The following is an 84,904-nucleotide window of genomic DNA, read 5'->3' as shown; positions in this document are numbered from 1 at the left end:
CACGAGCTGACGCATCAGCTGGGTCTGCGGGACGAGTACCGGGACGCCGATGCCCCGCACCGCCCGCACGTTCCCGGCAGCCTGCTCGGCGACCTGGACGCGGCCCCGGAGGACTCCTCCCTGGTCGCGGCCGGTCTGCGCGACCGGCACCTCGCCCTGCTCGGTGCACTGGTCGGCGATCTCGATGCGCAGGGAGGCGGGCAGGACGGCGACCGGGGCTGGGAGAGCGTGCGGTCCGCCGCGACACCGGTCACCCGGGAGTCGCTCTGGGTGGACCCGGTGTCCCTGCCCGGGTCGGCCGACGACTCCGACGGTACGGCCGACACAGGAGTCCCCGCTCGAATGGTGCGGGGGCAGGGGCTGCTCCCGTTCGGGTCGGGCAATTTCACGTTCACCAACCTGAACTTTGACAATGAGGCGTACCTGAGCAAGGCGGTTCGTGTCATTCAGGCGTTGGACAGTCATGCGGTGATCAGGGACTACGTCCGTGGCCGTCCGGTGCGGATCACGTTGCATGTGCGGACGACGGAGACGCCGGCGGACGTGATCGATCTGGACGTGGCTCGGCAGGATGCCGCGATGCGTGCTCTGGAGGCCGCGGCCGACTCGGGTGATGCGGAGGCGGCCCAGGTGGCCCAGGCGGAGCTGGCGGATGCTCTGGCGGACCGGCCTGCGGCGGAGATGCGCGGGGTCGAGATCAACCTGGCGAGCTACTACTTCGAGAAGTACAAAGTCGGTTACGTGTTGGGGATGCTGGCGCATGAGATCGGTCTGCATCCGCTGGCCTCGGCGCAGGAGGGTCTGGTCAGGGACGAGGCCGACAATGCGGGGAGGCCGCAGCGGGTGCCGGGTCTGCCGGAGAGCCGTGTGATGAACACGGTGGGGGCGGGGCAGGCGGACCACGTGATGGCGGCTTCGCCGGAGCGTGTGCGGCACCGGATCTACCGTGACGTGGTGGTGGAGATGGCGCGGGTGCTGGAGCGGCAGGCCGCCAACCGCCAGGAGGGGGCGGTCGCGAGGGACGTCACGGACCTGTTCGACACGTATCTGATGGACGTGGCGACGATCGCGGTCACCAACGACCACCGGGCACGAGCCGTCCTGGAGCCCTTCAACACGGTCAAGGTCTACAACGCCTACAAGGAGCTGCTGCGCGAACAGCTGGCGGACACCCCCGCGCTTCAGGCACTCCTGCCCCCCGACAAGAGTGTGTTCGGCGTCGCGGGGAACTTCACGCGACTCGGCGCCAACATCGCGGCCGACAATGTCGGTGACAGCATCCAGCGTCCCGCCCCCGCCTACGAAGCCCGCCCCCGCCTCCCGCAGGCCGCCCCGGACCCCGCTTCCCACGGCGCGTCGGTTCCCGGTTCGAGGACGAACGGTCACCGTGACAGCCGTCCCCGGTTCGTGGTGCGGTCGAGTTTCGACGTCCGGCGGTTCTCCCACCGGGGTGAGACGGTCACCGATCTCACGGTGCGGGTCGCGACGCGTGGTGCGGAAGACCGGAGCGCGCGTGTCGTCGAGCGACTCGGCGCGGGTGTGGAGGAGTTCCTGAACGCCGCGGGCCACCGTCTGCCGAACGGTGACCGGTTGCACGTGACGGTGGAGCACGTCGACGCCGACGACTCCCCGCACCTGACGGTGGACCTGGTGGGCCGGGACCGGGCGATGGACCAGACCACGTGGTGGGCGGACGCGGCCCCGGTGCAGTTGGTGCACGAGCTGACCCACCAGCTCGGTCTGCGCGACGAGTACCGGGACGCCGACGCCCCGCACCGCCCGCACATCCTCGGCAGCCTGCTGGGCGACCTGGACGCGGATCCGGAGGAGGCCTCCCTCGCCGCCGCCGGTCTGCGCGACCGCCACCTCGCCCTGCTCGGCGCACTCATCGGGGACGTGACCCAGGCGCCCCTGACGAACGACGGCGAGGACGGCCGCAGCTTCGAGGAGGCCCGGAGCGCCGCCGTCCCCGACACGCGCGAGGCGGTGTGGGTGGACCCGGTCTCCCTGCCCGCCCCGGCCGAGGGACGGACCGCACCGGGCCTCGACCCCGGGCCCGGTGCGGACGCCGACGCGCACGCCGGGAGCGCGGCGGGCGGCGACGTGGCGCCCCGGATGCTCGTCCCCTTCAAGTCCGGGAACTTCGAGTTCACCAACCTCAAGCACACGAACGAGAGGTACCGCGACAGGGCGGTCCGCATCATCGAGCTGCTGCGCGGGCACGACACCGTCCGCGAGTACGTCGGTGGCCGGCCGGTCCGCATCACCCTGCACGTGCGGACCACGGAAACGCCCGCCGACGTGATCGACCGCGGTGCGGACGGCGTCGACATCAACCTGGCGAGCTACTACTTCGAGAAGTACGACATCGGCTACGTGATGGGCATGCTGGCCCACGAGATCGGCCTGCACCCGCTGGCCTCCCAGAACGCGGGCCTCCCGGACGAGGAGGCGATGTTCGAGAACTTCCCCCTGCCGGTGCCGGGGCTGGAGGGCGTGAACCCGCCGCGCACCATGAGCACGGAGGGCGCCGGCCAGGCCGACCACGTCATGGCCGCCTACCAGAGCAGCACCCGGCACCGCATCTACCGCGAGATCGTCCTGGAGATGGCCAGGACGATCTCGCGGGACGCCCGCAACGGGGAGGAGAACGCGAGGCCCAAGGACGTCACCGACCTCTTCGACTGCTACCTGATGGACCTCGCCTCCATCGCCGTCACCAACGACCACCGGCTGAGCGCGGCCATGGAGCCCGGTTACACGGCGAAGGTCTACAACGCCTACAAGAAGACGCTCCAGGACCTGCTGAGGGACGACCCCGAGCTCCTGGCCCTCCTGCCGCCGGACAAGGGCATGCTGGGCGTGATCAACGACTTCCGGCGCATCGGCACCTCCATCTCCGTGAACAATCGCGGCGACAGCATCCAGCGGGACGGTACGGCGACCTGACCCGCGGGGCCCGTCCGGCCGGCCCGCACGGTCACCGGGCGGTCGGCCGTGGCCACGGCGGATGCCCGCGCGGAGGGGAGCGGATGCCGGACGCCCACCTCACGGCCGCCCGGCGGGCACGGCCCGGGCACCCGGCCGTGCGTGTGCGAAGTATTGACCGTTCACCAACAGGGTCCTACGTTGACGCCGTCTTGAGAGCGCTCTCAGAGAGGTGGACCATGAAATTCCGTAAACGCCTCGCCTTACTGTCGGTAGCCGCCGTGGCGGCCTCGGGCCTGTCCGCGACCGTCGGTGCCGGCGTCGCGTCCGCCGCCACCATCGAGGTGGGCAGAGGCAGTTACAGCGATGTGCGACCGCCGGGGAGACAAGGGCCGTCCGACAACGGTGGTCAGGCGGTCAAGCCGAAGGTCACGCCCGCCATGGCGGACAAGCCCGTGCCGACCAACGACTGGTGGTCCTCGCTGGTCTTCCAGCGGTTCGCGAGCAACCCGTGGTCGGAGAACATGTACGGCCACCCCCTCACCTACAAGGCGGTCTCCGGCGGTCTGGAGGTCGGCTACCCGACCACCCACCAGATCGTGGGCGGCGGCCGCCAGTACGAGTTCCCGCACAAGGCCGACCTGACCCTGGGCCTCGCGGGCCTCAACTCCCCGGACGCCAAGGCGGACGGGTGGAGCGACTGGACCGTCACCCCCTACTGGAAGGACGGCGCGCGCACCCTGCGGGCCACCATCGGCCACGGCTCGCCGTACGTGTACGCCGAGGGCACCGGCGGCGCGGCGCAGATCACGGCGGCCGCCCCGCCCACCGTCTTCGCCGACCGGGGGAACGTCCTGGGCGTCACCATCGCCGGCCACGACTACGCCCTGTTCGCCCCGAGCGGCAGCGACTGGACCGTGTCCGGCAACGACATCCGCGCCGACCTCGGCGCCAAGGACTACTTCTCCCTCGCGGTCCTGCCGAGCAAGGGCGCGCTCGCCGACTACACCGAGTACGCCTTCAGCTTCGTCACCGGCTCCACGACCACCTGGGACTACCGGGAGGGCGAGGGCAAGGTCAAGGCGACCTACTCGCTGACCACCGAGGCGAAGGAGGGCGACGAGACCGGCACCCTCCAGGCGCTCTACCGCCACCAATGGATGCACACCACCGACCGGTTGACCGACTACACCTACGTCTCGCCGCGCGGCGTGATGAAGGTCCGCGAGGGCACCTCCTTCACGACGGTCCAGGACGTCAACGGCGTCCTGCCGGGGCTGCCCGGCGCCGCCGGCGTCGACAAGGCCAAGCTCAGGACGTACATCAACGACGTGCTGACCCAGGGCGACCCGCTGAGCGGCGCCGTCGACACCTACTGGACCGGCAAGGCCCTCGGCAAGCTGGCCCAACTCGTGCCGATCGCCGACCAGATCGGCGACGCCGCCGCCCGTGACAAGCTCCTCGCCCTGATCAAGGGGCGCATGGAGGAGTGGTTCACCGTCGGCGGCCCCTCCGAGTTCTCCTACGACAAGGACTGGCGCACCCTCATCGGCTACCCGGCCTCGTACGGCAGTGACCAGGAACTGAACGACCATCACTTCCACTACTCGTACTACGTGATGGCCGCCGCCACGGTGGCGCAGTACGACCCGCAGTGGGCCGCCGACTCCGAGTGGGGCGGCATGGTGAAGGAACTCATCAAGGACGCCGCCAACCCGGCCAGGGACGACACCGAGTACCCGTTCCTGCGCGGCTTCGACGTCTACGCCGGCCACAGCTGGGCCGCCGGCCACGAGGCCTTCGCCGCCGGCAACAACCAGGAGTCGTCCTCGGAGTCGGTCAACCTCAGCGCCGGCCTGATCATGTGGGGCTCGGCCACCGGTGACAAGGCGCTGCGCGACCAGGGCGTCTACATGATGATGACCGAGTCGGAGTCGATCGCGCAGTACTGGTTCGACGCCGACCAGCAGGTCTTCCCCGAGGACTTCACCCACGACGTCGTGGGCATGGTCTGGAGCAGCGGCGGCGCCTACGCCACCTGGTGGACCGCCAACCCCGAGGAGATCCACGGCATCAACTTCCTCCCCGTGACCGGCGGTTCCCTGCACCTGGCCCGCGAGAAGGACATGCTCCGCCGCAGCATCGCCGAGATGGAGAAGGAGAACGGCGGTCCGGCCGTCGAGTGGCGGGACATCTTCTGGGAGGCGCAGGCGCTGGCCGACCCGGCCAAGGCGATGGCGTTCTGGAACCAGTGGAACGGCGGCTACGTCCCCGAGGAGGGCGAGACCAAGGCCCACACCTACCACTGGGTCGCCACGATGAACTCCATCGGCGCACCCGACATGACCGTCACGGCCGACATGCCCTCGGCCGTGGCCTTCGACAAGAACGGCACCAAGACGTACGCCGCGCACAACTACGGCGCCGACGCGTGCTCGGTGAAGTTCTCCGACGGCGGCGTCCTCAACGTCCCCGCGAAATCCACCGCGTCCGGAGCGGGCGACGACGCACCGCTCGAGAAGCTCTGCGGAGCGGGCGGCGACACCCCGCCGCCGCCGGACGACGACAAGCCCACCGCCCCCGGCACCCCGGTCGCGAGCGACGTCACCGACAACGCGGTCACCCTGACCTGGGCCCCCGCCGAGGACGACAAGGGCGTCAAGGACTACGACGTCCTCCGCGGCACCACCAAGGTCGCCACCGTCACCGGAACCACGTACACGGACACCGGGCTCATCCCCGGAACCGCGTACACCTACAGCGTGAAGGCCCGCGACACCGCGGGCCAGGTCGGCCCGGCCAGTGGCACGGTGACCGTCACCACCACCGGTGACGCACCCCCTCCGTACGTCACGGGTGACACCTTCTACCCGCAGCCGGACGGCCGGCTCAGCACCACGGCGGCCACGGCGGCGTCCTCCGACACCATCCGGTCGGCGGGCGGCACCAACAACGACGGCACACCGAAGAACCCGGTCGTCTACGAGGTCGAGAACGTGAAGGGCACAGTCAAGCCGGGTGCCACCACGGCCTTCGACCTCAAGGTCGACGCCGGCACCTCCGTCGGCAACGCCCAGCAGGCCCGGGTGTCGTACGACCTGACCGGCGACGGCACGTTCGAGCGTGTCGAGACGTTCCGCTACTTCGCCACCGACCCGGTCCCCGGCTGGGAGGCGTACTCCTCGGCCCGTCAGGGCCTGCACTCCGCCACGGGCACCCTGGGCGACCTCGACGGCGGCACCGTCCGCGTCGAGGTCTGGAGCGCCCTGGGCAACACCCCGTCCACCCTCCAGGTGGGCGCGGGCTCCGTCCTCACCATCCCGTTCGCCTGACCGGAGCGGCGATCACGAGGAGCGGGTGAACAGCGCACGGCAGGCCCGGCACCGGGTGGCTCCTCGCCCCGGTGCCGGGCCTGCCGTCATCCGCCGGGGTGCCTGCTCCGGGCGTTCGCCTCGGCGACGAGGGCGCTCAGCAGTTCGTCCTGGGTGAGCGCACGCAGCCGGCCGGGGTCGGCGTCCCACTCACGGCCACCGCCGAGCGGGCGGACCCGGACGTACGGGCCCTCGTGACCCGTCACGCGTCCCACGCGGTCACGGACGGTGTCGCGGACGGCCTCGCCGACGGCCGGGAGCCCGTCGGCGGTGTCCGTCACCTGCCGATCCCCTTCATGATCACGTCCGCGAGCATCAGGGCGACGGGGGCCGAGCACACCCCGAGGTGGACGAGCGCGTACTGCGCCCCGGCCTTGCGGTCGTCCGCCCACGGCGTGCGGATGTCCATCGCGGGAAGCTGGATGCCGGCCTGGGAGAGGGCGGCGGCGAGCGCGTCGCGGGCTTCGAGGGCCTCGGCGGTCCTGGGGGTGGGGGAGTCGTGGGGAGCCGGGCGGGTCTGGTCCATGGGGGTCCTCGTGGGTGTCGGTGTCCGTACGGGGTGTGGTTCCGCTGATTCCATGACCTGACCGCATCGGCTGAATTACTCTGCGTGGTCCGGTCGTTACGAGGATGCGGCCGGGTGTGGGCGGTCGAGGTGTGGACGGGGTGGTGCTTCTCCGCCGCGCGGAGCCGGTTCCACAGGTTCCACATCGGTCACACGAACGTCCCGGAAGGAGCGGTATGTCGCAGCGACGCGTCATCACCGGCCGCAGCCAGGAACCCCGTCAGCGGTTCGCCGAGGAGCTGCGGACGCTGAGGGCGGGGAGCGGGACGAGCCTGCGGGCGCTCGGCGAACGCCTCGGCTGGGACTGGTCGTTGTTCGGCAAGATGGAGAAGGGCGAGACGCTGGGCAGCCCGGAGGTCGTCCAGGCCCTCGACACGCACTACGGCACGCCGGGACTGCTGCTCGCACTCTGGGAATTGGCGGCCGGGGACCACACGCAGTTCCGCGAGCGGTACCGGCGTTACATGGCACTGGAGGCGAAGGCGGTGAGCCTGTGGCACTTCGCGGTGAGCGTCCTGCCGGGCCTGCTGCAGACACCGGGGTACGCGCGGGAGGTGCTGGCGGCGGGCGGGCTCAAGGGCAAGGAGCTCGAACAGCAGGTCGAGGCGCGGATGGGGCGCCGGGAGGTGCTGGAGGGGGAGGACGCGCCCCGGTTCCGGACGATCCTCTCCGAGGCGGTCCTGCGGACGCCGATGCGGGACATGGGGGAGTGGCGGGAGCAGCTTGAGTACCTCGGGGAAGCGGCGGAACGTGACCATGTGACGGTTCACGTGCTGTTGCAGAGCGCCGGTCTGCACGGCCTCATGGGCGCCGACATGTGGTACCTCCTTCTTCCGGACGGCAGGACCGTCGCGTATACCGAGAACGGGTACCAGGGCGAACTCATCGAGGAACCAGGCCCTGTTGTGCGTTTGCAGAGCACGTACGATGCGGTGCGTGACCTGGCGCTCACCCCGGCCGAGTCGCGCAAGTTCATCCTGCGGATGTTGGAGGAAGCAACGTGCGATCCATCGACCTGACTGCCGCATCCTGGCGCAAGAGCAGTTACAGCAACCAGGACGGTGGAGCATGCGTCGAGGTCTCCCACGACTTCGCCGCCGCCGTCCCGATACGGGACAGCAAGGTCCCGCACGGCCCGGTGCTCGTGTTCCCGGCCGCCGGCTGGGCCACCTTCGTCTCGGCCGTCAGGGACGGGCGGTTGAGCGGCTGAAAACGCGAGCCGAGCCGCGTACCTCCAGCGCCCCCTTACGGCGGTCGAGAGTCCGGCGTCGTCGAGATCGTCGTGGGAATTCGGCTCATGGGATCCTCTGTGTGATGGCCTTACTCGAGTTCCGCCGCGCGCCTCTTGAGGTCCTCGGCGAAGGTGTCCCAGTCGGGTCCGAAGCACAGCAGGTCCGCGGCTGCCTCCCGGAGCAGTCGTGGGTCGTCGGGGCGTTGCAGGCAGGCCAGGTGGTAGGCGAGGTTCCGGGCCCAGGGCGGCAGGGCTGTCCAGTCCTCGGCGAGGACGTCCCGGAGCATGGCGAGGATCTCGTCGGCCGTCGCGAAGGTGAGCTTCTCGACGAACTCACGGGCCGCCTCGGCGACCTGCCGACCGTCGGCGCCGTCGATCGCCTGACTGAGGCTCCTGGCCGCGAGGGCCGGATCGGGCATGTCTCACTTCTCCTTGCGGATGGGAAATTCGTGTACCACCACCCAGTACTCGAATTCCTCGACCGAGGCCGCGCACAGGTGACGGCCGTCAACCGAAATTGCAACGAACTCCGGTGAGCCTGTCGCTGCGGAAACGCGGGAAGGGAGGTTCTTGCCGACCGGGTCCTTGACGCGAATCCAGCCGACCTCGCTCCCTCCCGGAATGGGCGGGAGCATGAGGAACTCGCCGTTCTCCGCGCGCAGTGAGGCTTGCGCCGCGTGGTGATGCCACGCCTCGTCCAGTTCATCGGCGGCGTGCGGGGTGGTGGCGGAAATCGCGGCGACCGGCTCGACCTCGAATCCGTTGACCGCGTGGATGGCGGCATTCACGGGTGGGCCGCCTTGCGCCGCCTCTCCCGTCACCTCGAGGCCGCAGCGCTTGAGCAGCCGTACGGCGGCTTCTCGGTCGGTCGTCATCAGTTCCCGTAGTCCTCGACGTAGGTGGCGATCAGTTCGAACAGGGCGTCGGCCCGGTGCCGGTCCTCGCGGCTCCGCTCACGATCACCCCTCCAGCAGATCATCGACATAGCCCTGCAACTGAGGAGGAAGATCGGCGAGGGGGATCTCACGCAGTGGGGAAAGCGTGTCGAGGCCGACGTGGCCGGTGGAGGCGAGCTCGACGAGGGCGTGCAACTCGGCTTCCAGGGCGGCGTTCCTCCCTTCGGAGACGGCAGCGGTCGCCAGCAGTGTCGCCAGGGCCGATGCCTGAGCCGGTGTGCAGGCGCCCAGATGGTCGGTCACTTCGTCGGCGGCGCGCTCTCGGACCTGCGCATCGCCTTCCAGAACCCTGCGTGCGATTTCAATGAATTTGCGGGAATCCAATTCGGGGCACCCGTTGTCATCGGTGCGGAAGCGAAAATCGGGCCGAGAGGACTTCCACTGCCCGGTCAGGCCGGCTCTCGGCGGCGAAATGCTACCCAGGCCGCGTTCACGGCGGTCCGGAGTCCGGCGTCGTCGAGGTCGCCGGGTTCGGCGAGGCCGGGGTCGACCGAGTAGTCCTCGAGGATCATGAACACCTGGCCGAAGAGGTCGCCGAGGGCCCCCTGGACCCGTTCCCCGTTCGCCTGGGAGGCGCGCCGTGCCTTCCACCAGCCGTGCGCGAAGTCCGGTGCGCCGCACGTCCCGTCGGTGAAAGCGTCCAACAGCGCCAGTTGCCGGGCTGCCGCACTGGACGGGTCGACGTCACAGGGGCGCGACCATGCCTTGTGGCCAGGTGGGTGAGCGGCGGCCACGGACAGCACCTCCCTCAGGTCCCGTGACTCTCGGGGTTCTGGTTCGGTGACCATGGAAACTCATTGCGCTTTCTACGAGAACAGGAGGCGATCGCTTACAGACAGGTGAGGCGTCACCCGGATCTCCATCGTCCCCGTGCACTCACCCATGTCGAAATCGATGGAAATGTGCTGGGTGGATCGCCCCGAGGTGAAGGAAAGGCGCGTCGCGCTCTCGCGGAAGACGTCCAGCACCTCGATTCCCCGATCATCCACCCAGCGAATCCTCACCGACCTCGCGGGCGCGTCGTAGGAGAGGACGAGAGACTGACCGGAATCATTTCGCAGGGCGAGAACCCGCGCGCCGCTCTCGTCGGAGCAGGGCCACTCGCCTGTGGTCTCGTGGATCTCTTCGTCGTCAGGGATGATGAACTCTCGGTACACGTCCGACTCTTGCCTTCCCCCGCACGATGGCCAGTGGCCCGGCCTGTCGCGAACTCTGACGATTTCACGGGCCCCAGGACTCTCAACTCCCGTAGTCCTGGACCATTGCGGCGATGAGTGATCGCAGGGCCGCGGCACGGTGGCGGTCCTCGTGCTGCTCCCGCAGGGACTCGTCGGCGGCCCGGAGCCGGGCCAGGGCGTTCGGCTCGCCGTCCAGCAGGTCGTCGACGATCGGCTGTGTGACCAGGTCCAGGCACTCGGTGAGCAGCCGACGGGTGGCCGGCGACGGCGGGGCGGGGTCCGGGTCGGCGTACGGCAGGGTCAGGTGGCGCGCGGGGTCGGTGAGGCTCCAGCCGACGACGGCGCCGTGCTGGACAAGGAGTGCCACGTCGGGGGCGATGCCGATGCAGGCGTCCACCGGTTCGTCCAGCACGTCGAGATCGCGCAGAGAGACCAGCACGGCATCTCCGGGAGAGCGGCACAGAACCGTGCACGTCTCGTGCCGGAAGTCCCGGACCTCGTCCGCACGGAGCCCGCCCGGCCGTACTGCCGGCAGGACGGGAAGGCGGGTGGAGGTTTCGGCGGCCGCGGACACGTACGGCAGTTGGAGCTCGGCCCCGACCAACTTCCGGCTGGCCGGGTCGAACCGCAGGACGTCAGGCGTGTCCCACAGCCAGTCCTGGCTGCCGAAGGTGTCCGCGAGGAACCGCACACGCTCCGCCGCGTCCGCGTAGTGCATGACGCGTACAGAGTCGCCTGCGAAGCGAGGGGTGATGTGCAGCGAATCGTCCGTCACCGTAGCGCGCCAGTCGCCGTCGAACGACAGTTTCGTGGTCATTCTTGCCTCATCTGATCTGCACTCCTGGGGCCAGGTTGCCGAACTTGCCCGGAATCCTGCCCTCCACGACGTCCTCGTGGGTAACCGGCTTGCCGGGGTCTGACGGGCTGCCGCCGAGCGCCTTCGCGCCGGAATCACCCTTGATGCCCGACTCCCCGTACGCCGTGATGGCCTGGCCCTGCTTGGAGCCGGGCCCGTAGACCACGGCAATGTCATTGTCCTTTCGGAAGATGAAGTTTCCTGACTGGCCCGATGACTGGTATACGGCATCGGGGTTCTTCAGGATTTCAAGAACCCGCTCGTCGGTAAAGCCGTGCCCTGTGTCCCCGTGGTAGTCGGCGTGTTTCTTGAGTTCGCCGTTCTGTGCCCGGGCGAGGACTTCGTCCACGATCTTGTCGATCCGCTTCTGTGCCTTCTCCTCCTTCGTGTACTTGGGCATGAGGCCCAGCGGGTCGCACCCGTCGAGCGGGTTCTCCACGTACGCGACGGGGTTCGGGGCGGGAGCCAGCCCCAACGGGTCCGGGGAGGTGTAGCGGCCGGTTTCGGGGGCGTAGTGGCGGAAGCAGTTGTAGTGGAGGCCGGTCTCGGGGTCGTAGTACTGGCCGGGGAAGCGCAGGGGGGTGTACGCGCTGCTGTCGCGGGACCAGGCCGTGGTACCCCAGAGGGTGCTGCGGGTGCGCCAGGCGATGTCGCCGCTCTCGTCGATGAGTTCGGTCGGCGTGCCCACCAGGTCGGTGGCGATGGCGAAGAACCGCCGGTCGATCTCCTCCTGGCGGGCGTCGGCCGTGAGAATGCGCTCGGTCTGGGCCAGGGGGACGACGTCCCGGTGGTCCCAGGTGAGGGCGACCGTGTGCGGGACGTCCGGCTGGCGGCTGGTCTGCTCGCACAGGGTCAGGCCGTCCCAGGTGAACCGGACCTCCTCGACCACGCTCTCGCCGTCGGCCGCCAGGCGCTGTTTCGCGGTGCGGCGGCCGAGCGGGTCGTAGCGGTACCTCCACCGCGTCCCGTCGGGAGTGGTGACGGAGGTGAGGCGGTTCTCCGTGTCCCAGGTGTAGCGCCAGGTGTCCGGCTTGCGGGAGAGGCGGGTCTTCTGCCGCAGGACGACCCGGCCGAGGGCGTCGTACTCGAAGCGGACGTCCCCGGCGCGGGTGAGGGTGGTGCCGGTGTAGGCGCGCGGTCCGGTGGCCTCGCGGCCGGGGTGACCGGACGGCCAGGACGCCGAGGTCTGGTTGCCGGCGTCGTCGTAGGCGTACCGCTCCGTCCATCCCCGGGCGTGGACGGCGGTGACGCGGCCCACCCGGTCGAGATCGAAGGTGCGGGAGCCCGACAGCCGGTCCGCGACGGAGGTCAGTCGGCCGTCGGCGCGGTAGGAGTAGGCGCGGCTGTTGACGTCGCGCCCACCGGCGGTGATGTGCTGCGAGGCGAGCCGTCCGGCCTCGTCCCAGGCGGAGGTCATGGTGATCGCGTCGCCGAAGATCCGGGTGAGCTCCCGGCCGGCGGCGTCGTGCGCGAAGTCGATCCGGTGACCGCCGCTGGTCAGGCGCTGCGGCAGCCCGTCGGTGTCGTAGGAGTAGGAGGTGACGTGACCGGTGGGTGTGGTGCGGCGCGTACGGCGACCCAGGACGTCGTAGGCGTACAGGACCGGGCGGCCGTCGACCAGTTCCGCCTTGGTCAGTCCTCGGCGGTCGTACTGGTAGCGCAGTTCGCCGTCCGGTCCCGTCGCCTCCACGAGGCGGCCCGCCCGGTCGTACGCGTAGTGCGTCACGCGGCCGTCGACGTCCTTGCGGACGACCTGACCGAGCTGGTCGCGCTCGAACGAGACGGTCCCGCCGAGTGCGTCGACACGGGCGGCGAGCCGGCCCGCGGCGTCCGTCCGGTAGGTCAGGGTGCGGCCGTCGAAGTCGGTCTCGGAGACGATGTCGCCGGCGGCGTCGTACGTGTAGGTCCAGGTCAGCCCCTGCGGGTCGGTGACGCGGGTGAGGCGCAGCTCGGCGTCGTGCTCGAACTCGTAGCGGGCGCCGTCGGGCCGCGTGCGGGCGACCGGCAGGTCGAAGTGGGTGTACTCGAAGCGGGAGACGCCACCGGACGCGTCGGTGTGGGTGAGGCAGTTGCCCTCGCCGTCGTAGGTCCATGACTCCGTGGCGCCGTCAGGACCGGTGCGCCGGGCGAGCTGCCCGTCCGCGTGCCACTCCAGGAGGGTGACGCCGCCCGTCGGATCGGTGACCCGGACCGGCCTGCCGAGGCCGTCCCGCTCCGTGCGGGTGACGGCGCCGCCGGGACCGGTCACCTCCACGGGCAGCCCGGCCGCGTCGCACACCGCACGTGTCGTGGCTCCGAGGGCGTCGGTGACGGAGGTGAGCCGGCCGGCGTCGTCGTAGGTGTAGCGGGTGGTGGAGCCGGCCTGGTCGGTGACCGAGGTGCGGTTGCCGCGTTCGTCGTACGCGTGGACCATGCGGGTGCCGTCCGGCGCGACGACCTCCACCGGCAGGCCGAACGGGCCGCGCACGGTGTGCAGTTCGCTTCCGTCGGGGCGGGTGGCGGAGACGACCCGGCCCGCCTTGTCGTAGGTGAAGGCGGTGGTGAGGCCCAGTGGGTCCGTGCGAGCCCGGAGGTTGCCGCGGGCGTCGTAGGTGAAACGGGTGGTGCGGCCCAGGGGGTCGGTGGTGGCGATCACCCGGGAGTGCCGGTCGACGAGGTGGCGGGTCGCGTGGCCGTCGGCCGTGGTGAGGGTGGTGGTGCGGTGGCCCGTCTCGGGGTCGGGTTCGGTGTAGGTGAGGGTGATCTGGACGTGGCCGGCCTCGCCGCCCTCCGCGACGACGCGGTCGTGGTCGTCGTAGAGGTAGTCGTAGCGGCTGCCGCCCGAGTCGATCCAGGCGATGACGCGGTGGCGGTCGTCGTGGAGGAAGGTGGTCGTCGCGCCCGACGGCTTGGTGACGGTGGTGAGGTCGCCGTCCTGGTAGCCGTACGACATCAGGGGCAGGTCCGTGCCGCCCTCGCCCGCGCCGGCCAGGGACAGGGCGGTGACCAGGCCGTCGGCGGTGGTCAGCTTCACCCGGTGGCCCGCCGAGTGGACCAGGGCCCGTGGCAGGCCGTCCCCGCCGCGGTCGACGGTGATCGTGTGGCCGTTGCGTTCGGTGACGGTGGAGAGCCAGGCGGTGCCGTCGCCCCCCGGTTCGGTGCCGGGCGGGGCGGTGAAGCGGCGGGTCAGACCGGTGTCGGGGTCGGTGACCGTGTAGTCGCCGTCGGTCTCGCGGGCCAGCAGGGTGCGGGCCCTGCCCGATTCGGGTGCGGTGGGCGCGCCGGGGACCGGGTGCGGGTACGGGATCAGGAGTCCGTCGGCGGTGACGTGCAGGACACCGACGGCGTCGATCTGGAGGCGCTCGTCGACGGTGGACGTCCAGGCGGGGCCCAGGAAGCGGCCGGCCGTGCAGCCGGACTCGGTGCGGCGGGTGAACACCAGCGGCAGGATGCCGGGGATCTCCAGGTCGGTCTGCGGCAGGAACATCCGGCCCGAGGCGAGGTCGACGGGGTCGGTGCCGTCGGTGGTGCGGTCGCCGTCGGGGCGGTTGTGGGTGCCGTCCGGGGCGTCGTCGACCAGCCTCCGCACCCGCGCGGCGTCGGCGGCGTCCTCGGCGATGCGGATGCCCTTCACCGCGGCGCCGCCGCCACCGGTGGCCGCGGTCAGCGCCAGGTCCGGGATGAGCCGGCCGAAGCCCTCGGCCGGGTCCTTCATGAAGTCGCCGATCATCTGCTTGCCGGTGCCGACGGGGTCGTTGGCGGCGACCACCAGACCCGCGGCCAGACTGTTCAGGGACGTGGCGTACTCGGCCGGGTGCGTGATGTTGTACGGGTCCGTCGGGTTCACGCTGCGCACGAAGTTGAGCAGCCCGGCCGTGCCCTTGATGATGCCGCCGCCGACGTGGTCGCCCATGATCTGCAGTTCCTGCAGCCCGTCGCCCAACTGCTCCGTGTACGACGGCTTCTTCGGGGCCATGTCGCGGGCGGCGCGCACCGCCGTGCGGGCGGTCTCCGCCGCCGAGTTCCGCTGCGTGCGGGCCTCGGCGAGGATGTCCTGGGCCTCCTTCATCAGCTTCTTGCCGGGGTCGTCGAACGTCGACGCGGGTTTGGGCGGCAGCGAGGCCGGGTCGCGCTTGCCCGCCGGCTGGGCGTTGTAGCGGTCGACGGCGCTGTTGTAGTCGTCGACCTTCTTGCGGTGGGCGCTGGCTGCGTCCTCGGAGGCCTTGACGCCCTCCTTCCACTTGTCGATCGCCGTCTGCGCCTGCCCCTGCGCCCAGGTGACGCTGTCGGCGAACGCGTCCAGCGCGGCGGCTGCCTTCTCGACCGCGTCGGCGGCGTTGTACCACTTGGGCGGCTGGGTGCTCACCGCGGTCCGCAGCGCCTCGGCCGTCTCGCCCTTGAGCCGGGACGGGTCCATGCCCTTGAGACCGTCGCCTGTGCCGTCAAATGCCTTCTGGAAGGCGCGGAGTTTCGTGGCGGTGGCGGTGATCTTGCCGGGGCTGCCGTAGATCAGCTTGGTCTTGTCCTCGGTCTGGCCGAGGTCCATCTCGTCGACCTCGGCGCCCAGCCGGTTGGCCACCGAACGGGACTGCTCGCGCACCCAGTCCGCGCCGGACTCCCAGCCGACGTCGTCCAGCCGGTCGGCGGTCCAGTTGCCCGCGTCCTCGACCCGGTTGCCCACCCACTCGACGCCGTCCTCGACCACGTCCTCGACCGAGTCGGGCGTGATGTCGCTGATGAAGTCGCCGATACCCATGGTCAGTTCCCCCCGGGCTCACCCTGTTGCTGTTCCTGCCGGGCGCGTTCCTCCGGCGACGGGCCGAAGGTGTCGTCCAGCGCCTGGTTCCACTGGTCGTCGGAGATGCCGAGCGCGTCGTTGAGCATCTCCGACTGCTGACCGCCCCGGCCCTCGGTGAGGACGGTGCGGCCGGTGTCCTTCCAGGTCTGCCCCATCTCGTCGCCGGCCTTGTCCCACGACTCGGCACTCCAGTCGGGGTCCAGGTAGTCCGGCGTGAAGATGTCGCCCCAGTTCTGCTGGGCGATCTCCTCCTCACCGGCGTGCGGGTTGCCGCCGAACAGGGAGTTGGCGCCCACCTTGAGCGTGCCCGCCACGTACTGGTCGTGCTCCCACAGGGTGCCCGCCGCCAGCCCGAGACGGTTCGCGAGCTCGCTCGCGTCGTGCACCAGCGCGCGCACCCCCCACTCCCAGCGCTCGCAGAAGTCCTCGAAGTCGACCGAGAGGCCGTGGTGCCCGGCCTCCATCCCGGTCATCGCCAGCTCCGAGAAACCCTTGCCCATGATCGAGCCGGTGGCGCCGCCGAGGTCACCGAGCTGGTCGATCGTCGCACCCACGCCCTGCGTGAACTTGGCGACGGACGCCTTGTCGAGATTCAGGTCCGTACCGTCACCGCTCACGACCGCGGCCCCCGTTCCGTCTCAGGCCCCGCCGCACGTCCCGCCGCACCGGCGTCGACGGCGACCGCGTCCGGGACGATGCCGACGACCGGCGGGAAGAACATCGACCCGTCCTCGGTGGCGATGTCGACGGCGAGACCGGCGGGCTCGTCCAGGGCGGGCACGATCTCGTCGACGATGCGCGCGCCCAGCAGCGCCGCGTACTCCATCGGCTGGTCACCGGGCCCGTGCCGCAGCGCGAACCGGGCCAGCGCCGTCTCGTCGGTGAACCCGCAGATCCACCGCACCCCGCCCGAACGCACCGACCACAGACCGCCGTCGGCCACCGGCACCAGAAGCACCGAGCGCCGCATCTCACCGACCAGGGCACGGGGGTCGTCCCCTCCCCTTCTCCGCTCGGCGATCCGCTCGGCAAGCGCCGCCCCGGTCTGCTGCACGGTTCCTCCCCGGTCGTCGGTGACTGATGGCACCGTAGAACAGGACGCGCGGTATGACCGAGTCGGTTCTTGTGAAGGTGTCGAAGCCGCGGAGGGGAACACGCCCTGGCTCAGGCGGACCCCCGCCGCGCCGAGCCGGGCGTACCAGGCGCGCATCCTGCCCGCGGCTCCCGCGTTCAGCAACTGGTCCACGGCGCCGGTGGAGTTCGTGGAGCCGGTGGAGCCGACGGGTGCGGATGCCCGGGACTGCCGCAGGGCGGCGAGGTCCCGCTCCTGTTCGGCGCTCGGCGCGGGGGACAGGTCGGCGCCGCGTCCGACCAGGTCGTACCGTCGGCCCGCCACGTTCGGGCGAAGGGTCCCGAAGCGGGTGAGGCGTCCGCTCACCTCCACGGGAGCGGTCTGGAAGACGATCCGCAACGCCCGGTCGTGCGCACGCGGTTCGGTGGGAGTCAGGACGAGCAGGACCGGCTCGCACAGCGCCCCCCGCCACAGACTGCGGCGCCAGTGGACGATCTCGGCGTGCTGCTGCTCACTCACGCGACGGCGGGCGGTGCCCGGGGGCCCCAGGTCATGCCGGGGGTGCCGGGTGACATGCGTGGCCCCGAGAGGCACAGAGCGGCCCCGGGGGCGCCCGGCGCGGCACGGGCCCGGCCTGTCCGGCCTGTCCGACGGGCCAGGCGTGGCCGGCCCGTCGGACCACCGGGTTCCCTCGCGCCGGCGGGGCGGGGGTGGTGCCGGACGGCGTGCCGGCGGGTCCGGGGCCGCGGGCGGACGCGGACGGCCGGGCCGCCCCCGAGGGGAGCGGCCCGGCCGGTGCGCGAGAAGGTCAGACCAGGTCGAAGCGGTCCAGGTCGGAGACCTTGACCCAGGCGTCGACGAAGTCCTTGACGAACTTCTCCTTCGCGTCGTCGCTCGCGTAGACCTCCGCCAGCGCGCGCAGTTCGGAGTTCGAGCCGAAGACGAGGTCGGCACGGGTGCCGGCCCACTTGACCTCGCCGGTGGCGGCGTCGCGGCCCTCGAAGGTGCTCTGGTCCTCGGAGGTCGCCTTCCACGTCGTGCCCAGGTCGAGCAGGTTGACGAAGAAGTCGTTGGTCAGGGAGCCGGGCGTGGCGGTGAGGACGCCGAGCTGCGACTGCTGGTGGTTCGCGCCCAGCACGCGCAGGCCGCCGACGAGGACGGTCATCTCGGGGGCGCTCAGGGTCAGCAGGTTGGCCTTGTCGAGCAGCAGGTACTCGGCCGGCAGGCGGTTGCCCTTGCCGACGTAGTTGCGGAACCCGTCGGCGGTCGGCTCCAGCGCGGCGAAGGACTCCGCGTCGGTGTGCTCCTCGGTCGCGTCCACCCGGCCCGGCGTGAACGGCACCTCGACCTCGAAGCCCCCCTCCTTGGCGGCCCGCTCGACCGCGGCGGCACCGCCCAGCACGATCAGGTCGGCCAGCGAGACCTGCTTGCCGTCGGTGCGGCCGGAGTTGAAGGACTGCTGGACACCCTCCAGGGTGCGCAGCACGAGCGCGAGTTGGTCGGGGTCGTTGACCTCCCAGCCGCGCTGCGGCTCCAGACGGATGCGCGCGCCGTTGGCGCCGCCGCGCTTGTCGCTGCCGCGGAACGTCGAGGCCGACGCCCAGGCGGTGGAGACCAGCTGCGAGACCGTCAGGCCGGAGGCGAGGATCTGCTCCTTCAGACCGGCGATGTCGGCGGCGTCGATCAGCTCGTACGTCCGCTCCGGCAGCGGGTCCTGCCACAGCAGGGTCTCCTCCGGGACCTCCGGGCCGAGGTACAGCGACTTCGGGCCCATGTCGCGGTGGGTCAGCTTGTACCAGGCGCGGGCGAAGGCGTCCGCGAACTGGTCGGGGTTCTCGTAGAAGCGGCGCGAGATCTGCTCGTAGACCGGGTCGAAGCGCAGCGCCAGGTCGGTGGTGAGCATGGTCGGCAGGTGCTTCTTCGACGCGTCGTGGGCGTCGGGGATGATGGCCTCGGCGTCCTTGGCCACCCACTGCTTGGCGCCGGCCGGGGACTCGGTCAGCTCGTACTCGAACTCGAACAGGTTCTTGAAGAAGCCGTTGCTCCACTGCGTCGGCGTGGCGGTCCAGGTGACCTCGAGGCCGGACGTGATGGTGTCGCCGCCCTTGCCGGTGCCGTAGGTGTTCTTCCAGCCGAGGCCCTGCTCCGCGAGGGAGGCGGCCTCGGGGTCGTCGCCGACGTGGTCGGCGGGGCCCGCGCCGTGGGTCTTGCCGAAGGTGTGGCCGCCGGCGATCAGCGCGACGGTCTCCTCGTCGTTCATGGCCATGCGGCGGAACGTCTCACGGATGTCGCGGGCCGAGGCCAGCGGGTCCGGGTTGCCGTTCGGGCCCTCGGGGTTGACGTAGATGAGGCCCATCTGGACGGCGCCGAGCGGGTTCTCCAGCTCGCGGTCACCGGTGTAGCGCCGGTCGTCGAGCCAGGTGGTCTCGGGACCCCAGTACACGTCCTCCTCGGGCTCCCAGACGTCCTCGCGGCCGCCGCCGAAGCCGAAGGTCTCGAAGCCCATCTGCTCCAGCGCCACGTTGCCGGTGAGGACCATCAGGTCGGCCCAGGAGAGGCTCTGGCCGTACTTCTTCTTGACCGGCCACAGCAGTCGGCGGGCCTTGTCCAGGTTGGCGTTGTCCGGCCAGCTGTTGAGCGGGGCGAAGCGCTGCTGGCCGGCGCCGGCGCCGCCGCGGCCGTCGCTGATGCGGTAGGTGCCGGCGCTGTGCCAGGCCATCCGGATCATCAGCGGGCCGTAGTTGCCGAAGTCCGCCGGCCACCAGTCCTGCGAGGTCGTCAGCACCTCGGCGATGTCCTGCTTCACGGCCGCGAGGTCGAGGTTCTTGAACGCCTCGGCGTAGTCGAACTCCTCACCGAGCGGGTTGGCCACGGCCGGGTTCTTGGCGAGGATCTTGACGTTGAGGCGTTCCGGCCACCACTGGCGGTTTCCGCCGCCCTGGGTCGGGTGCAGGGCGCGCCCGTGCGCGACCGGGCAGCCGCCGGCCTCCTCCGCCTTCGGTTCCGTGACGATCGCGTCGTGGTTCTCGGTCATTGGGGGGTTCCTTCCGAACTGCGTGGATCACGGGCTTGGCTACCGCGTGGATCGGGTGGATCGGGTGGATCGGTGCACCGGTGGATCAGGTGGTCGACGGGGTCCTGGAGCAGTCGGGGCACAGGCCCCAGTAGATGACCTCGGCCTCGTCGACGGAGAAGCCGTGGTGGTCGGAGGCGGTCAGGCAGGGGGCGTGGCCGACCGCGCAGTCGACGTCGGCGATGGCACCGCAGGAGCGGCACACGAGGTGGTGGTGGTTGTCCCCGACACGGCCCTCGAACCGGGCGGGGCTGCCCGGCGGCTCGAGACGGCGCAGGAGACCGGCCGCGGTGAGCGCGTGCAGCGCCTCGTACACGGCTTGCAGCGATATGTGGCCCACGCGGTCGCGGACGCCCGCGGCGATCGCCTCGACCCCGAGGTGGTCGCCTTCGCGCACGGTGTCGAGCAGCGCGACGCGGGCGGCCGTCACCCGCAGGCCGGCACCGCGCAGCTCCTCCGCCGTGGACGGAATCCCGGGTGCGGTCATGGACACCAACCTACCCCCATAAACACGAACGGTTCAAGAAATGGAATCGGTCCAATTCTGAGTCGCGTCGTTTCGTGATCATGGTGTGCGTGTCGTGGCGTGCGCAAGGAGTCACGGGTGAACGTGTCGTGCGCGAGGTGGCCGCGGCGGGCTCCTCGGCTGGTGCGGAAGCGAACGGGTGCCCGGAGCGGGCGGCGCGGCGATCGTCGTTCCGGTGGTTCCGGGGAGGGCGGACGGGGCCGGCCGGGTTCGCCGGGCCGGTGTCACCGGCGTGATGCTCGTCAAGTACGTGGCGGGGGAAGGCAGTCGGGGCCGGTGGGCGGGGTGTTCGCGGAGGCGAAGGCTGCGCTGCGAGGCGGCCGGGAAGCGGTCCGGTGGCTTCCGCGGCGGTCGCGGCCCGTGTCGCTGTTGGGCTGAACGGGTGACTTGGCGTAAGAATGGCTGGTGCAGGCAGTGAAAGCGAGTCAGTTCGGGGGGTGCCGGTGAACCGTTACGACGTCACCGATGAACAGTGGGAAGGGCTCGCTCAGGTCGTTCCGTTGCGCGGCCGGGACGCCTGGCCGTCGGCGGTGGGCCACCGCGCGCTGCCGGACGCGGAGACGGAGACCCGGCGGCGCTTCGTCGTCCTGCGGGTCAACGTCTTCGCGGACGCGCGCGAGGTCGCCGAGACCCTGATGGCCGGCATCCCGGTGCTGCTCGATCTGAGCAGCGCGGAGACCGACGTCGCCAAGCGGGTGCTGGACTTCTCCACCGGCGTGGTCTTCGGCCTCGCCAGCGGCATGCACCGGGTCGACCGCAACGTGTTCCTGCTGACCCCGCCGGGCACCGAGGTGAGCGGACTCATGGAGGACGCGGGAGTGTGAGCCGGGCGCGAGGCGCGGGAGCGTGACGGAGGCGCGGGGCGCCGGGGTGGGCGGCGGCCCGTCGCCCCCGCCCCCCGGTCGTCGTGCTCGCCGACGGCTTCGACCGGGACCTCGACCCGCGTCGGCGCCGCAACCTGCTGCGGCTCGCCGTCCGGATGGGCGGGCGCTGTCACATCCGCCGCGTCGGGGCGGTGAGCGACGCCTCCTGGGCGGCGGGGACCGCCGGGGTGACGGTGGTACACCTGGAGCCGTGACAGAACATCTCGACGTGGCGAAGCTGCAGCGCAGGCTGGCCGAGTTCGCGGCGGCCCGGAACTGGCAGCCATACCACACCCCCAAGAACCTCGTCTCCGCGCTCAGCGTGGAGGCCTCCGAACTGGTGGAGATCTTCCAGTGGTTGACGCCGGAGGAGTCGGCGCGCGTGATGGACGACCCGGACAGCGCGCACCGGGTGACGGACGAGGTCGCCGACGTCCTCGCGTATCTGCTGCAACTGTGCGAGGTGCTCGGCATCGATCCGCTGGCCGCGCTCGACGCGAAGATCGACCGCAACGAGCGGAGATTTCCGGCCCCGTGACCGGCCCTGCACGGGGACCGGCCCTGCACGGGGACCGGCCCCGCACGGGCGGCGGGACGGGCGTCCGAGGCCGCCAACTAACGGAATCACGCCCTCCGTTATTACTCTTCGTGAGCGTTCCGGAGCCCGACACCGATTTGTTGTCCACAGATTTCGGTCTTCCTCTGGCTTTTCGTCCCGCCGCCCTTCACTCTGGGTAGTGATGAGGTGACGTGGACGTGCGCGGAGCACGTCGGGACAGACGGGGGCGCCCCATGGACGCGGTGCGGCTCATCCTGACGAGTAGCCGGGCTCTCGCGGGTGGTGACGGCGGGAGACGGACCCTGACCGAGGCGTGGCAGGCGCAGGCCCTGGCCCAGGCGATCGGCAGTCGCCTCGCGGTCTCGGGCCCGCCCGAACTACGCGGCGAGGCACTGAGGTTGACCGAGCTGGCGGGCCGGGGCTGCGGGGTGCTGGACACCCCGGACCTCGACCCCGGCGACCTGCTCGCCGCCCGGCTCACCGAGCTGGACGACGCCCGCGAAACCCTCCTCCGCCTGGGCGACCTGCTCGGCGAGGTCGGCATCGCCCTCGTCGGCGTCGCCAGTTCGGCGGCCGACGAGGGGACGTACTGGCAGTGCATGGAGGCCATCGACGCGGCGGACGAGTCGAGGGACCGGGTCCAGGAGATGCTGCGCAAACTGGCGGCGCGGGAAGGGGTGCTGCGGGAGGGGTGACCCGCGGGAGGGCCGGGCGCCGCCGGCACACCCGGCGTTCCGGCCCCGTGCGGCACCCGCGGGCCGGGACGGACGGTGCAGGAGGGGATGCCGAGGTCGACGGGGTTTCTCGTGCAGGATGGAGGCATGGATCTCCGCATTTTCACCGAGCCCCAGCAGGGCGCCACCTACGGCACACTCCTCACGGTGGCGAAGGCCACCGAGGACCTCGGCTTCGACGCCTTCTTCCGCTCCGACCACTACCTGAAGATGGGTGACGTGGACGGCCTGCCCGGCCCCACCGACGCCTGGATCACCCTCGCCGGCCTCGCCCGGGAGACCAGGCGCATCCGGCTCGGCACGCTCATGACCGCCGCCACCTTCCGGCTGCCCGGCGTCCTCGCCATCCAGGTCGCCCAGGTGGACCAGATGTCCGGCGGCCGCGTCGAACTCGGCCTGGGCGCGGGCTGGTTCGCCGAGGAGCACGCCGCGTACGGCATCCCGTTCCCGAAGGAGAAGTTCGGCCGCCTGGAGGAGCAGCTCGAGATCGTCACGGGCCTGTGGGCGACGGACGCCGGCCGGACCTTCGACTTCCAGGGGGAGTACTACCAGCTCAAGGACTCGCCCGCGCTGCCCAAGCCCGCCCAGGCGAAGGTCCCCGTGCTCATCGGCGGTCACGGGGCGACCCGTACGCCCCGGCTGGCCGCCCGTTACGCCGACGAGTTCAACATGCCGTTCAGTTCGGTCGAGGACACCGAGCGGCAGTTCGGCCGGGTCCGGGCCGCCGCCGAGAAGGCGGGGCGCGCACCCGAGGCGATCACCTACTCCAACGCCCTCGTGGTGTGCGTCGGCAAGGACGACCGGGAGGTGGCCCGCCGTGCCGCCGCGATCGGCCGCGAGGTCGACGAGCTGAAGGAGAACGGCCTGGCGGGCACCCCGGCCGAGGTCGTCGAGAAGATCGGCCGCTACGCCGGGATCGGCTCCACGCGCCTCTACCTCCAGGTCCTCGACCTGCACGACCTGGACCACCTGGAGCTGATCTCCGCCCAGGTCCAGTCGCAGCTGCCGTAACGACCCCGCACGCCTCGCGTGCTCCCGGCGCCGGACGCACACGCCGCGCGCCGCGCACACGTCGCGTGCCGCACAGCCGCGCCCTGGACTGCCGGGTCCCGGACAACGTTGTCCGACGCCCGGACCGCGACGGCGCGCAGGCACCCGCACCCGCACCCCGGCCTTCCGGGCCTCGGACAACGATGTCCGGTGCCCGGAACGCGGCGGCGGACACTGTGACAGCCCTGTGACCGGAATTATGGCCTCCACCACAGTCGCCGGGGCGGCCCCCTGATGAGGTGGCCGGATGCGCAGACCCGCCCCCCTCCTCCTTCCGGTCCTCGCCACCGTCCTGCTGCTCTCGGCGTGCGGCACGGAACGCGCCGGCACCGGGAGCACCGGCCGCGGCGGGGGCACCCCCTCGCCCGGTGTCCAGGTCACCGACCCGGGCGTCGACGGGGTCCGGATCACCTCGGTGACCGTCCCGTCACCCTCCCCGTCCCCCCGGCGCAGCCTCTCGGTCACCCCCGACCGGCTGCCCGCCGACTCCGGCGTCTCCGCCGCCTACGAGGTCACCAACCAGGGCTCCGAGGCGATGACGTACACGATCCTCGTCGACTTCACCGACGACGCCGGTGAGGTCATGGGCAACCGGCGCGAGACCGTGCGCGTGGTCGGCCCGGAAGAACCGTCCGCGGCACCGTCTCCCTGGGCGTCGTGGCGCCGGGATCCTCGTCGGTGACACGGGCCGAGATCGCCGACGTCACCAAGGTGCCCGCGGCCGAGGCACCGGCCGAGGCGGGCGACTGCCCGTCCTCCGGGATCCGGGTCACCGCCGACCGGGGCGACGCGGCGATGGGCCTGCGCGTGGTGGGCCTGCACCTGGAGAACCGTGGACCGCGCGACTACGCCGTCCACGGCTACCCGCTGCTGGAACTGCTGGACGACGACCGTGAGCCGGTCGACGGCGTCGAGATTCTCGAGGGCAGCGGCGAGATCACCACCGGGGCCGGGCCCGACGAGGCGCCCGAGCCCGTCACCCTGAAGCCGGGCGAGACGGCGAGGGCGAGTCTGGTGTGGCGCAACACCACCGACTTCGGCACACCGGTGAACGTCCCCTACGTCCGGGTCCGGGCGAAGGCGGGCGCCGAACCGGTCATGGTGACGCCCGGACTCGACCTCGGCACCACCGGAAAGCTCGGCGTCCGGCCGTGGAAACGGACGGCGGGGTAGCGCGGGAAAATCCCGGGTGCCCGTGCCCCGATCTCTGTACGTTGGAGAGGCGCGCAGGCGCACCACCAGCGCTTTCGCTCCTTCCGAACCCTTTCGAGGCACCCACCGTGTTCCTGACGATCACCACCACCGGCACCCCCGAACGCCCCGCCACCGACCTGGGCTTCCTGCTGCACAAGCATCCCGACAAGGCGCAGACGTTCTCCACCTCCTACGGCACGGCGCACGTCCTCTACCCCGAGGCGGACGCCGAACGCTGCACGGCGGCGCTGCTGCTGGAGGTGGACGCCGTGGCGCTGGTCCGCCGGGGCAAGGGCAAGGGCCGCGGCGGCGCCCCCGACGCGGCGCTCGCCCAGTACGTCAACGACCGCCCGTACGCGGCCTCCTCGCTGCTCGCCGTCGCACTGAGCGGCGTCTTCTCCAGCGCCATGCGGGGCGTGTGCGCGGCGAAGCCCGAACTCCCCTCGCAGCCAAGGCCCTTGCGCGTCGAGGTGCCCGCGCTGCCGGCGCGCGGCGGCCCCGGCCTCGTGCAGCGCCTCTTCGAGCCGCTCGGCTGGACGGTGACCGCCGAACCGGTCGCGCTGGACCCGGAGTTCCCCGACTGGGGCGACTCGCGGTACGTGCGTCTCGTGCTGCGGTCCGAGGCGCTGACCCTCGCCGAGGCCCTGCGGCACCTGTACGTCCTGCTGCCCGTCCTCGACGACGCCAAGCACTACTGGGTGTCCCCCGACGAGGTCGACAAGCTGCTGCGCGCCGGGGAGGGCTGGCTGCCCGGCCACCCCGAGCAGAAGCTCATCACCAGCCGCTACCTGTCGCGCCGCTGGTCGCTGACCCGGCAGGCGATGGAGCGCCTGGAGCTGGTGCGGCTCGCCGAGACCGACGACACCGCGGTCGAGGAGATCGACAACGCGGTCGAGGCGGAGGCGGAGGCCGAGGAGAAGTCGACCCCGCTGGCCGTGCGGCGCCGGGACGCGATCATCGCCGCGCTCGGCGAGTCCGGCGCCGCCCGGGTCCTCGACCTGGGCTGCGGCCAGGGGCAGCTGGTGCAGGCGCTGCTGAAGGACCCGCGGTTCACGGAGATCGTCGGCGTCGACGTGTCGATGCGCGCGCTGACCATCGCCTCCCGGCGGCTGAAGCTGGACCGGATGGGCGAGCGGCAGGCCTCCCGCGTCCAGCTGCTGCAGGGCTCGCTCGCCTACACCGACAACCGGCTCAAGGGCTACGACGCGGCCGTGCTCAGCGAGGTCGTCGAGCACCTCGACCTGCCGCGGCTGCCCGCCCTGGAGTACGCGGTGTTCGGCTCTGCCCGCCCCCGCACGGTCCTCGTGACCACCCCGAACGTCGAGTACAACGTCCGCTGGGAGACCCTCCCGGCCGGCCACGTCCGGCATGGCGACCACCGCTTCGAGTGGACCCGCGAGGAGTTCCGCACCTGGGCCGGTGCGGTGGCCGAACGACACGGTTACCACGTGGAGTTCACGCCCGTCGGACCGGAGGACCCCGAGGTCGGACCGCCGACCCAGATGGCCGTGTTCGCCCTGCGGACCACGAACGAGAAGGAGGCGAAGGCCGCATGAGCGACACACGGGCAACCACCGTGCAGGGCCGCGTCCTGCCCGTCACCGACCTCTCCCTCGTCGTGCTCGTCGGCGCGTCCGGGTCGGGCAAGTCCACCTTCGCCCGGCGGCACTTCAAGCCCACCGAGGTCATCTCCTCCGACTTCTGCCGCGGCCTGGTCGCCGACGACGAGAACGACCAGAGCGCCTCGCGGGACGCCTTCGACGTCCTGCACTACATCGCCGGCAAGCGTCTCGCGGCGGGCCGGCGCACGGTCGTCGACGCGACCAGCGTGCAGCAGGACTCCCGGCGTCAGCTGATCGACCTGGCCCGGCAGCACGACGTCCTGCCCATCGCGATCGTGCTGGACGTGCCGGAGGAGGTGTGCGCCGAACGCAACGCGGCCCGCTCCGACCGCTCCGACATGCCCCGCCGGGTCATCCAGCGGCACACCCGCGAACTGCGCCGCTCGCTGCGGCACCTGGAGCGTGAGGGCTTCCGCAAGGTGCACGTCCTGCGGGGCGTGGCGGACGTCGAGAACGCCACCGTCGTCACCGAGAGGCGCTTCAACGACCTGACCCACCTCACCGGCCCCTTCGACATCGTCGGCGACATCCACGGCTGCGCCGCCGAACTGGAGGCGCTGCTCGGCAAGCTGGGCTACGTCGACGGCGTGCACCCGGAGGGCCGCCGGGCCGTCTTCGTCGGCGACCTCGTCGACCGCGGCCCCGACAGCCCCGGCGTGCTGCGCCGCGTGATGGCGATGGTCAAGTCGGGCAACGCGCTGTGCGTGCCCGGCAACCACGAGAACAAGTACGGACGTCATCTGCGCGGCCGCAAGGTCCAGCCCACCCACGGCCTCGCCGAGACCATCGAGCAGATGGAGCGCGAGAGCGAGGAGTTCCGGGCCGAGGTCAGGGAGTTCCTCGACGGGCTCGTCAGCCACTACGTCCTCGACGGCGGCAGGCTGGTGGTGTGCCACGCCGGCCTGCCCGAGAAGTACCACGGCCGCACCTCGGGCCGGGTCCGCTCGCACGCCCTGTACGGCGACACCACCGGTGAGACCGACGAGTTCGGCCTGCCGGTGCGCTACCCGTGGGCGGAGGACTACCGGGGCCGGGCCGCGGTCGTCTACGGCCACACCCCGGTCCCGGAGGCGAGCTGGCTCAACAACACCATCTGCCTGGACACCGGCGCCGTGTTCGGCGGCAAGCTGACCGCGCTGCGCTGGCCGGAGCGGGAGCTGGTCGACGTACCGGCCGAGCGCGTCTGGTACGAGCCGGTGAAGCCGTTGCGGGCCGAGGCACCGGGCGGGCACGACGGGCGTCCGCTGGACCTGAAGGACGTGCACGGCCGGAGGGTGGTCGAGACCCGGCACGCGGGACGGGTGTCCGTGCGCGAGGAGAACGCCGCGGCGGCCCTGGAGGTCATGAGCCGGTTCGCCGTCGACCCGCGCCTGCTGCCGTACCTGCCGCCCACCATGGCGCCGACGCCGACCAGCCGCGTCGAGGGGTACCTGGAGCACCCGGCGGAGGCGTTCGCGCAGTACGCCGAGGACGGTGTGGCGCGGGTCGTGTGCGAGGAGAAGCACATGGGCTCGCGGGCGGTGGTCCTGGTGTGCCGGGACGCGGAGACGGCGCACAGGCGCTTCGGCGTCGCGGGCGGCCCCACGGGCTCGCTCTACACCCGCACCGGCCGCCCGTTCTTCGACGACGAGTCGGTCACCGAGCAGATCCTCGACCGGGTCCGCACGGCGGTCGGCGAGGCGGGCCTGTGGGACGAACTCGACACGGACTGGCTGCTGCTGGACGCGGAGCTGATGCCGTGGTCGCTGAAGGCGGCCGGGCTGCTGCGCTCGCAGTACGCGGCGGTCGGCGCCGCGTCCGGGGCCGTCTTCCCGGGCGCCCTGGCCGCCCTGGAGGGCGCGGCCGCACGCGGGGTCGACGTGCGGGACCTGCTGTCCCGGCAGCGTGAACGCGCGGCGGACGCGGCCGCGTTCACGGAGGCCTACCGCCGCTACTGCTGGACCACGGACGGCCTGGACGGGGTCCGTCTGGCGCCGTTCCAGATCCTGGCCGTCCAGGGCCGCAGCCTCGCCGCCCTGCCCCACGACGGACAGCTGGCCCTGCTGGACCGGCTGGTGGAGCACGACGGCACCGGTCTGCTCCGGACGACCCGGCGCCTGTACGTCGACACGGCCGACCCCGAGTCGGTGCGGGCCGGTGTCGACTGGTGGCTGGAGATGACGGGGCGCGGCGGCGAGGGCATGGTCGTCAAGCCGCTGGGGGCACTGGTGCGCAGCCAGGCCGGCCGCCTGGTCCAGCCGGGCGTCAAGTGCCGGGGACGCGAGTACCTGCGGATCATCTACGGCCCGGAGTACACCCGCCCCGACAACCTCGCCCGGCTGCGGCAGCGCTTCCTGAACCACAAGCGCTCCCTGGCGATCCGCGAGTACGCCCTCGGCCTGGAGGCCCTGGACCGGCTGGCGGAGGGCGAGCCCCTGTGGCGCGTCCACGAGGCGGTCTTCGGCGTGCTGGCCCTGGAGTCGGAGCCGGTGGACCCCCGGTTGTGAGGCGCGGGGCGGCGGGTGGCGGTTCCTCGCCCCCGTCGCCCCTTTCCGTCGTCCCGACCCGGGGGCTGCCCCCCCGGACCCCCGCACCGGCTCGGGACGGACCACGCCCTCGAACACCGGACGGGCCGCGGCGGGGTGTGGAGTCACCGGGGCGGGCGGACCGCGGCGGCGGAGTGCGGTGTCAGCGCACCAGCCGCAGCCGTTCCCCGCACACGCCCACCGTCACCCGCTGCCCCCAGGTCAGTTCCACGGCGTCGCTCTCGATGCCGTCGCCGAAGGCGATCAGCCGTTCCGACTCGACGGTCAGGGCCAGCCGGGCGCCGGCCGTGAGTTCGCCCGCGACCAGGGAGGTTCCGGTGGCCGGGGACGGCCAGGCCTCCCGGACGAACCACAGCAGCCGCTGTTCGGACGGGCCCGGCAGGCGCGGGCCGTCGTCGCCGCGCTGCTGCCGGACCGAGCGGATCCAGCCGGTGGCTCCCGTGCCGGTGCCGACCAGCACTCCGGAGGAGGCCTGGGCCTCGGCGACACCCCCGTCGCCGTCGAGGCCCAGGCGGTACCGGGCGGTCTGGTGGCCGGCCGCGCCGAGGTAGATCTCGTTCAGGGCCACCAGCCGTTGGGTGTCGTCGGCGACGGCCTCGACCATGGTCAGCTCCTCGACGTCCCCGGTGCCGGCCGCCAGCAGCGCCTCGGTGTCGGCGGGCCGGTGGCGGACCAGGACGCCCGGGTTGCGGCCGGGGTCCGTGTCGATGCCCACTACCGGCTGGCCCGCGAGGTACTTGGCGACGTTCGCCACCAGCCCGTCCTGGCCGACCACGATCACCACGTCCTCGGGCGCGAACAGGAAACGGTCCAGGTCCCGCCGTTCGACCCGGCTCTGACGCCAGGTCAGGGGGATCGCCGCCGTCACCCGGGCCAGCGCGCGCCGGGTGGCGCGGTGGCGTTCGGCGATCTCCTCGATGTCCCGGCCCCGCGAGGAGAGGAAGAAGGCGGCCTGGCCGTGCGTGCCGTGCCGGGCCACCAACTCCTCGTACTCCGTGGTGCGGTGGACCAGCACGGCCCGCGGGGCGAGACTCACTGCGGCGCTCCCAGCCTGGCCAGCAGCCCGGTCAGCACGTCGGGCGAGACGGTCAGGCTGTCGATGTGCGGCAGGTTCTCCGCGAGCCGGGTGCCGGTGAGGGCGTGCAGGGTGGCGACGTCGACGTCCGCGTGCACCCGGAGCCAGGCCGCCTGGGCCTGCGCCCGCGCCTCGCCCACCTCGCGGGCCGCCTCCGCCTCCGCGCGGGCGAGCCGTACCGAACGGGTCGCCTCCGCGTCGCCGAGGGCCACGGCGCGGGCCGCCTCCGCCTCCGCCAGCCGGACCAGGCGGGTCGCCTCCGCCTCGGCGCGCACCTTGTCGGCCGCCGCGTCCTCCTCGGCCCCGCGGCGCGCGTTGGTACCGCGCTGGTCGACCAACTGCTCCTCGCGCCGGGCGAGTTCGATCCGGCTGGCGAGTTCGTTCTCGGCGATCGTGCGCTCCCGCTCGACGGCCACCGCCCGTCGCTCGTACGTCGCCCGGTCGGCCTCCTGCTGGATCTGCTCGCGCGCCGGGGTGCGCAGCGCCCGCTCCACCTCGGGTTCCGGCCGCAGCGCCACCACGCGTACGGCGACGATCTCGATGCCGGTGGCGGGCAGCCGGGGCTCCGCCGCGAGCCCGGCCGCGACCCGCTCGCGCACCGCCGTCACCCCGTCGACCAGCGCCGCCGACAGCGGCGTGCGGGCGAGTACGTCGAGCGCGTGCTGCTGGGCCGTCTCGGTCAGCAGGGTGCCGAGCTGTTCCAGGGGAGCGCCGCGCCAGGCCCCGGTGTCGGGGTCGATCGAGAAGTCGAGACGGGCGGCGGCCAGCGCCGGGTCGCCGACCCGGTAGGTCACGGTCGCCTGGACGGCCACGTCCTGGAAGTCGGCCGTACGGGCGTGGAAGGTCATGGCCAGTTCACGGTCGTCCACCGGGACTTCGGAGAGGGCGGCGGTCAGCGGGCGGAACCAGAAGCTGAGCCCCGTACCGTCGTGCGCCAGCCTGCCGGAGCGGTGGTGGCGGATGTGCGCCGTCGGGGCGCCCCGCAGATGGCGCCAGCCCAGGCGCCGGGTGATGTCGGCCACGGGATCCCCCTCGGTCGGATCATTTTCGTCACCAGGACGATAAGCGGGAGATCCATTTATCGTCAAGGGGACGAGAACAAGCTGGTGCGGAATCGGGCCGGAGGCGGGTGAAGGCGGGTCCCGGTGGTCAGGATGGAGGCATGGGATTCCACGTCGACTCCGAGGCCGGGCGGCTGCGCCGCGTCATCCTGCACCGGCCCGATCTCGAGCTCAAAAGGCTCACCCCCAGCAACAAGGACGCCCTCCTCTTCGACGACGTGCTCTGGGTGCGGCGGGCGCGCGCCGAGCACGACGGCTTCGCGGACGTGCTGCGCGACCGCGGCGTCGACGTCCACCTCTTCGGCGACCTGCTCACCGAGGCCCTGGAGATCCCGGCGGCCCGAGCGCTCGTCCTGGACCGGGTCTTCGACGAGAAGGAGTACGGGGTGCTCGCCACCGACCACCTGCGCGCGGCCTTCGAGAACCTGCCCGCGCCCGCACTGGCGGAGGTCCTCGTCGGCGGCATGACCAAGAGGGAGTTCCTCGACGCGCACCCCGAGCCGATCTCCGTGCGCTTCCACGCCATGGAACTCGACGACTTCCTCCTCGGCCCCCTCCCCAACCACCTCTTCACCCGTGACACCTCCGCCTGGATCTACGACGGCGTCTCCATCAACGCCATGCGCTGGCCGGCCCGCCGGCGCGAGACCGTGCACTTCGAGGCGATCTACCGCCACCACCCCCTCTTCCGTCCCGAGGAGTTCCACCTCTGGTCCGAGGGGCAGGCCGACTACCCCTCCACCATCGAGGGCGGGGACGTCCTCGTCATCGGCAACGGCGCCGTCCTCATCGGCATGAGCGAGCGCACCACCCCCCAGGCCGTCGAGATGCTCGCCCACAAGCTGTTCGCGGCGGGCTCGGCCACCACGATCGTCGCCCTCGACATGCCGAAGCGGCGCGCGTTCATGCACCTCGACACCGTGATGACGATGGTCGACGGCGACACCTTCACCCAGTACGCCGGTCTCGGCATGCTCCGCTCGTACACCATCGAGCCCGGTGTCGGGGAGAAGGAGCTCAAGGTCACCGACCACCCGCCGGAGCACATGCACCGCGCGATCGCCGCCGCCCTCGGTCTCAGCGAGATCCGCGTCCTCACCGCCACCCAGGACGTGCACGCGGCCGAACGCGAGCAGTGGGACGACGGCTGCAACGTCCTGGCCGTCGAGCCGGGCGTCGTCGTCGCCTACGAGCGCAACGCCACCACCAACACCCATCTGCGCAAGCAGGGTATCGAGGTCATAGAGATCCCGGGCAGCGAGCTGGGGCGGGGCAGGGGCGGGCCGCGCTGCATGAGCTGCCCGGTGGAGCGGGGGCCGGTGTAGCCGTCGGCGTGCCGGCCGGTGCGGTGCCGCTGGGGAGCCGGGCAGGGATGTATATAAATGCCGAACATCGTATAGACTTCCAAGCCCCTGTCATTGAGACCGTCAATGAACGCGTCAGCGAACCTGCCGCGGAACCTGTTCACCGCACCTCTGGAGCGCCCCCATGGCGACAGTCCCGACCGCCCTCGCCGGCCGCCACCTCCTCAAGGAGCTGGATCTCACCCAGGAGGAGTTCCGCGGGCTGATCGAGCTGGCCGCCGAGCTGAAGGCCGCGAAGAGGGCCGGGACCGAGACGCGGTACCTCACCGGCAGGAACATCGCCCTGATCTTCGAGAAGACTTCCACGCGCACCCGCTGCGCGTTCGAGGTCGCCGCCGCCGACCAGGGCGCCTCCACCACGTACCTCGACCCGAGCGGCTCGCAGATCGGCCACAAGGAGTCCGTGAAGGACACCGCGCGCGTGCTCGGCCGGATGTACGACGGCATCCAGTACCGCGGCGACAGCCAGGACAAGGTCGAGGAGCTGGCCGCGTACGCCGGCGTGCCCGTCTACAACGGCCTCACCGACGACTGGCACCCCACCCAGATGCTCGCCGACGTGCTCACCATGACCGAGCACACCGACCGGCCGCTGCACGGCATCACCCTCGCCTACCTCGGCGACGCCCGCTTCAACATGGGCAACTCCTACCTGGTCACCGGCGCCCTGCTCGGCATGGACGTGCGGATCGTCGCGCCCAAGTCCTACTGGCCCGCCCGGGAGATCGTCGACCGCGCCCGCGAACTGGCCGAGGTCAGCGGCGCGCGCGTCACCCTCACCGAGTCGCTCGCCGAGGGCGTGCGCGACGCCGACTTCGTCGCCACCGACGTGTGGGTCTCCATGGGGGAGCCCAAGGAGGTCTGGGACGAGCGGATCGAGGCCCTCGCCCCGTACGCCGTGACCATGGACGTCCTGCGCGCCACCGGCAACCCGGACGTCAAGTTCCTGCACTGCCTGCCCGCCTTCCACGACCTCGGCACCGAGGTCGGCCGCGAGATCCACGACCGGCACGGCCTGGACTCGCTGGAGGTGACCGACGAGGTCTTCGAGTCCGCGCACTCCGTCGTCTTCGACGAGGCCGAGAACCGGCTGCACACCATCAAGGCCGTCCTGGTGGCGACGCTGGCCCGGTAGGACCGCGGCGACGCCGGGCCCCGCGGGGTCCGGCTCACACCGGACGCGGGCGTCCCTGCGGCGGAACGGCGGCCAGCCGGAACCACACCGCCTTGCCGGTCTCCGTCGGCCGGTGGCCGCAGGACGAACTGAGCGCGCGGATCAGCAGCAGCCCGCGCCCGTGCTCCTGCCACGGGTCGGGCTCCCGGCCGGCGACCGGACGGGTCAGGTCGCCGGGCGGCACCGGGTCGGGGTCGTGCACCTCGACCTGGCAGCCGGTCGGCAGCAGCCGCACCACCAGCTCGATCGGGTCGTCCCCGGCGGTGTGCTCCACGGCGTTCGCCACCAGCTCGGCGGTCAGCAGCTCCGCCGTGTCGCTGTCCGCCCCGTGCTCCAGCTCCGTCAGCGCCGTGCGGACCAGGGCGCGCGCGACCGGCACGGCCGCGGCGGAGTGCGGCAGCGCGATGCGCCAGGACGCGGCTGGGGAGGGGCGTTCGTGCAAGGCGAGTCCGTTCATGGCGCAGGTCCCCGTGTGCGGCATCAGGGCGGCCCTGCTTTCGATGGGAGGAATGGTACGGCGGCCTCCGCCGGAGGCCCAGACCGGTCGCCGTACGGGACCGTCCGCCGTACGGGACCGTCCGCCCCGTCGCCGGTCGGCCTACCCGGCACAACGGCCCCGGGCGCATCCCTGATCCCGTCGTTACCGCGTTGTCGAGGACCGGTGACGCAGGTGACGCGGACCCCTCGCGCGGTGGCGCGTCCGCCGCGCACCCGCCCGTCTTGTCGCGCACTCGTGACGACAGTCACATATGAGTGATAGCTTCGGGGGTGACCACTCGTCGAGGAGGCCGCCCTCATGAGTCCCTTCACCGGCTCCGCCGCCCGCACCTCCGACTGGCACCACCTGCGCGTCACCCACGCCGAGGGCGTCGCCACCGTCACCCTCGCCCGCCCCGAGAAGCTCAACGCACTCACCTTCGGCGCCTACGCCGACCTGCGCGACCTGCTCGCCGAGCTGTCCAGGGAGCGCTCCGTGCGCGCCCTGGTGCTGGCCGGCGAGGGGCGCGGCTTCTGCTCCGGCGGAGACGTCGAGGAGATCATCGGCGCCACGCTCGCCCTGGACACCGCCCAGCTGCTCGACTTCAACCGGATGACCGGCCAGGTCGTCCGGGCGGTACGGGAGTGCCCGTTCCCGGTGATCGCGGCCGTGCACGGGGTGGCCGCCGGAGCGGGCGCGGTGCTGGCCCTGGCCGCGGACTTCCGCGTCGCCGACCCCAGCGCCCGCTTCGCGTTCCTCTTCACCCGCGTCGGCCTGTCCGGCGGCGACATGGGCGCCGCCTACCTCCTGCCCCGCGTCGTCGGCCTCGGCCACGCGACCCGCCTGCTCATGCTCGGCGAACCGGTCCGCGCCGCCGAGGCGGAGCGGATCGGCCTCGTCAGCGAGCTGGCGCAGGAGGCCCACGCCGACGAGGCCGCCCACCGCCTCGCCCGCCGCCTGGCCGACGGCCCGGCACTGGCGTACGCCCAGACCAAGGCCCTGCTGACGGCCGAACTCGACATGCCGCTGGCGGCGGCGGTGGAACTGGACGCGGCGACCCAGGCCCTCCTGATGAACGGCGAGGACTACGCGGAGTTCCACGCGGCGTTCACCGAGAAGAGGCCGCCGAAATGGCAGGGGCGTTGAGCGTGCCGGCCTCGGGGACGCGGCCCGTCACGACGGCGCGGCCCGCGCACGACGGGTCCGCCCGCCCCGCACGCGTCGCGGTCATCGGCGGCGGCCCGGGCGGCCTCTACACCGCCGCCCTGCTGAAACGCCGCGCACCCGACCGCCGGGTCACCCTCTGGGAACGCACCCCGGCCGACCGCACCTTCGGCTTCGGCGTGGTCCTCTCCGACGAGACCCTCGGCGGCATCGAACACGCCGACCCCGACGTCCACGACGCCCTCCGGCGGAACTTCGTCCGCTGGGACGACATCGACGTCGTCCACAGGAACACCCGCCACACCTGCACGGGCCACGGCTTCGCCGCCCTGGGCCGAAAACGCCTCCTGGAGATCCTGCACACCCGCTGCCACGCCCTCGGCGTCGACCTGCGCCACACCCAGGCACCGTCCGTGACGCACCTCGCGCAGACCCACGACCTGGTCGTCGCCGCCGACGGCGTGCACAGCGCGACCCGCGAGACCTACGCCCAGGTGTTCCGCCCCCAGGTCACCACCCACCGCTGCCGCTACCTCTGGCTCGCCGCCGACTTCCCCTTCGACGCCTTCCGGTTCGAGATCGCCGAGACCGAGCACGGCGTCATGCAGCTGCACGGCTACCCCTACGCGCCCGGTGCCTCCACCGTCATCGTCGAGATGCGCGAGGAGGTGTGGCACGCGGCCGGGTTCGACCGGGTCACCCCGCAGGAGTCCGTCGAACGCTGCGCCGAGATCTTCGCGGACGCGCTCGGCGGCAGGCCGCTGCGGTCCAACGACTCGGCGTGGACCACGTTCCGCACGGTCGTCAACGAGCGCTGGTCCCACGGCAACGTGGTACTGCTGGGCGACGCCGCCCACACCGCCCACTTCTCCGTCGGCTCCGGCACCAAGCTCGCCGTCGAGGACGCCCTGGCGCTGACGGCCTGCCTGGAGGAACAACCCGACCTGAACTCGGCGCTGACCGCCTACGAGGAGGAGCGCAAGCCGGTCGTCGCCTCCACCCAGCGCGCCGCCCGCGCCAGCCTGGAATGGTTCGAGAACCTCGCCCTGTACGTCGACCAGCCGCCGCGCCGGTTCGCCTTCAACCTGCTCACCCGCAGCCGCCGCGTCACCCACGACAACCTGCGGCTGCGCGACGCCCGCTTCACCGGCGGCGTGGAGCGGGAGTTCGGCTGCCCGCCCGGCACACCACCGATGTTCACGCCGCTGCGGCTGCGCGGCCTGACCCTGCGCAACCGGGTCGTCGTCTCCCCGATGGACCTGTACTCCGCGGCCGACGGCGTCCCCGGCGAGCTCCACCTCGTGCACCTCGGCGCCCGCGCCCTCGGCGGGGCCGGACTGGTCATGACGGAGATGGTGTGCGTGTCGCCCGAGGGGCGCATCACGCCCGGCTGCGCCGGTCTCTACACCGGTCGGCAGGCCGAGGCGTGGCGGCGGATCACCGGCTTCGTGCACGAGCGGGCGCCGGGCACCGCGATCGGCGTGCAGCTCGGTCACTCCGGGCGCAAGGGCTCGACCCGGCTGATGTGGGAGGGCATGGACGAGCCCCTGCCGGACGGCAACTGGCCGGTCGTGGCCGCCTCCCCGTTGCCGTACAAGCCGGGCAGCCAGACGCCCCGGGAACTCGGCCGGGCCCAACTCACCGACCTGCGGCACCAGTTCGCGGCGGCGGCTGTACGGGCCGCGCGGGCCGGGTTCGACCTCCTCGAACTGCACTGCGCCCACGGCTACCTGCTGTCCGGATTCCTCTCCCCGCTGACCAACCGGCGCACCGACGCCTACGGCGGCTCGCTGGAGCGGCGGCTGCGGTTCCCCCTGGAGGTCTTCGACGCCGTACGGGCCGCGTGGCCGGAGGAACGGCCCATGACCGTACGGATCTCCGCGACCGACTGGGCCGACGGCGGGACCACGGCCGAGGACGCCGTCGAGATCGCCCGCGCCTTCGCCGCGCACGGAGCCGACGCGATCGACGTCTCCACCGGGCAGGTCGTCGCCGACGAGACACCGCAGTACGGCCGGTCGTACCAGACGCCGTTCGCGGACCGGATCCGGCACGAGGCGCGGATCCCGGTGATCGCGGTCGGCGCCGTCTCCTCCTGGGACGACGTCAACTCGCTGCTGCTGGCCGGGCGCGCGGACCTGTGCGCGCTGGCCCGCCCGCACCTGTACGACCCGCACTGGACCCTGCACGCGGCCGCCGAGCAGGGCTACGACGGACCGGGCGCCGTCTGGCCCACCCCGTACCGGGCGGGCAGCCGGCCACCGCGGACCGGCCGCACCGACGCCCCCAAACCCCGCCTGATACTCGAGAGTTGAGACCGGAGGCGGCTCAGACCTCGGGGAGCAGACCCGCGAAGGCGGCGCCCGCGTCCCGCAGCCGTTCGTGCAGCCCGCGGAACACCGCCGCCGAGCGCGTTCCCGGCCAGTCGTCGGGGAGCAGTCCGGCGGGCAGGCCGGGGTCGGCGTAGGGCAGATGGCGCCAGGCGTCCAGGGCGAGCAGGTAGTCGCGGTACGCCTCCTCCGCCGGGGTGTCCCCGCGCCGCTCCCAGGCCCGCAGCACGTGCGCGTGGCACTCGAGGAACGCCTCGTGCTCCTCGGCGACGGCCGCCAGGTCCCACCAGCGGCCGACGGCCTCGACCGTCGGCGCGAAACCGAGGTGCTCGCCGCGGAAGAAGTCCACGTAGCCGTCCAGGCGCAGCCGTTCCAGGGTGTGCCGGGTCTCGTCGTACAGCCGGGCCGGGGCGATCCACACGCCGGGGGCGGCCGTGCCGAAGCCGAGACCGGCCAGCCGGGAACGCAGCACGTGCCGCTTCTGCCGCTCCGACTCCGGCACCGAGAACACCGCCAGCACCCAGCCCTCGTCCTCGGGCGGCGCGGTGGCGTAGATGCGCCGGTCGCCGTCCTCCAGCAACTGCCGCGCCTCCGCCGACAGTTCGTACCCGGCGGCGCCCTGCGGGGTGCGGGCGGGCAGCAGCAGGCCGCGTCGTTTCAACCGGGACACCGAGGAGCGCACGGAGGGCGCGTCGACGCCGACCGCAGCGAGCAGCCGGATCAGCTCGGCGACGGGCACCGGGCCCGGCGCGAAGCGGCCGTAAGCGCCGTAGAGCGTGACGATGAGGGACCGAGGTGCGGGCTGGTCGGACACGTTGATCATCTTAGGTCGTCGGCATCACTGCTGGTCACCATCGGTGTCACCGGTGGCGCGCAGCCGGAAGCGCTGAAGTTTTCCGGTCGCGGTGCGCGGCAGCGCGTCCACGAACACGATCTCGCGCGGACACTTGTACGGCGCCAGCTCCGCCTTGAGGAAGGCCCGCAGCGCCTCCGCGTCCGGGCGCGCCCCGGCCCGCAGGACGGCGAACGCCACCACCACCCGGCCGCGCGCCTCGTCGGGCCGCCCGACGACCGCCGTCTCGACGACGTCGGGATGCCGCAGCAGCGCGTCCTCCACCTCGGGGCCCGCGATGTTGTACCCGGCGGAGACGATCATGTCGTCGGCGCGGGCCACGTACCGGAAGTAGCCGTCCTCCTCGCGGACGTAGGTGTCGCCGGTGACGTTCCACCCGCCGCGCACATACTCCCGCTGCCGCGGGTCGGCGAGGTAGCGGCAGCCCACCGGGCCGCGCACGGCGAGCAGTCCGGGCAGGCCGTCGGGGACGGGGTCGCCGTTCTCGTCCTGCACCCGTGCCTGCCAGCCCGGCACGGGGACGCCCGTGGTGCCCGACCGGATCCGCCCGTCGGCCGCGGAGATGAAGATGTGCAGCAGCTCGGTGGCCCCGATCCCGTTGATCAGGCGCAGCCCGGTCCGCTCGTGCCAGGCCCGCCAGGTGGCCGCGGGCAGGTTCTCGCCCGCGGAGACACAGCGGCGCAGCGACGAGACGTCGTACCCGTCGAGGTCGCCGAGCATCGCCCGGTAGGCCGTGGGTGCGGTGAACAGCACGGACACCCGGTGCTCGGCGACCGCCGCCAACAGCTGCCGCGGACCCGCCTGTTCGAGCAGCAGGGCGCTCGCGCCGGCCCGCATCGGGAAGACCAGCAGGCCGCCGAGACCGAAGGTGAAACCGAGCGGGGGACTGCCCGCGAACACGTCGTCGGCGCGCGGCGCCAGCACGTGCCGGGAGAAGGTGTCGGCGATCGCCAGCACGTCCCGGTGGAAGTGCAGGCACCCCTTGGGCCGGCCGGTGGTGCCGGAGGTGAAGGCGATCAGCGCCACATCGTCGGCGGCGGTGTCCACGGCCGGGAACGGGCCGGCGGCCGCCCGCCGGTTCAGCAGGTCGTCGGGGGCGTCACCGCCGTACACCGTGATCCGCAGCCCCGGTACCTCCGCCTCGGCGAGGTCGTCGACGGACCGGACGTCGCACAGGGCGTGCTCCACCCGGGCGATCGCGCACATCGTGCGCAGCTCCTGCGGGCGCTGCTGCGCCAGCACCGTGACCGCGATCGCGCCCGCCTTCAGCACCGCCAGCCAGCAGGCCGCCAGCCACGGCGTGGTCGGCCCGCGCAGCAGCACCCGGTTGCCCGGTACGACGCCCAGCTCGCCGGTGAGGACGTGCGCCAGCCGGTCGACGCGGGCGCGCAGCTCCCCGTACGTCCAGGGCGGTCCCGCCGGGGTGCGGAACACCGGCCGTTCGGGGACGCCGCCGGCGAGCAGCTCGGCGGCGGCGTTCAGCCGTCCGGGGTAGCGCAGCTCCGGCAGGTCGAAGCGCAGCCCGGGCCATTGGCCGGGCGGCGGGAGGTGGTCGCGCGCGAAGGTGTCGACGTGGGCCGAGGCGTGCATGGCGGGTCGCCCCCTTGCCTTGGTGGGCGCCCGGGGCGCCGTGGCGGGCGTGATGGTGGGCTCGCGCACTGAGCGTATCGTGTTGGTGACGACAGTCAACGGTTCGCGATACCGTGAGGGCGGCAGAGGCAAGGCCATCGGTGGAGAGGGGCGGCGATGCCCGCATTCTCGCTCGAACCGGCACGGACCGCCTGGTGCGCCGAACTGCGCGCCCTGGCCGCCGACCGGCTGCGCCCGCTCGCGGAGAAGGGCGAACCCGGCCGGATCAACCGCCCCCTCCTCGCCGAACTCGGCCGACTGGGCCTGCTCGCCCGCCTGTTCACCTCCGGCGCCCTCGACCTCTGCCTGATGCGCGAATCCCTCGCCCAGGCCTGTACCGAGGCGGAGACCGCCCTCGCCCTCCAGGGCCTCGGCGCGCACCCCGTCCACGCGCACGGCAGCCGCGACCAGCGGGAGCGCTGGCTGCCCCGCGTCACCGACGGCAGCGCCGCGGCCGCCTTCGCGCTCAGCGAGCCGGGGGCGGGCTCGGACGCGGCCGCGCTCTCCCTCGCCGCGGAGCCCGACGGCGCCGACGGCTGGCGCCTGACCGGCGAGAAACGCTGGATCTCCAACGCCCCCGAAGCCGACTTCTACACCGTCTTCGCCCGCACGACACCCGGAGCGGGCGCCCGTGGCGTCACCGCGTTCCTGCTCCCCGCCGACCGCCCCGGCCTCACCGGCACGGCCCTCGACATGCTCTCCCCGCACCCCGTCGGCGCCCTCGCCCTCGACGCCGTCCCGGTCACCGGGGCCGACCTGCTCGGCGAACCGGACCGCGGCTTCCGCGTGGCCATGTCCACCCTCAACCTCTTCCGGCCCAGCGTCGGCGCCTTCGCCGTCGGCATGGCCCAGGCCGCCCTCGACGCCACCCTGACCCACACCGCGCGCCGGGACGCCTTCGGCGGCAAGCTGAGGGACCTCCAGGCGGTCGCCCACCAGGTCGCCGAGATGTCTCTGCGCACGGAGTCGGCCCGCCTGATGGTGTACGCCGCCGCCACCGCGTACGACACCGGCGCGCCGGACGTGCCGCGCCGCGCCGCCATGGCGAAACTCCTCGCCACCGAGACCGCGCAGTACGTCGTCGACACGGCCGTCCAGCTCCACGGCGCCCGCGCCCTGTGCCGGGGCCACCTGCTGGAACACCTCTACCGCGAGGTGCGGGCACCACGGATCTACGAGGGGGCGAGCGAGGTGCAACGCGCCATCATCGCGAAGGAGTTGTACGCGGAGGCGGAGCGCGGGGAGGCGGATCGCTCGGCGCCGGGGCCGACGGCGCCGGGTCGCTCGGCGCCGGATCGAGCGGAGGCGGGCGAGGACGGCCCGTCGCAGGCCGGACCGGAGGGCGTCCGGTGACCGCCGAACGCGTCAACCCGCCGGAGCTGTCACCGCCGGCCGGCTTCTCGCACGCGGTCGTCGCGACCGGCTCCCGGGTGGTGTTCCTGGCCGGCCAGACCGCCCTGGACGCCGACGGAAAGGTGGTCGGCGACTCGCTGCCCGACCAGTTCGCCCGCGCCCTGGCCAACCTCCTGACCGCCCTCGCGGCGGCCGGCGGCACCCCGGCGGACCTCGCACGCGTCACCGTGTACGTCACCGACGTCGCCGCGTACCGGGCCTGCGCACCCGAACTCGGCCGCCGGTGGCGGGACCTGGCGGGCCGGGACTATCCCGCCATGGCGGTCGTCGGGATCGTACGGCTGTGGGACGAGGAGGCCCTCGTCGAACTGGACGGGTTCGCCGTCCTCGGGGACTGATCAGGCGGCGGCGACGGCGAGCCGTTCGGCCGGCACGCGGTGCGGGGCCACGACGCGGCCGTCGGGCAGCAGCTCGCCGGAGTCGTCGAAGACGAGCGTGCCGTCGCACAGCAGGGTCCAGCCCTGCTCGGGGCGGGCCGCGACGACGTGTGCGTGGTCGGCCGCGGGGCTCGTTGTCCGGTGGGTACACATGGCGCACCTCCACGTCGGTGGGGCCACCGGGCGGTGGGCCCCGTCGCACCGACCATGCGCCCGCGCGGGACACCGCCGCCAGAGCCCGTCGGGGAGTGTGACAGCACCAGGACAACTCGCGGACCGTTCGCCGACGCACGGTGCGGACTCGCCACCGAAGGAGTGACGGTCACGCTCGCGGACCCGGCCTGCCGGTACCAGTGGAAACCCCTACCAGGAGGTCTTCATGCCGTTCCGCCCCGTCCTGCGCTCCGTCCTGACCGCGGCCGCCGGCACCGCCCTGCTCCTGCTGGCCGCGCCCGCGGTGACCGCGACCGCCGACCCGTCCGAGAGCGTGACCGTCGACCCGGTCGGCCGCATCGCCGCCGACGGCACCGTCACCCTCACCGGCACCTACCGCTGCGTCAGCAGCTCAGGGCCCGTCTTCGTCAGTTCCTCCGTCGGCCGGAAGGACTCGACCACCCGGTACGGCATCGGCGGCGCCCGTGCCGTCTGCGACGGCGCCTTGCACCGCTGGGTGAACACGGGCAGGCCCGCGCCGGACCCGATCGCGCCCGGCGCGGCCCGCGTCGAGGCCACCCTGATGGAACTGCGCCCGGTGGGCGTCCTGCCGCTGCCGTACTTCCACGCGGTGGACGCGGAGGACGTCACGCTGACGACGAGCTGACGTCGCCGGCCGGCCGGCGCGGTGGATGCCGACGCCGAGGGTACCGACGTCACGAGTGCCGAGGTCGCGGATGCCGAGGTCCCGGGCGGGCTGGTGCTGGGCCCCCGGCTCACCGGGACCGCCGCGCCGGTGGACGTCACGGGCGTCCTGCTCGCCGCCTGCGGGGGACTGTCGTACGCCGTCCACGCCTCGATCGGCGGCCGGCTCATCGGCCGCGGGCACCCGTCCGGCGCGGTGACGGGCGCGCTGTTCGGCGCCGCCGCGCTGCTCGTCCTGTCGCTCGCCCCGTTCGTCGACGTGACGTGGCTGGGCACCGTCAGGGGCGCGGCGGTGGCCGGCTGTCTCGCCCTGTTCACCGTCCACCTCGCCTACCGCCTCTTCGGACACGGACTGCGTCGTACGTCCGCGTCGGCGGCCACCGTGCTGACGCCGGCCGAGCCCGCCGTGGCCGCAGTCCTGGGCGTCACCGTCCTCGGCGAGCGGCTGCCGTGCCTCTCCTGGTGCGGGCCGGCCGTCCTCGGGGCGGGGCTGGTCCTCCTGGCCCTCCCCGTGCGGGGGGCGGCCGCGCGGGACCGGTAGGCCGCGGCCGTCCGGCGGGCCCGCCGTCAGCGCGGCCGGGACACCCCGGCTCCCGCGACGCCGGTCGCCGAGGGGTGGGTGTGCGCGGTCCGCAGGAGTTCCGCCGCGCCCCGTACGGCCGCGGTGCGCGGGGCGGGCACCGGGCGGACCGGGGCGTGCAGGCGGCCGGTCAGCCGGTAGGGGATCTCGGGCCGCGACGCACCCCCGCCGGCCAGCAGGACACCGCGCCGCAGGGCGTCGAGCGTCCGCGACGTGCGGTCCTCCTCCAGCATCGCGGTCACCATGGCGGTGACGGTGTCGACGAGGAGGGTGGCCGGCGGGGTGGCCGGCGGGACGGCGCCGTCGCCGCCGGCCGTGCTCGCCGGGACGCCGTCGCCGCCGCCCGTGCCCGGCGCGCCGCCGTCCACGTCGCCCGTCCCCAGTGCGGCACCGCGGGCGTCGACCACCGCTCCGTCCGCCAGCAGGACGACCTCCGTGAGACGGGCGCCGACGTCCACGACGAGCAGCGGCCGGGACAGGTCGGCCCGCGCGGCCACGGCGACGGCACGTGCGGCGGGGACGGTGAGCACGGCACGCGGGCGCAGCACCTCGACGGCGGTGCGGACCCGGTCCCGGTGGGCGACGCCGTCCAGGACGGGCCCGCTCACGATGACCAGGGGGCGGCCGCGGCCGCCCCCCGGCTCGCGGTCGCCGGCACCGGACTCGCGGTCGCCGAACAGCCGGTCGAGCAACCGTGCCGTGCCGGCGCCGTCGACGACGCCCCGCCCGAGGGGTGCCCCGGTCCCGGAGCCGGCCGCGGTGGGAACGTCGAGGATCGTGTCCCGGTCGGACGTCCAGGCGCGGGTACGGGCGCCGCCCACGTCGAGGGCGAGGCCGTAGCACTGCCGGCACAGCGGCCACGGCCGGTGCCGGCCGGAGCCGCGACGGGACGCGGGGATCACGGGCCCGCCTCCCTGACCTGGCGGCAACGGGCACAGTGGCGGGCCTGCGGCACGATCGCCAGCAACTCGCGGGCGACGGGCCGTCGGCACAGGCAGCAGAAGCCGTAGCGGCCCTCGTCCATGCGGCGCAGAGCCGCCTCCACGTCGGCGAGGACCATACGGGCGGAGGCGGCGAGCTGGACCCCGACCTCGATCCGGGCGGCGGCCCGCCGCTCGCCCGGCCCGTCGCCGGGGGCGGGGGCCGGGGCGGCGGACGTGAGCTGCTCGATCTGTTCCCGGCGGAACCGCAGCTGCTCGTGCAGGTTCTCGCGGAGCGCGGCGAGGTCCTCCGCGGAGAGGGCCGGGGCCCGCTCGCCGACGGTCCGGTGGTTCACGTCACCGATGGTCCGGTGGTTCACGATGTCACCCCTCGGTCAGGGCAGGAAAGGAAACGGAGGTGCGCCGGATCAGGCGCCGTGACGCCGGCAGGCGACGCAGAACCGCGTGTACGGCAGGATCTCCAGGCGTTCGGCGGGCACCGGCCGGGAGCAGCCCGCGCAGGTGCCGTAACTGCCGTCGTGCACGCGTGCGAAGGCCGCCTCGATCTCGGCGAGCACGCGCTGGACGGCGTCCTTCTGCGCGGCCGTCACCTGGTCCGCCGCCTCCCGCCCGGCCTCGTCGAGGGCCCGCAGCTGGGTCAGCCGCGCGTTGCGCTCGTGCTCGAGGCGCTGACGGGCCTCGTGCGCCGTCAGGCGCTCGGGACGGCCTTCGGTGGGGGACGTGTCGAGCGACGACATGGCGGGACCTCTTCCTCGGACGGCTCGGCGGGGGAGCGGTCCGGTGGTGGTCGCCGCTCCTTCCCCACCGTCGCCGACGGGCCGCGCCCTGCCTATCGGGCGCAGTACCCATCCGCGGCCGCACGCGCTGTCCCCCGGGGCCGCCGCCCGGCCGGCGCGCACGTCGGAAAATGGGCATCAGAGCCCATCGACGCGGCGGCGGACAGCGCGCACGCTGTTCGGGGGGCCGGTCGGCCCGCGTCCCGCGTCTCCCGTGCGCGGGCGCGCCGACCGGCCCCGACGACGAGACCGACCGTACGAAGCGTGTCCCTGCGATCCCTGCGATCCCTGCGAAAGGCGCGATCCCGATGTCCCTGTTCTGGCGGATCTTCGGGCTGAACGCGGTGGTGCTGGGCATGGCCACCGCGTTGCTGCTGTGGGCTCCGGTCACCGTCTCCGTGCCGGTCCTGCTGACCGAGGCCGTGATCCTGGTCGGCGGCATGCTGGTCATGCTGGTCGCCAACGCCGTCCTGCTGCGGCTCGCGCTGGCCCCCCTCGACCGGCTCACCCGCCTGATGACCAAGGTCGACCTGCTGCGCCCCGGCCAGCGGCTGCCCGCGCACGGCATGCGCGAGGTCGCCGACCTCATCCGCACCTTCAACGCCATGCTCGACCGGCTGGAGAGCGAGAGGGCGGCGAGCAGCGGCCGGGTGCTGCTCGCGCAGGAGGCCGAACGGCGCCGTATCGCCCAGGAGCTGCACGACGAGGTGGGGCAGACGATGACCGCGATCCTGCTGTCGCTGAAGCGGGCGGCGGACGAGGCGGAGGAACCCCTGCGGGGCGAGCTCCAGCAGGCCCAGGAGATCACCCGGGGAAGCCTGGACGAGGTACGCCGCCTGGTGCGCCGGCTGCGCCCGGGGGTGCTGGACGACCTCGGCCTGGTCAGCGCCCTGACCTCGCTCACCACCGAGTTCGCCGCCCACGCCGGACTGCGGGTCCTGCGCCGGTTCGACGCGGACCTGCCGGCCCTCGACCCGCAGACGGAACTGGTGCTGTACCGGGTCGCCCAGGAGAGCCTGACCAACGCGGCCCGCCACGCCGGGGCCGGCCGGGTCGAGGTGAGCCTGTCCCACACGGACGGCTCGCTGCTGCTGGCCGTCACCGACGACGGCCACGGAACCGGCATCGCGCACGAGGGCGCCGGCATCCGGGGGATGCGGGAGCGGGCGCTGCTCGTGGGGGCCACCCTGGACATCGTCTCCCAGCCGGCCGGCACCCAGGTCCGGCTGACCGTGCCCGTCCGGAAGAAGGTGTCATGACGACCCCGACCGACCCGTCCCCGATCCGTATCCTCCTCGCCGACGACCACGCCCTGGTGCGTCGCGGGGTGCGCCTCATCCTCGACCGGGAACCCGACCTCGAGGTCGTCGCCGAGGCCGGGGACGGCGCCGAGGCCATCGCCCTGGCGCGGGCCCACGACATCGACCTGGCCGTGCTGGACATCGCCATGCCCCGGATGACCGGCCTGCAGGCGGCCCGTGAACTCGCCGTGCTGAAGCCGGGCCTGCGCATCCTGATGCTGACCATGCACGACAACGAGCAGTACTTCTTCCAGGCGTTGAAGGCCGGGGCCGGCGGATACGTGCTCAAGTCCGTGGCCGACCGCGACCTGGTCGCCGCCTGCCGGGCCGCCGTGCGCGACGAACCCTTCCTCTACCCCGGCGCGGTCACCGCCCTCGTACGCAACTACCTCGACCGCGTCCGCCACGGCGAGGAACCCCCGCAACGGGTGCTGACCGCGCGCGAGGAGGAGGTCCTCAAGCTCGTGGCGGAGGGCAACACCTCCAAGGAGATCGCGGAGACGCTGTTCATCAGCATCAAGACCGTCCACCGCCACCGGGCGAACCTGCTCCACAAGCTCGGCATGCGCGACCGGCTGGAACTCACCCGGTACGCCATCCGCGCGGGCCTCATCGAACCCTGAACCGGCCCGCACGGGCACGAAGCGGGCCGCCCGCACGTCAACGAGGAGAGCGGCCGCCCGCACGGAAGCGGCCCGAACCGGCCGCGCGGAAACGAGGAGACGAGGAAGAGGGGGACGGCACATGACACGCTCCGCGCGTCCCGTCCCCCGTGGCGGGCCCCGCCCGACGGCGACGGCGGCCGCCCTGCTCACCGCCCTCCTCGTCGTCCTCGCCACCCTCCTGGTCCCGGCCGCCTGCCACGGCCCCACCCCCGTGCCCCGCACAGCCTCTCCGGGGGCGTCGAGACGGGTGGCGCCCCCGTCGCCGACGACGCGCCGCCCGCCGTCCGCACGGCGGCGGCCCGCGTCCACGGCGACCTCCCCGCCCCGCCGCCCCCGGCCGGCCTCGCGCCCCGGGACCCGGCCGACACCGCTCCGCCGGGAACCCCGGCCCCGCCGACGGCCGTACCTCCGGCCGTCCGCCCGAGACCGGCGGACGGCCACCCCCTGCGCGCCCCGCCCCCTCCTCCAGGCACCTGACATCCCCTCTTCTTCCTTCACCGCGGCCCCACCCGGGCCGCGGCATGCCTGCCGGAGGCCCGCTTGTCCCGCGCCCAGCGCATCCGAGGGCTGCTCGCCCTCGCCGTCGTCGCCCTGTCCCTGTACGTCGCCGTGACCGTGCCCGTCCACCTCGGGCTCGACCTGCGCGGCGGCACCCAGATCGTGCTGGAGACCCGACCCGCCGACGCCGACGCCGAGACCGACGCCGAGACCGACGCCGACGCCGGCACCGGCACCGTCGACCGCACCGTGGAGGTGCTGCGCGGCCGCGTAGACGCGCTCGGTGTCGCCGAACCCACCATCGTCCGCTCCGGCGACGACCGCATCGTCGTCGAACTCCCCGGCGTCCAGGACCCGGCGGAGGCGGCGCAGGTACTGGGCCGCACCGCTCAGCTCACCTTCCACCGGGTACTCGGTACGGCGGTGGGGGCCGGGTCCGAGGGCACGCCCGAGGCCGGACGCGACGCCGCCCCTGGAGCCGGACGCGACGCCGCCCCCACCCCCGGCCCGCGCCCCGACCCCACCCGTGCGCGCGTCCTGCCCGACGAGTCCGGTCAGCCGCTGCGCCTCGACGCGGCCGCGCTGACCGGCAGCCACGTCGAGGAGGCCGCCGCCCGGTTCGACCAGCAGGGCGGCGCGGGCTGGCACGTCACCGTCGACTTCGAGGACGCGGGCCGCGACCGCTGGGCCCGCCTGACCGGCGAGGCGGCGTGCCGGCCGGCGGGGGACCCGGCCCGCCGGGTGGCGATCGTCCTCGACGACAGGATCATCTCCTCACCGCAGGTCGACCCCTCGGTGGGCTGCGGCGCCGGCATCAGCGGCGGCTCCACGATGATCAACGGCGCCTTCGACGACGGCGACGCCCGGGAACTCGCCCTGCTCGTCAACGGCGGCGCCCTGCCCGTACCGGTCGAGACCGTCGAACAACGCACCGTCGGCCCCACCCTCGGCGCGCAGGCCGTCACCGCCGGCGCCCGGGCCGCCGCCGTCGGCAGCGTGCTGACCGCCCTGTTCGTCATCGTCGTCTACCGGCTGCTGGGCGTCCTGGCCGCCGTGGCCCTGCTCTGCTACGGCCTGATCTCCTACGCCGCCCTGGCCGCCCTCGGCGCCACCCTCACCCTGCCCGGACTGGCGGGATTCGTCCTGGCCATCGGCATGGCGGTGGACGCCAACGTGCTCGTCTTCGAGCGCGCCCGGGAGGAGTACGCGGCGCGCCACCGGCCCACCCCGCGCTCGGCCCTGGCCGCCGGCTTCCGCAACGCCCTCGGCGCGATCGCCGACTCCAACATCACCACCCTCATCGCCGCAGGGCTGCTGTTCCTCCTCGCCTCGGGGCCCGTCCGCGGCTTCGGCGTCACCCTCGGCATCGGCGTCCTCGCCTCGATGGTCAGCGCGCTGGTCATCACCCGCGCGCTCGCCGACCTCGCCGTGGCCCGCCCGGGGCCGCGCCGCCGGCCCCACCTGACGGGCATCGCGCACACCGGTGTCGTCCGCGACCGGCTCGCCCGCAGGGACCCGCGCCTGATGCGCCGTCCCCGCCGCTGGCTGGCCGTCTCCGCCGCCGCACTGGTCCTCGCCGGGACCGGAATCGCCCTGCGCGGCCTCGACCTCGGCATCGAGTTCACCGGCGGCCGCCAGATCGAGTACGCCACCACCACCCCGGTCGACCCGGACCGGGCCCGCGCCGTCCTCGCCGACGCCGGCTTCCCCCACGCCGTCGTGCAGACCTCCGGCGAGAACCGGCTCACCGTCCGGACAGGCCGGCTGAGCGACGCGCAGGCGGACGCCGTCGGCGCGGCCGTCGACGAACTGGCCGGCCGCGCGGACGAACTCCGCGACGAGGCCATCGGCCCCAGCCTCGGCGAGGAACTGCGCCGCGGCGCGCTCATCGCGCTCGCCGTCGCCCTCGGTGCCCAACTCGTCTACCTGGCGGCCCGGTTCCGGCTGCTGCTCGGCACGGCCGCCGTCGCCGCCCTCGCCCACGACGTCGTGATCCTCGTCGGCGTCTTCGCCTGGCTCGGCAAGCCCGTCGACGGCGTCTTCCTGGCCGCGCTCCTCACCGTCATCGGCTACTCCGTCAACGACTCCGTCGTCGTCTTCGACCGCGTCAGGGAACTGACCCGACGCGCGGAAGAGGGGCGCGCGGCCTCCTTCCGCCGCATCGCCGACCGGGCGCTCCAGCAGACCCTGCCCCGCACGGTCAACACCGGGACGGGCGCCGCGATCGTCCTCACCGCGCTGGCGGTCTTCGGCGGCGACTCCCTCGCCGACTTCGCCCTGGCCCTGCTCGTCGGCCTCGCCGTGGGAACGTACTCCTCCATGTTCACGGCGACGCCGCTGGCCGTCGTGCTCCATGAACGCCGCCCGGGAACACGGCCGCTGTGACACAGGTCACGGGAAGGGGGTGGGGGGTGCCGGACAGCTCATGGAGGTGAGCACTGATATGCGTACCCGGGTACGGGCCGGGGACCCCACCGCCTTCGCGGAGCTGTTCGACAGCTGGGCGAAGGCGGTCTACAACCACGCCTTCCGGCTGACCGCCGACTGGTCGACGGCCGAGGACGTCATGGCCGCGACCTTCATGGAGGCGTGGCGGCTGCGCGACCGGGTCGATCCCGAGGGCGGCTCGCTACGGCCGTGGCTGCTGGGGATCGCCACCAACACCGCCCGCAACCAGTACCGCAGCAACCGCCGGTACCGGGCGGCGGCGAACGCGGCCGCGGCGGCCGAGCTGTCGGTGCCCGACCATGCCGAGGAGGTGGCCGACCGGGTCGACGACCGGCGGCGCCTCGCGCGGGCGCTGACCGCGCTGGCGGGCCTGCGCCGTGCGGAACGCGAGGTCGTGGCGCTGTGCCTGGGGGAGGGCCTGGACTACCAGGCCGCCGCGGAGGCCCTCGGCATTCCGGCCGGCACCGTCGCCTCCCGCCTGTCCAGGGCCCGCAGGAAGCTGCGCACCCTCACCGCGGACGCCCCGGCGGGCCGGGCCGCCGCCACCGCGCCGGAACCCGCCCGCGGAAAACGGGAAGGCGACCGCCCCGGCCGACAGACAAGAGATGACCACGCACCCGTGGTCCGGCCCGCGCAGGGAGGAAACCGATGAACGCGCACACGCCCCGGCAGCGTCCGGCCGAGCGGGAAGAGGACAGCAGCCTCTTCTCCCGGACGGCGCGCGACCTGCCGTCGGGCCGTCACCAGTTCCACAAGGAGCGTCTGATGGCCCAGATCCACGACGAACAGCGCACGGCGGCCCCGACCCGGTCCCCCGCTCCGGCCGCGGGCCGGGCATGGTGGCGGCGGCTGCCGCGCCCGGCGATCACCCTGCCCGCGACGGCGGCCCTGGTGGCCGCGGCGGTCGTCGCCGCCGTGGTGACCTCCGGTGGCCCCGCGGACCACGGTGTCGCGATCGGACCGGCCCTGACCACGCCGATCGGCGCCGCGAGCGCCAAGGGCGCACCGCAGCTGCTCGACCGGATCTCGCTGGCGGCCGCCGAGGCCTCCCACCCGGACGTCGAGCCCGGCCAGTTCGTCTACATCGAGTCCAAGTCCGCCGACACCTTCCTGAAGACCGTCGACGGCAAGACCTCCCTGGCGAGCCACGAACTGCACCGCCGCCAGATCTGGAAGTCCCCGGACGGCACCGAGGGCTGGCTGATCGACCCGGCCGTCAACGACAGCCCCGAGGGCGAGACCCTCAGCCTCCCCGACGAACAGGGCAACACCCCGAGGGCGTACCTCAACAGCCCGTCGTACGACTACCTGTCCAAGCTGACCACCGACCCCGACGCCCTCCTCGCCAAGATCTACAAGGAGACCGAGGGCCAGGGGAACTCCCCCGACCAGGAGGCCTTCACCACCATCGGCGACCTCCTCCGCGAGAGCTACCCGCCCGCGGAGCTGTACTCCGCCCTGTTCCGCACCGCCGCGAAGATCCCCGGCGTCGTCGTCGTGCAGGACGCGGTGGACGCGGTGGGCCGGCACGGCGTGGCGGTGGCCCGGCTGGACGAGACCAGCGGTCAGCGAGAGGAGTGGATCTTCGACCCGAAGACCTACGTCTTCCTCGGCGAGCGCACGGTCCAGGTGGAGAGGCGCACCGGCGAGGACGCCCTGATCAAGCCCGGCACGGTCACCTTCACCAGCGCCGTCATCGAACGAGCGGTCGTCGACGGCATGAAGCAGACGCCGTAACCGTCCGTCCGACGACCTCCCGCGGCCGCCGTCCCCTCGCCCCGATCGAGCGGACGGCGGCCGACGTCGGCCTGTCGGAGTGGTCGACATCCGCAGTGCGCCGGCGCCGGCAGGCCGGTGACCGCGACGGGACGTGTGCGGGAAGCGGCCCGCCGACCGGCGGGGCCACCCGGGTCCGATTCGGCGGACCCCACCGCGTGAGCCTGACCCGACCGGTCCCTGTCTCCTGCGACACCGTGAGATTCACCGTCCTGTCCCGTCGGCCCCTCTCGCCGAGAGACTCCTCGGCTTGTCATGGGCCGGTCCGTCACCGATCTCGCGCCGGCGGCGGCCGCCGCCGGCGCGTGCCCCGACGGCCTCGGCCACCGGGGCAGCTCGGCGGTGCGTTCCGGTGGCGGCACGAACGCCCCGATCGCTCGCCCTGACCTGGGTACCCGGGAGGCGGAACAGAGTCCGGTGGAGGAGGCGTCATGTCTCAACATGTACGTGACATCATGACCAGCCGTCTGGTGACGGTGGAACCGCGGACATCGGTGTCGGCGGTGGCCCGGAAGATGCGCGACGAGAACATCGGAGCCGTCCTGGTGACCGAGGGGGACGAACTGCGCGGCTTGGTCAGCGACCGTGACCTCGTGGTGCGTGCGCTGGCGGAGGGCGGCGACCCCGAGCAGAAGACCGTCGCCTCGGCCTGCAGCGCCGATCTCGTCACCGTGACGCCCGACGAGGACCTCGATCGCGCCGTGGAACTCATGCGCGAGCACTCCGTCCGCCGCCTTCCGGTCGTCGAGGGCCGTCGGGCCGTGGGCATCGTCTCGCTGGGCGACATGGCGATCGAGCGGGATGCGGAGTCGGCGCTCGGGGACATCAGCGCGGCCAGGTCGAATCAGTAGGTACGGGCGGGAGCACGAGAGTGCCGGTACGGCCCGGTGCGTACGCGGTCACACGCTCCGGGCCGTCTCGCGGTCCCCCCACCGGACCCGGGCGCGGGGGGAACGGGCGCCCGCGGACCGGCCGGAGTGCTCCGGCGAGCCGTGCTCGACGGACCGGGTCCCGCACGCCGCCGGACCGTGCGCGGGAAGGACGCCGGGGCGGCCCGTGCACTCGGCACGGACCGCCCCGGCGTCGCCGTGCCGCCTACGGCTTGAGGATCTGGTCCAAGGTCGCGACCGCCATCAACAACTGGCCGTAACTGTTGGGATGGGCCGCCATGGAGCCCGCGTCCGGAGTCAGGGACTCGATGTAACGGCGCTGGCGAGGCTGGCACATGTCGTACCCGATGGTGGCTTTGTAGGTGTCCGCGTAGGAGACGCCGGTGCCGCCGGCGGCGGCCTGCCGGGCCAACGCGCGGTTGAGCTTCAGCGTCGTGTCCCGCAGGAAGGCGAAGTCCTGCTTCGCGAACGGCACTTCGGCACAACCCACGCCGTTGTCGGGGAAGAGGGCCGGGTATCCGACCACGACGACCTTTGCGTCCGGGCTGCGCCGCCTGATGTCTGTGATCACATCGCGGACGCGGCCCTCCACCGTGTTGATGCGCTCACCGAGCACGTCCTTGCCGGTGGTGAAGTACTTCTTGCACGGACTGCCCTCGGGGTCCGAGGACTTCACCAGCACACAGGTGGCGAGCACGCTGGTGAAGCCGACGTCGTTGCCTCCGATGGTCAGGGTGACCAGCTTGGTGTTCGGCGTCAGCGCGTTGATCTGCGGCGGCTTGGACCCCTGGGCGTTCCAGATGCTGCGCGTCGTGGCGCCGCTGCACGTGACGTCCTTGAACGCCCGGTTCTCGCCCGCGGAGGTACCGGCGACGATGGAGGGGTAGCTGCCCGTGGTGCGGTCGCACTCGGCGTCCTTCACCCCCCGGAGACCGGCTCCCGAGGCGTAGGAGTCGCCCATGGCCACGTAGTTCGGGCCGTCAGTGGCCGCCTGGGTCGGCGCCGCGAGCGAGAAGAGGCTTGCTCCTGCCACGGCGGTCACCGCGGCCGCCCGGCACATGCCGGACAGCCGCCTTGAGTTCTGCGTCATCACGCCCCTGAGAAATGGTGGATCGGACGGGCCGGTCTCCGCGGACGCGGTCCGGCGTGGACCGCCCCGGCACCCGGGGCTCGTCCACAACACACAACGGGGGGTTCCGGGCACCGGTTCACCCGGCACGGGCGCCGGTTCACCCGGCACGGGCGCCGGTGCTTCCTGCCAAGGCCGTACGCCGGCTCCCTGGCGCGTGCCCGCCCGCCCCGGGCGCGGGGCGGGCATCGGTGCTGCCGACGGTTCAGGGGGTGGACGGGACGGCGTCGGCGGGGTCGGAACGGAGCCGGGACCGTTCGTACGGCCCGGCCCGGCCCGCCGCCCCCGCGGCCCGGCCCGCCGCCCCCGCGGCCCGGCCCGCCGCCCCCGCGACCGGACCCGCCCGCCGTCGAGCGGGAGGAACGGACCGGTGATGATCTTCCGCGGCGCGGTGTCCGCATCCGGGCGCGTGCACCGGACACGACCGTGCCGCCCACCGGAAGTCGTCGGTGGGCGGCACGCGGACGGCTCAGACGGTGTCCAGCTCCCTGCGGCGCTCCGACCCCGGTACGCCGCCTGCCGCCCGGCGCCGGTCCGTGACGCTGCCCAGCCAGCCCAGCAGGAACCCGGCCGGCACCGTCACCAGGCCCGGGATCGTCACGTCCCAGATCCTGAAGTCGTGCCCCGGGAAGATCGACTCGGGTGTACCGGACGTGTACGGCGACAGCGCGAGCGCCGCGACGCTCAGCACCGTGGCCCCCCACAGGCACCACAGCGCACCGCGGGCGGTGAAGCCGGGCCAGTACAGGGCGTACAGCAGAACGGGCGCGAGGGCGGCGCCGCAGACGGCGAGCCAGAGCGTCGAGACGACCACCAGGTTCCAGTCGGCGACGACGACCGCCACGACCGCGGCGACCGCCCCCGTCAGCGCCGCCGACCACCGCGACGCGGCACCGTCCGCCGTGCCCGCCGGGCGGCTCCCGGCGGGCCCGCCGGACGCACCCAGTACGTCCCGTCCCAGGGCGATGCCGGCGGCGAGGGTCACGTCCACCACGGCCGCGAGCGCGGTGAGGAAGAGGACGCAGGCCAGGGCCGCGACCAGGATGCCGCCGCTGTCGAGCGCCCGCCCGAGCATCAGCGGCGTGAACGCCTGTGCGGACGGTCCGGCCTCGCGCAGCGCCTCGCCGACGAGGGCCGCCGCGCCGACGCCGACGACGGTGAGCGCGCCGTACAGCACGGTGAGTTCGCCGAGCATCCAGCGGCCGACGGTCCGGGCGCCGCGCGGGCTCTTCGTCGAGATCGCCCGCATCAGCACGGCGGGCATCGCCAGCGTGGCCATCGACATGCCGAAGGTCTGCCCGATCCGGTTCACGGCCCCCACCCACCCCTCACCGGTGTAGCCGCCCGGACGCAAATACGCCTCGCCCATCCGCGAGCCGTGCGCGGCGGCGTCGAGCAGCCGCCCGGGGTCCCCGCCGAAGCGGTCGAGCACGAGCACGGCGGTGACCACCAGCACGGGCAGGGCGATCGCCGACTTCGCGATCATCACCACGCCCGTGCCCCGGATCCCGCCGCTGACGGCCAGCGCCGTCATCACGCAGCCGATCACCACGATGCAGCCGGTCCGCGTACCGGGCTGCCCGATCAGCGCCGCGGCGACGTTGCCGACCACCACCAACTGCACGACCAGCAGCGGGAAGCAGACGAGCAGGGTCACCACGCCCCACGAGACGCGTACGGCGGGCCCGCCGCTGCCGCGCGCGTCCAGCATGTCCGCGGCCGTCAGCGAGGCGTGCCTGCGCAGCGGTTCGATGATCAGCACGAGGAGCAGCATGACCCCGATCAGGCTGCCCAGCATGACGCCGAGGCCGTCGAAGCCGAACGTGGCGACCATGCCCACCAGTACGGTGACCGTCGCGACCGTGGTGGTGTCGCCGCCCATCGCGATGCCCTGCTGCCAGGAGCGCAGCCGACGGTTGTCGGACCGGACGAGAGCCCGGTCGTCCTCGTCGGCGCCGGTGACGATGCACAGCATCAGGCAGATCACGACGAACACCGAGAACACGGCGAAGACGAGGGACCGGGACGAGGGGTCGAGCAGCGTGCTCACGACCACCTCCGGGCGCCCGGCCGCGGCTCGAGCCGGTCGACCCGTCGTCCGTACACCACCAGCGCGTGCACACCGACGGCGAAGGGCACCACGGCCAGGATCACGCCGAGGCTCACCGGTCCGGCGATCCGCGTGCCGTACACGGCCGGTGCGAGGGCGGCGGGCAGCACGTAGAGCAGCCAGGTGGCGGCGATCCGGACGCCGAGCCGCAGCCCGACGGCCAGTCGCGCCGCCTCCTCGGCGTCGTGTCGCTCGTGCTCCGCGGGAGGTCGCGCGCCTGCTGCGGGCTCGTCATGGTGCGGCGGCCCGTGCCGGGGCTGCGGTCCGAAGGACATGGGGGCGGCTCCGCTCACGTCGGTCCGGCACCCCGGAAGGGGTGCGCGTACGGGTGTGGGGGTGGGCGCGGAGTCAATCAGACACCTGTGCGCACCCGCACGCCCCGGGCGCAGGTCTGTTCCCCTGCCCAATCCGGAGCCGTGCGGACGGTGAGCGGGCACTGCGTGACCGGGAGCCGGCCCCTCTCCGATGACGCATCGTGTCGGGTGCGCAGCGACCGGAGGCCCCCGGCCCTGGCCGAAAGTCCCAGAGGCGCCGCCACCTCCCCTCCCGCCTCGCGTTCATCCAGGTCGGCAGGGGGGACGACGCTTTTCCGGAGCGTCCTCAGATGTCCCGGGAGAGACCAGCCAGCGCGGTGACCTGCCGTGATGAGGGGCCTTTGGCCGCTGACCCGCGCGAATGGTCTTTCAGTTGTTTCATGCTCGTGCCGGTTGACGAGGCCGGAAGTCCCGGAAAAGTCCCAGAGGACTCCCACAACTGACGGACGCCCTTTCGGTTCTACTCGATGTAGGGCAGCGCGGCGGGGCCGGGGCTGTGCGCTGGAGGTCGGCCTTGTTCCTCCGCGGCAATGGGCGGCGCACCTGGATCCACGGCAGTGGTGAGGAGTCGGTCGAGGAACGGGGCAGGACCGGATGAGCTGCCCGCATTGCCGCCGGCCGGTGCGCCGGGACGTCAGAGGGCGTCTCCCGTGGTCGCGTGAAGTCGGTGCGGCCGGCCCGGCGTGACCGGCCAGTCCGGAACGCGTCAGCGGCGTCGCTGGTCGGCGCGCAGCTCGAAGTCGCCGTAGCTGTTGTCGACCGGGTTGACCGTGACGCCGGGCGCGACGATCTCGTCGATGGCGTCGAGCACGTCGAACGACAGCATGACGTCGGCGGCGGGCAGGAACGCCTCCAGCTGGTCCATGGTCCGCGGTCCGATGATCGCCGAGGTGATGCCGGGGTGGTTGATGACGAAGGCGACGGCCAGCTCGATCAGTGTGAGGCCGGCCTTCTCGGCCAGCAGCGCGAGCTGTTCGACGGCGTCGAGCTTGCGCTGGTTGGCGGGGGTGCTCATGTCGAAGCGGGCCTGGGGGCGTGCCGCGGAGGCGGGGCCCTCAGAGGCGTTCTTGCGGTAGCGGCCCGACAGCCAGCCGCCGGAGAGCGGGCTGTAGGTGAGGGTGCCCATGCCGTGGCGGCGCACGGTGGGCAGGACGTCCTCCTCGATGCCGCGGACCAGGATCGAGTACGGCGGCTGCTCGGTCACGAACCGCTCCAGATGGCGCTCCCGCGAGACCCACTGGGCCTCGACGATCCGGGAACCGGAGTACGAGGATGAGCCGATGTAGCGCACCTTGCCCTGGTGCACGAGGTCGGAGAGGGCGCCGAGGGTCTCGGCGACGTCCGTGTCCGGGCCGGGGCGGTGGACCTGGTAGAGGTCGATGTGGTCGGTGCCGAGCCGCCGCAGGGAGTTCTCGACCTCGCGGAAGATCCAACGTCGGCTGCCGCCGCGCTGGTTGGGGTCGTCCTGGTCCATCGGCATGAAGAACTTGGTCGCCAGGAACACGTCGTCGCGGCGGCCCTTCAGTGCCTTGCCGACGATCTCCTCCGAGACGCCGGCGGAGTACACGTCCGCGGTGTCGACGAAGTTGATGCCCGCGTCCAGGGCACGGTGGATGATCCGGATCGAGTCGGCCTCGTCCTCGTTGCCCCAGGGGCCGAACATCATCGCGCCCAGACAGAGCGGGCTGACCTGGACACCGGTGCGGCCGAGCGGTCGGTACTGCATGGAGCGGTTCCCCTCGTTCGTACGGGTTCGGTTCGTATGGTCAGTCGTTTCCCGGCCGGTCCTTCCCGGAGGGGACGACCGCACCGGTGCTCGTCCAGCTGGCGAGAAGACCGAGGGCCTCCCGCTCGGGGGAGTCCGGTTCGGGGATGTAGAAGTTGAGGCGGAGGCCGGGGTCGGACGGCAGGTCCATCGCCTCGTAGGGCAGGGCGAGATCGCCGACCAGCGGGTGGTGGAGGTTCTTGACGCCGGAGCGGTGGAACTTGACATCGTGGCGGGCCCACCGGCGGGCGAAGTCGTCGCTCTTGGCGGTCAGTTCACCGATCAGGTCGGTTATCACCTTGTCGTGGGGCGCCCGGCCCGTCTCGGTGCGCAGGAAGGCGACCGCGTCGTCGGCACCCTTGTCCCAGTCGACCCAGAAATCCTTGCTCGCGGGGTCCAGGAACATGAAGCGGGCGCTGTTGACCGGCCCCCGCCGGGCGAACAGCGGTGAGTCGAAGAGGGGCGCGTACAGCGCTCGCCCCAGAGTGTTGGCAGCCAGGACGTCGAACCGCGCGTTGCGTACGTACGCCGGCACATCGGCCATCGAGTCCAGCAGCCGCAGGATCGTGGGTCGCACCCGGGAAGCGGTCACCGTGGGGCGTCGGCCGGACGGAGTCGCCGCGCGGGCCAGGTCGTACAGATGGGTGCGCTCGGCCTCGTCGAGCTGCAGGGCGTGCGCGAGGGATTCCAGTACGGAGTCCGAGGCGCCGGAGAGGTTTCCGCGCTCAAGCCGTACGTAGTAGTCGACGCTCATGCCCGCGAGCAGCGCGACCTCCTCCCGGCGCAGGCCGGCGACACGGCGGTTGCCGCCGTAGACAGGCAGCCCGGCCTGCTCGGGGGTGATCCGGGCACGCCGGGTGCTGAGGAACTCGCGGACCTCGGCGGCCACGCTCTTCTTGTCTCTGTCTGCCATCGTCCAGATCCCTGAAATCGCTCCGCCGCCGGTGATCGCGCCCCGGTGGGGACGGTCCAGCCTGACCTACGTCGGTCCTGCCTCGACCTTCACCGTAGGTCCGTCCGCGAGGACCTGCGAGGTACTGCCAGTACCCGGAAGACCAGTGACTCCCACCCCTGTGCCCGCGCGGGGTTCTCTTGGAGAGAACCGAGGACCAGGAGTCCGACACCAGGCCCTCACCCTGAAGCGAAGGACACACCGTGCGCGCAGCACCCCAGTACGACGGGACCGGCGACGTCGCCATGGCGGAACCCACGCCGCCCATGGCGGTGCATGCGCCGACCCCTGCCGCCCCGGCCCGGACGACGCTGATCCTCGCGATCATCTGCGTCAGCTACTTCATGGTCATCCTCGACAACTCGATCGTCTTCACCGGCCTGCCGCAGATCCGCTCCGACATGGGGTTCTCCGAGACCGGCCTGTCCTGGATCACCAACGCCTACGTCCTGGTCTTCGGCGGCCTGCTGCTGTTGGGGGCCCGGGCCGGTGACCTGTTCGGACACCGCAGGATGTTCCTGTTCTCCCTGGTCGTCTTCGCGCTGACCTCCCTCCTTGTCGGCGCCGCACAGAATCAGTGGTGGCTGATCGGAGCTCGGGCGCTGCAGGGCATCGGGGCGGCGGTCCTGGCCCCCTCCGCCCTGTCCCTGCTCACCCGCAGCTTCACCGAGGGCCGGGCCCGTAACCGGGCGATGGCCGCCTACAGCGCGGTGGCCGGACTCGGCGCGGCTCTCGGCCTGGTGGTGGGCGGCATGGTCGCCGACCTGGTCTCGTGGCGGGCCGGGTTCTTCCTCAACGTCCCGGTCGGCATCGCGATGGTGGCGCTGGCCGTGCGGTTCCTGCCCGAGACCGAACGCCAGGGCGGCCGCTTCGACGTCGCCGGGGCGCTCCTGGCGACTGCGGGCTCCACCGCTCTGGTCTTCGGCATCGTGGACGCCACCGACATCGGCTGGACCGTTCCGGCCACCCTGATTCCGCTGGTGGCGGGACTGGTGATGCTGGCCCTGTTCGTGGCGGTGGAGCGGCGGGCCGCGCAGCCGATCGTGCCGCTGCGGCTGTTCGCCGGCCGGGAGCGCAGCGGCGCCTACCTCACCCGAATGCTCTACATGGGCGCGATGATCGGGTTCTTCTTCTTCACCGCCCAGTTCGTACAGAGCGTCTACCACTGGACGCCGCTGCAGGCCGGTCTCGCCTTCCTGCCGATGACGCTGGTCAACTTCGTCTTCGCCGTCCAGGTGCCGCGGCTGCTGGAGCGGGCGAGCAGACCGCAGGTGCTCACCACCGGGCTCGCCCTGACCACGGTGGGTATGGTGTGGCTCAGCCGCCTCGACCTGCACACGCCCTACCTGACCGGAGTGGCACTGCCGATGGTGCTCATCGGCGCCGGCCAGGGCCTGGCACTGGCCCCGCTGACCTCCAGCGGCGTCGACGGCGTCGCCCCTGCGGACGCGGGAGCCGCCTCGGGCCTGGTCAACACCGTGCACCAGATCGGCAGCGCGCTGAGCCTGAGCATCCTGACCGCCGTGGCCGCCTCCGTCTCCACCGGCCACAGGGCCGCCGACATCGCGGCCCGCTCGGGTGCCGCGCTGACCGGCTCCGCGGTCCTGCTCGCCCTGGCCCTCGCGGCCACCCTCACCCTCATCGTCCCCGCACGTACCCGCCCGCACGAAAGGTCCTTGTGATGCAGACCCTCATCCTCAACAACGGCGTCGAGATGCCCGCCCTCGGACTCGGTGTCTTCCAGACCCCGCCCGACGAGACCCGGGCCGCCGTCACGGCCGCGCTCGAACTCGGCTACCGCCACATCGACACCGCCGCCGCATACGGCAACGAACGCGAGGTCGGCCAGGCCATTCGAGTCTCCGCCGTGCCCCGCGACGACATCTTCATCGAGACGAAGATCTGGATCAGCGACTACGGCTACGACGAGACCCTGCACGGTTTCGACAAGAGCGCCGCCAAGCTCGGCGTGGACCGGATCGACCTGCTGATCCTGCACCAGGCACTGCCGTCGGACTTCGACAAGACCCTCGCCGCCTACCGCGCCCTGGAGCGGCTCCTGGCCGACGGCAAGGTCCGGGCGATCGGCGTCAGCAACTTCATGGTCGACCACCTGACCGCCCTGCTCGACACCACCACGGTCGTGCCCGCCGTCAACCAGCTGGAGATCCACCCGTACTTCCAGCAGCGCGCGGTCCTCGACTTCGACGACGAGCACGGCATCCTCAACCAGGCGTGGTCCCCCATCGGCGGCATCACCTTCTACCCGGGCTACGGCGAGGAGCGCAGGAGCGTCCTTGAGGACCCGGCCGTCACCGCGATCGCCGAGGCGCACGGCAAGAGCCCGGCCCAGGTGCTGCTGCGCTGGGGCATCCAGCAGGGCCGCTCGGTGATCCCCAAGTCGACCAAGCGCCACCGCATCGCGGAGAACATCGACGTCTTCGGCTTCGCCCTGACCGCGGATGAGTTGAAGTCCCTCGACGCCCTGGAGACCGGCCGGCGCGGCGGCCCCGAGCCTTCGGACATCACCCTCGCGGCCTACGGACGCGCCATCCCCGGAGCCTGACATCAGCTCACCTCGTACCTATGCAAAGGAATCACCATGCCCACCACCGTCAACGCGTTCGGCACCCACGAAGCCGGAAAGCCGCTCGTTCCCGTCCCCGTCGAGCGCCGCGACGTCGGCCCGCACGACGTCAAGCTCGACATCCTGTACTGCGGGATCTGCCACTCCGACATGAACTACGTCGACGGGACGTTCGGCCCGCCGGCGGTCAGCCCGCTCGTCCCCGGCCACGAGATCGTCGGTCGGGTCACCGAGATCGGCCCCGACGTCACCCGCCACCAGGTCGGCGACCTGGTCGGCATCGGCTGCATGGTCAACTCCTGCCGCGCGTGTGAGAACTGCCAGGCAGGCCAGGAGCAGTACTGCCTCATGGGAAACACCCTCGTCTTCGGGGCCCCCGACCCCGTCGAGCCCGGCGCCCACACCCAGGGCGGCTACTCCGAGGCGATCGTCGCCCCGGAGGACTTCGTCGTCCGCGTCCCCGAGACCCTCGACCCGGCCGGCGCCGCTCCGCTGCTGTGCGCCGGCATCACCGTCTACTCCCCGCTCAAGCGGTTCGGTGCCCGGCCCGGCACCAAGGTCGCCGTGGTCGGCCTCGGCGGGCTCGGCCACCTCGGCGTGAAAATGGCCAAGGCCATGGGCGCCGACGTGACCGTCCTGTCCCGGTCGGGCGGCAAGCGCGAGGCCGCCACGGCCCTCGGCGCCGACCACTACGCCGTGACCGGTGACGGCTCGGCGTTCACCGAGCTGGCCAACACCTTCGACATCATCCTGAACACCGTCAGCGCGCCTGTGTCCCTCCCCGACCACCTCGGGATGCTGCGCCTGCACGGCACCATGGTGAACGTCGGTGTGACGACCGAGCCGATGCCGATGGAGGTCTTCGCCCTCCTCCAGAACGGCCGGTCCTTCGTGGGATCGCTGTTCGGCGGCATCGCCGAGACGCAGGAGATGCTCGACTTCGCGGCCGAGCACGACGTCACGGCAGACATCGAGCTGATCGACGCGAAGGACATCAACACGGCCTACGAGCGGATCCTCGCCTCCGACGTCCGCTACCGGTTCGTGATCGACGGCGCGACCTTCGCGAAGCCGCAGCAGGCATGACGAACCACTCCGTGGTCGCCGTGCGCGGGCACGGAATCGCCCGCATACGTGAGTGACCTGCGGCGACGGCACCGCATGGTGAATCGCTGGACAACGCGCGTGATCGTGACGCGCGAGTGAAACTGTCGACATGGGCGCCCGTCGCGCCCGCCTCCTCGTAAGGAAATGAACATGGCAACCCATCCCCTGACCGTGCTGGTGGTCGGCGCCACCGGCAGCATCGGACGGCTCGTGGTGGCCGAGGCGATCGCCCGTGGACACACCGTCCGGGCCCTGGTGCGTGACCGCGCGAAGGGCGCCCGGCTGCTCCCCGCGGACGCCGAGCTTGTCGTCGGAGATGTCACCCGGCCCGAGGCCCTGCCCGAGGCGGTGGCCGGCGCCGACGCCATCGTGCTCACCCTCGGTTCCTTCGGTACCGGCGCTTCCTCACCGGAGACGGTGGACTACGCAGGCGTACGCAACGTCCTGACCGCCCTGGACGGCGCGCGGCCCCGTGTGGCGCTGATGACCTCCATCGGGGCCACCACCCGCAGCAGCGGCTACGGTCATCTGCTGGAGTGGAAGCGCCGCTCGGAGCGTCTTGTACGGGCCAGTGGCCTCACGTACACCGTCGTGCGGCCGGGCTGGTTCGACATGAACGGACCGGACGAACACCAGATGGTGTTCCTCCAGGGAGATCGCCGCCGCTCCGGCGGCCCCGCCGACGGACGTGTCGCACGCGCCGACATCGCACGGGTCCTGGTGGCGGCCCTCACCGCTCCCGAAGCGGCCGGCCGTACTTTCGAGCTGGTGGCCGAACAGGGAGCCGCACCAAGTGACTTGGGGCCGTTGTTCGCAGCGCTGGACCAGGACCCGCCCGGCTCCCTGGACGCGGTACGGGACGAGGCCAACATGCCGCTCGACGCCGAGCCGCAGCGGGTCCGCGACGACCTCGACGCCGTCCGGGCACGCACCGCAGCCTGACGACAGCCCAGGCTCGCCACGCAACGCCCGCTACGCAACAAGGAGTCAGCGTGCCACCCACCCCCAGCCGGACGGACCGGGAGGACATCCTCCGGGCCCACCACGCCTACCTGAACGCCATGGTCGAAGGAGACACGCCGTCACTCGACGATCTGCTCGACGACGGCTTCACCCTCACTCACATGACGGGATACGTGCAGCCCAAGGTCGAGTGGCTGGCCGAGATGAAGGCTGGGCAGTTCGTCTACCACTCCATCGACGAGGTGGACACTGCGCTCGACCTCGACGGCGGCACGGCGCGTCTGACCGTCCGGACCATGACCGATGCGAAGGTGTACGGAAGCCGGGCCGACTGGCGGTTGCTCCTGACCACCGACTACGGCCGCCGCGGCGGGACGTGGATCCCGCTGAGAACTGTCGCCACGACATGGTGACTCGCAGCAGTCAAAGGACCAGGGGAGCCCCGAGGACTCCCATGAACCCAACGGCCCCAACGGCCCCGAGGAGACTGCGTCGTGGCGGCCCTTGAATTCGTCGTGCTGCTCGGGTGCGCTCTGCTGGTGAGCGGCGCCCTCGCCCACCAGCTCAAGGTGGCCGCCCCCGTACTGCAACTGGCCGCCGGCGTCCTGCTCGGCTTCGTACCCGCGCTCCCCGAGATCGAACTGCCACCAGAGGTGCTGCTGCTCGTCTTCCTGCCGGTGCTCCTGTACTGGGAGAGCGTGACGACCTCACTGCGGGCGATCCGGCGCGACCTGCGCGGCATCGTCCTGACCGGCACCCTGCTGGTAGCCGTCACCGCCTGGGCCGTCGCGGCCCTCGCGCACGCGCTCGGCCTGCAGTGGGGCCCGGCCTGGGTCCTTGGCGCCGCCGTCGCACCGACCGACGCCACCGCCGTGGGCGTGGTCTCTCGGCTGCTGCCCCGGCGCAACGTCATGCTGCTGCGCGCCGAGTCCTTGATCAACGACGGTACGGCGCTGGTCGTCTACAGTCTGGCAGTCGGTGTCACCGTGGGATCCGAGCATCTCAGCGCGGCCCATGTGGGTGGCCTGGTGGCACTGTCCTACGGCGGCGGCATCGCGGCCGGCGTACTGGTCGCGTGGCTCGGCATCCGGCTCCGTCGCCTCGTACGCGAGCTCGGCGAGACGATGCTGGACAACCTCACGATCATCCTGATCCCGTTCAGTGCGTATCTGCTGGCCGAGCAGGTCGAGGCGTCGGGCGTGCTCGCGGTCGTGACGTGCGGGCTGATCATGAGCCAGGCCGGGCCGAGCCTGGGCAGGGCCGAGGCCCGCCGACAGACGATGGCCTTCTGGTCGCTGGCGATGTACCTGCTCAACGGCGCCCTGTTCGTCCTGGTCGGCCTTGAGGCACAGGCGGCAGTCCGAGGTCTGTCCGGTACCGCCCTGACCGAGGCGCTCCTGATGGTGGCTGCGGTCTCCTGTGCACTCGTCGTCGTACGGTTTCTGTTCCTGTTCGTCGCGGTGTACAGCATCAGAGCGCTGGACCGGCGCCCGCAGCAGCGAGAGCGCCGCATGGGCCACCGGGCCCGCGTGGTCAGCGCTCTGGCCGGATTCCGCGGGGCCGTCTCCCTGGCGCTCGCGCTGTCCGTGCCCTACACCCTCGACTCCGGCGGACCGTTCCCCGACCGCGGCACCATCGTCTTCGTCACCGCCGGCGTCGTCGTGACCACCCTCGTGGTACAGGCGCTGGTTCTGCCGTCCGTGGCACGCTGGGCCCAACTGCCCTACGACACGGACGCCGACCGCGAACGGGCTCTCGCCCGGACCACGGCGTCCGAGGCCGCACTCGACGCCCTCCCCACGGTGGCGGCTGACCTCGGTACCGACCCTGAGGTCACCGAGCGGCTACGCGCCGAGTACGAGACCCACCTGAACACACTCCGGGCCGCTGCAACCGCGGACGCCCCGGACGCCGACACGCTCGTACGACGCCACGAGCAGGACACCGCCCTGCGCCTGGCCCTCCTGGAACACAAACGCTCCGCCGTCATCGGCCTGCGCGACGACCGCCACATCGACGACACCGTTCTCCAGCAGGTGCAGGCCCAACTGGACGCGGAAGAGATACGCCTGGCCCCGACGGCGGATCCGGAGTGAGGGCACGCAACAGGTAACGGACGGGACAGAGGACAACAGCCAGTGGCCGCAGACAGCGAGCAGCACGATCGGCAGCCAGACCGGCAGGACCGACCGCAGGACCGGTCGACGGCCGGGCGCGCGCTGCCGGTGGGCAGCCTCGTCACCACGTTCGAGCTGTTCTTCGACCTCGTGTACGTCATCACGCTCACCCGCGTGACCGCCTTCATGGCCCACGAGCACAGCGGCGCCGGCCTGCTCCGGGGACTCCTCCTGCTGGCCCTGGTCTGGTTCTCCTGGTCGGCCTACGCATGGCTGGGCAACCAGGCCCGCGCCGACACGGGCGCCGTACGGCTCGGCATGAGCCTCGCCATGGCCGGCGTCTTCGTCTTCGCGTTGACCGTTCCCGAGACATGGCACGACGCCCCCGGCGGGCTGTACGGACCCGTGGTGCTGTCCTGCGCCTATCTGGTCGTGCGCTGCGTGCACCTCGTGCTCTACGGCTACCTCGCGCGGGGCGACATCGGCCTGCGGCGCCAGGTCAGGGTGTCCTGGCCGCCCGTACTCGGCGGCTGCGCCCTCCTGATCGTCGGTGCGCTGATCGGGGGCGGCTGGCAGACCGCGCTGTTCGCGGCGGCGCTCGTGGTGGACTGGGGCGGCGTCCACCTCACCTCACGGCGCGGCAGCTGGCGCATCCACAGCGCCGCCTACTTCACCGAACGCCACCAGCTTTTCGTGATCATCGCGCTCGGCGAATCACTCATCGCCATGGGCATGGGAGCCACGGACCATCCACTCAGCACACCGATGCTGGCAGCCGCCACCCTCGGTGTCGCCGCCGCCAGCGGACTGTGGTGGCTCTACTTCGACGTGGTGAGCCTGCTGGTGGAGCACCGCCTCGACGAGGCCCGCGGCCAGACCCGTCTCACGCTGGCCGTCAACGCCTTCGGATACGGCCACTTCCCCATCGTCGCGGGCATCGTGCTGACCGCACTCGGCGTCGAGGGAGTCGTCGCGTACGCCGACAGCGGCAAGGGGCTTGGCGGCTTCTACGCCAGCGCACTGTGCGGCGGGTCCGCCGTCTACCTCGCCGGGCTGCTGCTCTTCGGCCGTCTGTCCGTGGGAGTGTGGGGCCCGTTCCGGCTCGCCGCCGTGTGCCTGCTCCTCGCCTGGCTGCCGGCAGCGATGGTGCTGCCACCGCTGGCCGGGCTGGCGGGTATCGTCGTGGTGTTCGCGGCAGTCGCGGTCGCCGAGGCCAGGCGGTACGGGGAACTGCGCCGGAACGTGCGCCCGAACGCGTCGTGACCGCACTTGTCCCCGCTGGCGGAGCCGAATTGGTCTCCCCACAGCAATCGGCCTCAGCAACCCTCTTTCATCCCGGAGTGGCGGATGAACCGGGCTGGTCAGGAGCGGTGACGTGGCGAAGCCCCTCGTCGTCGGTGTGGTGATCTCACTCAACACGCCGACGACCGGGGGGCTTCGTTGGTTCCATATCCTTCCACGCTCGATGTCCCGTACGAGCCGGTCGAGCACGTCTCATGGCCCATCTACGCCCGAAGGTGTGAACACCGCACACGCCGACGCAAGTTGAGCTGTTTCCGTCAGGCACAACCCGCTCTCGCCCACCTGCGTAAGAACGAGACGCTCGCCCAGCTCGGCGCAGGGTTCGGCGTCTCCGAAGCGACGGCCTGGAGGTACGTGGACGAGACGGTCGACATCCTTGCCTCCTGGGCGCCCGGCCTGCGCGAGGCCCTGACAGGCCGGGGCGAGGACGACTTCGTGATCCTGGACGGCACTCTGATCCCCACCGACCGGGTCGCCGCGGACGAGCCGTACTACTCACAGAAACACAAGAAGCACGGCATGAACGTGCAGTTCATCGTCACAGCCGACGGCCCACCCCTGTGGTTCTCGAGTGCCCTGCCCGGACGCACCCACGACCTGACCGCCGCCCGTGCCACGGCGTGATCGAGAACTGCCGCACCCGGCAAATCCTCGTCCTGGCCGACCGTGCCTACCAGGGCGCCGGCGCCCGCACCCCCTACCACCACCACGAACTGCCCGACTGCTACCAGCAGTACAACCGGGGCCATGCCCGACTGCGCGCCCCCGGCGAACGGGCCTTCGCACAGGTGAAAACTTGGCGTCTACTTCGTCGAGCCCGTTGCTCGACCAACCGCATCGGACGCATCGTCTCCGCCGTCCACCCTCCTGATCTGCGCATACAGAGGATGAAAGAGGTTCAGTGGGTGTTTGGTCTCGATTCGCGACGGGCGCTTCGGCATGCTTTGCCGTATTCATAGCCAACCTGTACGGCCAGGAATGCCCGGAACCCCCCACCGGTTGGAAGCTTCCGCCTCATTGTCAAACCAGACGGAATTCAGCGCAGAGAAGCGAACCGAACGGGTGCACGGGTAGACGCCCGGAAGGCCGTGGAAGCGTACGTAAGGTGTGAATCCATCCGAAGGGTTTCGATCGCAGGAGCGATACAGGGCCACAATCCGCCGGGGGCTGATCTCCGGGGTGAGCCGGTTGCCGCGGTCTGCTCGGCGCTCGTTCGACGCTCCGGGTCTCCGCATGAAGAAAGACGAGCCGAGAAACTCGCTCTGACCAGGACCTTCTGGGATCCGTTCGGGCCGACATCTTTCCGATGGAGGATCGCGTGACGTGCCTGTCACTCAAAGACTCCGTGCCCGGCCAGAAGTCCCAGAAGAGTCCCAGAGGACTCCCGCGACTGGCGGACATCCTTTCGGTTCTACTCGGCGTAGGACAGCGCGGCGGGGCCGTGCGCTGGAGGCCGGCCCTGTTCCTCCGCGGCTCCACGTCCTCCGGATCCGGCGCCCCGCCGAGCGGCTCGCCCGACCGCCGGGCGAGCGCGCCGCGGACCTCGGGATCGTCCACGTACCGCGGACCTGTCCCTCGAACCCGTCCGGCCCATGGGTCCGCCCGCGCCGTGTCCCCCCGGAGCCCTGTGCTCCCAGGGGACGCGACGTTCACGCGTACCGCCGCGCCGCCGCGCCGGCCCGCCGGCCCGCCGGCCCGCCGGCCCGCCGGCCCGCCGGCCCGGCGGCCCGGCGCGGTCACGGAACGCCGGGTCGTCTTCCGGCCAGGGTGCCGACGTCCTTCCCCGTTCACCCGGCGGTCTCTGCCGCTCCGTAGCCTTCGGGACGCCGACCCGGGGAATGCACATTGATCCGGGGGTGACAGTAGTGTGCGGCGCACAGTATCGTGTGGGTTGTGTCCGTAGAAGAACTGACCCTGAGCCAGGCGCAGGAACTGCGCCGCGGGACGGTGGTGCTCGCCTGTCTGGCGCTGCTCCGGAAACCGCAGTACGGCTATGCGCTTCTGGAGACGCTCGACGACGCGGGGGTCACCGTCGACGGCAACACGCTCTATCCGCTGCTGCGGCGCCTGGAGAAACAGGGGCTGCTGATGAGCGAGTGGAACACCGACGAGTCCAGGCCGCGCAAGTTCTACCGCGTCAGTCCCGACGGGTCCCGTGTCCGGGAGGGCCTGGTGCGTGAATGGCGGGATCTCGTCGCTTCGATCTCACAACTGACCAAGGAGAACGAATGAGTACGGGGCTGCTCACCGAACGCTATGTCCACGAGGTCGTCCGGCGGCTTCCGGCGGACCAGCGTGACGACATGGCCCAGGAGCTCCGCGCCACCATCGCCGACACCATCGAGGGTCGGGGCGGCGACCTCCGGGCGGCCGAGCGGGAGGTGCTCAGCGAGCTGGGGGACCCGGTGCGGTACGCGGCCCGGTGCACCGAGCGGCCGCTGGCACTGATCGGCCCCGACCTGTACCCCGCCTACATACGGGTGCTGGGCACCCTGGTGGCCACCGTGCTGCCGGCGCTCTCCCTCGGCCTCGCGCTGCTGGAGGTGGCCGACGGCGGTGGCGTCGGTGCGGCCCTGCGTGTCGGCCTCGGCACGCTGATCGGCGTCGGCGCCCAGCTGGTCGCCGTGGTCACGGTGGTGTTCGCCGTGACCGAGCGGGTCCGCCACCGCCGCGGCACCACGGGCGACCGCTGGACGTTGGACGAACTGCCCGAGGCCCCGAAGCAGGACGGGGGCGGCGTCGCGGCGCTGGTCGCCGTGGCGTGGGACGTGCTGCTGTTCGCGCTGATCGTCTGGCAGCACACCGCCGAGCCGTACCGGATGGACGGCGGCGAGCACCTCGAGGTGCTGAACCCGGCCCTGTGGTCCGGCTGGATCTGGCCGGTACTCGCCGGTCTCGCCGGTCTCGCGGTGGTCGGGGTGGCACGGGTGGCCGGGCAGGGCTGGAACGTCCGGCTGGCCGGCTGGTACGCGCTCGCCCACGCGGTGTTCACGCTGCCGTTGGCCTGGGTGCTGTACCGGCAGGAACTCTTCAACCCCGACTTCCTCGCCGACGCCAAGACGCTCTGGGAATCCCAGGAGTCGGTCTACAGCGGTGCCGCGGCCATCGTGCTCGCCATCGGCGCCACCTCGGTGTTCAAGGCCTTCCGTACGGCGCTCCGCTGACCCCGCAACGACACGAAGGGGCTGCCCGGTCTCGACCGGGCAGCCCCTTCGTTTTGGCGTCAGACCGTGTTCAGCGAGTCCCTGATCCGGTTGCGGTCGACCTTGCCCGTCGACGTTCTCGGCAACGGCTCGGACACCATCTCGAACACGCTCGGCACGGCCGCCCGCACCGCCCGCTCCGCACAGTACTGACGCAGCGCCAGCACATTCACGGAGCCCGGCGCGGCGGGCCGCACGCGTGCGTGCAGACGGTGGCCGGCGACCGGGTCCGGGAGCGCGACGACGGCTGCCTCGGCGACCGCCGGGTGCTCCAGCAGGACGCTCTCGACGTGCTGGGTGCTGACCTGGGTGCCGCGCACCTTGACCATGTAGTCGGTCCGTCCGAGCACGCTCAGCGAGCCGTCCTCGTGCCGCTGCGCGACGTCGCCGCTGCGGTAGTACACCACCCCGGGTACACCGTCGGGGTGCGGCGCGAACTTCCCGGCGGCGGGCACATTGACGTAACCCACGCTCTGGAACGGTGTGCTGACAAGCAGTTCGCCCCGGCCGGAACCGGTCAGGGCGCGTCCGTCGTCCCCGGCGATCAGCCAGTGCACGCCGGGCAGCGGGCGGCCGATCGGCAGCGGCGCGGTGACCGGCGCGGTGCGGTCCACCTCGTGGAGGAAGCTGTTGTTCGTCTCGGTGCAGCCGTAGTTGTTGAACCAGCGGGCGTGCGGGAACGCCCGAGGCAGGCTTGCCAGCACCCGGGCCGGCATCGCCTCGCCCGCGAAGACCAGGTACTCCGGGGTGGTCAGCGGGCCGGCCTCGGCCGTGGCCCGGGCAAGCAGCTCGAACAGCAGGGGAACGCCCTGGACCAGCGTCACGCGGTGGCCCGTGACCAGGTCGTGCAGATAGCGCGCCGAGGTGCCCCGCTCCGGGTCGGCCAGCACCACGGTCCCGCCGCGCGCGAGGGTGCTCCACACGTCCAGCAGGCACAGGTCGAAATTGAGCGGCGCGTAGTTGAGGACCGTGGCACCCGGCCCGAGCGGGAAGGCGTCCGCCGCCCACGCGGTGAACCGGGCCACCGCCCCCTGCGAGAGCGGCACGATCTTCGGCAGGCCCGTGGAACCGGACGTGGTCAGCAGGAAGCCGGTGTCGTCGTCGGCGACCCCGGCGGGCGGACGCGTCTGCCCGGTGCCGCCGTCCGGTGCGACGGCGGACGGGGCAACCACGACGTCCACCAGCGGATCGTCGGCCAGACCGAGCACCACCGCGCATCCGGCCTGCGCGTACAGCTCCTTGAGCGGCAGGTCGGGCAGTTCGTGAGAAGGCAGCAGGAAGCTGCGGCCCGCCATCAGACAGCCCAGGACGAGGGCCACCGAATCCGGCGACTTCCGCACCCGCAGGCCCACCGGGCGGCCGGGGTGCGGCGCGGCGGCCTCCACCTGGGTGCGGGCCGCGCAGGCCATGGCGTACAGCTCGCCGTACCCGATCGTCCGGTCCTCCCAGACGAGCGCGGGGGCTGACGGCCGCTCGGCGGCCCGGGCGGCGAACGCCGCGGCGAGGGGCAGCGGGGCGGTCAAGAGAGCTCCTCCCCGGCCATCGCCCGGCCGGCCATCGCCCGGCCGGCCGTGGTCCGGATGGCGCGCACGGTGCGGAAGTTGCGTGCGACGAGCTCCTCGTCGGGCAGGTCGACGCCGTGCTCGTCCGTCAGCCAGGCCGCGATGTGCAGGACCGCGAGACTGTCGATCACCGCAGTGGTGAGGAGGTCGTACTCCGGGTCCAGATCGCCGGCGTCGACGCCGGGCAGGAAACGCTCGACGACGAAGCCGGCGATGTCCGCCTCGGAGGGAGCGGGCGGCACCACCGGCGTGCTGGGGGAATCGGCGGCCATGTTCGGTACGTCCTTTCACAGGTGTTGGCATGCTGGGCGCGTCGCCTCACACTTCGACGACCGTGCAGAACCAGTGCATCCCCGGGGACGCGACGCCCGTGAGGACCACCAGGTCCCCGAGGGCCAGTTCACCGGCCTCGATGTGCCGCCACAGGCAGACCAGTTGGTCGGCGGTGCCCATGTGGCCCAGGGAGCGGGCCAGTTCGGCGTTGGTGCGGGCGAGCGGGATGCCGACGGCGTCGGCCACCGCACGGAACGTCTGCTGGTTGTCGTTGATGTGGATCAGCCGGGCCACTTCGGACCGGTCCCGTCCCGCGCGGGACAGGGCCTCCTCGACGACGTCCGCGAGCCGCGCCGTGATCTCGTTCATGAACGCCTCGAAGTGCTTCGGGTCCCGGTCGAAGTGCCGGTAGACGGAGACCATCGGGCTGACGTCCTTCAGCCCGCGCCCCGGCGGCGGCAGCGGCGCGGCGGCCCCGCCGTACTCGATGCGGAACAGGTCCGCGTAGTCGGGGTTGGTGAACTGCGCCGAGGACAGCCGACGCAACCGCGGATGCCCACGGCGGACGACGGCCGCGACGGCCCCGTCGCTGGCGACGCAGCCGTTGAAGTCCATCCGGTTGCCGTGGGCTTCGCTCATCACGTTCGCCAGGACCACCAGCACCGTCTCGACGCCGGGGGAGAGGGCCATCGCGCCGGCGGCGTGGTCCAACGCGGGCGACCACGCCGCGCACGCCTGCGTGAACAGCACGGTGGGCGTGCCGTGCGCGCCCAGGGCCCGCGCCACGGCCGCCGAGGGGTCCCAGCCCAGGTAGTCCGGCACGTCGGAGTTGCCGACGACGATCAGGTCGACGTCCGCGACGGTGACGTCGGCGTTCTCCAGGGCTTCCCGCGCCGCCTCGGCGGCCAGGTCGACGGCGGTGACGCCGGGAGCGGCGCGGTGGTAGGTCTCGTAACCGAGGGCCGTGACCGCCTCGGGATCGGGTACGTAGTCGGCCGCCGTGGCCGACACGTCGCGCCGCTCACCGAAGGCCATGCCCACAGCGACGATGCCCAACTCCGATGACGTGCTCATGTGCGCCCCTTCCCTGCCTACCGGACGAATCAGCCCGTCCGGTCCTTCGACGATTGGATCAGAACGGCGTCGTCCTCGGCGGTCTCCGAGAGCTCGGCGTCGAGGGCGGGGAGCTCCTGGACCTCCTCCACCGGAGTGTCCAGCAGGACGAGGTTGCGTCGGCCCAGGTGCAGGACGAGCGCCAGAACCGCCATGGCGACGGCCAGGACCAGCACGGCCGACTCCACGCCCATCGCGTCGGCGAGGACACCGGCCACCAGCGGGCCGGTCCACTGAACGGCCTGGAAGCCGAACTGCCCCGTGGCGGCGACCCGCCCCAGATACGCGTCGGGGACCAGCCGGACCTCGTAGGACTCGGTGACGATGTTCATCGGGATCATGCTGGTCATGCCGATCATCAGCACCAGGCCGATCTGCCAGGGCTCCGGCGCGACCGCGACCGCGGCGAAGGAGGCCGTGAACAGCCAGGCGGACAGCAGCAGGACGCGGCGCGCGCCGATCTGCCGCATCAGCCATGGCCCCAGTACGGCGCCGATCACGCCGCCGGTGACCGCCATGGAGGTCACCACGCCGATCGTGTTCGGTCCGCCGCCCCGGTGCTGCACCGCGACCACGAACAGCAGCATGAAGCCCTGCGCCACCGCGTTGAGCACGGCGCCCCAGGCGAGCGTGAACACCAGGTAGTCGCTGCGCCGGATCATGCGCAGCCCGTCCTTGACGTCCGCGGCCAGACCCTGCCGCTGCTCCCCGTCGTCCTGCCGGTCCGGGCCGAGGGGCCGGCGGACCAGGAGCGAGCTGAGGGTGATGAACAGGAAGGAGACGGCGTCGAACAGGAACGGCACCCAGCGCGCCGTCGAGTACAGCAGGCCGCCCAGCGGGGCGCCGAGGAGCTGGGCCAGCATGTCGCGGCCCATGCCTTGCGCCGTGGCGTCGGCGATCCGCTCCTTGGGCACGATCCGGCGCAGCACCGGCGAGGTCACGCCGGACCGCAGGCCGGCCCCGAGTCCGCTCGCCAGCGCCAGCGCGTCGAGTCCGAGGACCGCCGGGTCGCCCTGGTACACCAGCCAGGCCACGGCCCCCATCGACAGCGCCTCGGCCAGCGCGGCCAGGCCCAGCAGAAGCCGTCGTGACACTCGGTCCGACAGGGCACCGCCGATCATCAGCGTGCCGAGCCGGCCCAGCATGTGCAGCACCGTGATGGTGCCCGCCTGTGCCGCCGACCCCGTCACGTGGAGCATGAGCAGGGGGAAGGCGAGCGTCGAGACGCTGTTGCCGAGCGCCGACAGGCCCTCGCCGGACCACCAGACGGCATAGTCGCGGTCCCGCCACAGCGACGGTGGCTTCCCGGTGTCCTCCGGACGTGACCGCACCATCGTCGTCCGTCTCCCGTCCGTTCGCGCGTCAACCGGTCCGGGCCGGTGCCGCGGATCCGACCAGCATGCTGGTCGAAGGGCCACCGGCCCGGCCAGGCAGCGCACCGGCAACTCCGGGGGAGGAAATGTTGCCGCCGGCGCCGCTGTCTCCGGCAGCCGTCAGATCCAGCCGCGTTTGGCCGCCTGGTACCCCGCCTCGAACCTGCTGGCCGCCCCCAGCCGTGCGCACAGTTCGGCGACGATCCTGCGCACGGTGCGCAGTGAGACGCCGAGACGCCGGCGGATCGCCTCGTCGTTGAGGCCGCGTGCCATCAGGCGCAGCAGTTCCTTCTCGCGCGCACTGAGCCCGTGATCGTCGAGCCCCGGCCCGCTGGAACCGAGCGGTACCGCGTTCTCCCAGGCTTGCTCGAACAAGGATCTCATCGCCTCGACGGCCCCCGGCACGCTGATCTGCACGACCCTGTGCCACGGGTCGCGCGGATCCGCGGGCAGCAGCGCCAGGGAGCGGTCGACGAGGAGCAGGTGCACGGGCAGCGACGGAACGGTACGCACCCCGCAGTTCGGCTCGTCCTCCCAGGCGGCGCGCAGGGCGAGGCGGGTGTCGCCGCGAATACTGTCCGTGGTGACCACACGGTTCGCCACACCTCGGGCCATGACCTTGCGGTGCAGCTCCTGCACGGGCTCCAGCCAGTTCGCCGAGGAAGGCCCGCCCGGCAGGAAGGCCAGCCACTCGGTGCCCGCCGAGCAGGACAGCTCGTGCAGCCGGTCGGTGACCGCCGCACGGCCGGCGATGCACTCGAAACCGGGCTCCAGGCCGCCCGGCCGGGCTTCGGCGTACCGGTCGACGAGGGCCCTGACGGCGGCCCGGTCCTCCTCGAACTCCCGCAGCCGGTCCTCGATTCCGGACATCTGACGCAGCAGCAGGGCCTTGAGGGCGAGGCGGGGATCCACCAGCTCGCCGAGGTCCTCGCCGGACGGCCGTAGCAGGCCCAATTGTGTCAGCCGCTCCAGCGCAGCGTGCACGTCCTCGACAGGAACGCCCAGGTGGGCGGCAATTTCGTCCGCCTTCCCGTACCGTCCCGCGAAGAGCTGCTTGTACACCGCATGAGTGAGTCGGTCCAGCCCTAGCCTCTGCAGCATGGAGTCACACCCCGTGTCCCCGTCATCCGGCGATGCCCAGTCTGCCGGTCATCTTTACACGCCGCGCACATGAGTGAGGGAGTATCTTCGGCGCCGATCGTACAAACAGGCGATCTTTTCTGTGGGGGATTGTGGTGCTCGATCGCTTGGTTCCCAGCGGCGTCGAACTGTGCGAGGTGTACGGCGACGCGGGACCCGAGGAGATGGCCTGTCTGTTTCCCTCCGAACAGGCCGTGGTACGGGGCCTGCCGGGGGAGCGGCAGCGCGAGTTCGCCATCGCGCGGGGCTGTGCGCACAGGGCACTGGCCAGGTTGGGCGTTCCACCGGAACCGCTTCTTCCGGATGTGTCGGGTGCCCCGCGATGGCCTCGTGCGGCGGTCGGCAGCCTGACCCACTGCCCCGGTTACCGGGCGGCGGTCGTGGCTCCGGCCGGTAAGTACGCCGCCCTCGGTATCGACGCCGAGCCTGCCGCGCCACTGCCCGCCGTCGTGGCCGCGCGACTCCTGGCGGACGCCGAACGGCGGTCGGCCAATGCCCTGAGCGCCGCCCTCGGGATGCCGGCCGACCGGCTGGCGTTCTGCGCCAAGGAGGCGTCCTACAAGGCGTTCTCGCCCTGGCTGGGGCGCCGGTGGGGTGTTCGTGACTTCGTGGTGCGCCTGGCCGCCGATGGCTTGTTCCGGGGTGTGGCGCCCGAGGTCCGGCACGGGTTCGAGGGGCGGTGGGCGGTGCGTTCCGGATATCTCGTGGCGGTCGTCTGCCTGACGTCCGCGGATTGGTCCGGACTGCTGTCGGCAGGTGTTTCGCCTGGTAGCGGTTGGCATTAAATGGCCATGTGACGCTTTCCTGTCAGAAGGGGAACTCCCTTTCGTCGTTTTGTTCGAGTAAGGTCCGGTCTTGGCCAAAACATGAGTATGTCGCAGTTGACTTTGTGGGGACCTGGTCAACCGCCCTGACCTGGCCCGCCGGGCGAAGCGGGGTGCAGTCCGCCGTCGTGCGCGATGTTCGTGGGACGGCTGCGGGAGGTCGCGCTAGTATGATTTCCAAGGGGGATTATGTCAATGGTGATTCGCGCCGAGTTCGTTCCCTTCGGGAGAATGGACGTACACCAGCTACGTGAATTTCTGTTGAACCAGCGACGGGTTTCGGGCTGGACGCAGGAAGAGCTCGCGGAGCGTTCCGGTGTGAGTGTCCGCACGATCCGGAACCTGGAGACCGGATCCAACACCAACCCCCGCCGGAGCTCGGTCGAACTGCTGCTCAATGCCCTCGGCGGCGCCACGGCGGCGCCCGACGGCCCGACGGTCTGGGGTTCCGGGGACTGGTCCCTCATACCCGCGCAGCGGTCCCGGCCCGAGCAGGACCGGGCGGAAAACGCGCCCTGGCACGGACCCCGGCCCCTGGGCGATCCCCTGGTGGGCCGCGAGACCGACATGCGGCACATCCTGGCCTCCGCGCGGCGCAGCAGACTGATCGTCCTCACCGGACCCGGCGGCGTGGGCAAGACCCGGCTCGCTCTCGCGGCTGCGTACCGGCTGCGCCCGCTCTTCCCGGACGGCGTCGCGGTCGCCGAACTGCGCGACTGCACGTCGGAACATCTCGAGCCGGTGCGCGCCCACGCCGAACTGGTCCGTCTCACCGAGGACCTGGCCGGCGGAACCGGGCGTCGGCTGCTCGTCCTGGACGGCGCAGAACGCGTCGTCCGGCAGACCGCCCGTCTGGCCCGCCGGCTCCTCGACGAACACCCCGGGCTGCATCTGATCGTCACCTCACGCCGGGCCCTGGCCGCGGGGGCGGCCGAGAGCTGGGAGGTCGAACCGCTGCGCGTGGACGGTCCCGGGGGCCGGGACGGGGGAGTGCCGAGCGCGGTGGAACTGTTACTGCGAAGGGTTCGCTCCAGCCTGCCGACGCTGGACCTCGCCCCGCACATGGCACAGGTCACCACGCTGTGCCGGCTGCTGGACGGCGTGCCGCTGGCCATCGAGATCGCCGCCCAGCGCCTGCGGTCTCTGCCGCTCGGCTCGCTACTGCGGGAGGAGACCCTGTTCCAGCTGCTCGACCAGGTCGACGCGGGTGCGCTGAGCGCCCACCGCACCCTCTCCGACAGCGTTCGCTGGAGCTACGACCTGCTGCCCGCGCCCCATCGGGACCTGCTGCACGACCTGGTCGAGCTCCCGGCCCCCTTCGCACTGGACGACGTCCTGGCCGGCCGTAGGGGCCCCACCGGGCCGGCGCCCCAGGTGGCCCACCGGCTGGCCGAACTCGTCGACACGTCACTGGTGCAGACGCTCCGTCAGGAGCAGTACCAGTACCGCGTCCACGCGCTGGTCCGGCACGTCGTGGCACGCGCGCGGCAGCAGTCCGTCGCCCCACACGGACAGGACGTCGACGAGTACCGCGCCCGCTCCGTGTCCGCGATCGGCGCGACGCACTCCGCCGTCTGACGTCCCGTCCGCCGAGCGTCCCGCCCCGTGTCCTCGGAGGTGGACGCCTGGCGGACCGCCGGGCCCGGCCTTCCGGGCGGGGGACGGGCGCCGCGCCGGTACAGCGGGCTTCGGCCGGCCGCTCCGCGCACACCGGCCGGAAGCCCCGCCCGGGTCCGGCCGGAACGGCTTTCGTCCGGCCGCTGTGGGTCATGCCGTACGGCAGGCCGACCGGAGCGCCCGGACCGAGAAGTGCTCCGGTCCGTCCAGGCACGCGAGCATCAGCTCCTCGACCGGACCCAGCAGGGCCTCGTCCGGTTCCGTGGGCTGCCCCAGGCGGGACAGCAGCCGCTGCAGCACCAGCACCAGCCAGGCGGTACCGGCCGGCGTGGTGCGCTCCTCCTCGAAGGAGTACAGCCAGGTGTACAGGCAGGAGGCCGCCGCGTGGTACAGGCAGTGCTCGGCGGCGGCGTCCTGTGCCTCGGCCGTGGTCGCGTCCAGGCTGCCCGCGGCGATCCGGGTGTAGAACCCGCCCCGCAGCAGGGACAGCTGGTCCAGCACCTTGGTGAGGGCACCCGCCTCGGCCGGCGGCAGCTCGCGCCCGGCGATCAGCCGTGCCCGCGCCACGGCAGGCTCCCAGCCGCGCGTGATCTCGTCCTCGGTGGCGTTGGTCAGCCGCAGCGCGCGCCCCGAGGGCTGCCAGACGGGAGCCTCCTGGGCGTCGTCGAACAGGTCCCGCAGCACGGTGTTCCCGTCGCGCGCCGGGCGGTCGGCGGCCTGCGCCACCGTGTGCAGCTGCGAGGCGATGCCGTGCAGGTTGACGTGTGTGGTGCCCTCGAAGATGCTCGCGATGGCGTGGTCGCGCTGGAGCTTCTGGAAGATGCCCGAGTCGACCTCCTCGCGCAGATAGCTCCGCGCGCCCAGCACCCGTGCGGTCTCCGCCACGACCTCTTCGCCGAGGGTCGGCACCAGGTACTTCACCACCGACGACCACAGGCTCAGCCGGGAAGGCGCCACCGACAGCGAGCGCGTCACCGGCAGCGCCGTGCACTCGGCGATCAGCAGGTCCAGGTGGGCGCGGACCAGATGCCGGCGGATCACGGGGATCCGGTAGATCTCCTCACCGTACAGCGCCCGCTCGCGGGCGTACCGCAGCGCGATCCGCACCACCGAGTCCATCGTGCCCACCGACAGCGCGCCGATCGCCGTCCGCGTGATCTGGAGCACCTGGAGGATCCCGGCCAGGCCTCCGCCCGGACGGCCGAGCAGACAGCCGCCCGGAATCCGTGTCCCGTCGAAGGAGATGCCGCTGAGGTCGTGGCCCCGCAGCCCGACGGTGCGGACGAAGGGATGGTTGTCCCAGCTTCCGTCTTCGAGCTGCGACTTGTCGAGCAGCAGCAGGGACGAGCCGGTGCCCTCGACGTTCGCGTAGACGGTCACGAAGCGGCCCCGGGTGGCATTGCCCACCGGCCACTTCTCTCCCGTGAGGAGGTATCCGTCACCGTCCGGCACCGCGACCGTCTCGTTGGTGCCCAGGTCGCTGCCGTGGTCGGGCTCGGACACCGCGAAGCAGGCCAGGTCACCGTTGTCGAGCAGGCCCCGTGCGACCCGCTCCCGCTGCTCCTCGTCGCCCCACAGCCACACGGAGTTGACGCCGAGCAGCGCCGAGCCGAACATCACCGACACGGTGAGGTTGCGCCGGGCCAGGACCCGGGTCAGCAGGAACAGCTGCTCCAGATTGCGCAGCCCGCCGCCGAACGCCTCCGGCACCAGGTACCGGGCGAAGCCCCAGGAGCGCAGGAGTTCCACGGCCTGCGGCGGCAGCGCGTCGTGCTCCTCGTACGCCACGATGTCCGCGAAGCTGAACGGGCCGCTCTCCGCGAGGGGATCGCCCAGGAACCGGTCCAGGTCCGCGGCGAGCGCGTGGGACGGCCGGTCCACGTCCTGTCCGGTCATGCCGTGGGGCCGCCGATGTCGTAACGGGCGAGGAGCAGCTCGACCTCGTCGTCGGTGGGCAGCGCGGCGCGGCCCGCCTCCACCTCGGTCACGACGAAGCCGACGACGTCGCCGACCCGCTCCAGTTTCATGGCCTCCTCGGGGGTCAGCGACCGCAGACCGTACAGGTCCTCCAGGTTGTAGCCGAGCTCGGCGAGGACCAGCGAGTGGAAGCCCAGGTCGCCGATCAGACGGTGGTCCGCGGTGACCTCGGGGAGCTTGCGCGGGGCGATCAGCCGGGTCATCCCGAGCACCACGGGGGCCACGGCTTCGGTGGCGCTTGCGGCAGGGGTGTGAGTCATGGTGGTGACGCTAGGGCGGGCCGGCGCCCCGCCCCAGGTAACGGCCCCGGCAAGCTTTCGGCAAATCCCGTCGCGGTGACCGACGTTGCTACCGCGTAAACTGCCGCCGTGCTGCCTGGCCGGGTGGTGGCGACGACGGTAAGGCTGTTCCGCATGAGCACTCTTGACCCCGTGGCGCCGGCCGAGCCCTGGATCGTCGGGCGGCACGCCGTCGGGCGGCCCCGCCTCCGGCTGTTCTGCCTGCCGCCCGCCGGAGGCAGCGCGGCGTCCTTCAACGTCTGGCGCCCCTGCCTGCCGCAGGGCGTCGAACTCGCCCCGGTGGAACTGCCGGGCCGCGGCTCACGCATCGGCGAACCGGTGCCGTACGCCCTGGAGCCGCTGGCCGACGCCCTCCTCGAGGCGGTGCACGGCGAACTGGACCTGCCCTACGTGCTGTTCGGGCACAGCTTCGGCGCCGTCGTCGCCTACGAGCTGACGCGGCGCATCGAGCGACGGGAGGACCTGCGGGCCCCGTCCGCCCTGGTGGTGTCGGCCCACCGAGCCCCGCACGTACCACTCGTACGGGAACGCCTCACCGGCAGCAGCGACCGGACGCTGGCCGCCTGGCTGCACCGGCACGGCGGACTGCCCGGAGAGCTGCTGGACCACCCCGAGTTCCTGAGCGACCTGCTGCGCGCGGTGCGGGCCGACCTGGAGATCGCCGAACGCTACCTCCTGCCCGAACCGGCCCCGGTGCGCACCCCGCTCGTCGTCCTGGCCGGCGCCGACGACGACGTCGCCGCCCCCGCCGTGGTCGAACCCTGGGACGGATACCACGAGGCGTCGCCCCGGATGCGCCTGGTACCCGGCGGGCACTCCTACCCGCGGACGCATCCGGAGGCGACGCTGACGGCCGTCACCGGGGAACTGCGCAGTCTCGGCCTACAGGGTCTCGGCGTGGAAGGTGACCGGCAGGGCTGACAGACCGCTGAGGAAGTTGGAGTAGACGTACTCCGGCTCCCCGGCGGGCTCCGCCTCGGCCACCAGGTCCCGCAGGCTCCCCAGCAGGGCCGACAGTTCTGCGCGGGCCAGGAACGCGCCCAGGCAGAAGTGGGGCCCGTACGCGAAGGACAGGTGCTTGTTGGGGGACCGGGACAGGTCGAAGACGTCCGGCTGGTCGAAGACCCGCTCGTCCCGGTTGGCCGAGGCCATCCAGACGGTGACGATGTCGCCCTCCTCGACGAACCGGTCGCCCAGCAGCACGTCCTGCGCGGCGGTGCGCCCGCTGTGCAGCGCCGGGGTGGTCCAGCGCAGCACCTCCTCCACGGCCGACGACGTGCTCACGGCGCCGGATTTCAGCGCCCGCCACTGGCCCGGCCGTTCCATCAGGGCGTGCAGGCCGCCCACCATGGCGAAGCGCGTCGTCTCATGACCGCCCATGATGATGCTGTAGCAGTTGAAGACGATCTCCTCGTGCGTCAGCGGACGCCCGTCGATCTCCCGGTTGACCAGCAGGCTGACCACGTCGTCGTAGGGCTTCTTGCGCCGCTCGGCGGCCAGCTCCGAGAAGTACAGCAGCAGGCCGTTGCGCGAGGACCAGGTGGCCTCCTCGTCGGGCACGCCGTCCGCGGACGACAGAGCCGAGGAGGTCAGGGAGATGATGTGTCCCCGGTCGGAGGCCGGCACGCCCAGCAGGTCACAGATCGCGGCCAGCGGGATGTGCGCGGCGACGTCGGCGGCGAAGTCCGCCGTGCCCCGCTCGACCGCCTCCGCGACCAGTCGGCGGGTGCCGCGCCGCACGCTGTCCACCACCACCTCCAGCGACCGCGGGGAGAACGGCTTGAGCAGCGCGCTGCGCAGCGCCTGGTGCGGGCGGCTGTCGGTGACGGCGAGCATCTTGCCGGCCGCGGAGTCGCCGCCCGCCAGCAGCGTGTCCAGCACGTTGCCCCGCTCGGAGGTGAACGTCTCGCTGTCGCCCAGCACGGCGGCGACGTCCGCGTAGCCGCTCACCACCCAGAAGCCCGGGCCGTGCCTGCCCTCCGGCTGCCAGTGCACCGGGTCCTCGGCGCGCAGCCGGCGCCACAGCGGGCCCAGGTCGTGGCGGGCGTGCAGCAGCGGGTCGGCGAGGTCCACCTCGTCGAGCACCACCGGGTCGGGCACGGGACGGGTCTTCATGGTCATCTTCCTGGATTCCTCGGCTTCCTCGGGCTCGGTCGGACGGCTTCCCGGCGGCACCGGGTCAGCGCAGGGGCTCGGTCGGTCCGGGGAAGAACGCCGTGGTCGCCCCGGCGGTCTCCGCCCCGTCCACAGTGAACTGCTGGCCCGACACGAAGGACGCCCCGGGCGAGGCGAGGAAGTGGAAGACCTCCGCGATCTCCTCGGGCAGCGCGTGCCGACGGGCCGGGATGCGCGCGTTGACCTCGTCGAGCATGGCGTCGGTGTACTCGGCGCGCTGCATCGGCGTCAGCACCGCGCCCGGCGCCACGCACGCCGTGCGGATCAGCGGGGCCAGCTCGACCGCGAAGGTCTGGCACAGCGACGCCACGCCGGCCTTGCTGGCGTTGTAGTCGGCGTACAGCGGGTAGCCGCGGGAGCCGTTGACGGACGCCGTCGCCAGCAGCACCCCCTCGCCCTGGCGCAACATGTGCGGCACCGCGTGCCGCCACAGCGCGAGGACGCCCATGAGGTTGATGTCGAGGGTGCGGCGGGCGTCGGCCTCGGTGATCTCCAGGATGCCGTGCCGGACGCTGATGCCGGCGTTGGCGACGACGACGTCCAGCCGCCCCCGCTCGGCGGCCACCTGGTCGACGGCGTCCCGGACGGCGTCCCAGTCGGCGACGTCCACCTCGACCCGGTGGACCTCGCCGCCGCCCTCCCGGGGCCCGTCCGGGCGGTCGGCCGCGGGGGGCTGCACATCCAGGTTGACGACGTGGTCGCCGGCCCGGGCGAAGCGTTCGGCGGTGGCCTGCCCGATGCCACTGGAGGCGCCGGACACGATGATGGTGCGCATGACGATGCTGCCTTTCGCGTACGGGGGAGCCGACCGGGTCAGACGATGACGCGCGGGTGGTCGAGGGCGTAACCGCTCAGGTTGCGGCGCAGGTTGCGGCTGACGGTGAGCTTCTTCAGCCAGCGGTCGTTGCCGTCGTAGCGGGCGGTGAAGGGCCTGCGGCCGTGCACCGCACGGTAGTTGTCGACGATCAGCAGCGAGCCCGGGGCGACCGCGACATCCTGCTGGACACGGCTCAGTTCGGCCATCAGGCGGTCCAGCGCGGCCTCGGCCTCCGTGTCGCCGGGCAGCGTGTCCATGAACGGGCGGTCGATGCGCAGGTAGGGGCTCAGCCGGTCGCCGGACAGCACGGCCGTCGGCGCCGGGTCCGAGGCCATCGCGCGCAGCCGGGGGAGCGCCGGGTGGCCGGGCGCGTAGGTCTCCAGCTGCCGGATGTGCTCGGTGTCGGGGCGGATGAGGAACCGCTCCTCGGCGAGCACCGCCCGGTCGGCTTCGTCGAGCCGGACATCGCGCACGGAGGCGACGATGGTCGGCACCGCGTCGGGGTTGCGCAGCCCCATCAGCAGCAGGTAGTCGCAGCGGTTGGGGTGGAAGCCGTCCTCGGTGTGGAACTCCAGCAGCGTCCCGCTGCCGTGCCCGCTCTGCCGGTCCTCGTCACCGCGGATCGGCAGGACGTTCTGGATGATCCGCCCTTCCTGGAGGGTCGCCCAGCCGAACGGGTCGCCGAGCACCAGGCCGCACAGCGCCAGCCACACCTCCTGGTCGCGGGCCGTGCGTCCGTGGATCGCCTCGCGCCAGTGACCGGGCGTGGAACCGAGCGTGTCGCCGTCCACCGGGAAGCCGTGCACCATGCAGGCGGCGTTGCGCTCGCTGCGCCGGTACGACAGCAGGAACGTGCGCAGCCCCGCCGGCAGCAGCTCCTCGGCGGTGAGCGCGCGGTCGTAGAACTCGGGCAGGGTCGGCGAGCCGTACGCCTCGCCGAGCTTCTCGGCGGCGGTGCGCAGCTCGGCGACCTCGTCGGCGTCCAGGACGTACTCGACGGGGGTGTCCGGGCCGGCCGGGGTGACCGCGCTGCGGGCGGCGTCCCGGAGAGACGCGTCGACGGTCGGGTTCGTGATTGTCATTGCGGTGTCCTCACCGGGTTCGTGACCGCTCGGGTCGTCCGTCGTTCGGTCCTGTGCGGTCCGCGCCGCCTGGTGGCGGCCGGATCGCGCGGTGGAGCGCACCGGACCGGCCGAGCAGGGTCCCGGCCGTGTCGTGGTCCAGTGGTCGTGCGGTGGTGCTTTTCGGGTGGTGCCGTTGGGATGGCGCTGATCGGGCGGAGTCGGGCGTGGGCCCTACTGCCAGTCCTGTGCGAACCTGTCCAGCTCCGCCTGGTCCAGCGTGATCAGCGGTTCCTCGTCGCCGGCCGCCTCGGTAAGTACGCGCCCAGCCAGAACTACTCGATCCCCGTGAGCACTTCGGGGTTCAGCGGTCGCCACGTCGTCTACACGATC

73 protein-coding genes and 4 pseudogenes are annotated in these 84,904 nt (G+C 72.3%); 40 read left to right on the top strand and 37 right to left on the bottom strand.

All coding sequences use genetic code 11. From position 1 onward, the window contains the following. Both AB0N31_RS25750 and AB0N31_RS25745 read left to right on the top strand, forming a co-directional pair. A partial coding sequence (locus AB0N31_RS25750) for a hypothetical protein (RefSeq protein ID WP_366060791.1) occupies positions 1-2,949 on the top strand: 2,949 nt, incomplete at its 5' end. A 218-nt stretch (positions 2,950-3,167) separates the two neighbouring features. Continuing rightward, on the top strand, positions 3,168-6,260 hold the full coding sequence (locus AB0N31_RS25745; protein WP_366060790.1) for a glycosyl hydrolase: 3,093 nt from the start codon (positions 3,168-3,170) through the stop codon (positions 6,258-6,260). 86 nt (positions 6,261-6,346) lie between these two features. Here AB0N31_RS25745 and AB0N31_RS25740 read toward each other — a convergent pair whose 3' ends face one another. Together AB0N31_RS25740 and AB0N31_RS25735 are read right to left on the bottom strand one after the other, a co-directional pair. Continuing rightward, entirely contained in the window at positions 6,347-6,580 is a 234-nt protein-coding gene (locus tag AB0N31_RS25740; RefSeq protein ID WP_366060789.1) for a hypothetical protein, read from the bottom strand. Next, positions 6,577-6,825 (bottom strand): hypothetical protein, encoded by a 249-nt coding sequence (locus AB0N31_RS25735; RefSeq protein WP_366060788.1) that lies wholly within the window; start codon positions 6,823-6,825, stop codon positions 6,577-6,579. Before AB0N31_RS25735 ends, AB0N31_RS25740 begins: the two co-directional genes overlap by 4 nt. A 215-nt stretch (positions 6,826-7,040) precedes the next feature. Between AB0N31_RS25735 and AB0N31_RS25730 the strand changes: the two genes are divergently transcribed. Both AB0N31_RS25730 and AB0N31_RS25725 read left to right on the top strand, forming a co-directional pair. Next, on the top strand, positions 7,041-7,883 hold the full coding sequence (locus tag AB0N31_RS25730) for a helix-turn-helix transcriptional regulator (RefSeq protein ID WP_366060786.1): 843 nt from the start codon (positions 7,041-7,043) through the stop codon (positions 7,881-7,883). Further along, positions 7,865-8,074 (top strand): DUF397 domain-containing protein, encoded by a 210-nt coding sequence (locus AB0N31_RS25725; RefSeq protein WP_366060785.1) that lies wholly within the window; start codon positions 7,865-7,867, stop codon positions 8,072-8,074. Before AB0N31_RS25730 ends, AB0N31_RS25725 begins: the two co-directional genes overlap by 19 nt. 110 nt (positions 8,075-8,184) lie before the next feature. Here the strand turns inward: AB0N31_RS25725 and AB0N31_RS25720 are convergent, their stop codons facing one another. From AB0N31_RS25720 to AB0N31_RS25670, 11 genes are all read right to left on the bottom strand, one after another. Further along, complete coding sequence (locus AB0N31_RS25720; protein WP_366060784.1) at positions 8,185-8,514, bottom strand: hypothetical protein; 330 nt, start codon at positions 8,512-8,514, stop codon at positions 8,185-8,187. 3 nt (positions 8,515-8,517) lie between these two features. Beyond that, on the bottom strand, positions 8,518-8,970 hold the full coding sequence (locus AB0N31_RS25715) for a hypothetical protein (RefSeq protein WP_366060783.1): 453 nt from the start codon (positions 8,968-8,970) through the stop codon (positions 8,518-8,520). An 84-nt stretch (positions 8,971-9,054) separates the two neighbouring features. Further along, a complete protein-coding gene (locus tag AB0N31_RS25710; RefSeq protein WP_366060782.1) occupies positions 9,055-9,375 on the bottom strand; it encodes a hypothetical protein in 321 nt (106 codons plus the stop codon). A gap of 65 nt (positions 9,376-9,440) precedes the next feature. Beyond that, positions 9,441-9,839: a hypothetical protein gene (locus AB0N31_RS25705; RefSeq protein ID WP_366060781.1), complete on the bottom strand. Its 399-nt coding sequence runs from the start codon at positions 9,837-9,839 to the stop codon at positions 9,441-9,443. An 18-nt stretch (positions 9,840-9,857) separates the two neighbouring features. Beyond that, entirely contained in the window at positions 9,858-10,208 is a 351-nt protein-coding gene (locus tag AB0N31_RS25700) for a hypothetical protein (protein ID WP_366060780.1), read from the bottom strand. Between the two features lie 82 nt (positions 10,209-10,290). Continuing rightward, a complete protein-coding gene (locus AB0N31_RS25695) occupies positions 10,291-11,046 on the bottom strand; it encodes a hypothetical protein (protein ID WP_366060779.1) in 756 nt (251 codons plus the stop codon). A gap of 7 nt (positions 11,047-11,053) precedes the next feature. After that, positions 11,054-15,820, bottom strand: coding sequence for a putative T7SS-secreted protein (locus AB0N31_RS25690; protein WP_366060778.1), 4,767 nt, complete (start codon positions 15,818-15,820; stop codon positions 11,054-11,056). 2 nt (positions 15,821-15,822) lie between these two features. After that, positions 15,823-16,479: a hypothetical protein gene (locus tag AB0N31_RS25685; protein WP_366060777.1), complete on the bottom strand. Its 657-nt coding sequence runs from the start codon at positions 16,477-16,479 to the stop codon at positions 15,823-15,825. Beyond that, complete coding sequence (locus AB0N31_RS25680; RefSeq protein WP_366060793.1) at positions 16,476-16,916, bottom strand: hypothetical protein; 441 nt, start codon at positions 16,914-16,916, stop codon at positions 16,476-16,478. The genes AB0N31_RS25685 and AB0N31_RS25680 overlap by 4 nt, the downstream gene beginning before the upstream one ends. 826 nt (positions 16,917-17,742) lie before the next feature. Then, entirely contained in the window at positions 17,743-19,968 is a 2,226-nt protein-coding gene (gene katG / locus AB0N31_RS25675; protein WP_366060776.1) for a catalase/peroxidase HPI, read from the bottom strand. An 85-nt stretch (positions 19,969-20,053) separates the two neighbouring features. Next, positions 20,054-20,494 carry a Fur family transcriptional regulator gene (locus AB0N31_RS25670; RefSeq protein WP_366060775.1) on the bottom strand — a complete coding sequence of 147 codons (441 nt, stop codon included), beginning with the start codon at positions 20,492-20,494 and terminating at the stop codon, positions 20,054-20,056. Between the two features lie 482 nt (positions 20,495-20,976). On the opposite strand from AB0N31_RS25670, the gene AB0N31_RS25665 reads away from it, so the two are divergent. The 8 genes and pseudogenes from AB0N31_RS25665 (at position 20,977) to AB0N31_RS25630 (ending at position 29,041) form a co-directional block, all read left to right on the top strand. After that, positions 20,977-21,357, top strand: coding sequence for a cell division protein SepF (locus AB0N31_RS25665; protein ID WP_366060774.1), 381 nt, complete (start codon positions 20,977-20,979; stop codon positions 21,355-21,357). 77 nt (positions 21,358-21,434) lie between these two features. Further along, positions 21,435-21,611 (top strand): annotated as a pseudogene (locus AB0N31_RS25660) (ATP-binding protein); the annotation flags it as partial. Then, positions 21,608-21,934: a nucleotide pyrophosphohydrolase gene (locus AB0N31_RS25655; RefSeq protein ID WP_363090362.1), complete on the top strand. Its 327-nt coding sequence runs from the start codon at positions 21,608-21,610 to the stop codon at positions 21,932-21,934. The pseudogene AB0N31_RS25660 and the gene AB0N31_RS25655, both read left to right, overlap by 4 nt. A 254-nt stretch (positions 21,935-22,188) precedes the next feature. Then, positions 22,189-22,650, top strand: coding sequence for a DUF6099 family protein (locus tag AB0N31_RS25650; protein ID WP_366060773.1), 462 nt, complete (start codon positions 22,189-22,191; stop codon positions 22,648-22,650). Between the two features lie 126 nt (positions 22,651-22,776). Further along, the gene (locus AB0N31_RS25645) at positions 22,777-23,700 is read left to right on the top strand and encodes an LLM class F420-dependent oxidoreductase (RefSeq protein WP_366060772.1); all 924 of its coding nucleotides are present in this window, start codon (positions 22,777-22,779) and stop codon (positions 23,698-23,700) included. Between the two features lie 286 nt (positions 23,701-23,986). Continuing rightward, positions 23,987-24,912: pseudogene (locus tag AB0N31_RS25640) on the top strand (DUF4232 domain-containing protein). A gap of 107 nt (positions 24,913-25,019) precedes the next feature. Further along, on the top strand, positions 25,020-26,489 hold the full coding sequence (locus AB0N31_RS25635) for a 3' terminal RNA ribose 2'-O-methyltransferase Hen1 (RefSeq protein WP_366060771.1): 1,470 nt from the start codon (positions 25,020-25,022) through the stop codon (positions 26,487-26,489). After that, positions 26,486-29,041 carry a polynucleotide kinase-phosphatase gene (locus AB0N31_RS25630; RefSeq protein ID WP_366060770.1) on the top strand — a complete coding sequence of 852 codons (2,556 nt, stop codon included), beginning with the start codon at positions 26,486-26,488 and terminating at the stop codon, positions 29,039-29,041. The genes AB0N31_RS25635 and AB0N31_RS25630 overlap by 4 nt, the downstream gene beginning before the upstream one ends. Positions 29,042-29,222: 181 nt before the next feature. On the opposite strand, the gene AB0N31_RS25625 is transcribed toward AB0N31_RS25630, so the two are convergent. Beyond that, on the bottom strand, positions 29,223-30,116 hold the full coding sequence (locus tag AB0N31_RS25625) for a hypothetical protein (protein ID WP_366060769.1): 894 nt from the start codon (positions 30,114-30,116) through the stop codon (positions 29,223-29,225). Continuing rightward, the gene (locus tag AB0N31_RS25620) at positions 30,113-31,177 is read right to left on the bottom strand and encodes an SPFH domain-containing protein (protein WP_366060768.1); all 1,065 of its coding nucleotides are present in this window, start codon (positions 31,175-31,177) and stop codon (positions 30,113-30,115) included. Before AB0N31_RS25620 ends, AB0N31_RS25625 begins: the two co-directional genes overlap by 4 nt. A gap of 140 nt (positions 31,178-31,317) precedes the next feature. Here AB0N31_RS25620 and AB0N31_RS25615 point away from each other — a divergent pair, with 140 nt between their 5' ends. Next, complete coding sequence (locus AB0N31_RS25615; protein WP_366060766.1) at positions 31,318-32,541, top strand: arginine deiminase; 1,224 nt, start codon at positions 31,318-31,320, stop codon at positions 32,539-32,541. 163 nt (positions 32,542-32,704) lie between these two features. Then, positions 32,705-33,715, top strand: coding sequence for an ornithine carbamoyltransferase (gene argF, locus AB0N31_RS25610; protein WP_366060765.1), 1,011 nt, complete (start codon positions 32,705-32,707; stop codon positions 33,713-33,715). A 34-nt stretch (positions 33,716-33,749) separates the two neighbouring features. Here argF and AB0N31_RS25605 read toward each other — a convergent pair whose 3' ends face one another. Further along, positions 33,750-34,211, bottom strand: coding sequence for an ATP-binding protein (locus AB0N31_RS25605; protein ID WP_366060764.1), 462 nt, complete (start codon positions 34,209-34,211; stop codon positions 33,750-33,752). A gap of 339 nt (positions 34,212-34,550) precedes the next feature. Between AB0N31_RS25605 and AB0N31_RS25600 the strand changes: the two genes are divergently transcribed. Together AB0N31_RS25600 and AB0N31_RS25595 are read left to right on the top strand one after the other, a co-directional pair. After that, positions 34,551-35,378 carry an enoyl-CoA hydratase family protein gene (locus AB0N31_RS25600; RefSeq protein ID WP_366060763.1) on the top strand — a complete coding sequence of 276 codons (828 nt, stop codon included), beginning with the start codon at positions 34,551-34,553 and terminating at the stop codon, positions 35,376-35,378. Then, positions 35,363-37,711: a bifunctional salicylyl-CoA 5-hydroxylase/oxidoreductase gene (locus tag AB0N31_RS25595; RefSeq protein ID WP_366060762.1), complete on the top strand. Its 2,349-nt coding sequence runs from the start codon at positions 35,363-35,365 to the stop codon at positions 37,709-37,711. Before AB0N31_RS25600 ends, AB0N31_RS25595 begins: the two co-directional genes overlap by 16 nt. 13 nt (positions 37,712-37,724) lie before the next feature. Here AB0N31_RS25595 and AB0N31_RS25590 read toward each other — a convergent pair whose 3' ends face one another. Then, on the bottom strand, positions 37,725-38,549 hold the full coding sequence (locus AB0N31_RS25590; RefSeq protein WP_366060761.1) for a PaaX family transcriptional regulator C-terminal domain-containing protein: 825 nt from the start codon (positions 38,547-38,549) through the stop codon (positions 37,725-37,727). Between the two features lie 15 nt (positions 38,550-38,564). Next, positions 38,565-40,169: an AMP-binding protein gene (locus AB0N31_RS25585; RefSeq protein WP_366060792.1), complete on the bottom strand. Its 1,605-nt coding sequence runs from the start codon at positions 40,167-40,169 to the stop codon at positions 38,565-38,567. Positions 40,170-40,325: 156 nt separating this feature from the next. Between AB0N31_RS25585 and AB0N31_RS25580 the strand changes: the two genes are divergently transcribed. Together AB0N31_RS25580 and AB0N31_RS25575 are read left to right on the top strand one after the other, a co-directional pair. Then, complete coding sequence (locus AB0N31_RS25580; RefSeq protein WP_366060760.1) at positions 40,326-41,561, top strand: acyl-CoA dehydrogenase; 1,236 nt, start codon at positions 40,326-40,328, stop codon at positions 41,559-41,561. After that, entirely contained in the window at positions 41,558-41,959 is a 402-nt protein-coding gene (locus AB0N31_RS25575) for a RidA family protein (protein WP_366060759.1), read from the top strand. The genes AB0N31_RS25580 and AB0N31_RS25575 overlap by 4 nt, the downstream gene beginning before the upstream one ends. Here AB0N31_RS25575 and AB0N31_RS25570 read toward each other — a convergent pair whose 3' ends face one another. Continuing rightward, positions 41,960-42,151, bottom strand: coding sequence for a DUF5999 family protein (locus tag AB0N31_RS25570; RefSeq protein ID WP_366060758.1), 192 nt, complete (start codon positions 42,149-42,151; stop codon positions 41,960-41,962). 226 nt (positions 42,152-42,377) lie between these two features. On the opposite strand from AB0N31_RS25570, the gene AB0N31_RS25565 reads away from it, so the two are divergent. Next, the gene (locus AB0N31_RS25565; protein WP_366060757.1) at positions 42,378-42,818 is read left to right on the top strand and encodes a DUF6299 family protein; all 441 of its coding nucleotides are present in this window, start codon (positions 42,378-42,380) and stop codon (positions 42,816-42,818) included. A gap of 21 nt (positions 42,819-42,839) precedes the next feature. Further along, entirely contained in the window at positions 42,840-43,397 is a 558-nt protein-coding gene (locus AB0N31_RS25560; protein ID WP_366060756.1) for a DMT family transporter, read from the top strand. Between the two features lie 26 nt (positions 43,398-43,423). Here AB0N31_RS25560 and AB0N31_RS25555 read toward each other — a convergent pair whose 3' ends face one another. From AB0N31_RS25555 to AB0N31_RS25545, 3 genes are read right to left on the bottom strand one after another with little or no spacing between them, the layout of a single operon-like run. Continuing rightward, entirely contained in the window at positions 43,424-44,338 is a 915-nt protein-coding gene (locus AB0N31_RS25555; RefSeq protein ID WP_366060755.1) for a hypothetical protein, read from the bottom strand. Continuing rightward, on the bottom strand, positions 44,335-44,736 hold the full coding sequence (locus AB0N31_RS25550) for a hypothetical protein (RefSeq protein WP_366060754.1): 402 nt from the start codon (positions 44,734-44,736) through the stop codon (positions 44,335-44,337). Before AB0N31_RS25550 ends, AB0N31_RS25555 begins: the two co-directional genes overlap by 4 nt. Positions 44,737-44,784: 48 nt before the next feature. Continuing rightward, a complete protein-coding gene (locus tag AB0N31_RS25545; protein WP_366060753.1) occupies positions 44,785-45,114 on the bottom strand; it encodes a TraR/DksA C4-type zinc finger protein in 330 nt (109 codons plus the stop codon). 347 nt (positions 45,115-45,461) lie between these two features. Between AB0N31_RS25545 and AB0N31_RS25540 the strand changes: the two genes are divergently transcribed. From AB0N31_RS25540 to AB0N31_RS25515, 6 genes are all read left to right on the top strand, one after another. Next, positions 45,462-46,412, top strand: coding sequence for a sensor histidine kinase (locus tag AB0N31_RS25540; protein WP_366060752.1), 951 nt, complete (start codon positions 45,462-45,464; stop codon positions 46,410-46,412). After that, complete coding sequence (locus AB0N31_RS25535; RefSeq protein WP_366060751.1) at positions 46,409-47,077, top strand: response regulator transcription factor; 669 nt, start codon at positions 46,409-46,411, stop codon at positions 47,075-47,077. The genes AB0N31_RS25540 and AB0N31_RS25535 overlap by 4 nt, the downstream gene beginning before the upstream one ends. Before the next feature lie 582 nt (positions 47,078-47,659). Continuing rightward, positions 47,660-50,002, top strand: coding sequence for a protein translocase subunit SecD (secD, locus tag AB0N31_RS25530; protein WP_366060750.1), 2,343 nt, complete (start codon positions 47,660-47,662; stop codon positions 50,000-50,002). 58 nt (positions 50,003-50,060) lie between these two features. Beyond that, positions 50,061-50,717 carry a sigma-70 family RNA polymerase sigma factor gene (locus AB0N31_RS25525; RefSeq protein WP_366060749.1) on the top strand — a complete coding sequence of 219 codons (657 nt, stop codon included), beginning with the start codon at positions 50,061-50,063 and terminating at the stop codon, positions 50,715-50,717. Next, a complete protein-coding gene (locus tag AB0N31_RS25520; protein ID WP_366060748.1) occupies positions 50,714-51,802 on the top strand; it encodes a CU044_5270 family protein in 1,089 nt (362 codons plus the stop codon). Before AB0N31_RS25525 ends, AB0N31_RS25520 begins: the two co-directional genes overlap by 4 nt. 470 nt (positions 51,803-52,272) lie before the next feature. Then, positions 52,273-52,692 (top strand): CBS domain-containing protein, encoded by a 420-nt coding sequence (locus tag AB0N31_RS25515; RefSeq protein WP_366060747.1) that lies wholly within the window; start codon positions 52,273-52,275, stop codon positions 52,690-52,692. Between the two features lie 244 nt (positions 52,693-52,936). Here AB0N31_RS25515 and AB0N31_RS25510 read toward each other — a convergent pair whose 3' ends face one another. From AB0N31_RS25510 to AB0N31_RS25490, 5 genes are all read right to left on the bottom strand, one after another. After that, on the bottom strand, positions 52,937-53,821 hold the full coding sequence (locus AB0N31_RS25510) for an SGNH/GDSL hydrolase family protein (RefSeq protein WP_366060746.1): 885 nt from the start codon (positions 53,819-53,821) through the stop codon (positions 52,937-52,939). Positions 53,822-54,329: 508 nt separating this feature from the next. Further along, on the bottom strand, positions 54,330-55,910 hold the full coding sequence (locus AB0N31_RS25505; protein ID WP_366060745.1) for a transporter: 1,581 nt from the start codon (positions 55,908-55,910) through the stop codon (positions 54,330-54,332). Next, on the bottom strand, positions 55,907-56,245 hold the full coding sequence (locus AB0N31_RS25500; RefSeq protein WP_366060744.1) for a hypothetical protein: 339 nt from the start codon (positions 56,243-56,245) through the stop codon (positions 55,907-55,909). The genes AB0N31_RS25505 and AB0N31_RS25500 overlap by 4 nt, the downstream gene beginning before the upstream one ends. Positions 56,246-56,990: 745 nt before the next feature. Beyond that, on the bottom strand, positions 56,991-58,010 hold the full coding sequence (locus AB0N31_RS25495) for an aldo/keto reductase (RefSeq protein ID WP_366060742.1): 1,020 nt from the start codon (positions 58,008-58,010) through the stop codon (positions 56,991-56,993). A 40-nt stretch (positions 58,011-58,050) separates the two neighbouring features. Further along, on the bottom strand, positions 58,051-58,962 hold the full coding sequence (locus tag AB0N31_RS25490; protein ID WP_366060741.1) for a helix-turn-helix transcriptional regulator: 912 nt from the start codon (positions 58,960-58,962) through the stop codon (positions 58,051-58,053). Positions 58,963-59,204: 242 nt separating this feature from the next. On the opposite strand from AB0N31_RS25490, the gene AB0N31_RS25485 reads away from it, so the two are divergent. The 10 genes and pseudogenes from AB0N31_RS25485 to AB0N31_RS25440 all read left to right on the top strand — a co-directional run bounded on the left by AB0N31_RS25485 (position 59,205) and on the right by AB0N31_RS25440 (position 70,241). After that, positions 59,205-60,683, top strand: coding sequence for an MFS transporter (locus tag AB0N31_RS25485; RefSeq protein WP_366060739.1), 1,479 nt, complete (start codon positions 59,205-59,207; stop codon positions 60,681-60,683). Beyond that, on the top strand, positions 60,683-61,567 hold the full coding sequence (locus tag AB0N31_RS25480) for an aldo/keto reductase (protein ID WP_366060738.1): 885 nt from the start codon (positions 60,683-60,685) through the stop codon (positions 61,565-61,567). Before AB0N31_RS25485 ends, AB0N31_RS25480 begins: the two co-directional genes overlap by 1 nt. 36 nt (positions 61,568-61,603) lie before the next feature. After that, positions 61,604-62,674: an NAD(P)-dependent alcohol dehydrogenase gene (locus AB0N31_RS25475; RefSeq protein ID WP_366060737.1), complete on the top strand. Its 1,071-nt coding sequence runs from the start codon at positions 61,604-61,606 to the stop codon at positions 62,672-62,674. A 171-nt stretch (positions 62,675-62,845) separates the two neighbouring features. Next, a complete protein-coding gene (locus AB0N31_RS25470; protein ID WP_366060736.1) occupies positions 62,846-63,637 on the top strand; it encodes an SDR family oxidoreductase in 792 nt (263 codons plus the stop codon). Between the two features lie 50 nt (positions 63,638-63,687). Then, entirely contained in the window at positions 63,688-64,071 is a 384-nt protein-coding gene (locus tag AB0N31_RS25465) for a nuclear transport factor 2 family protein (RefSeq protein ID WP_366060735.1), read from the top strand. An 81-nt stretch (positions 64,072-64,152) separates the two neighbouring features. Then, complete coding sequence (locus AB0N31_RS25460; protein WP_366060734.1) at positions 64,153-65,754, top strand: Na+/H+ antiporter; 1,602 nt, start codon at positions 64,153-64,155, stop codon at positions 65,752-65,754. Between the two features lie 42 nt (positions 65,755-65,796). After that, the gene (locus tag AB0N31_RS25455) at positions 65,797-67,038 is read left to right on the top strand and encodes a low temperature requirement protein A (RefSeq protein ID WP_366060733.1); all 1,242 of its coding nucleotides are present in this window, start codon (positions 65,797-65,799) and stop codon (positions 67,036-67,038) included. Between the two features lie 136 nt (positions 67,039-67,174). Next, positions 67,175-67,968, top strand: a pseudogene (locus tag AB0N31_RS25450) (transposase family protein). Between the two features lie 1,002 nt (positions 67,969-68,970). Beyond that, a complete protein-coding gene (locus AB0N31_RS25445; RefSeq protein ID WP_366060732.1) occupies positions 68,971-69,309 on the top strand; it encodes a PadR family transcriptional regulator in 339 nt (112 codons plus the stop codon). After that, positions 69,306-70,241, top strand: a complete 936-nt coding sequence (locus AB0N31_RS25440; protein ID WP_366060731.1) for a hypothetical protein — start codon at positions 69,306-69,308, stop codon at positions 70,239-70,241. The genes AB0N31_RS25445 and AB0N31_RS25440 overlap by 4 nt, the downstream gene beginning before the upstream one ends. A 59-nt stretch (positions 70,242-70,300) precedes the next feature. On the opposite strand, the gene AB0N31_RS25435 is transcribed toward AB0N31_RS25440, so the two are convergent. From AB0N31_RS25435 to AB0N31_RS25415, 5 genes are all read right to left on the bottom strand, one after another. Next, positions 70,301-71,803, bottom strand: a complete 1,503-nt coding sequence (locus AB0N31_RS25435; RefSeq protein WP_366060730.1) for an AMP-binding protein — start codon at positions 71,801-71,803, stop codon at positions 70,301-70,303. Next, a complete protein-coding gene (locus tag AB0N31_RS25430; protein ID WP_366060729.1) occupies positions 71,800-72,114 on the bottom strand; it encodes an acyl carrier protein in 315 nt (104 codons plus the stop codon). Before AB0N31_RS25430 ends, AB0N31_RS25435 begins: the two co-directional genes overlap by 4 nt. A gap of 46 nt (positions 72,115-72,160) precedes the next feature. Continuing rightward, complete coding sequence (locus tag AB0N31_RS25425) at positions 72,161-73,189, bottom strand: 3-oxoacyl-[acyl-carrier-protein] synthase III C-terminal domain-containing protein (RefSeq protein ID WP_366060728.1); 1,029 nt, start codon at positions 73,187-73,189, stop codon at positions 72,161-72,163. A gap of 29 nt (positions 73,190-73,218) precedes the next feature. Continuing rightward, entirely contained in the window at positions 73,219-74,562 is a 1,344-nt protein-coding gene (locus AB0N31_RS25420) for an MFS transporter (protein WP_366060727.1), read from the bottom strand. A gap of 159 nt (positions 74,563-74,721) precedes the next feature. After that, positions 74,722-75,702, bottom strand: a complete 981-nt coding sequence (locus AB0N31_RS25415; RefSeq protein WP_366060726.1) for a helix-turn-helix transcriptional regulator — start codon at positions 75,700-75,702, stop codon at positions 74,722-74,724. Positions 75,703-75,833: 131 nt separating this feature from the next. On the opposite strand from AB0N31_RS25415, the gene AB0N31_RS25410 reads away from it, so the two are divergent. Together AB0N31_RS25410 and AB0N31_RS25405 are read left to right on the top strand one after the other, a co-directional pair. Further along, positions 75,834-76,526 (top strand): 4'-phosphopantetheinyl transferase superfamily protein, encoded by a 693-nt coding sequence (locus AB0N31_RS25410; protein WP_366060725.1) that lies wholly within the window; start codon positions 75,834-75,836, stop codon positions 76,524-76,526. Positions 76,527-76,754: 228 nt separating this feature from the next. Then, entirely contained in the window at positions 76,755-78,143 is a 1,389-nt protein-coding gene (locus AB0N31_RS25405) for a helix-turn-helix domain-containing protein (RefSeq protein WP_366060724.1), read from the top strand. Positions 78,144-78,332: 189 nt separating this feature from the next. Here the strand turns inward: AB0N31_RS25405 and AB0N31_RS25400 are convergent, their stop codons facing one another. Together AB0N31_RS25400 and AB0N31_RS25395 are read right to left on the bottom strand one after the other, a co-directional pair. Next, positions 78,333-80,078, bottom strand: coding sequence for an acyl-CoA dehydrogenase family protein (locus AB0N31_RS25400; protein WP_366060723.1), 1,746 nt, complete (start codon positions 80,076-80,078; stop codon positions 78,333-78,335). Next, complete coding sequence (locus AB0N31_RS25395; RefSeq protein WP_366060722.1) at positions 80,075-80,419, bottom strand: acyl carrier protein; 345 nt, start codon at positions 80,417-80,419, stop codon at positions 80,075-80,077. The genes AB0N31_RS25400 and AB0N31_RS25395 overlap by 4 nt, the downstream gene beginning before the upstream one ends. 153 nt (positions 80,420-80,572) lie before the next feature. Here AB0N31_RS25395 and AB0N31_RS25390 point away from each other — a divergent pair, with 153 nt between their 5' ends. Then, entirely contained in the window at positions 80,573-81,379 is an 807-nt protein-coding gene (locus tag AB0N31_RS25390; RefSeq protein ID WP_366060721.1) for an alpha/beta fold hydrolase, read from the top strand. Here AB0N31_RS25390 and AB0N31_RS25385 read toward each other — a convergent pair. The 3 genes from AB0N31_RS25385 to gntD are packed head-to-tail and all read right to left on the bottom strand — an operon-like array spanning position 81,341 to position 84,532. Next, complete coding sequence (locus tag AB0N31_RS25385) at positions 81,341-82,579, bottom strand: cytochrome P450 (protein ID WP_366060720.1); 1,239 nt, start codon at positions 82,577-82,579, stop codon at positions 81,341-81,343. The two genes, AB0N31_RS25390 and AB0N31_RS25385, sit on opposite strands and share 39 nt — an antisense overlap. A 58-nt stretch (positions 82,580-82,637) precedes the next feature. After that, positions 82,638-83,408, bottom strand: coding sequence for an SDR family oxidoreductase (locus tag AB0N31_RS25380; RefSeq protein WP_366060719.1), 771 nt, complete (start codon positions 83,406-83,408; stop codon positions 82,638-82,640). Positions 83,409-83,446: 38 nt separating this feature from the next. Continuing rightward, positions 83,447-84,532 (bottom strand): guanitoxin biosynthesis L-enduracididine beta-hydroxylase GntD, encoded by a 1,086-nt coding sequence (gene gntD, locus AB0N31_RS25375; protein ID WP_366060718.1) that lies wholly within the window; start codon positions 84,530-84,532, stop codon positions 83,447-83,449. A gap of 285 nt (positions 84,533-84,817) precedes the next feature. Here gntD and AB0N31_RS25370 point away from each other — a divergent pair. Next, positions 84,818-84,904 (top strand): annotated as a pseudogene (locus AB0N31_RS25370) (cellulose-binding protein); the annotation flags it as partial.

Origin of the sequence: Streptomyces sp. NPDC051051, from assembly GCF_040682975.1 — a bacterium.
In the GTDB taxonomy this organism is placed as follows: Bacteria; Actinomycetota; Actinomycetes; order Streptomycetales; family Streptomycetaceae; genus Streptomyces.
The sequence above is the reverse complement of the archived record's forward strand: the minus strand, read 5'-3'. Positions and strand labels throughout refer to the sequence as shown.

Bases quoted from the DNA above. Each gene is read 5' to 3' on its own strand.
- AB0N31_RS25540 (WP_366060752.1), top strand. From the start codon at position 45,462: ATGTCCCTGTTCTGGCGGATCTTCGGGCTGAACGCGGTGGTGCTGGGC.
- AB0N31_RS25695 (WP_366060779.1), bottom strand. From the start codon at position 11,046: ATGACCACGAAACTGTCGTTCGACGGCGACTGGCGCGCTACGGTGACG.
- AB0N31_RS25745 (WP_366060790.1), top strand. From the start codon at position 3,168: ATGAAATTCCGTAAACGCCTCGCCTTACTGTCGGTAGCCGCCGTGGCG.
- katG (WP_366060776.1), bottom strand. From the start codon at position 19,968: ATGACCGAGAACCACGACGCGATCGTCACGGAACCGAAGGCGGAGGAG.
- AB0N31_RS25735 (WP_366060788.1), bottom strand. From the start codon at position 6,825: ATGGACCAGACCCGCCCGGCTCCCCACGACTCCCCCACCCCCAGGACC.
- AB0N31_RS25495 (WP_366060742.1), bottom strand. From the start codon at position 58,010: ATGCAGTACCGACCGCTCGGCCGCACCGGTGTCCAGGTCAGCCCGCTC.
- AB0N31_RS25380 (WP_366060719.1), bottom strand. From the start codon at position 83,408: ATGCGCACCATCATCGTGTCCGGCGCCTCCAGTGGCATCGGGCAGGCC.
- AB0N31_RS25525 (WP_366060749.1), top strand. From the start codon at position 50,061: ATGCGTACCCGGGTACGGGCCGGGGACCCCACCGCCTTCGCGGAGCTG.
- AB0N31_RS25535 (WP_366060751.1), top strand. From the start codon at position 46,409: ATGACGACCCCGACCGACCCGTCCCCGATCCGTATCCTCCTCGCCGAC.
- AB0N31_RS25670 (WP_366060775.1), bottom strand. From the start codon at position 20,494: ATGACCGCACCCGGGATTCCGTCCACGGCGGAGGAGCTGCGCGGTGCC.
- AB0N31_RS25510 (WP_366060746.1), bottom strand. From the start codon at position 53,821: ATGACGCAGAACTCAAGGCGGCTGTCCGGCATGTGCCGGGCGGCCGCG.
- AB0N31_RS25490 (WP_366060741.1), bottom strand. From the start codon at position 58,962: ATGGCAGACAGAGACAAGAAGAGCGTGGCCGCCGAGGTCCGCGAGTTC.
- AB0N31_RS25595 (WP_366060762.1), top strand. From the start codon at position 35,363: ATGGCAGGGGCGTTGAGCGTGCCGGCCTCGGGGACGCGGCCCGTCACG.
- AB0N31_RS25440 (WP_366060731.1), top strand. From the start codon at position 69,306: ATGAGTACGGGGCTGCTCACCGAACGCTATGTCCACGAGGTCGTCCGG.
- AB0N31_RS25545 (WP_366060753.1), bottom strand. From the start codon at position 45,114: ATGTCGTCGCTCGACACGTCCCCCACCGAAGGCCGTCCCGAGCGCCTG.
- AB0N31_RS25390 (WP_366060721.1), top strand. From the start codon at position 80,573: ATGAGCACTCTTGACCCCGTGGCGCCGGCCGAGCCCTGGATCGTCGGG.
- AB0N31_RS25590 (WP_366060761.1), bottom strand. From the start codon at position 38,549: ATGATCAACGTGTCCGACCAGCCCGCACCTCGGTCCCTCATCGTCACG.
- AB0N31_RS25405 (WP_366060724.1), top strand. From the start codon at position 76,755: ATGTCAATGGTGATTCGCGCCGAGTTCGTTCCCTTCGGGAGAATGGAC.
- AB0N31_RS25520 (WP_366060748.1), top strand. From the start codon at position 50,714: ATGAACGCGCACACGCCCCGGCAGCGTCCGGCCGAGCGGGAAGAGGAC.
- AB0N31_RS25570 (WP_366060758.1), bottom strand. From the start codon at position 42,151: ATGTGTACCCACCGGACAACGAGCCCCGCGGCCGACCACGCACACGTC.
- AB0N31_RS25470 (WP_366060736.1), top strand. From the start codon at position 62,846: ATGGCAACCCATCCCCTGACCGTGCTGGTGGTCGGCGCCACCGGCAGC.
- AB0N31_RS25690 (WP_366060778.1), bottom strand. From the start codon at position 15,820: ATGGGTATCGGCGACTTCATCAGCGACATCACGCCCGACTCGGTCGAG.
- AB0N31_RS25430 (WP_366060729.1), bottom strand. From the start codon at position 72,114: ATGGCCGCCGATTCCCCCAGCACGCCGGTGGTGCCGCCCGCTCCCTCC.
- AB0N31_RS25395 (WP_366060722.1), bottom strand. From the start codon at position 80,419: ATGACTCACACCCCTGCCGCAAGCGCCACCGAAGCCGTGGCCCCCGTG.
- AB0N31_RS25585 (WP_366060792.1), bottom strand. From the start codon at position 40,169: ATGCACGCCTCGGCCCACGTCGACACCTTCGCGCGCGACCACCTCCCG.
- AB0N31_RS25420 (WP_366060727.1), bottom strand. From the start codon at position 74,562: ATGGTGCGGTCACGTCCGGAGGACACCGGGAAGCCACCGTCGCTGTGG.
- AB0N31_RS25400 (WP_366060723.1), bottom strand. From the start codon at position 80,078: ATGACCGGACAGGACGTGGACCGGCCGTCCCACGCGCTCGCCGCGGAC.
- AB0N31_RS25715 (WP_366060783.1), bottom strand. From the start codon at position 8,970: ATGACGACCGACCGAGAAGCCGCCGTACGGCTGCTCAAGCGCTGCGGC.
- AB0N31_RS25645 (WP_366060772.1), top strand. From the start codon at position 22,777: ATGGATCTCCGCATTTTCACCGAGCCCCAGCAGGGCGCCACCTACGGC.
- AB0N31_RS25650 (WP_366060773.1), top strand. From the start codon at position 22,189: ATGGACGCGGTGCGGCTCATCCTGACGAGTAGCCGGGCTCTCGCGGGT.
- AB0N31_RS25500 (WP_366060744.1), bottom strand. From the start codon at position 56,245: ATGTCCTTCGGACCGCAGCCCCGGCACGGGCCGCCGCACCATGACGAG.
- AB0N31_RS25565 (WP_366060757.1), top strand. From the start codon at position 42,378: ATGCCGTTCCGCCCCGTCCTGCGCTCCGTCCTGACCGCGGCCGCCGGC.
- AB0N31_RS25705 (WP_366060781.1), bottom strand. From the start codon at position 9,839: ATGGTCACCGAACCAGAACCCCGAGAGTCACGGGACCTGAGGGAGGTG.
- AB0N31_RS25480 (WP_366060738.1), top strand. From the start codon at position 60,683: ATGCAGACCCTCATCCTCAACAACGGCGTCGAGATGCCCGCCCTCGGA.
- AB0N31_RS25385 (WP_366060720.1), bottom strand. From the start codon at position 82,579: ATGACCATGAAGACCCGTCCCGTGCCCGACCCGGTGGTGCTCGACGAG.
- gntD (WP_366060718.1), bottom strand. From the start codon at position 84,532: ATGACAATCACGAACCCGACCGTCGACGCGTCTCTCCGGGACGCCGCC.
- AB0N31_RS25730 (WP_366060786.1), top strand. From the start codon at position 7,041: ATGTCGCAGCGACGCGTCATCACCGGCCGCAGCCAGGAACCCCGTCAG.
- AB0N31_RS25515 (WP_366060747.1), top strand. From the start codon at position 52,273: ATGTCTCAACATGTACGTGACATCATGACCAGCCGTCTGGTGACGGTG.
- AB0N31_RS25615 (WP_366060766.1), top strand. From the start codon at position 31,318: ATGGGATTCCACGTCGACTCCGAGGCCGGGCGGCTGCGCCGCGTCATC.
- AB0N31_RS25600 (WP_366060763.1), top strand. From the start codon at position 34,551: ATGAGTCCCTTCACCGGCTCCGCCGCCCGCACCTCCGACTGGCACCAC.
- AB0N31_RS25630 (WP_366060770.1), top strand. From the start codon at position 26,486: ATGAGCGACACACGGGCAACCACCGTGCAGGGCCGCGTCCTGCCCGTC.
- AB0N31_RS25425 (WP_366060728.1), bottom strand. From the start codon at position 73,189: ATGAGCACGTCATCGGAGTTGGGCATCGTCGCTGTGGGCATGGCCTTC.
- AB0N31_RS25415 (WP_366060726.1), bottom strand. From the start codon at position 75,702: ATGCTGCAGAGGCTAGGGCTGGACCGACTCACTCATGCGGTGTACAAG.
- AB0N31_RS25720 (WP_366060784.1), bottom strand. From the start codon at position 8,514: ATGCCCGATCCGGCCCTCGCGGCCAGGAGCCTCAGTCAGGCGATCGAC.
- argF (WP_366060765.1), top strand. From the start codon at position 32,705: ATGGCGACAGTCCCGACCGCCCTCGCCGGCCGCCACCTCCTCAAGGAG.
- AB0N31_RS25605 (WP_366060764.1), bottom strand. From the start codon at position 34,211: ATGAACGGACTCGCCTTGCACGAACGCCCCTCCCCAGCCGCGTCCTGG.
- AB0N31_RS25475 (WP_366060737.1), top strand. From the start codon at position 61,604: ATGCCCACCACCGTCAACGCGTTCGGCACCCACGAAGCCGGAAAGCCG.
- AB0N31_RS25580 (WP_366060760.1), top strand. From the start codon at position 40,326: ATGCCCGCATTCTCGCTCGAACCGGCACGGACCGCCTGGTGCGCCGAA.